This window comes from Lacipirellula sp., from assembly GCF_965279485.1.
Taxonomy (GTDB): domain Bacteria; phylum Planctomycetota; class Planctomycetia; order Pirellulales; family Lacipirellulaceae; genus Lacipirellula.
The window spans coordinates 3335854-3451196 of sequence record NZ_CBDIIC010000002.1 but is presented as its reverse complement, the minus strand read 5'-3'; the positions used below and the strand labels follow the sequence as shown (position 1 = coordinate 3451196).

93 protein-coding genes (2 of these 93 only partly in view) are annotated in these 115343 nt (G+C 62.1%); 41 read left to right on the top strand and 52 right to left on the bottom strand.

All coding sequences use genetic code 11. The features are described 5' to 3' along the window. Window positions 1–84: the beginning of a bifunctional phosphoribosylaminoimidazolecarboxamide formyltransferase/IMP cyclohydrolase gene (purH, locus tag ACQY7R_RS21415; RefSeq protein WP_428307590.1), read on the bottom strand. 1548 nt of this gene lie to the left of the window's left edge; 84 of the gene's 1632 nt are visible here — the first part of the coding sequence; its start codon is at window positions 82–84; its stop codon lies off the left edge, out of view. 511 nt (window positions 85–595) lie between these two features. Between purH and waaF the strand changes: the two genes are divergently transcribed. Then, complete coding sequence (waaF, locus tag ACQY7R_RS21410; protein WP_428307589.1) at window positions 596–1657, top strand: lipopolysaccharide heptosyltransferase II; 1062 nt, start codon at window positions 596–598, stop codon at window positions 1655–1657. Window positions 1658–1771: 114 nt separating this feature from the next. Here waaF and ACQY7R_RS21405 read toward each other — a convergent pair whose 3' ends face one another. Then, window positions 1772–2848: a hypothetical protein gene (locus ACQY7R_RS21405; RefSeq protein ID WP_428307588.1), complete on the bottom strand. Its 1077-nt coding sequence runs from the start codon at window positions 2846–2848 to the stop codon at window positions 1772–1774. 749 nt (window positions 2849–3597) lie between these two features. On the opposite strand from ACQY7R_RS21405, the gene ACQY7R_RS21400 reads away from it, so the two are divergent. Both ACQY7R_RS21400 and ACQY7R_RS21395 read left to right on the top strand, forming a co-directional pair. After that, window positions 3598–5514: a S41 family peptidase gene (locus tag ACQY7R_RS21400; RefSeq protein WP_428307587.1), complete on the top strand. Its 1917-nt coding sequence runs from the start codon at window positions 3598–3600 to the stop codon at window positions 5512–5514. A gap of 309 nt (window positions 5515–5823) precedes the next feature. Then, the gene (locus ACQY7R_RS21395) at window positions 5824–6567 is read left to right on the top strand and encodes a hypothetical protein (RefSeq protein WP_428307586.1); all 744 of its coding nucleotides are present in this window, start codon (window positions 5824–5826) and stop codon (window positions 6565–6567) included. Between the two features lie 50 nt (window positions 6568–6617). On the opposite strand, the gene ACQY7R_RS21390 is transcribed toward ACQY7R_RS21395, so the two are convergent. Continuing rightward, window positions 6618–7496, bottom strand: a complete 879-nt coding sequence (locus ACQY7R_RS21390; RefSeq protein WP_428303583.1) for a transposase — start codon at window positions 7494–7496, stop codon at window positions 6618–6620. Window positions 7497–8039: 543 nt separating this feature from the next. On the opposite strand from ACQY7R_RS21390, the gene ACQY7R_RS21385 reads away from it, so the two are divergent. From ACQY7R_RS21385 to sdhB, 6 genes are all read left to right on the top strand, one after another. Next, window positions 8040–9641, top strand: coding sequence for a tetratricopeptide repeat protein (locus ACQY7R_RS21385; protein ID WP_428307585.1), 1602 nt, complete (start codon window positions 8040–8042; stop codon window positions 9639–9641). Window positions 9642–10056: 415 nt separating this feature from the next. After that, entirely contained in the window at window positions 10057–10917 is an 861-nt protein-coding gene (locus tag ACQY7R_RS21380; protein WP_428307584.1) for a succinate dehydrogenase cytochrome b558 subunit, read from the top strand. A gap of 88 nt (window positions 10918–11005) precedes the next feature. Then, window positions 11006–13009, top strand: coding sequence for a succinate dehydrogenase flavoprotein subunit (gene sdhA / locus ACQY7R_RS21375; protein WP_428307583.1), 2004 nt, complete (start codon window positions 11006–11008; stop codon window positions 13007–13009). 76 nt (window positions 13010–13085) lie between these two features. Beyond that, on the top strand, window positions 13086–13802 hold the full coding sequence (locus ACQY7R_RS21370) for a hypothetical protein (RefSeq protein ID WP_428307582.1): 717 nt from the start codon (window positions 13086–13088) through the stop codon (window positions 13800–13802). Between the two features lie 22 nt (window positions 13803–13824). Continuing rightward, window positions 13825–15129, top strand: a complete 1305-nt coding sequence (locus tag ACQY7R_RS21365; protein WP_428307581.1) for a PQQ-binding-like beta-propeller repeat protein — start codon at window positions 13825–13827, stop codon at window positions 15127–15129. Window positions 15130–15316: 187 nt separating this feature from the next. Further along, on the top strand, window positions 15317–16180 hold the full coding sequence (gene sdhB / locus ACQY7R_RS21360; RefSeq protein ID WP_428307580.1) for a succinate dehydrogenase iron-sulfur subunit: 864 nt from the start codon (window positions 15317–15319) through the stop codon (window positions 16178–16180). Window positions 16181–16340: 160 nt separating this feature from the next. On the opposite strand, the gene ACQY7R_RS21355 is transcribed toward sdhB, so the two are convergent. The 3 genes from ACQY7R_RS21355 to ACQY7R_RS21345 form a co-directional block, all read right to left on the bottom strand. Beyond that, entirely contained in the window at window positions 16341–18905 is a 2565-nt protein-coding gene (locus ACQY7R_RS21355) for a M56 family metallopeptidase (protein ID WP_428307579.1), read from the bottom strand. Window positions 18906–18915: 10 nt separating this feature from the next. Then, on the bottom strand, window positions 18916–19311 hold the full coding sequence (locus ACQY7R_RS21350) for a BlaI/MecI/CopY family transcriptional regulator (RefSeq protein ID WP_428307578.1): 396 nt from the start codon (window positions 19309–19311) through the stop codon (window positions 18916–18918). Between the two features lie 178 nt (window positions 19312–19489). Beyond that, the gene (locus ACQY7R_RS21345) at window positions 19490–21640 is read right to left on the bottom strand and encodes a spermidine synthase (RefSeq protein ID WP_428307577.1); all 2151 of its coding nucleotides are present in this window, start codon (window positions 21638–21640) and stop codon (window positions 19490–19492) included. A 151-nt stretch (window positions 21641–21791) separates the two neighbouring features. On the opposite strand from ACQY7R_RS21345, the gene wrbA reads away from it, so the two are divergent. Continuing rightward, on the top strand, window positions 21792–22406 hold the full coding sequence (wrbA, locus tag ACQY7R_RS21340; RefSeq protein WP_428307576.1) for an NAD(P)H:quinone oxidoreductase: 615 nt from the start codon (window positions 21792–21794) through the stop codon (window positions 22404–22406). 148 nt (window positions 22407–22554) lie between these two features. Here the strand turns inward: wrbA and nadA are convergent, their stop codons facing one another. Further along, entirely contained in the window at window positions 22555–23694 is a 1140-nt protein-coding gene (gene nadA, locus ACQY7R_RS21335; RefSeq protein ID WP_428307575.1) for a quinolinate synthase NadA, read from the bottom strand. A 281-nt stretch (window positions 23695–23975) separates the two neighbouring features. Further along, complete coding sequence (locus ACQY7R_RS21330; RefSeq protein WP_428307574.1) at window positions 23976–24896, bottom strand: hypothetical protein; 921 nt, start codon at window positions 24894–24896, stop codon at window positions 23976–23978. 370 nt (window positions 24897–25266) lie between these two features. Between ACQY7R_RS21330 and ACQY7R_RS21325 the strand changes: the two genes are divergently transcribed. Beyond that, entirely contained in the window at window positions 25267–26169 is a 903-nt protein-coding gene (locus tag ACQY7R_RS21325; protein WP_428307573.1) for a FliM/FliN family flagellar motor C-terminal domain-containing protein, read from the top strand. A gap of 177 nt (window positions 26170–26346) precedes the next feature. Here the strand turns inward: ACQY7R_RS21325 and ACQY7R_RS21320 are convergent, their stop codons facing one another. The 3 genes from ACQY7R_RS21320 to ACQY7R_RS21310 form a co-directional block, all read right to left on the bottom strand. After that, a complete protein-coding gene (locus tag ACQY7R_RS21320; RefSeq protein WP_428308911.1) occupies window positions 26347–27135 on the bottom strand; it encodes a DUF1559 domain-containing protein in 789 nt (262 codons plus the stop codon). 322 nt (window positions 27136–27457) lie between these two features. Beyond that, a complete protein-coding gene (locus tag ACQY7R_RS21315) occupies window positions 27458–28396 on the bottom strand; it encodes a DUF1559 domain-containing protein (RefSeq protein WP_428307572.1) in 939 nt (312 codons plus the stop codon). Between the two features lie 295 nt (window positions 28397–28691). Beyond that, window positions 28692–29450 (bottom strand): hypothetical protein, encoded by a 759-nt coding sequence (locus ACQY7R_RS21310; RefSeq protein WP_428307571.1) that lies wholly within the window; start codon window positions 29448–29450, stop codon window positions 28692–28694. Between the two features lie 2054 nt (window positions 29451–31504). On the opposite strand from ACQY7R_RS21310, the gene ACQY7R_RS21305 reads away from it, so the two are divergent. The 3 genes from ACQY7R_RS21305 (at window position 31505) to ACQY7R_RS21295 (ending at window position 36306) form a co-directional block, all read left to right on the top strand. Then, window positions 31505–33904: a PQQ-binding-like beta-propeller repeat protein gene (locus tag ACQY7R_RS21305; protein ID WP_428307570.1), complete on the top strand. Its 2400-nt coding sequence runs from the start codon at window positions 31505–31507 to the stop codon at window positions 33902–33904. 106 nt (window positions 33905–34010) lie between these two features. Then, window positions 34011–35921, top strand: a complete 1911-nt coding sequence (locus ACQY7R_RS21300; protein WP_428307569.1) for a PQQ-binding-like beta-propeller repeat protein — start codon at window positions 34011–34013, stop codon at window positions 35919–35921. 10 nt (window positions 35922–35931) lie between these two features. After that, complete coding sequence (locus ACQY7R_RS21295) at window positions 35932–36306, top strand: response regulator (RefSeq protein WP_428307568.1); 375 nt, start codon at window positions 35932–35934, stop codon at window positions 36304–36306. A 131-nt stretch (window positions 36307–36437) separates the two neighbouring features. Here ACQY7R_RS21295 and ACQY7R_RS21290 read toward each other — a convergent pair whose 3' ends face one another. Together ACQY7R_RS21290 and ACQY7R_RS21285 are read right to left on the bottom strand one after the other, a co-directional pair. Next, entirely contained in the window at window positions 36438–36896 is a 459-nt protein-coding gene (locus ACQY7R_RS21290) for a hypothetical protein (protein WP_428307567.1), read from the bottom strand. A 104-nt stretch (window positions 36897–37000) separates the two neighbouring features. Further along, a complete protein-coding gene (locus ACQY7R_RS21285; protein ID WP_428307566.1) occupies window positions 37001–37414 on the bottom strand; it encodes a hypothetical protein in 414 nt (137 codons plus the stop codon). 369 nt (window positions 37415–37783) lie between these two features. On the opposite strand from ACQY7R_RS21285, the gene ACQY7R_RS21280 reads away from it, so the two are divergent. Next, window positions 37784–39268, top strand: a complete 1485-nt coding sequence (locus ACQY7R_RS21280; RefSeq protein WP_428307565.1) for a DUF1501 domain-containing protein — start codon at window positions 37784–37786, stop codon at window positions 39266–39268. Window positions 39269–39822: 554 nt separating this feature from the next. Here ACQY7R_RS21280 and ACQY7R_RS21275 read toward each other — a convergent pair. After that, on the bottom strand, window positions 39823–40308 hold the full coding sequence (locus ACQY7R_RS21275) for a hypothetical protein (protein WP_428307564.1): 486 nt from the start codon (window positions 40306–40308) through the stop codon (window positions 39823–39825). Window positions 40309–40572: 264 nt separating this feature from the next. Between ACQY7R_RS21275 and ACQY7R_RS21270 the strand changes: the two genes are divergently transcribed. Further along, complete coding sequence (locus ACQY7R_RS21270; RefSeq protein WP_428307563.1) at window positions 40573–40977, top strand: GlsB/YeaQ/YmgE family stress response membrane protein; 405 nt, start codon at window positions 40573–40575, stop codon at window positions 40975–40977. 307 nt (window positions 40978–41284) lie between these two features. On the opposite strand, the gene ACQY7R_RS21265 is transcribed toward ACQY7R_RS21270, so the two are convergent. The 4 genes from ACQY7R_RS21265 to ACQY7R_RS21250 all read right to left on the bottom strand — a co-directional run bounded on the left by ACQY7R_RS21265 (window position 41285) and on the right by ACQY7R_RS21250 (window position 47724). After that, window positions 41285–43066 carry a pilus assembly protein TadG-related protein gene (locus ACQY7R_RS21265; RefSeq protein ID WP_428307562.1) on the bottom strand — a complete coding sequence of 594 codons (1782 nt, stop codon included), beginning with the start codon at window positions 43064–43066 and terminating at the stop codon, window positions 41285–41287. 81 nt (window positions 43067–43147) lie between these two features. Then, window positions 43148–43651 (bottom strand): TadE/TadG family type IV pilus assembly protein, encoded by a 504-nt coding sequence (locus ACQY7R_RS21260; RefSeq protein ID WP_428307561.1) that lies wholly within the window; start codon window positions 43649–43651, stop codon window positions 43148–43150. A gap of 26 nt (window positions 43652–43677) precedes the next feature. Beyond that, window positions 43678–44151, bottom strand: a complete 474-nt coding sequence (locus ACQY7R_RS21255) for a TadE/TadG family type IV pilus assembly protein (protein ID WP_428307560.1) — start codon at window positions 44149–44151, stop codon at window positions 43678–43680. A gap of 900 nt (window positions 44152–45051) precedes the next feature. Next, window positions 45052–47724, bottom strand: coding sequence for an SdrD B-like domain-containing protein (locus ACQY7R_RS21250; RefSeq protein WP_428307559.1), 2673 nt, complete (start codon window positions 47722–47724; stop codon window positions 45052–45054). 360 nt (window positions 47725–48084) lie between these two features. Here ACQY7R_RS21250 and ACQY7R_RS21245 point away from each other — a divergent pair, with 360 nt between their 5' ends. Then, window positions 48085–48912 (top strand): hypothetical protein, encoded by an 828-nt coding sequence (locus ACQY7R_RS21245; RefSeq protein ID WP_428307558.1) that lies wholly within the window; start codon window positions 48085–48087, stop codon window positions 48910–48912. 90 nt (window positions 48913–49002) lie between these two features. Here the strand turns inward: ACQY7R_RS21245 and ACQY7R_RS21240 are convergent, their stop codons facing one another. The 3 genes from ACQY7R_RS21240 to tadA form a co-directional block, all read right to left on the bottom strand. Continuing rightward, the gene (locus ACQY7R_RS21240; RefSeq protein WP_428307557.1) at window positions 49003–50928 is read right to left on the bottom strand and encodes a BBP7 family outer membrane beta-barrel protein; all 1926 of its coding nucleotides are present in this window, start codon (window positions 50926–50928) and stop codon (window positions 49003–49005) included. 295 nt (window positions 50929–51223) lie between these two features. Further along, window positions 51224–51895, bottom strand: coding sequence for a hypothetical protein (locus tag ACQY7R_RS21235; protein WP_428307556.1), 672 nt, complete (start codon window positions 51893–51895; stop codon window positions 51224–51226). 206 nt (window positions 51896–52101) lie between these two features. Beyond that, a complete protein-coding gene (gene tadA / locus ACQY7R_RS21230) occupies window positions 52102–52563 on the bottom strand; it encodes a tRNA adenosine(34) deaminase TadA (protein WP_428307555.1) in 462 nt (153 codons plus the stop codon). Between the two features lie 78 nt (window positions 52564–52641). Here tadA and ACQY7R_RS21225 point away from each other — a divergent pair, with 78 nt between their 5' ends. Next, window positions 52642–53142, top strand: a complete 501-nt coding sequence (locus tag ACQY7R_RS21225) for a VanZ family protein (protein ID WP_428307554.1) — start codon at window positions 52642–52644, stop codon at window positions 53140–53142. On the opposite strand, the gene ACQY7R_RS21220 is transcribed toward ACQY7R_RS21225, so the two are convergent. Beyond that, window positions 53139–54113 carry a UDP-glucuronic acid decarboxylase family protein gene (locus tag ACQY7R_RS21220; protein ID WP_428307553.1) on the bottom strand — a complete coding sequence of 325 codons (975 nt, stop codon included), beginning with the start codon at window positions 54111–54113 and terminating at the stop codon, window positions 53139–53141. The genes ACQY7R_RS21225 and ACQY7R_RS21220 overlap by 4 nt on opposite strands. Window positions 54114–54253: 140 nt before the next feature. Next, window positions 54254–54568 (bottom strand): thioredoxin family protein, encoded by a 315-nt coding sequence (locus ACQY7R_RS21215; protein ID WP_428307552.1) that lies wholly within the window; start codon window positions 54566–54568, stop codon window positions 54254–54256. Between the two features lie 510 nt (window positions 54569–55078). Here ACQY7R_RS21215 and ACQY7R_RS21210 point away from each other — a divergent pair. Next, window positions 55079–55639 carry a SecDF P1 head subdomain-containing protein gene (locus ACQY7R_RS21210; protein WP_428307551.1) on the top strand — a complete coding sequence of 187 codons (561 nt, stop codon included), beginning with the start codon at window positions 55079–55081 and terminating at the stop codon, window positions 55637–55639. Window positions 55640–55660: 21 nt separating this feature from the next. Here the strand turns inward: ACQY7R_RS21210 and dnaE are convergent, their stop codons facing one another. The 4 genes from dnaE to ACQY7R_RS21190 form a co-directional block, all read right to left on the bottom strand. Further along, window positions 55661–59266 (bottom strand): DNA polymerase III subunit alpha, encoded by a 3606-nt coding sequence (dnaE, locus tag ACQY7R_RS21205; protein WP_428307550.1) that lies wholly within the window; start codon window positions 59264–59266, stop codon window positions 55661–55663. A gap of 287 nt (window positions 59267–59553) precedes the next feature. Beyond that, window positions 59554–60924 carry a vanadium-dependent haloperoxidase gene (locus ACQY7R_RS21200; protein ID WP_428307549.1) on the bottom strand — a complete coding sequence of 457 codons (1371 nt, stop codon included), beginning with the start codon at window positions 60922–60924 and terminating at the stop codon, window positions 59554–59556. 332 nt (window positions 60925–61256) lie between these two features. After that, window positions 61257–61976, bottom strand: a complete 720-nt coding sequence (locus ACQY7R_RS21195; RefSeq protein WP_428307548.1) for an FHA domain-containing protein — start codon at window positions 61974–61976, stop codon at window positions 61257–61259. 430 nt (window positions 61977–62406) lie between these two features. After that, complete coding sequence (locus ACQY7R_RS21190) at window positions 62407–65085, bottom strand: hypothetical protein (protein WP_428307547.1); 2679 nt, start codon at window positions 65083–65085, stop codon at window positions 62407–62409. Window positions 65086–65557: 472 nt separating this feature from the next. Here ACQY7R_RS21190 and ACQY7R_RS21185 point away from each other — a divergent pair, with 472 nt between their 5' ends. After that, window positions 65558–65869 (top strand): (2Fe-2S)-binding protein, encoded by a 312-nt coding sequence (locus ACQY7R_RS21185; RefSeq protein WP_428307546.1) that lies wholly within the window; start codon window positions 65558–65560, stop codon window positions 65867–65869. Between the two features lie 141 nt (window positions 65870–66010). On the opposite strand, the gene ACQY7R_RS21180 is transcribed toward ACQY7R_RS21185, so the two are convergent. Further along, window positions 66011–66385 (bottom strand): fluoride efflux transporter FluC, encoded by a 375-nt coding sequence (locus ACQY7R_RS21180; RefSeq protein WP_428307545.1) that lies wholly within the window; start codon window positions 66383–66385, stop codon window positions 66011–66013. 235 nt (window positions 66386–66620) lie between these two features. Between ACQY7R_RS21180 and ACQY7R_RS21175 the strand changes: the two genes are divergently transcribed. Genes ACQY7R_RS21175 through ACQY7R_RS21165 form a run of 3 tightly spaced genes read left to right on the top strand, consistent with a single transcriptional unit; the run spans window position 66621 to window position 69009 of the window. Beyond that, the gene (locus tag ACQY7R_RS21175; protein ID WP_428307544.1) at window positions 66621–67202 is read left to right on the top strand and encodes an anthranilate synthase component II; all 582 of its coding nucleotides are present in this window, start codon (window positions 66621–66623) and stop codon (window positions 67200–67202) included. A 20-nt stretch (window positions 67203–67222) separates the two neighbouring features. Continuing rightward, entirely contained in the window at window positions 67223–67774 is a 552-nt protein-coding gene (locus tag ACQY7R_RS21170; RefSeq protein WP_428307543.1) for a suppressor of fused domain protein, read from the top strand. Between the two features lie 29 nt (window positions 67775–67803). Continuing rightward, window positions 67804–69009, top strand: coding sequence for a molybdopterin molybdotransferase MoeA (locus ACQY7R_RS21165; RefSeq protein ID WP_428307542.1), 1206 nt, complete (start codon window positions 67804–67806; stop codon window positions 69007–69009). Between the two features lie 150 nt (window positions 69010–69159). Here ACQY7R_RS21165 and ACQY7R_RS21160 read toward each other — a convergent pair whose 3' ends face one another. From ACQY7R_RS21160 to ACQY7R_RS21125, 8 genes are all read right to left on the bottom strand, one after another. After that, window positions 69160–69615 (bottom strand): YiiD C-terminal domain-containing protein, encoded by a 456-nt coding sequence (locus ACQY7R_RS21160; protein WP_152096910.1) that lies wholly within the window; start codon window positions 69613–69615, stop codon window positions 69160–69162. A 238-nt stretch (window positions 69616–69853) separates the two neighbouring features. Continuing rightward, entirely contained in the window at window positions 69854–70903 is a 1050-nt protein-coding gene (locus tag ACQY7R_RS21155; protein WP_428307541.1) for a DUF481 domain-containing protein, read from the bottom strand. A 360-nt stretch (window positions 70904–71263) separates the two neighbouring features. Next, on the bottom strand, window positions 71264–72694 hold the full coding sequence (locus ACQY7R_RS21150) for a hypothetical protein (RefSeq protein ID WP_428307540.1): 1431 nt from the start codon (window positions 72692–72694) through the stop codon (window positions 71264–71266). Window positions 72695–73127: 433 nt separating this feature from the next. Beyond that, the gene (locus ACQY7R_RS21145; protein WP_428307539.1) at window positions 73128–74021 is read right to left on the bottom strand and encodes a cobalamin-binding protein; all 894 of its coding nucleotides are present in this window, start codon (window positions 74019–74021) and stop codon (window positions 73128–73130) included. Between the two features lie 162 nt (window positions 74022–74183). Continuing rightward, window positions 74184–74459 (bottom strand): hypothetical protein, encoded by a 276-nt coding sequence (locus tag ACQY7R_RS21140; protein WP_428307538.1) that lies wholly within the window; start codon window positions 74457–74459, stop codon window positions 74184–74186. A gap of 56 nt (window positions 74460–74515) precedes the next feature. Then, window positions 74516–75625, bottom strand: a complete 1110-nt coding sequence (locus ACQY7R_RS21135; protein WP_428307537.1) for a hypothetical protein — start codon at window positions 75623–75625, stop codon at window positions 74516–74518. A gap of 110 nt (window positions 75626–75735) precedes the next feature. Continuing rightward, window positions 75736–76692 carry a M56 family metallopeptidase gene (locus tag ACQY7R_RS21130; RefSeq protein ID WP_428307536.1) on the bottom strand — a complete coding sequence of 319 codons (957 nt, stop codon included), beginning with the start codon at window positions 76690–76692 and terminating at the stop codon, window positions 75736–75738. Between the two features lie 97 nt (window positions 76693–76789). Beyond that, the gene (locus ACQY7R_RS21125) at window positions 76790–77173 is read right to left on the bottom strand and encodes a BlaI/MecI/CopY family transcriptional regulator (RefSeq protein ID WP_428307535.1); all 384 of its coding nucleotides are present in this window, start codon (window positions 77171–77173) and stop codon (window positions 76790–76792) included. Window positions 77174–77395: 222 nt separating this feature from the next. Between ACQY7R_RS21125 and ACQY7R_RS21120 the strand changes: the two genes are divergently transcribed. Then, window positions 77396–78619 (top strand): hypothetical protein, encoded by a 1224-nt coding sequence (locus ACQY7R_RS21120; protein ID WP_428307534.1) that lies wholly within the window; start codon window positions 77396–77398, stop codon window positions 78617–78619. A gap of 125 nt (window positions 78620–78744) precedes the next feature. After that, window positions 78745–80220 (top strand): DUF4139 domain-containing protein, encoded by a 1476-nt coding sequence (locus ACQY7R_RS21115; RefSeq protein WP_428307533.1) that lies wholly within the window; start codon window positions 78745–78747, stop codon window positions 80218–80220. A gap of 121 nt (window positions 80221–80341) precedes the next feature. Here the strand turns inward: ACQY7R_RS21115 and ACQY7R_RS21110 are convergent, their stop codons facing one another. The 3 genes from ACQY7R_RS21110 to ACQY7R_RS21100 all read right to left on the bottom strand — a co-directional run bounded on the left by ACQY7R_RS21110 (window position 80342) and on the right by ACQY7R_RS21100 (window position 84352). Then, the gene (locus tag ACQY7R_RS21110) at window positions 80342–81058 is read right to left on the bottom strand and encodes an FKBP-type peptidyl-prolyl cis-trans isomerase (protein WP_428307532.1); all 717 of its coding nucleotides are present in this window, start codon (window positions 81056–81058) and stop codon (window positions 80342–80344) included. A gap of 474 nt (window positions 81059–81532) precedes the next feature. Further along, window positions 81533–82594: a DUF1559 domain-containing protein gene (locus ACQY7R_RS21105; RefSeq protein ID WP_428307531.1), complete on the bottom strand. Its 1062-nt coding sequence runs from the start codon at window positions 82592–82594 to the stop codon at window positions 81533–81535. A gap of 3 nt (window positions 82595–82597) precedes the next feature. Beyond that, window positions 82598–84352, bottom strand: coding sequence for a hypothetical protein (locus tag ACQY7R_RS21100; RefSeq protein WP_428307530.1), 1755 nt, complete (start codon window positions 84350–84352; stop codon window positions 82598–82600). Window positions 84353–84941: 589 nt separating this feature from the next. Between ACQY7R_RS21100 and cysD the strand changes: the two genes are divergently transcribed. From cysD to ACQY7R_RS21085, 3 genes are all read left to right on the top strand, one after another. After that, window positions 84942–85853 carry a sulfate adenylyltransferase subunit CysD gene (gene cysD, locus ACQY7R_RS21095; protein ID WP_428307529.1) on the top strand — a complete coding sequence of 304 codons (912 nt, stop codon included), beginning with the start codon at window positions 84942–84944 and terminating at the stop codon, window positions 85851–85853. 160 nt (window positions 85854–86013) lie between these two features. Further along, on the top strand, window positions 86014–87948 hold the full coding sequence (gene cysN / locus ACQY7R_RS21090; protein WP_428307528.1) for a sulfate adenylyltransferase subunit CysN: 1935 nt from the start codon (window positions 86014–86016) through the stop codon (window positions 87946–87948). A gap of 139 nt (window positions 87949–88087) precedes the next feature. Beyond that, a complete protein-coding gene (locus ACQY7R_RS21085) occupies window positions 88088–88363 on the top strand; it encodes a hypothetical protein (protein WP_428307527.1) in 276 nt (91 codons plus the stop codon). Between the two features lie 32 nt (window positions 88364–88395). Here ACQY7R_RS21085 and ACQY7R_RS21080 read toward each other — a convergent pair whose 3' ends face one another. The 4 genes from ACQY7R_RS21080 to ACQY7R_RS21065 all read right to left on the bottom strand — a co-directional run bounded on the left by ACQY7R_RS21080 (window position 88396) and on the right by ACQY7R_RS21065 (window position 91350). Beyond that, a complete protein-coding gene (locus ACQY7R_RS21080) occupies window positions 88396–88818 on the bottom strand; it encodes an RrF2 family transcriptional regulator (protein ID WP_428307526.1) in 423 nt (140 codons plus the stop codon). A 95-nt stretch (window positions 88819–88913) separates the two neighbouring features. After that, a complete protein-coding gene (locus ACQY7R_RS21075) occupies window positions 88914–89720 on the bottom strand; it encodes a phosphoadenylyl-sulfate reductase (protein WP_428307525.1) in 807 nt (268 codons plus the stop codon). 399 nt (window positions 89721–90119) lie between these two features. Beyond that, window positions 90120–91064: an ADP-ribosylglycohydrolase family protein gene (locus tag ACQY7R_RS21070; protein WP_428307524.1), complete on the bottom strand. Its 945-nt coding sequence runs from the start codon at window positions 91062–91064 to the stop codon at window positions 90120–90122. Window position 91065: 1 nt separating this feature from the next. Next, window positions 91066–91350, bottom strand: coding sequence for an antibiotic biosynthesis monooxygenase family protein (locus ACQY7R_RS21065; protein WP_152096890.1), 285 nt, complete (start codon window positions 91348–91350; stop codon window positions 91066–91068). A 259-nt stretch (window positions 91351–91609) separates the two neighbouring features. On the opposite strand from ACQY7R_RS21065, the gene ACQY7R_RS21060 reads away from it, so the two are divergent. From ACQY7R_RS21060 to ACQY7R_RS21050, 3 genes are all read left to right on the top strand, one after another. Beyond that, the gene (locus ACQY7R_RS21060) at window positions 91610–92164 is read left to right on the top strand and encodes a hypothetical protein (RefSeq protein WP_428307523.1); all 555 of its coding nucleotides are present in this window, start codon (window positions 91610–91612) and stop codon (window positions 92162–92164) included. A 71-nt stretch (window positions 92165–92235) separates the two neighbouring features. Further along, window positions 92236–92778 carry a hypothetical protein gene (locus ACQY7R_RS21055; protein WP_428307522.1) on the top strand — a complete coding sequence of 181 codons (543 nt, stop codon included), beginning with the start codon at window positions 92236–92238 and terminating at the stop codon, window positions 92776–92778. Window positions 92779–92840: 62 nt separating this feature from the next. Next, on the top strand, window positions 92841–93212 hold the full coding sequence (locus tag ACQY7R_RS21050) for a hypothetical protein (RefSeq protein WP_152096886.1): 372 nt from the start codon (window positions 92841–92843) through the stop codon (window positions 93210–93212). Between the two features lie 61 nt (window positions 93213–93273). Here the strand turns inward: ACQY7R_RS21050 and ACQY7R_RS21045 are convergent, their stop codons facing one another. Together ACQY7R_RS21045 and ACQY7R_RS21040 are read right to left on the bottom strand one after the other, a co-directional pair. Continuing rightward, a complete protein-coding gene (locus ACQY7R_RS21045) occupies window positions 93274–94503 on the bottom strand; it encodes a Tm-1-like ATP-binding domain-containing protein (RefSeq protein WP_428307521.1) in 1230 nt (409 codons plus the stop codon). A gap of 219 nt (window positions 94504–94722) precedes the next feature. Then, window positions 94723–95583: a phosphoenolpyruvate hydrolase family protein gene (locus ACQY7R_RS21040; protein ID WP_428307520.1), complete on the bottom strand. Its 861-nt coding sequence runs from the start codon at window positions 95581–95583 to the stop codon at window positions 94723–94725. A 202-nt stretch (window positions 95584–95785) separates the two neighbouring features. Here ACQY7R_RS21040 and ACQY7R_RS21035 point away from each other — a divergent pair, with 202 nt between their 5' ends. From ACQY7R_RS21035 to ACQY7R_RS21025, 3 genes are all read left to right on the top strand, one after another. Further along, window positions 95786–97294 carry a sulfatase family protein gene (locus ACQY7R_RS21035; RefSeq protein ID WP_428307519.1) on the top strand — a complete coding sequence of 503 codons (1509 nt, stop codon included), beginning with the start codon at window positions 95786–95788 and terminating at the stop codon, window positions 97292–97294. Between the two features lie 169 nt (window positions 97295–97463). Next, complete coding sequence (locus ACQY7R_RS21030) at window positions 97464–98129, top strand: HAD family hydrolase (protein ID WP_428307518.1); 666 nt, start codon at window positions 97464–97466, stop codon at window positions 98127–98129. A 136-nt stretch (window positions 98130–98265) separates the two neighbouring features. Next, the gene (locus ACQY7R_RS21025) at window positions 98266–98982 is read left to right on the top strand and encodes a hypothetical protein (protein ID WP_428307517.1); all 717 of its coding nucleotides are present in this window, start codon (window positions 98266–98268) and stop codon (window positions 98980–98982) included. Between the two features lie 31 nt (window positions 98983–99013). Here ACQY7R_RS21025 and ACQY7R_RS21020 read toward each other — a convergent pair whose 3' ends face one another. Both ACQY7R_RS21020 and ACQY7R_RS21015 read right to left on the bottom strand, forming a co-directional pair. Continuing rightward, window positions 99014–99670, bottom strand: a complete 657-nt coding sequence (locus ACQY7R_RS21020; RefSeq protein ID WP_428307516.1) for an intradiol ring-cleavage dioxygenase — start codon at window positions 99668–99670, stop codon at window positions 99014–99016. A 205-nt stretch (window positions 99671–99875) separates the two neighbouring features. Then, window positions 99876–101255: an APC family permease gene (locus ACQY7R_RS21015; RefSeq protein ID WP_428307515.1), complete on the bottom strand. Its 1380-nt coding sequence runs from the start codon at window positions 101253–101255 to the stop codon at window positions 99876–99878. 310 nt (window positions 101256–101565) lie between these two features. Here ACQY7R_RS21015 and ACQY7R_RS21010 point away from each other — a divergent pair, with 310 nt between their 5' ends. Genes ACQY7R_RS21010 through ACQY7R_RS21000 form a run of 3 tightly spaced genes read left to right on the top strand, consistent with a single transcriptional unit; the run spans window position 101566 to window position 103881 of the window. After that, complete coding sequence (locus ACQY7R_RS21010) at window positions 101566–102780, top strand: acyltransferase family protein (protein WP_428307514.1); 1215 nt, start codon at window positions 101566–101568, stop codon at window positions 102778–102780. 40 nt (window positions 102781–102820) lie between these two features. Further along, window positions 102821–103087, top strand: a complete 267-nt coding sequence (locus ACQY7R_RS21005) for a hypothetical protein (protein WP_428307513.1) — start codon at window positions 102821–102823, stop codon at window positions 103085–103087. Further along, a complete protein-coding gene (locus ACQY7R_RS21000) occupies window positions 103084–103881 on the top strand; it encodes an endonuclease/exonuclease/phosphatase family protein (RefSeq protein WP_428307512.1) in 798 nt (265 codons plus the stop codon). Before ACQY7R_RS21005 ends, ACQY7R_RS21000 begins: the two co-directional genes overlap by 4 nt. A 346-nt stretch (window positions 103882–104227) precedes the next feature. Here ACQY7R_RS21000 and ACQY7R_RS20995 read toward each other — a convergent pair whose 3' ends face one another. Then, the gene (locus tag ACQY7R_RS20995) at window positions 104228–105460 is read right to left on the bottom strand and encodes an LL-diaminopimelate aminotransferase (RefSeq protein WP_428307511.1); all 1233 of its coding nucleotides are present in this window, start codon (window positions 105458–105460) and stop codon (window positions 104228–104230) included. A 231-nt stretch (window positions 105461–105691) separates the two neighbouring features. Between ACQY7R_RS20995 and ACQY7R_RS20990 the strand changes: the two genes are divergently transcribed. Further along, on the top strand, window positions 105692–107026 hold the full coding sequence (locus tag ACQY7R_RS20990; protein WP_428307510.1) for a hypothetical protein: 1335 nt from the start codon (window positions 105692–105694) through the stop codon (window positions 107024–107026). A gap of 13 nt (window positions 107027–107039) precedes the next feature. Here the strand turns inward: ACQY7R_RS20990 and ACQY7R_RS20985 are convergent, their stop codons facing one another. Next, on the bottom strand, window positions 107040–109103 hold the full coding sequence (locus ACQY7R_RS20985) for a thioredoxin domain-containing protein (RefSeq protein ID WP_428307509.1): 2064 nt from the start codon (window positions 109101–109103) through the stop codon (window positions 107040–107042). Between the two features lie 252 nt (window positions 109104–109355). Beyond that, on the bottom strand, window positions 109356–109553 hold the full coding sequence (locus ACQY7R_RS20980; protein WP_152096870.1) for a cold-shock protein: 198 nt from the start codon (window positions 109551–109553) through the stop codon (window positions 109356–109358). 478 nt (window positions 109554–110031) lie between these two features. On the opposite strand from ACQY7R_RS20980, the gene ACQY7R_RS20975 reads away from it, so the two are divergent. After that, window positions 110032–111030, top strand: a complete 999-nt coding sequence (locus ACQY7R_RS20975) for a dockerin type I domain-containing protein (protein ID WP_428307508.1) — start codon at window positions 110032–110034, stop codon at window positions 111028–111030. A gap of 77 nt (window positions 111031–111107) precedes the next feature. Here the strand turns inward: ACQY7R_RS20975 and rimI are convergent, their stop codons facing one another. Then, the gene (rimI, locus tag ACQY7R_RS20970; protein WP_428307507.1) at window positions 111108–111629 is read right to left on the bottom strand and encodes a ribosomal protein S18-alanine N-acetyltransferase; all 522 of its coding nucleotides are present in this window, start codon (window positions 111627–111629) and stop codon (window positions 111108–111110) included. A gap of 549 nt (window positions 111630–112178) precedes the next feature. Between rimI and ACQY7R_RS20965 the strand changes: the two genes are divergently transcribed. Further along, window positions 112179–113027 (top strand): glycosyltransferase family 2 protein, encoded by an 849-nt coding sequence (locus ACQY7R_RS20965; RefSeq protein WP_428307506.1) that lies wholly within the window; start codon window positions 112179–112181, stop codon window positions 113025–113027. 88 nt (window positions 113028–113115) lie between these two features. Here ACQY7R_RS20965 and ACQY7R_RS20960 read toward each other — a convergent pair whose 3' ends face one another. Continuing rightward, entirely contained in the window at window positions 113116–114282 is a 1167-nt protein-coding gene (locus ACQY7R_RS20960) for an N-acetyltransferase family protein (RefSeq protein WP_428307505.1), read from the bottom strand. Between the two features lie 234 nt (window positions 114283–114516). On the opposite strand from ACQY7R_RS20960, the gene ACQY7R_RS20955 reads away from it, so the two are divergent. Further along, on the top strand, window positions 114517–115343 hold the 5' portion of the coding sequence (locus ACQY7R_RS20955) for an NAD-dependent epimerase/dehydratase family protein (protein WP_428307504.1). 190 nt of this gene lie beyond the right edge of the window; 827 of the gene's 1017 nt are visible here — the first part of the coding sequence; it begins with the start codon at window positions 114517–114519; its stop codon lies beyond the right edge, outside the window.

Below are 115343 nucleotides of genomic sequence, written 5' to 3'. Positions count from 1 at the left end.
AACGAGCGAGCGGGCGAAGTCGAGGAGGCCCGTTTTGTCGCTGACGCTGATGAGGGCCCGTTTGATCGGAGGGGAGAGGGACATGGCCGCGGCTAGTGCTGAGGGTGGAGTGCTGGAGGGGGTCGGTCACGATAGCACTCGATTTAGCCGCGGGTCAACGAGTCTTCTGCCGCGAGTACACGGGCCGCGGCCAGTTACGCCGAAGGCGTTGCACATCAAAGCCCAGGGTCGCGCAGCGCACCCTGGGTCGGAAGCACGCATTAAGAACCAAAACCCCAACGGGGTTTCACAATCTCCGCTCTGTGGAACGACGGTTATGTAACCCCGTTGGGGTAAATCTGCTTGTTGTCGATTGAGACCCAGGGTGCGCCGCTGGCGCGGCGACCCTGGGCTTTGATGTTCAACGCCTTTGGCGTATTTCCTTTGCGGTTGCCTTTTCTATCACCGCTCCGGCGGCCCGTGTACTCGCGGCGGAAACTCGTTGAGCCGCAGCTACTGGGGAATGCTAGCTTCGCAACTTCGATTGTCGCTGGCGCCCGCTGGCGATACACTTCGGCCGCTTCTGTCTATTTGGCGCCCAACGATGGAGCGAAGGATGCGCCTCGGGATTTTTCTGCCCAATTGGATCGGCGACGTCGCGATGGCGACGCCGGCCATTCGCGCCCTGCGCAAGCACGTGGCGGGGGGCGAGCTGATCGCCGTCATGCGGCCGTACGTGGCCGAGGCGCTGGGGGGGAACCCCTGGTTCGATGGGCAGATTTTGTACGACAAAAAGTCGTCGGCCGCAGCGGAATTGCAGCCGCCGGCCGTGCGGCAAAAACTGCGTGACGCCCGGTTCGATGCGGTGGTACTGCTAACCAATTCGTTGCGGACCGCGTGGATGGCGTATCGCAGCGGGGCGCGGCAGCGGATTGGGATGGTCGGCAACCTGCGGACCCCGCTGTTGACGACGCGGGTCTACGCGCCGCGAAAAGGCCGGCGATCGCTCACGCTGCCGCCAACGGCCGGCTACTTGCAGATTGCTTACGCGGCCGGCGCCTCGCCCGAAGCGCCGACGCTGGAACTCTTCACGACGCCGGCGGATGAACAATTAGCCGACGCCGTGTGGAAGCGGCTGCGGTTGCCGAGCGGCGACCGGGTGGCGGTGCTGAACACGGGCGGTGCGTTTGGCGCCGCGAAGGATTGGCCGGCGGCACACTTCACGCTACTGGCGTTGCGGCTGGCCCGCGAGCAAGGGCTGCATGTGGTGCTGAACTGCGGCCCCGCGGAACGGCAGGCGGTGCGGAATATTGTGGCCGAGGCTCGTGACGAGCGGATCGTGAGTTTGGCCGAAGAAGAATCGCTGCCGCTGGGGCTGACGAAGGCGATGATCCGCCGCGCGCGACTGCTGGTGACGACTGACAGCGGGCCGAGGTTTTTTGGCGTGGCGTTCGGCGTGCCGACGGTGGCGCTGTTTGGGCCGACAAGCGTGGCTTATACGCGCACCGGGGCGGCCCACGACGTGGGGCTGTCGCTGGGGCTTGATTGCCAGCCGTGCATGGCGCGGACGTGCCCGTTGGGGCATCATCGGTGCATGAAGGATCTTTCGGTGGAGCGGGTGTGGAATGCGGTGAGCGTGGCGCTGGCGGATGCGCGGCGCGTTCGCATTGCGGCATAACGGCTCGCGGCCGGCCATCGCATTTTTAGCCCCGGGCTCCGCCCGGGGGTGGCGTGGCCCCACGAACGACAATGCCTACCGGAGTGGATGCCGACCCCCGGGCGGAGCCCGGGGCTAGGGGGATGGAAGCCGTGATGCCTCCCGGATTTGAAGAACCGGGGGCGAAGAGGCGAGCTGGGCGGTGAATCGCTTGAGCAGCGCCGGGCGGCGGCTGGAGTAGGCGCCGAAGCGGAGGTACTGCTCCAAGTGGGCGAAGTGCTGCTCGCCGAGTTGCGGGGTGCGGCGGCTTAGTTCGAGCGCTTCGTGCACCGCAGGCAGCACCGGGGCGCCGTCGGGGACGTGGACGACCCCTTCGCTCGGCAGCGGAATCAGCATGTCGCGCTCGCGGTAGTCGATCGTCGCCAGGACGGCGCCGGCGTAAAGCGATTCGTAGTGGCGGTACGTCCACGGAACGTTGCCGCCGGGGGCGAGGGCGACGCGGCTGCTGCGCATCGCGCGGTAGTAAGCGGCAAAGCCGACTTTCTTCTCCGTATGCATCAGGTCGTCGAACTGGCCGTAAGTCGCGTGGAGCCGCTCGCGGGCGTCGGGGTAAACCTCGACGAGCCCGCCCCAGAATTTCAGCTGCGGGGCGTCGCGTTTGATGTCGCGGATCCAGTGGAACCGCTGGTCGACCATTTCGACCTGGCCATCCACATACATGCGAGTTTCGTTCGGCCGGCCGAGGAACGCGACGTCGTGAATAGCTTCCGGCCGGCTGCCGAGGCAGCGCGAGCAACGGTCGCAAACGACGGCAGCGGTGAAGCGGCTGTAGCGGCGGATGGGAAGCATGCCCATCTGCAAATCATGCCGCCAGGCGCGTTCGAACCAGGGCTTCAGGTAGCGGTCGCTCGTGCGGCGAATCGTGATTTCTTGCTCAGGATTCCAGGCGAGTTCTTGCTGGTCGAGGTAGTCGAACGGGACGACCTGGCGGGAGTCGGTACGGAGTCGCTGGAGTTCTTCGGGCGTGAGCGAACTGGGCAGCCCGACGAACGCCGTGGCGGCCTTCACCGGGGCGTGTCGCCATTCTTCAGGCGACTGCATCGCGACGGCGCGGCGGCCGAAGTAGGTGCGCAAGAAGCCGGCAAGCGTGTAGCCGCGAACGCCGCGACCAGCTTCGGTGCAATCCGCCGTGATGACGAGCCAGTCGACCACGTAGGGGGATGGAAACCGAGGAAGCAAAGATTGGGGAAGACGCGCCGACAATATGCGACATTCGGCTTGCCGCAGCTAGAGCAACATTACGGATTGGTAATAAATTCCGGCGTGAGGAAGAAAGGCAAACGCCGAGGAGACCCAAGGGAGGCGGAAGGTTCTCTCCGAGTTCCTTTGCGACTTCGCGCCTTTGCGTGAGACCTGCCTTCCCTAAAAAGATCTCACACAAAGGCGCAGAGGCGCAAAGGGAAGACAAAAACGGAGAAGGAATGGATTGGCTTTCGTCGTGTGCGTTGTGCCGTCGTGGTTGGCTTCTCCAAAGTTCCCTTGCCGCTCTCGGCGTCCTTGGCGGTTAGGTAACTTGAATGCTAGCAGCAGAGCAAATCATCCGCGACGCTAGCACTGAACCTCGTTGTTCGAGGTCGCGTAGTGGGGTGCAGTTCTCCCGTTGCACATGAAGCGGCGGGCTTCTCTGGCATGACGCTCAGCAAGAACTGCGCGGACGCTCTTCTCGAGTCCGCGATCGCCGCCAACCGCTAAGGTTTGCCTCGTCTTCGCGAGCGTCCTCTTCGGCCCTTCGGCTGGGGATTACCGCAACGGCTTTGACGATGGCGCCGCGCCGCGATCGCAGAAAAGTTGAGTTCCGCTAGCGTGGTTTTTTGACCGGTTGCTAGCTGTGACCTATATTGCTGGTGGCTGGCGATTGCGACCCCTTTCGCCAAGCTTCCCACCGCATGGATGCTCACCCTATGCCTCGAGCAGTCTTCCGCACGCCGACGCGGATTTGCTTGCTCAACGAGGCGCTAGCGACCCTCCCCAACGCACGGATCGAGCAACACATGCACTTCTGGGTCTTCCGGCATCGACGCTCCTGGCTACCACTAGCCTTGGCGATCTGTAGTTTGCCGACTTGCCTGCTGACGGCGCCACTTGCCGCGCAAGAACAGTTTACCCAATCGGCGCCGGTCTTCATCGCGCCGGAACTGCCGGCCAACTCGCTCGACGGCGTGTTAGCGGAAGGCGCCCGGCTCGAATCGATCGGCCGGTGGGGCGAAGCGGTCGCCCACTACGAACACTCGCTACGTGAAACGCCGGACAACGTCGCGCTCCAACAGCGCAGCGACCTGGCGAAGCTTCATTTCAGCCTCGAACGCCGTTACGCCGACCGCAGCTTCGTCCAGTCGCTGCAAACGCTGACGCCGCAGCAAGCCGCTGCCCTGTACCTGGAGCTGGCCCGCAAGATCAACACGCATTACGTCACCGCGCCGCCATGGCAGAACCTCGCCAAGCGGGGCGCCAACGCCGTGGCAATTGGTTTGGGCGAAAAGACGTTCTGTGCGACCAACGGCGTCAGCCTATCGAACGAGCAACGCGCCACGCTGCTCAACGAGCTCTATCAGCGGACCGAAGCCCTGACGACGCGGCCGCTGGCTGGCCCTGATGATTTGGCTGCGTTCGCCGCCGATATCGCTCGGTTGCTTGAGACCCGCGGCAATTTGCGTCCGTCGGCAACGTTCCTGGAATTCACCGCCGCCGCTGCTGGCGGTTTGGACGAATACTCTGCGTTCCTCACTTCCGATCAACTGCGTGACGTTTACTCGCAGATCGAAGGCAACTTCGTCGGCCTGGGCGTGGAGTTGAAGGCCGACAAGGGCACCTTGTTGATCGTGCACGTCATCCCCGGCAGCCCCGCCGAGCGGGCCGGCATCAAGGATGGCGACCGCATTGTGGCCGTCGACGGCCGTTCGACCGAAGAGCTGTCGACCGACGAAGCCGCGTCGATGCTGACCGGCGAAGAGGGAAGCGTCGTCCGCGTCGTCGCCGAGACCGCTGGCCAACGTCGTGAACTGACCGTTCGCCGCGAGCATGTCGAAGTGCCGAGCCTCGAGGACGTTCGCATCGTCGATGCGAAGTTCGCCGAAGAGAAGCAACTCGCCGTTAGTGCCGAGCAATTGGCGGCGGGCGTTGCGTACATCCGGATCCCGGCGTTCCAAAAGACGACGAGCCGCGACCTCGATGCGGCCCTGTGGGATTTGCACTCGAAGGGCATGCGGACGCTGGTGCTCGACCTCCGCGGCAATCCGGGCGGGTTGCTGACGGCTGCCGTGGAAGTCGCCGACAAGTTCCTGCAACAGGGCGGTATCGTTTCGACTCGCGGCCGCAGTGCTCAGGAAGACTTCAACTACCAAGCCCACTACGGCGGAACTTGGCGTGTGCCGCTGGTCGTGCTCGTCGACGGCGACAGCGCCAGTGCCAGCGAGATTTTCGCGGCGGCCATCAAGGACAACGCTCGTGGCGACATCGTCGGGCAGAAGTCGTACGGCAAGGGCTCGGTGCAGGGGATCTTCCCGCTCGGCTACGCCGGGGCGGGGATTCGCCTGACGACCGCGTTGTTCTACTCGCCAAACGGTTTGAAGATCAGCAAAAACGGCGTCACGCCGACCATCCCGGTCGAATCGCACCGCACGGCTGCCAAGCCGATTCAACAACCGGCGACGATTGCCGCCAACGTCGCCCCCGGTGGGTACACGGCCGCCAAGCCGACCGCCGGCGTCAGCGAGTTGAAGATCGTTGGCGACCGGGCGTTGGAAGCGGGAATTCAGGCAGCCGTCGACCAATCCCGCAACCGGGTCGCCGCTCCGGCGGCTGACGGGGCGGTTAAGTAGAGGGTTCAGGCATCGGGGTTCGGGGTTCAGGCAATAGGGCCGCCACGGCCATTCCTGAACTCCGGGCCCCGGCCGCTTGCGCTGACGGGTTCAGGTGTTGGGGTTCAGGGTTCAGCTAAAACCCGCAGAAAACTCCCCGGATTCCCTGAACCCCGAACCCTAACCACTGTACCCTCCAGTGGTTGACGCCTCAGGCCGTTCCGGGCGATACTGTTCGGTTCACCTTTCCGCACGACACGCCGCCGTCTGAGCGGTTGCTCCGCGTGCCGTTTCCTCTATCCGCGTCCCAATGCTGGGACGACCCGGACCATGCCGTACGACGACGATGACGATTTGTTTGGCGAGGAGTTCGACTTCGTCGACGATGATGATGCGGATGATGATTCCGAACTAGAGGAAAAGCCGAAGGCAAAGCCGGTCAAGAAGAAGGCGGCGCCGAAGGGGAAGGAATCGAAGGAGAAGGCAGACAAGCCGGCGTCACGGGCTCCGAAGCGTGCTCGCAGCAGCGACAAGTCGGCGGAGAAGCCAGCCGCGAAGCGGGAATCTCGCCGCGACGAAGGCGCCCCCAAGCGTCCGACCAAGTCAGCCGGCCCAGGCTCGAAGCCCCCGGCCGACAAAGGCCCGATTGAGGCGGCCCCGAAAGGTTACCTGAGCTTCGCCGACGGTATCGATGACGAAGAAGACGACGATCTGCCGTTCAACGACGCGCCGGCAGCCGCGCCGAAGCCGGCGCGCGAGGTGAGGGAAGTGCGTGAGCCCAGGGAAGTGCGCGAACCGCGTGAGGTGCGCGAGCCGGTGGCTGAAGAAGCCGAGGCCGAAGCGCCTGCCCCCGCGGCTCCGCCAGTTCCTGCCGGCCCTCCGGCGGACCATGTGGTTCACGTCTACGAGTTCGGCGTCCTGAAGCGGACGATTGGTCGCAAGTTCACCGACGAGCAAGCGGTCGGCTTCGCCGAAGAGTACACGCGGACGAACAAGCCGTACGGCCGCTATGCGGTCGCCACGCCCGACGACGAAGAGCCGTCGCACACGTTCCACGGCGCGGCAAAGCAGTAACTTCGCAACCGACCACCCTGAGTCTTCTGGCCCCCTCCCCCTTGAGAGGATTATGCAAGTGCCAGCAGTTCCGGTTGCCGGATTTTGATCCACCGGAGGCCGTTGAGAATGAATTTGGCTTGCACCCAATGTCGGACTCGGTGGAAGCGTCGCACCCAGGCTGGCAGCGGGGCTAAGACTCCTCCGGTGCTTGCCAAGACGCCGAACTGTCGCTCGATGGCGCCACGCTCGCGATAGAGCTCGCGGCCGAACGGCGTGGCCAACAGTTCGATCGATCGCAGGCGGCTCGGGCTTTGGCGACGATGGCCGAGGCCGTTGCGACCGCGACTGGGCGTCTTCTTGGCGACGAGTTGAAACCCGGCTTGCGCCGCCGCATCGTAGAGCCCGTTCGCGTCGTACTGCGTATCTCCCAGCAGATAACCGCCGCCTGGCAGTGATTCGAACAACTGACGCGCGACGGTCTTCTCGCTCACGTTCATCGGAGCGAGCGACCACGTCGTAAACAACGGCCCTCCATTCCACACGGCGTGCAGCTTGTAACCTTTCTGCTTCCCCTTCGCGCCGCGACCCCAGGCGGCGTCCCGGTCCTGACTGATCGGACTGACCGCCAAGGCCTTGCCGTCGATGATGTGGATCCACTGCCGCCCTAAACCAATTAAGATCAGCAGTTGCTGCTCTACCGCCGTCAACAACTCCACGGCGTCCGCCTGCTTCAGTCGTCGACTGAGCGTGCTCTGCGGCGGCAGTGGATCGAGCCGCAGATCAGCCGGCCACTCCTCGGCACACGCCGCCCAACTCGTCGGCCGATCGTGCACCACCGCCCAGAAGTAAACCGCCACAATCTCCGCCGTCGAGTACTTCCAACTTCCCCAACGCTTGTCCAATCCGCGCGCTAATAGGTAAAGTGCCAGCCAGAGTTCGCGTTCCATAAAACTCTCCTTGTCAGGGGTTTGCTACCGACAAGGTGGAACGCGGACTCCTTCTTTTCAAGACGCTGCTAGCAGTTGCATAATCCTCCTTGAGGGGAGGGGACCTCAAGGTTCGGTTTTCTCGAAGCCCCCGGTTCCGCCGGGGGCTTTTTTTGTTTGGCGGTGCGATTCTAGCTCCGGGCTCCGCCCCCCGGGGGTCGGCAACTATTCCGCAACGCGTTCCCGAACGCAACGCGACCCCCGGGCGGAGCCCGGGGCTAGACGCGCGGCACAGCCGGCACGACCGGCGCCATGCGACTCGGTCCGTTACCGCTGCCGCGGAAGCTTGGTCCGTCACAATCCTCGCCCTCTGCGCAGACCGCGCCGATTCGGCGAAATCGCCGCTGCGGCCCGGGCAAAATGCGTGCGGCAGATTCTGGGGCCGTTTACCATGAACCGACCTGGGACGCATTCGCAGGCTACTCTTTCGGGATGGCCATGCCTACGATTCCCACTGATTCTCAACTAGCTCCATTGTTTTTTCCTCGCCTCGAGGGACTTTTCATGAGTCGTTTTAAGCGATCGTTCTGGGCGGCGTGCACCGTTTGCGCCGTCGTTGTCTCGCAGGTTCCCGCGTTCGCTCAAGAGGCGGCAGAGGAGCCGGCGGCGTTGATGCGTCCGCAAGAGGCGATCACCGCCTACGAGCAGGGCGCCAAGTCGCTCGCCGAAGCCGAGGCCGCGAAAGAAAAAGAGGCGAAGGCCGCGGCTTACAAAGCGGCGCTCGTGCAGTTCAACGCTGCGATTCAAGCCGACGGCACGTTCCCGGAAGCGTTCGTCGGTAAAGGCGACGCGCTAAAGGGACTGGAAGACTATGCCACCGCATCGAACGCCTACTCGCAGGCGCTGAATCTCGACGCGCGTTCGGCGGCCGCATTCCTAGGTCGCGGCGAGTGCTTCCTCGAAACGCAGCAGATCGATCTCGCGGCCAACGACTTCAACAACGCCTTGGAGCTCGCCCCGGCGAACCCCAAGATCCTCTCGAACATCGGCCACATCCTGGTCAACTTCAGCCGCGGCGATGCGGCTGGCATGGCGACGGCGATTCGCCGCCTGGACGACGCCATCGCCGCCAACCCTGAGGACGCCCGTTCGTACCGCAACCGCGGCTACGCCCAAGCGTTGATGCGCCAATTCGATAAGGCCGAAGCCGACATCACGAAGGCGGCGGAGTTGGAGCCAGGTGATCACGAGAATTTCGCGGTGCTGGCCAACGTCTATCTGTTTCAGGACAACTACGCGAAGGCCGTGGAAGCGCTGACGAAGGCGATCGACGCCTACAAACCTGAAAAGGGGGGCGATCCGGAAATCTTCGTGACGGGCTACTTGCTCCGCGCCGATGCGCGTCTAAAGCTCGCCGAGAAGGAGAAGGACGCGAAGAAGGCCGAGGCGGAACTCAATGAAGCGATCAAGGACATGAACGTGGTCATCGACAAGTTCGAAGACCGCGCCGAACAAGGCCAAGCCTACTTCCGCAAGGGTCGCGCCGAACGGATGCTCGAACGCTACAGCGATGCAGTGAACTCGTTCACGCGGGCCATTAGCGACGTCCCTGCCGGACAAGACGTGCCGTACGTCGCCGATGCGCTCATGTACCGCGGCATTTGCTGGTACTACATGGGCGAAGCCGATCTGGCTCGCGGCGACTTCGAGCAAGCCTCTGCCACGGGCAGCGGCTACCAAGATCCGCGGATTTTCCTGTGGATCGGGTTCACCCACCACCAGCAAGGCAATCATCGCGACGCGATCAACTCCTACGGCGAAGCGATCGCCAAGGCTCCGAACTTCGCCCTGGCCCACGTCAACAAGGGTCGCGCGTACATGGACCTGAAGGAGTACAAGCGGGCGATCGAGGCCTTTAACGACGCGATCCGCTCCGAGCCCGACGTCGGCGACAACTACTACAACGTCGGTTACGCCTACTTGAAGATGAAGGAATACAAGAAGGCGGCTGACTTCTTCCGGCTCGCGCTCTTACAGGACGATCCTCAGCCGAAGATGTTCAGCAAGATGGCCGAGGCGTTGCGCAAGATGGGCAAGAACGACTTGGCCGACGAATACCAAAAGAAGGCCGACGAGGCGAATGAGAAGCAAGCTTCGAGCAACTAATTCGCTGGTTGGTTGAAGAGTCAAAATCGAAAAGGGGCGGGTCATGGCGACCCGCCCCTTTTTTGTTGCGCTGAGCTTTCCTTTTTTAACCGCCAAGGACGCCAAGGTTCGCCAAGGAAAACGAAGGGGCTCCCATAAATCCGTTTGCGCCTTCGCGCCTTTGCGTGAGACATGTCTTCCTTTGAAGATCTCTCGCAAAGGCGCAGAGGCGCAAAGGAAAGACATTTCAGAGAAAATCACTTCACTTCCGCCCGATCGGCCTCCCCAACGGCCCCGTTCGCCGCCTTGTCACTCTACCCTGGTCCCCTATACTGAACCGCTTGTGGCAGGGTCGCCCGCAGGGCAGGGCGCCCCCAGAGGCCTGCGCGCCTCGCCCGATGCGCCTCAGCCCCGCTCGCGTGGAAAGTACGCCGCCGTGGATAGCTCGCGACAATCGTTTTTGGCTCGCAACGACTTTCTGATTCGCCGCCTCCACTCGCTCTGCGGTTTGATTCCCGTGGGCGCCTACATGGTGGTTCACCTGCTGGTGAACGCCAGCGTCGTCAACGGCGATGCGACGTTCCAGAACAACGTGCTGAACATCCACAAGTTCGGCGACCTGCTGCCGATCCTGGAATGGGGGTTCATCTTCATTCCGATTTTGTTCCACGCGATTTTTGGCTTCTTCATCATCGCGGGCGGTATGCCCAACAATCACAACTACCCGTACGCGGCCAACTACCGCTACACGCTGCAGCGGGCGACGGGCGTGATCGCCTTCTTCTTTATCATGCTCCACGTGCTGCACATGCACGGGTGGATTCACAACGAATCGTGGCTGCACTACGTCGTCCGGCCGATGGGGGGCGCCCAGTTCCGTCCGTACAACGCCACCAGCACTGCCGGCGCGGCCCTGCAGAACGGCGCGATTGTCGCGTTGTACATCGTCGGCGTCACGGCCTGCGTTTATCACCTGGCCAACGGCATCTGGACGATGGGGATCACCTGGGGCGTCTGGACCAGCCCAACCGCCCAACGCCGCGCGTCATACGTCTGCTCGGCATTCGGCGTGTTGATGATGGTCGTCAGTGCCACCGCGCTCTTTGGATTGCGAGCGGCCGTCGACACGCCGGAGAAGATGCGTGAAGTCCGCGCTCAGGAAGACCGCATCGTCGAACTGAAGATCGCTACCGGCGACATCCAACCGAATGAACACAAGGAAGCCGCCCCGCTCGACGAAGAGGGCGACGCGGAGACGCCCGACGCCGAAGCGGCCTCGGCAGCGGCTGGCAACTGATTCAACGCACGGACTCAAACGATACGGCGCCGCCGGCAAGCGACTCGCTCCGACCAGGCTGGCTGATCTCGACGGAAAGTAAGCGAATATGGCAAAGCAACGCGTATTGGTAGTCGGCGGCGGATTGGCGGGATTGGCCGCGGCGATGCAACTCGCCGAAGGGGGCGTCGACGTCGACGTGATGAGCCTCACGCCCGTGAAGCGCTCGCACAGCGTCTGCGCCCAGGGCGGCATCAACAGCGTTAACGAACTGACTCGCCAGCAGGGCGACAACGAATCGAAGCATCTCGACGACACCGTCTACGGCGGCGACTTCCTGCAGCACCAGCCGCCGGTGAAGGAGATGACCGACTGGGGTCCGCGGATCATCGACCTGATGGACCGGCTCGGCGTGCCGTTCAATCGCACGGCCGAAGGCTTCCGCGATCAACGCCGCTTCGGCGGCACGCTGTTCAAGCGGACGGCATTCTCTGGCGCCACGACCGGCCAGCAACTGCTGTACGCTCTGGATGAGCAAGTTCGCCGTTGGCACGCGGCGGGCAAGATCACGTTCTACGAGGGTTGGGATTTCTTGAGCCCCGTGCTCGACGACGATGGCCGTTGCCGCGGCGCCATCGGGCAGAATCTGGTGAACATGGAAATCCGCGCGTTCCCCGCCGATGCGGTGGTGCTGGCCGTGGGCGGTTGCGGGTTGATCTTCGGTCGCAGCACGATGTCGATGGCCTGCACCGGCGCCGCCGCGAGCCGTGCCACGCAAGCGGGCGCTCTCTATGGCAACGCCGAGTTCATTCAAGTTCACCCCACCGCCATTCCCGGCGCCGACAAGTTGCGGCTGATGAGCGAATCGGCTCGCGGCGAAGGCGGCCGCGTCTGGGTGCCGCGGAAGCCGCACGACCCGCGCGATCCGAAGCAGATTCCGGAGAACGAACGCTACTACTTCCTCGAAGAGCGCTACCCGAAGTACGGCAACCTCGTGCCGCGCGACATCGCCACGCGCGAGATCTTCAGCGTTTGCGTCAACGACGGCCTGAGCGTCGACGCCGATCGCCAATGCGTGTATCTCGATCTGACACACATCTCGCGGGCGGAACTCGATCGCAAATTGGGGGGCATCCTCCACATTTACGAGAAGTTCCAGGGCGTCGATCCGCGCGAAGTCCCGATGAAGATCTTCCCGGCCGTTCACTACTCGATGGGCGGCCTGTGGGCCGACTACGAGCGGACCGCGGCCGGCGGCCTTGTCCCCGGTTCGCCCCGCAACCAGCAGACGAATATCCCCGGCCTCTACGCCATGGGCGAGTGCGACTATCAGTACCACGGCGCCAACCGGCTCGGCGCCAACTCGCTGCTGTCGTGCATCTTCAGCGGATTGTTCGCCGCGCCTGGCATCCAGAAATCGATCGCCTCGCTGAAGGATTCCGCCAGCGACGAGAAGTACGACCAACTCCTCCGCGGCCAACGGGCCGTGAAGCAGCTTGAGCACGACGACCTGCTCAATCGCCAGGGTGGTCGCGAGAACCCGTATCTCATTCACCAGCAGCTTGGCGACGTGATGACGAAGGCCGCCACGGTGGTCCGCGAGAACGGCCAGCTGCGCGACGCGATCGAAAAGGTGAACGACCTCGCCGAGCGGGTGAAGAACTGCTCGCTCTCCGACACCGGCAATTGGACCAACCAGAACGTCATCTTCACAAAGTCGCTGCGGGATATGTTCCCGATCGCGAAGGCGATTCTCAAGGGCGCCCTCGCTCGCGACGAATGCCGCGGCGCCCACTACAAGCCGGCGTTCGACATGCCGGGCATCGACGCCGACGCCTCGCCGACCGAGAAGTACCGCCAAGCCGAAGAATGGTGCGACAAGTTCGAAGAGAAGAATCGGAAGTGGCTGAAGACGACGATCGCGGAAGTCGACGCCAACGGCGAGCCCCACTTGCGGTACGAAGACGTTGACACGACGCTCGTCACGCCGCGGCCGCGGCTGTACGGGTTGGTTGGCGCCGAGATGATCGAAGAAGCTTGGCGGGAACGGCAAGCGAAGCATAAGAACAACGGCGCCAAGGCGGCGAATGCTCCGCAGCCGGCTGGGGCGTAAGTTCGTTCGTTGCCATCGGGGTAACGCGAACGGCACGGCGACGGCGCATTCAGGGACGCTTTTCAACGAGGATCTCATGCGGATATTGTCGACCTGTGCGATCTGGTGCCTGCTCGCGATTCCTGTGGCGCGATGCGCGGAAACCTACCCGCTGCTCTTCGCCGACGACTTCGAGGGGGGCATCGAGAGCTGGCAGACGACCGACGTCGATCCGGCGAAGCCGACGTGGGAAGTCGTCGACTTGAAGAACGCCGACGGCAAACCGACGAAGGCGTTTCGCACCACCGGCAAGAGCGCCTACCAGCCGCCGTTTCGCAGCCCGCCGAACATTGCGTTGCTGAAGGACGTCACCGTCGGTGATTTCGAGCTGACCGCGAAGGTGCAGAGCACGAACGTCGACGCTGGGCCGCATCGCGACATGTGCATTTTCTGGGGCTACCAGGATCCAACGCATTACTACTACGTCCACTTCGGCGCCGAGTCCGATCCGAACGCCTGCCAGATCTTCATCGTGAACGGCGCCGCCCGCACGCCGATCACGACGAAGACGGCCGAAGGAACGCCGTGGACCACCGGTTGGCACGAAGTGCGCGTCGTCCGCAATGTTGGCGACGGGACGATTGAAGTCTTCTTCGACGATATGGACGAGCCGTTGATGGCGGCGAAGGACGACAAGTTCACGTGGGGCCAGGTCGGTCTGGGGACGTTCGACGACAACGGCAACTGGGACGATTTTCAGTTGAACGGCGTCGAGGCGAAGCCCGCCAAGGCTGCCGCTGCTCCGAAGAAGTAACAACTCCTGCGGAGGAAGCGTGATGCCCCCAGCTTGCTCGCGTGTGGCGTTGATTGTGATCGCGTTGCTCACTTCGGCGACCACGCTTCGCGCCGACGATTGGCCGCAGTGGGGCGGCCCGCAGCGCGACATCGTCTGGCGGGAAGCGAACGTCGTCGAAAAGCTGCCCGCGGGCAAACTGCCGCGGATGTGGTCGTCGCCCATCGGTGCAGGCTACGCCGGCCCGGCGGTGGCGGAGGGACGCGTCTTCGTCACCGATCGCCTCGCCGAGGAGAACCTCGAACGCGTCCTCTGCTTCGACGCCGCCGACGGTAAGCCGCTGTGGAAGCATTCGTACGACGCCGCGTACGGCATCAGCTACCCGCTCGGCCCGCGGGCGACGCCGACCGTCGACGGCGAGTTGGTCTACACGCTCGGCGCCGTCGGCCACTTGCTTTGCTTGAAGGCCGCTACCGGCGACGTCGTGTGGGAGAAATATCTCGTCGATGCCGTGGGAACGAAGCTGCCGACGTGGGGCCTCGCCGCGGCGCCGCTGATCGAGGGGGACCAACTGATCGTCCTCGCCGGCGGCGAGAACGGGGCGCTTGTCGTTAGTTTCGACAAACATACCGGCAAGGAACTCTGGCAGGCGCTCGACGATCCCGAAGTCGGCTACTGTCCGCCGGTGATCATGGAGTTCGGCGGCCGGCGGCAGCTCATCGTTTGGCACGCCTCGCATGTGTCGTCGCTCGACCCCGCCACCGGCGCCGTGCTGTGGGAAGTTCCATTCCCGCTGCAGGCGGCGCTCTGCGTCGCCACGCCGCGGCAAGTCGGCAATCGGCTGTTCGTCACGGCGTTCTACGAAGGGCCGATGATGCTCGATCTCGGCGCCGACGGCGTCACGCCGACCGTGCTGTGGACCACGGGCAAGGGAAACAACGACCTGAAGAACGACAGCATCCACTCGATCATGCCGACGCCGATCTTCACTGAAGATTACGTCTACGGCATCAGCAGCTACGGCCAGCTGCGGTGCCTGAAGGCCGACAACGGCGAGATGGTGTGGGAGACGCTCGACGCCACCGGCAAGGGTCGCTGGTGGAACGCCTTCCTCATCCCGCACGGCGAAATGAGTGGCCAGCGGGTCTACATCGCCAACGAGCAAGGCGAACTGATCACCGCGGAACTCTCGCCCGAGGGCTACCGCGAGATCAGCCGGGCCGAACTCATCGAGCCGCTGCAGCCCATCCAGCGGCGAATGACGGTCTGGTCGCACCCGGCGTTCGCCATGCAAAGCGTGTTTGCCCGGAACGATAAGGAACTGATTCGGGTGGATCTAAAGGAGTAAAAGCGGCGACAGATGATGCGAACGAAAGGGTTCAGGGTTCTCGGGGTTCAGGAAAATGCCTGTTAACCGAGTTCCAAAATCTGAACCCTGAACCCCGAACCCTGGCCACTACCTCGGTTGGCGAGGGGAACTGATTCTCCTACAATTGCAAGAACGCTCGAAAATCGCCCAGTTTGTGGAACCTTCGATGTCTTCCCACGCTACGTCTACGCCCGGTCACGAATCGAAGAAGCCGAACTCGTTCGAAGTTCGCGTGTTGCGCCAGGAGGCCCCGGGCGAGGGGAGCCGTTGGGAACGCCACCGCGTTACCTACGAGCCGAACCTCAACGTCATCGGCGTGCTGCAAAAGATCGCCGCCCAGGCGACCACGGCCGACGGCGCCGCGACGACGCCTGTCGCGTGGGACTGCAACTGCCTCGAAGAGGTCTGCGGCGCCTGCACGATGCTGATCAACGGCAAGACCCGCCAAGCTTGCTCGGCGCTGGTCGACCGGCTGCTCGAAGACAACGAGACACTCGAACTGCGGCCGATGAGCAAGTTCCCCGTGCTGCGCGACCTGTGCGTCGACCGCCGGCGGATGTTCCAGGCCCTTGAGAAGGTCCAGGCGTGGATCGAGGTGGACGACTACTTCGATCGCGGCGCCGGCCCGCGCGAGTCGCCGCAGATGCAAGGGACGCGCTATCCGCTCAGCGAGTGCATGACCTGCGGCTGCTGCGTCGAGGCGTGCCCGCAATACTCGAAGATCGAAGTCGAACGCCTGCCGGGCGAAAGCGACGCCGACTTCACGAAGCGCGAGAACGAAGCGTTCCAAGACGGTTTCGTCGGCGCGGCGGCGATCAGCCAGGCGATGCTGTTCAACGACAACCAAACGGGCGCCATGAAGAAGGCCGAACGCCTCGACGCCCTCATGGAACCGGGCGGCATCCAAGTGTGCGGCAACGCCCAGAATTGCGTCGCCGTCTGTCCGAAATCGATCCCGCTCACCAAATCGATCGCCCGCGCGGGTCGGCAGACGACGGTGCGGATGCTGACGAAGTGGTTTGATTCGTAGGCGGTGATCGGGGACCCGTGACTGGTGATCCGTGCTTGCAGTGGGTGGCATGTCGTCGGGGAGCGTCGACATATTGAACCACGATGAAGCGTTTGCGCGGCTTCTGCATGCTCACGCCTTTGAGGGCGAGAGCATGCCACCCGGACCTCCAGGCCTTCGGCTAGAAGCTGATTTTTACGCCAGCGGGGCGCTGGACGTCGGGATGGTCGAACTGCGTGTTGAAGGTCGGGCTCCAATGCGACCTCGCCGCTCGCTGATAAACTCGTTCTCCCGCGATGTCGCAGGGCTCCATCCAGAGGAGGGGATACTGCGGCTGACATTCGTCGGCGACAGTAATGATAAGTCGATCGCCGGGGCGTACATTGCGCTCGCCGGCTAGCGTCTGCGGCAAACGAATGGCCTGCCACACGGTGGAAAGCTTGATCAATTCGACGCTGTCATGAGGGCCTGAGCGTTCGAGTTCGACTTTGCGGATCGGCGCGAGATCAGCGACAAACGAACGGAAGTTGGATAACTCCAAGAAGTCCGGCTCGGAAGAAAAACTGGGCCGATGAGCGCCAACGGCCAGTTCAGTTCCGTCGGCGCGCCGAACGGAGACGATGAACTTCTCCGCGGCCAGTGCCACGACTTTGAGTTGCACCATGCAATCGGGCGATTTTACGCGAAGTTCGCGTTCGATCGTCGCCTCGGCTTCTTCGACGCTCAAGCCGGCGATCGGGACAGCTGTCACGTCCCTGCCAAGTTCGACCGCGCCGTGATGATCGACGGTAAATTCGCCCTCAATGTCGCCCCAGGTTAGCGTGTGGGCGGGGCGGTGGGGACGCTCGACGCGGAGTTTGATGGTGTCGTAGTTCTTGAGGCGATAGGTGTTTTCGGCTGGAACAAGCGGTGGAGCCGGTTGCTCGTCGCTTTTTGTTTTCGTAGCTTTCGGATCTCGCGGAAAGGCAATGAACAAGCGGTCGCCGGGGAACAGTGGAAAGTTGGTGTACTCGTTGGGCGCAAACTTGGCGTCGTCCCATTCAACGTCGTAACGCTGCCCGTCGCCGACGCCGTTCGGGGCAGGAGCCAAGACGTAGATGCTGCACTGAGACAGATCGGGCAGCGAAGCGGACTCGTCTCCTGCGGCGAACTCGGCCGCGATCGCGCTGCCGACGTTGCAATCGTTGCGCAGCGGGTAAGGCAACGGCATGCGGGTGACGGTGGGCGTCCCGCTCGCGTCTTCCACAATCACGTAACAGACTTTGCTGTTGTATTCTTCGACCACCAGCGACACGCCGTTTGTAAACTGCATGAACTTACGAGCGACGGCTCGCATCGCTTCATCGACGGTCTTACCGTTAACGTCTACGGAACCGAACTCGCCGAGATCGATCGTCCCATCGGTCGAAACCAAACACCGCTTGCCGGCGAAGAACTCGGCCGGCACGTCTGGAGCCTCCTTCACTCCCACCGAAAGTACCGCTCGCTTGCCGCGCAGCTTCACCGTAACGATATCGGGCGATTCGATGACGTACTCGGCCTTGGCGGCGCCCTCAAAGTTACGCTGGACTTTGAGGAGAATCTCCAGCTTTGCCTTTATTGCTCTGATCTGCTGCAGACGCTCCTCGATGGGCGTATCGAGCGTAATCGCGTCGCTGTAGAGAACAGACGTCGGCTCTAGCGGCGGCTTCGCTTCTTTAGCGACGGCTACACGTTCAATCCGAAACGTCTGAAACGCCGTAATGGAAAGCAACAATAGGGGCAGAATGAGCAGTTTCATCTTCGATTCCTCCTTGAATCTCGGACTCACGAGGCGATGGATTCTTCGCGTCAGCGTGCCGCGGGCGGCGGGGGCGCTGGCGGGGTAGGGGGTGAGGGCGTATTCGGCCGACAGCAGCAGCGAGTTGGCGAACGCGAGGCGATCGTCGGCGTGGCGGGCTGCGGCGTCGTCGCAGGCCCATTCGGCGGCTTCGTCGAACCGGCGAACCGCGAACCAGGCGAGCGGGTTGAACCACTGCGGCAGCGCGAGCACGCGAATCGCGAGCGAGTTCCAGAGGTCGCCGCGGCGGAGATGGGCGAGTTCGTGGCGAAGGATTGCCGTGCGTTCAGCGGCCTCCAAGCTGCTCCAAAGCGGGCGCGGCACGAGGATGAAGTAGGCCCAGGGCGCCCAGTGGAGCAGCGGGCCGAGGGCGGCGGTAATGCGAAGCGTCACGATTTGATGGCGGCGGAGCTTCGCACTGCTGCGGGCGGCATTCCACTCCGCTTGCCACTGTGGATTGTCGAGCGGCGAACCAAGCGGGATCGTGCGGAGAACCTGCAGGTAGCGATAAGCGGCGATCATGATGATGACGATTGCGCCAAAGAGCCATGCGGCGATGGCGAGCAGGAAGGGGTCGGGGACTTTTTGCGACTGGCGGATCTCCAATGGTGGAAGCCCTGCCGTCGCAAAATGTCCCCGACCCCATTCGGCTTCGTTTTCGAACGGGATGACTTCAGCTTCGACTTCCGCAATTACCGCTGGCATAACGCCAGCGGCTCGCTTGGGGGGTGACGGAGCGGGGGATTCGATTTGGATCGTGAAGGGGAAGAGGAGCCAGCCTTGGGAGATGACTAACAGCCACGCGATGCGGTGAACGCGCGGGGAACTCACGCGCAACGCTGCGAGCAGCCCCCACGCGACGAGCGCGGCAAGCGACGTGGCCAGCGTCGTGCGAACCAAGGCAACGGCGATGTCGACGAGCGTCATGCGGACCTCGCTACGATTGGCGGCCGCGGGACTTGCGTTCCGCCGCGGCAACGAGAGCTTTTAATTCCTTGATCTCAGTGGCGGAGAGCCGGTGCCGCTCGAGCAAGTGGGCGACTAGCGGCGTCACGCGGCCGGCGGTGACCCGCTCGACGAGCGTGTCGAGATCGGTCTGGCCGACGTTCGCGGCTGAGATGGCGGCGGAATACTTCGCGGGCCGCTCGGGCGTGCGGGCGGCGGCGCCTTTTTTCACGAGGCGGTTGAGCCGCGTTTGCACCGTCGTGTAGCCGATCGGCAGCCCGAGCGCCTGCTGGGCTTCGCTAATGGTGACGCTCCCCTCGCGCCACAACATTTGCAGCATTTCGAGTTCGCCGGCGGCGAGCCGGGGGAGTGGCGATTTTCGAGTCATGGCGAGCACATCTGTGGCCGCGGCGGAGAATCCTCAATTACGACTGCGGTAGTATTACGACATGCGTCATAGTTGGCAAGCGGAGTTTATTTGCGACTTGCAGGGAGCGCGCACTGCCGCGGAACACTGCTTCGGCATGGAAGCTCACCCCCGGGCGGAGCCCGGGGCTAGCAACGCGCTAGTCTTTCAGCACGTCGAGCAGCGAGCTGTAATCGTCGGTCCAGATCACCGACGGGACGGCGCCAGCCCCTTCGCCGAACGGGATCGCGACGTCGAGATCGGCAAACGGATTCGGCTGACGGCTCAACAGCACCCAAGTGCAGCCCGCGCCGGCGGGCGTATCGTCGGGCGGAACCTCGATGATAGCGCCATGCAGATTGAACTTTTCCGCCGCGGCTTTGACGACGGGAACCAAATCGAGATGCAAGCTTGAAACGTGGACGGCGAGGAAACCGTCCGGCTCTTTCAAATGCTTTAGGTAAAGTTCGAACGCTTCGAGCGTGAGCAGGTGCGCCGGAATCGAGTCGCCGTTGAAGGCGTCGAGGACGAGCACGTCGAAGTTTTGCGGCGGCTCGTTTTCCATGGCGATGCGGGCGTCGCCTTCGATCAGGTCGATTGTCGCGCCACGCTCGCTCGCTTCGCGGAGATACTTGAAAAAATTAACGGCCCAATCGAGGACTAGCGGATTGACGTCGTAGAAGCGGAACGTTTCTCCAGGCTCTGCGTAGGCGGCCAGCGTGCCGACGCCGAGACCGATGATCCCGACGCGCCGCGGCGAATCGCTGGCAGTCTCGCGCATGAGAATTCCGACGCCGCTATCGGCATGGTAGTACCACATCGGAACGCGGCGATTCGCTTCCGCGATAAACTGCCCGCCGTGAGTCGTGCGGCCGTTGGAGAGTTCCACAAACTCGTCTGGCGAACCTTGATTCATGTGTCGCACGGTGAGCACGCCGTAGAAATTCCGGCCCCGCTGCAAGACGCCTTCCCGCAGCTTGGCGACGTTGACGCCCACGCAAATGACCAGCAGAACGAACAGCCCCGCCATCCCTAGGGTGCCGGCGTAGCGTCCTCGCTTCCCGCCGTCGAAGTGGGGCGAAGCGGGATCGGTGATGATCGCGAAGAGCGCGAGCCCCCAAGCCGACAACATGCTCAGCTGCAATTCGTAGTAATCGCTCAACACCAGCGGCGCCACGACGCCGACGAGCAAACCGCCGATGGCGCCGCCGGCCGCGATGCTCAGGTAGAACGCCGTGAGCCGACTCGCCACGGGCCGCCGGCGGACAAGCTCGCCGTGACAAACCATGCAAATTGCCGCCAGCAGCGCGAGATGCACGCCGAGCATCGTCGACAGCGGCACGGCGTCCTTCTGAAACCAGGAAATGACGGCGGCGAACGAAGCGATTGCGCCGATCGAAAACCAAACGTCGCGGCGGTACCAGCGATCGCTGTCGAACGTGAGGATGAAGCTCAGCAAGTAGACAACCATCGGCGCGATCCACAGGAGCGGGACCGAGGGGACGTCTTGGCAGAGATAGGTCGTGATCGCCAGCAACGCCGCCGAGGCCGTCGCCGGGAGCGCAAGCCAAAAGAATCGCTGCAACGCGCCCGAACGGGAGAGAGCAGCGTCCGACGAGTCGGCAGTCGACGACGCGACGACATGGTTGCGGAATCGCAGCGAGGCTAAGGCGCTCCAAGCGCACAGGAGCGCGAAGGCGACGAACAAAGCCGACCACGAAACGCCCTGCGTCGAAACGCCAAGATTAGGTTCCACAAGGAACGGGTAGCTGAGAAGCGCCGCCAGCGAGCCGGCGTTTGACAGTGCATAGAGCCGATAGGGGGAACGGCCCGGATGAATGCGGGCGAACCAGACTTGCGTGAGTGGCGCCGTCGCGGATAGCGCGAGGTAGGGGAGCCCAACGGCCGCGGAGAGCATCACCAAAATGTGAAGGGCCGGTAGCCCGCTGCCATCAGGCCGCCACTCGTCGCTCGGCAGGACGCCGACGATCGCGGCAAGCATTGCCGCCGCGGCCAACAGGGCGACATGCAGGTGAACCTGCCGGCGCGGCGTAAACCACTTCGTCGCGAGGTGCGCGTAGAGGTAACCGAAGAAGAGAGCCGCTTGGAAAAACAGCATCACCGTCGTCCACACGGCCGTGCCGCCGCCGAACCATGGCAAGATTCGCTTGGCGACCATCGGTTGGACTTGGAAGATCAACCACGCGCTGAGCGCCGCGGTCGCGGCGAGCGCGAAGTCGATCGCCGGCGAAGGGGCAACAGCGGGCGGAGCGGCGTTGTCGAGGGCGGGCACAGCGGCGTCTGAGTTCATCCTCCTATTCTCGTCAGCGGAATGCAGGCGGCTAGATGCGGGGCCGGGGAGTGGTAAGATCGGTGGCGATGATTCGCCCGATTGACGGGATTGAATGAATTGCCGCCCCCTGGTTTGCAAAGCCGGGGGCCCACCGCAAAGGAGCGCTGCCGTGAAGATTCAGGTCGTTTTCTACAGCATGTACGGCCACATCCATCAGATGGCCGAGGCGGTGGCGGCGGGGGCCAAGGAAGTGGCGGGGGCTGAGGTGTCGCTCTCCCAAGTGGCTGAGTTAGTGCCGGATGCAGCGCTCGAACGCACCGGCGCCAAGAAGGTTCGCGACGGCTTTGCCAACGTGCCGATCGCCACCGCGGCACAGCTCGCCGAGGCCGACGCGATCATCTTCGGCACGCCGACGCGGTTCGGGAATATGGCGGCCCAGATGCGGAACTTCCTCGACCAAACCGGCGGCCTATGGGCGAAGGGAGGACTGATCGGCAAGGTCGGCAGCGTCTTCACCAGCACCGGCACGCAGCATGGCGGGCAGGAGACGACGATCACCAGCTTTCATTCCACGCTGCTCCATCACGGCATGATCATCGTCGGCGTGCCGTACAGCTGCGCGGAGTTGTCGAACATGAACGAGATCACCGGCGGCTCGCCGTATGGCGCGGGGACGCTGGCGGGAGCGGATGGTTCGCGGCAGCCGAGCGCGAATGAGTTGGCGATCGCCCGGTTCCAGGGGCGGCATGTGGCGGAGATTACCGCAAAGTTGGTGGGGAAGTAGGCGTGGGCGCTTTAGCCCCCGGTTCTTCAAACCGGGGGGAGAAGCGGCGTCGCGCGAGCCCCCGGTTTGATGAACCGGGGGCTAATTAATGGCGACGCCGAAACGCGCTGTCCCGGTGGGGACGTTGCCCCGCGGCTACCATTTGGCGCTACTGCACTTCTAGCATTCTTTCCAGCGCGACTAACGACCACTTCGACGTTTCCTCGTCGACTTCGATGATGTTCACCGGCGTGCCGGCGGCGAGGTTCTCCAGGCTCCACGCCAAGTGGGCGAGGTCGATGCGGTACATCGTGGCGCACATGCAGACGACCGGCGAGAGGAAGTGAATCTCTTGCTCGGGGTGCTGCTGCTTGAGGCGGTTCACCAGGTGCAGCTCAGTGCCGATCGACCACTTCGTCCCCGGCGGCGCCGCTTCGACGGTCTTGATGATCTTGCCAGTGCTACCTGACTCGTCGGCGAGCTCAAAGACCTCGCGCGGGCATTCGGGGTGAACGAGAATCTTGATGCCGGGATGATTCTTCCGCGCGAGTGCGACGTGCTCGGGGCGGAACATCTGGTGAACGCTGCAGTGCCCCTTCCACAGGATGACGCGGCTGTTTTTGATTTGCTCTTCGGTGCTGCCGCCGAGTTCGTCGGCATACGGATCCCACACCGGCATCTGTTCGAGCGGGATGCCCATGCCCGTCGCCGTGTTGCGGCCGAGGTGCTGGTCGGGGAAGAACATCACGCGGCTCGTGCGGGCGAACGCCCATTCGAGCGCCGCCTTGGCGTTGCTGCTCGTGCAAACGATGCCGCCATGCCTTCCGACGAACGCCTTCAAGCTCGCAGCCGAGTTGATGTAGGTGACCGGCGTGATGTCTTCGGTGTCGATGACCTCAGCGAGTTGATCCCACGCCGATTCGATCTGGCGGATGCCGGCCATGTCGGCCATCGAACAGCCGGCGGCGAGATCGGGGAGCACCACTTGCACGCGCTCGCCGTGACGCTCGGCGAGCTTCTCCGGCCGGTTCGCCAAGATATCAGCAGTCTCGGCCATGAAGTGGACGCCGCAGAACGCGATGTAACGGCAGTCGGCGCTGGCGGCGGCCATTTGGCTCAGCTGGTAGCTATCGCCGCTCAGGTCGGCGAGCGCGATCACTTCGTCCTGCTGGTAATGATGCCCAAGGATGAGTAGCCGCGAGCCGAGTTGTTGGCGAACTTTGTCGATCCGCTGCTGGAGCTCGTCGTTCGAGAGCGACTTGTAAGGTTGCAGTGCGAACTGCGGGGCAGGGGGAGCGGCGATGGTCATGGGCTTCAACGGGTCGCCGGGGCGTATGGGCTGGCGAATGGCTAGCGGACGATCGGTGCGGGAGCGGCTGCTGTGGCCGTCGTCCCATTATATGAGAAATGGGGGCCGACGGCAGCGGCCAGGTCACGGGGGCGACACGTTCGCGGCCCCGGCGCATAAAAAAACGGGCGGACCGTCGATGACGATCCACCCGCCGGAGAGAGATTCTCCGCATGGTCTCTCGATAGGGCTGACACTGACGACCGAAACAGGCTGTTCCCTACCACCCGCTCAAGATGCGATTAGTCGGCTCCGAGGGCTCCACCGATGGCGGCGCCGATGTTGGCGCCCTGGTTACCGCCGACGGCTCCGCCAATCGCTCCGCCGACGTTGGCGCCGGCACGATAGCCCTGGTTGCCGTTGTACTGACCGCCGTAGCCGGGGCCGTAGCCGTTACCGTATCCAGGGTTGCCGTTTCCGTAGCCGTAGCCATCGTTGTACCCGCGGTAGCCAGCGCCGTAACGATAGCCGCCGTTATACTGCTGGCCATAGCCGCGACCTTGGTAGACGCCGCCGACGTTGGCGCGGTAGCCGCGCGGGTAGTTGTAGTTGGCTTGATCGTAACGACTCCAGTTGCCGTCTCGGTGATACTGCCAGTAGTTGCCTGGATTCCAATACCACCACTCGCCGTTGTGTTGCTTGAAGCGCCAGCGAGCATTGCGATCGTTGCCGGCCGTCGCGTTGGCATTGGCGTTGGCTCCAACGTTCGCCGCTCCGACATTCGCACCGAGCGCAGCGGCCGCAGCGCCAGGTTGAACTGCCGTGTTAGCTCCGACATTGACATTGGCTTGGCCAGGAGCGACGCCGACGCCGACTTGGGCAGCCGCTTGACCGGGAATCGCCGGAACTGGTGGAACCGGCGGAGCGGCGACCGGCGCGCCAACGGCGGTCTGCCCACCGACGGTGGCGGCTGGTTGCGATGTCGACGCGGCAATATTCGCCGCGCCCGAGTTAGCCTGCGAAGCGACCGTGGCGCCAGCGCCTGCATTTGTCGCTTCCGTCGCGACGCCTGCGGCTGACTCAACCGCTGCTCCCGTGCCGCCCGTTACGGCCTCCGCAGCGCCGCCGAGTGCGCCGCCCAGGTCTTGAGCGTACGCCGCCGGCGTCAAGAATAATGCGGCAGCGCCAACCAGCGCGCCGGCTCGTTTCGTGTAGCGTGTCATCGTTACATCTCCTCGTGCGAACAACTTTGTTTCTACTTGTCCAAATGCCGTGGACAGTTGCTGATGGAAGTAGTCCCTCTCCGGAAAACCTGAATCGCAAGCGTTGTGCCAAAGGCCGACCACCGCCGGACCAAAGTACGGTTTACCGCGGAGAAAGCCGGGGTGAAACGAGTTTCTCCCCCCGGTTGGATGACGGGCCGAATGTCGCCCGCTGGCCCGTTGCCGCTCAGGCGAGCTGGCTGATTGCCGACCAAACTTCGGGACCGATCAAGTTTGACGGTTAGCACGCCGATAACGACTAGGCGAAAGCGCATCGTCAGCGATTGCGCTCACCTGTCTGCATGCATCGAGATCTCGGCAACGCCGCGTCATGAGTGAACTCAACCCAGAACTCGCGTCTTCGCTCCTCGAGATGTGCCGCAGCGGCACAGGCGACGCCGCGGAAGCGCTTAGCCGAGCGCTCGACGGGACGTTCACCGCGGAAGTCGGCGACTCGGCGCCCTTTGCAGAAGTCGACGCCGCCGAACTCGACGGCCCCGGTCTCGCGGTGCTGTTCAACGTCGGCGCCGCGGCGCTCGCCGCCATCTTGCCCGAAGCGTCGGGCCTGCTCCCCGCGTGGTATCAGAAGCCTGACGCCACCGGCACGAGCAAGATAGCAACGCTGGCGCAAGAGTTCAGCATGATTGTCTTGCCGGAGGCATTGCCTGTCGGCGAGACGAAGACCAGCTACGTCGCCAATTTGAAGAGCGCGCTCGCCGCGGCCGGAGTCGCCGGCGATGCAACGCAAGTGGCGCTCAAGGTCGCCGCGGGCGACAAGTCGGGCGTCCTGCGGATCGTTTGGCCGCTGACCGCGCCAGCCGCGCTGCTCGCCGCGGCGGCTCCGCCGGCTGCCGCCGCGTCAACTCCCGAACCGAAACCAGCGCCGAAGCCAGCCGCGCCGCCCAAGCCGGCGGCCGCTCCTGCGCCACGCAGCGCCCAGCCGCCCGATTTCAGCGGCCTGCCGGGCTACTCGCGCAGCTTGCTGAAAATCAGCGTGCCGGTGAGCGTCGAGCTCGCCAGCAAGAAAGAAACGCTGCAAGAAGTCATCTCGCTCGCGCCAGGTTCGATCATCAAGTTCGAAAAGGGGTGCGAACAACTGTTGCGGCTGGTCGTCGGCGAGAATGCCGTCGCCGAAGGCGAAGCGGTGAAAGTCGGCGAAAAGTTCGGCTTCCGCGTTACCGCGATGCTGTTGCCGCCGGAGCACTTTGTGACGGCAAAACGCCGCTCGGCGTGAGCAGGTAGCCGCGGGTCAACGACCCGCCGGAGCGCCCCTCCAACAATCGCACCACAGCCACCCGCGAGCCGTGCGGTTCATCCCCCCGGAAGCTCCCGGTTCTTCCAATCGAAGACGATGCAAAAAGATTGTGAGCGATCAAGCGGTCGATCGCTCCGGCGGGTCGTCGACCCGCGGCTACTGGGGAGTGGTTGAGACGCGACGCTGGAACAGCCGCCGCGCGGGCCACAGCGCCACGATCGCAAACGCAATCAGCGGGTAATAATTCACCGGACGAGGTTCCGAACGAGCGTCTCGTTCAAAAGTATCCCAGTCAATCGGCTCGTCTCCGCGAGCGGTCAGCAACGCCTCAGCCATCTTGCGATTCATCGGCACAGGCAGGAAACGCACCGCCCCGTCAGCGAAGGCGGCATTGACGCCGCCAGTATGAACAACGCGATCGTCGGACGGCGAGGTGAGCATTTCAATCGCTTCGTCGTAGGTGAGATCACGCGGCTCGCCCCACGGCACATTCAGCCCGGCGGCCTCGAGCAGCACGATCGTTTGATCGGGGCGGTCGGTGATCTCGCTCAGCGACAAGCCGCGGTCTGGCGGCCACGCCGTTTGAGGACCGACGACGGCGAAGTAACTGGTCGCTGCTGGAAGCCGTTCTTCGAACAGCGAACGGCGGCCGGGGCATTGAAAAATCTCGATTGGCGCCGAGAGCAACTGCGAATTATGCGGACTGTCCCAGGGCTCCTCCCAGTCATAAGCTTCGAAAATCTGAGACTGCTCGATCATCGGTAAAATCGAGATGCGCCAACTATGGAATGGCCGGCCATTTGGCCCTTTGATCGCGGCCTGGGGAAGCTGTCTCTTTTGCATCTCATAGATGAACAGACTTTTTGCGAACTGGTTCAAATTCGAGGCACACGACTCGCGTACTCCCCTACCGCTGTTCGAGCTTTCGAGCACCTCCACGACCATTGCCCCGCCGAGAACTAGCAGGGAGAACACGACTTCGAACGACCGAACTCGGGGTTGATTCAGAAGCGACAATCGCCAAAACAGTCCGACGATAAGCGCCGCAGCAACTCCGAGCAGCGGCCCGAAAGCCGTCACGGCGGCCGCCATTAACACGGCAACGTAGGCGTAAGTTGCGAGACGCGAACGCATAGGGCGAAAGATGAATGAGTAATGTGAACCGTCGAAGCCGGAGTGAACCGTACGGCATCATCGCCTGCGGCGTTTCGATATTCTCCCATTTAGCCCCTGGTTCTTCAAACCGGGGGCGAGACGCCACGCCACGCTACCCCCGGCTTGAAGAATCGGGGGCTAAGACGGATCGCTTGCGAAACGCTCGTCGCGCGGGCCACAACGCAACGATGGCAAATGCAATCGTCGCGTAGATCTTTGCATAGTCGAGCTGCGGTGACGTGAGCCGCTCGAACTCGTCCCAATCCACGTGGTCCCCGGCGTTCGCCGTAAGGAGCGCCTTCGCCATATCTTCGGGCAACGGCACCGGCAGAAAGCGAACCTCACCGTCGGCAAACGCGGCATGGACGCCTAAACGATCGAGCGACGGCTTTCGATAGAAGTACCCCGGGTATTCATACGGCGGATGAGCAAGCTGATCGGAACGCAGACCGGCGAGCACTGCTACCGCCTCATCCAGAGATAGATCGCGAGGCTTGCTCCAAGGGACATCGAGGCCGTGGCATTCCAGCACGAGAATCGTGTCCTCAAGCCCGTCGGTGATCTCCTCGACCGGCAAGCCTCGCCGTAAAGGCCAAGCGGTCTGGTCTCCCACGATCGCAAAGTAACTAGTCTGCCCCAACGCCAGGCCAGAGTTCGGGTTGCTGTAACAAACGAACGGGCTGACTGAGAGAATCGCGAGCGCGTGATTACCCGGCCCATCCCAAGGTTCGTTCGGGTTGAACTTACCGAACAGTGCTTGCTGATCGAGGGAGGGCAAAACCGATACACGCCAGGAGTAGAAAGGGCGATCGCTCGCGTCGTACGTAATCGCCTGTGGCAAGGCTCCCGCAGCAGCTGCGTGGTTGCGAAGTGCCTGCGATAAATCCTGCAGATGGTGACGACAACCTCTTGCGCGAGAGTATTCGCGAGCTTCGTCGAATGCCGGCAGAAGGAGACCGATCAATATGACAATGACGGCAGCAATGACCATCCATTCGGTCATCGTGGTGCGCGGCCGCTTGTATGCGGCCAGCCAGAAGATGGCGACCATCAGCGACGCCAACAGCCCAGGCCCAAAGCCGAACGCGCCAGCTCCCGTTGCGAGGAGCGCGAAGGGGTACGCGATATCGGCGAGGCGGAATCGCATTGGCGGAGCAAACATGATGAGCCGCGGGGCAACGCCCCGCCGGAGCGGGGCCAATCAGCATCATCGCCTGCAGCGTTTCGGCGAACAAGCGATCCGCTTAGCCCCCGGTTCTTCAAACCGGGGGCTAAGATTGTTTGAAGTAGCGCTCCGGCGGGGGCGTTGCCCCGCGGCTACTGCTGAGCGCTCGACCAGGGGGACTTCAGCCAGTCGGCGGTGCTGAAGACCAAGCGGTCGCGTTTTTTTTGTCGATTGCGTGATTTAGCTTCTCCACCAGCTGCGGGCCGTTCGCTTCTTCTTCGATCACTCGCCGCACGCCGCCGCTCAGTTCTTTCACCAGCGGGCCGCGGGCTTGGCTGACGCGGCGGATGTGGAAGTCTTCCAACTGCAGGCGGGCGTCGGTGATTCGCGGATCGACCTTCATGCCGGGCGAGCCGTCGACCGTGGTCATCTGCAGGCCGATCTCGCCCGAGAGGTCGAGAATCATCCGCGTGTCGCCTTCGACTTCCAGCGCGATGATGTGGACGCCGTATTGGTAGACCTTCGCGCGGGCCCAGGCGTCAAGCTTGGCATCAAGCCGCAGCGTGAAGCCGATGCGGCCGGGGGCGATTGGTTCGAGCCGCGTTAGCTGCAGCGAAAGGTTGTGCTCGGGCTCGACGACGCGAACGCGGTAATGTTTCCAGACGCCGTGATCCACCATCTTCTTGCGGCGGTGGATCTTCGTGTGAAAGCCGCTCCCCTCGGTGCGGAGGCCGACGACCATTTCGGTTTGCGCATCCCAGTCTTGGCGTTTGTCGTAGTTGACGGGGATCGCGTCTTCGAGGAGCTGGCTAATCGACGCGGCGAGCTTTTGCCGCGAGGGATCAATCGAGGTCGCCACAATCGACTCGGCCCGGGCGAAAGACGCCAGCAACGCCAGAAGGGCGAAGGCGACAGCGGCTGGGGCGAGCCGGGGGAACATCTGGGGTACATCCGTGATCAGTGGTCAGTCGGCAGTAGCGACGAGTCGCGGCAAATCCCTTGGGGCGACTAGGGTTTTATCGGCAAGTGCTGGCATGGCTCTCGATGCGGGTCGAAAGCTTGAGCACTTCACGTTTGGGGCGATTGCGGGATGCGGGTTTCCGTTTGTAATGCGGGGGTAAACCTCGCGGGGTTTCAATGCGAAGACCGCGGGGATGGACCCCGCGGCTCGCAATGAACTTGCTGGCGTCTCTTTTGGAACTGCTCCGGCGGGGCGTTGCCCCGCGGCTACTTACGGATGGCTTGCCGCGAGCGTTCGAACTTTTTCATGTACCAACGAAAAGAACCTGCCCCGAGCCAAGTGGCTCGAGACAGGTCCTCAGAGGGGGTCTCAATTGTCGGTCGGTTAGCTAAGTCTTAGCGGACGAAGCTGGCCGAGACGACCTTGCGGGGCTGGGCAATCCGAGCAGCCGGGTCAGCGACCGGGGCCGGAGGAATCGGAGCAGCTTCCGGGGCAGCAGCTTCGCCAGTGGCCGGGGCACACGACGAGCAACCGCTGGTGCAACCGCTGTCGCAACCACAGCTCGCTTCGCAACCGCAGCTGGCTTCGCAGCAGCTGCTCTTGCAGCAGTGCTTACGAGCGAACAAGCGGCTCAGGAAGCAACCCTTTTTGCAGCAGCTCTTGGCGGCACAACCGCAAGCCGGTTCGCAGCACGAGTCGTCCGGGCAACCGCAGCTGGCTTCGCAGCAGCTGTCAGCGGCACACGGGTCTTCGCAGCACGAGTCAGCGGCACAGCAGCTGGCTTCGCAGCAGCTCGACTTGCAGCACTTGTGCTTGGCGAACAGGTTCAGCAAGCAGCAACGCTTCTTGCAACCGCAACCCTTGTCGCAGCACGAGTCGCTCGGGCAACCGCAGCTGGCTTCGCAGCAGCTGTCGTTCGCACAGGGATCTTCGCAGCAGCTGTCAGTCGCACAGCAGCTGGCTTCGCAGCAGTTGTGCTTGTGCTTGGCGAACAGGCGTCCGAGCAAGCAGCAACGTTGCTTTCCGCAGCTCGATCCGCAGCAAGGATCTTCGCAGCACGAATCGCTCGGGCAACCACACGACTTTTCGCAGCAACAAGACGGCTCGCACGAGTCGCAGCCGCAGCCGCCGCCGAGCATCCGGTCCAGCATGCCAGCGCCGAAGCTCTGGCCTGCCAGGCACACGCTCACCAACAGCGCACCCAACAAGTTACCTTTCATCGATCCACGTCTCCTTTTGCGTGAGGGGCAACCACTGCGACATCTTGTCGTCACGGCGTTCGCGCGGCGGATCACTCCCTGTGACTGTCGTGGCGACAGGTTTCGGCCGAGGCGGCCGTGGGGCGGGAATGTACGGGGCGGGAGCTAAGCCGAGGCGGGGCCGAGGTCGGCAAGGCGGGTTGTCGCGGGGTCATCCCCACTGGTGGGCGGCGGCTCCGGTCGAGCCAGTCCATGGCTCGTTTTAGTAACTACCGGTTGCCGTCGCTCTATGCTTGTGTCGCAGTGACACGTTAGTGCTTTGCTTGCGACACCGGAGATATCGGCCGCTCCAAGAACAAGGCTTGAGCAGTGCGGAAGTAATTTTCAGCAAGTGGCTTACGTCGACTGTTAGGCAAACTTTGCCGCCTACGGAAGCCCTTCCCGGGGGTCCGATTGTAGGCCCCAAAGACTTGCCGGGACGTGGTTCACAGCCGGAAAATCTGCTATGGTTTAACAGGCTCGCTCTCTAGGTTGCTGGCGCGGCGCACTGCCAAGGCGGCAGGGTTGACGCACCCCTCGACAGCCACGCAACCGGCAAGGTCTACCAGGAACAGATCGACGGCGAGCGCTGGATTGAGAGCGGGGACTTTGCGCCCCGCTCAGCGTCTCCGACAGGCTAGGTCTGCCCAAGGCCGCGCCTTTGCAAGACAGTGTCTTCGAAAGTCAGTGCCTTCCGACCACATCCTGCCCTTCATCGCTCGTCCGGGGTTTACCAGGCAAGGCCCCGGCGCTCTCCGACCCTGCATGCACGCATTGAATCGCAAGAGAATCTACATGACGCTTCGACCGTTCGGCTTCGCTGCGACCTCGTGGACGTTCACTCGCCCGTTGGCTGCCCTGTTCACGGCGGCGGCCTTGCTCGCAACGAGCCACGCCGCCCATGCTCAAGAAGCGGCTCCCAAGCCTGCCGCAGCGCCGGTAGCAGCTCCGGCCGCTGAAAAAGAGTCCAAGCCCGAGCCGCCCAAAGAAATCGGAACGACGGCGCCCATCGACCCGATGGATTGGGCGAACTGGCGCGGCCCGCAACAGAACTCGATCTCGATGGAGAAGAACCTCATCGAGAAGTGGAACCCGAAAGGGGGCGCTAAGTCCAACCTGCTCTGGAAGCGTTCCGACCTCGGCACGCGCTCCACGCCGATCGTCCTCCGCGGGAAGCTGTACGTTACCGTTCGCGATAAGCCCGGCACCCCCGATGAGGGCGAGAAGGTCGTCTGCGTCGACGCGGCCACCGGCGAGCGCATTTGGGAATGCCGCCTCGACGTCTACCTCAGCGACGTCCCCGACACTCGCCTCGGTTGGTCGAACGTCGTCGGCGATCCTGAAACCGGTTTGATCTACGCCCAAGGCGTCGGCGGCCTCTTCGCCTGCATCGACGGCGAGACTGGCAAGATTGTCTGGTCGCGCAATTTGGTCGAAGAGTTCGGCACGATCACCACCTACGGCGGTCGCACCAACAACCCGATCATGTTCGACGACCTGGTGCTGATCAGCGCCATCTTGGTGAGCTGGGGAGATACGCCCGACTTTGACGGCCTGGCTCGTCCCGCTCACCGTTTCCTGGCGTTTGAGAAGAAGACAGGCGAGCTCCGCTGGCTCGCCGGCACGACCATTTCGCCCCCAGATACCAACTACAGCACGCCGGTCGCCGAGGTCGTCGGCGGCGAAGCGCAGCTGATCTTCGGCGGCGCCGACGGCAAAGTCTGGGGCTTGCAGCCGCGTACGGGCAAGCAGCTTTGGAACTTCCCGTTGAGCCAGCGGAGCATCAACGCTTCGCCGATCGTCATCGACAACACGGTGTACGTGGGGCATAGCGAAGAAAATCTCGTGGGCAGCACGCAGGGCGCCGTCGTGGCGCTCGACGCCACGCTCCGCGGCGACCTCGCCGGCAAGGAGAAGTGGATTCAATACACGCTGATGGCGGGCAAGAGCTCGCCGGTGATGGTGAACGATCGGCTGTGGATCGTCACCGATGGCGCGAAGCTCCAGATTCTCGACCCCGCGACGGGCGAGTTGGTCGGCAAGAAGGCGCTCGGCACCGTGATGCGCAGCACTCCGATCTACGCCGACGGCAAAGTTTACCTCTGCACCAACTCGGGCATCTGGTACACGCTCCGACCGAAGCCCGACGGAGCCGACGTCCTGCTCAAACAACGACTGAGCCAAGCCGACCAGAACGACGGCTCGCCGATCGTCTCGCATGGTCGCATCTACCTGCCGACTTCCGAAGCCCTCTACTGCATTGGCAGCAAAGACGCCGATCCGTCGGCCGATCCGCTGCCGACGCCCGAGCAAGAACCGCCGGTGACGGCGGACGAGAAGCCGGCGACCGTTTTGCTATCGCCCTACGACGCCACCCTGGCGCCGGAAGGCACGCAGAAGTTCACCGCTCGGCTTTACAACGCCCGCGGACAGTTTCTGAAAATCGCCACGCCGGAAGAGGTGAAGTTCACCGTCCAAGGCCCGGGCGAAGTCGCGGCCGACGGAACCTACACGGCGTCGAAGCGCGACGGGCACACCGGTTCGCTCGTGCTCGCGACTGTCGGCGCGTTGAAGGCAAAGGCCCGCGTCCGGCTTGTGCCGCCACTGCCGTGGCAGTTCGACTTCGAGAAAGAGAAGGACATGCCGCTCAGCTGGGTGGGCGGCCGCATTCGTTACGTGATTGAGGATTTGGAAGGGAACAAAGTCGCCAAGAAGCTCGACGTTCTGCCGACGCCCACGAATCCCAAGAATCAACTCGGCACCCGCAGCCAGCTCTTTATGGGCCCGAGCAGCATGCAGGATTACACCATTCAGGCCGATTTCCGGCTGACGGAAAAGAACGGCCGCATGCCCGACGTGGGCGTCAACAACAGCGGCTACACCGCCTCGCTCCGCGCGGGGGACCGCAAGCTGCGTCTCTACAGCTGGCTGGCCCACGACCACCGGACGGCGGCGGAGATCGACTTCGACCCGCAGCCGGGCGTCTGGTACCGCCTGAAGCTCCGCGTGGAGCAGAAGGACGGCACGGCGGACGTGAAGGCCAAGGTTTGGCTCCGCGACCAGGACGAGCCCAAGGATTGGTCGGTGCAGATGGTCGATAAGTCGCCGATCAAGGCCGGTAGTCCCGGTATTTACGGTCAGGCGCAAGAGGCCGAATTTTACATGGACAATATTTCGGTCATGGCAAACGAGTAGGGCGGGGCGTGCGTAGGGAATGGATACGCCCGCGTAATACCGCGGGGACCAGCCCCGCGGCTCGCCGTTTGGTTAATCATCAACGCGATTAGATCGAGCGTTTTTCATGAGTACACGAATTCTACGTCTGGCGGGTTTGTTCACCGCGGTTGGAATCAGCGGGGCGGGCGCGCTCGGACTTGCCGTCGCTGCCGACGTGCCGCAACCAAAGGAAACGCCGAAGCCCGCCGCTGCTGCAGCGCCGGCCGCTGCTCAACCGGCCCCGGCAGGCGAACCCAATGTGAATTGGTCGCAGTGGGGCGGTTCGTCCGCGCGCAACAACACGCCGGTCGGCAAAGACATCCCCACCGAGTGGGAGATCGGCGAGTTCGACTACAAGACCGGCGCCTGGGATCCGGCCGAAGCCAAGAACATTAAGTGGGTCTCGAAGCTCGGCTCGCAAACGTACGGCAACCCGGTCGTCCACAACGGCAAGGTTTTCGTCGGTACGAACAACGGCGGCGAGTGGATCAAGCGCTTCGGCGCCGGCACCGACCTCGGCTGCATGCTCTGCTTCGACATCAAGGACGGCAAGTTCCTGTGGCAGCATTCGAACGAGAAGCACCCCGCCGGTCGCGTTTACGACTGGCCGCTGCAAGGCGTCTGCAGCGCGGCGTACGCCGAAGGCGATCGCATTTGGTTCGTGACGAACATGGGCGAAATCCGCTGCCTGGACGTTGAAGGTTTCCACGATGGCGAGAACGACGGCCCGTTCGTCGACGAGCAGAAGGTCATCGATGCGCAAATCGCCCAACGCAAGGCGTCGCTCGCCGGCCAGATCAAGCAGTTACAAGCGACGCCGAATCCTGATCAGAAAACGCAAGACAAGATCAAGGCCCTCACCGCTCAGGCGAACACCATCTCGTCCGACCTGAAGATGGAAGCCGACGTCGTCTGGATCTACGACATGATGAAGGAGATGGGCATCTCGCAGCACAACATGTGCAGTTGCTCCATCACCTCGGCCGGCGACGTGTTGTTCGTCTGCACCTCCAACGGCGTCGACGTCGAGCACAACTACATCCCGGCGCCCGATGCGCCGAGCTTCTTCGCGATCGACAAGAACACCGGCAAGGTGCTGTGGACCGACAACTCGCCGGGGCTGAACATCCACCACGGCCAGTGGTCGTCGCCGACCTACGCGGTAATCGACGGTCAGGCGCAGGCTCTGTTCGGCGGCGGCGACGGCTACCTCTACAGCTTCGACCCCGCCGGCGAAAACGGCAAAAGCAAGTTGCTGTGGAAGTTCGACTCGAACCCCAAGACCTCGAAGCTCGAGCTGATGGGCAAGGGGACGCGCAACGACATCATTTCGACGCCCGTCGTCTACGACAACAAAGTCTACTTCGCCACCGGGCAAGATCCCGAGCATGGCGAAGGGATCGGCACGCTCTGGTGCCTCGATCCAACGAAGCGCGGCGACGTCAGCAAGGAACTCGCGTTCAACGCCTCGGATCCGAAAACCCCCATCCCCCACAAACGCGTCCAAGCGGTCGTTGAGAAGGACGGCGACTTCGCCCGTCCGAATCCGAACTCGGCCGTCATCTGGGAGTACAACGCCGTCGACCGCGACGGCGACGGGGAGATGGCGTTCGAAGAGACGTTCCACCGCAGCATTGGCACCGTCGCGATCCGCGACGACATTTTGTACATCGCCGACTTCAGCGGCATGTTCCACTGCGTCGACGCTCAAACGGGCAAGGTGAACTGGGTTTACGACATGCTGTCGGCAGCCTGGGGTTCGCCGCTGATCGTCGAGGACAAGGTTTACATAGGCGACGAGGACGGCGAAATCTCGATCTTTAAGCACTCGGCCGATCCGTCGGAAGCGATGCGGGAAGAAGATGGCGAGATGGTGCCGTTCTATGGAACCCGCAACATGGGCGCGAGCGTCTACAGCACGCCCGTCGTCGCGGGGAACGTGCTGTATATCAGCAATCAAACGCACTTGTTCGCGATCACGCCAGACGGGAAGTAGGTCGACGACCATGAAAAAACGCGTGCTCGACGTCGGCAACTGCGTGCCGGACCATTCGTCGATCAAACACTTCCTCGGCAAGCACTTCGACTGCGAGGTGCTGCAAGCTCACGGCGCCGAAGATGCGCTCGCGGCGCTGCGCTCGGGCCCGGTCGACCTGGTGCTGGTGAACCGCAAGCTCGACATGGATTACTCCGACGGCATTGAGATTATCCGTCAGATCAAAGCCGACGCCGATTTGGCCAAGGTGCCGGTGATGCTGATCACCAACTACGACGAGCATCAGCAGGCGGCGATGGAAATCGGCGCCCTCCGCGGCTTCGGCAAGCTGGAACTCGCGAAGCCCGAGACCGCAGCGAAGCTGCAGCCAATTCTCGGCGAGTAGCGACGCGCTAGTAGCCGCAGCTCAACGAGATGCCGGAGCGGCGCTCGGCACGATCCGCCACCTAGCGCTCAAGAAAGCGCCGACCGTCAATTAGCTCGCTCCGGCGGGTCGTTGACCCGCGGCTGCGGCGACTACTCGACGATCTGCTCTTTGACGAGCTGCACAAAGTGGGGCGACTTTCCCGACTTCGTAAGTTCGTCGGCCTTCTTGTCGGCCCCGGTGCGATCGCCGAATTCGTAGACGGCGACGCGACGCATCGTCTGATTGAAGACGCCCCAGAAAGCCTTCAGGCGGACTTCTTTGGTGCGGACGCGCTTGACGACCTTCTTCTTTTCGACCGCGCCGTCCTTCGAAGCGGCGGCCTTTTTGGCGACCTTCTTCTTAACGACCTTTTTGACCTTGGCGGCGGCCGCTGCCTTCGGGGCAGCCTTCTTCACGACAGTTTTCTTCACAGGTGCAGGTGCTTTCTTGACCGCCTTCTTGGCGGCTTTCTTCTTCACTGGCGCCGATTTGGCGACAGGTTTAGCCACCTTCTTAGGGGGCGTCTTCTTTTTAGCTGGAGCAGCTTTCTTCGCTGGTTTCTTGGCCATAGACCCGCACATCCCGTCGGTATAAAGGCAGTCAGCTAGCTCCCGAAATGTAACCTATTGACAATCGATTGCCTAGCGGCCCCGACGAGCCGCGCAACCCCTCTCTACAACACGCTTCCTTCCAGGATCACGCCAATACTCTTCGCCCGCGCGGTAAGCGACGGTTGGAAGTAAACCATCGGTCGCAATTTGTGACTGCCGATGTGCGTTCGGTAACGGTAGCGAGCGTAGAGGAAGCTCGACTCGACCATGTCGCGCGGCAACTTTCCTTGGTCGACCTTCTCGACAACCTCGGCGATGTACTCGAAGTCGGCCTTCGTCTTCGCTTTCAAACCGACCCGCAGCATGTCGTAAAGATTGACCTGACGGCCCCCCGCCTTCAAACGATCGGAAGGCGTTACCGGCGTTGGCAGGTTCTGGATTTCAATCGCACGGCCCGGCGCATCGATGACGGCGTTGGCAATGAGCGCCGCCAGGGCGATCAGGCCAAGGACGCGCGCTGTGGGTCTGAATTGCATGAGAGATGTCCTCCGTCGCGTTGGGGAAGGTGCGTCGGACTGGTGGTTTGTTTGCGTTGAGCGAACGGCACTAGCCGGAAGGCCACGCCTTCCGGCTGGCGGGCGAGGCTCCGCTCGGCGCGCAGCGGAAGCCGATTTTCGCGAGGCGACTTGTACCTGGCGGGGCAGGGGGCCGGCAAGGCCGGTTTACGGGGCTGGGAGGGCCTGAATCGCTGTTTCCGGGCGTTTGCAGAGCCAGCCGGGGCCGAATGCTTGCCTCCGAGGGGGCGCCGGTGGTCATAATGGAGGGGTGAGGTTCGACGGCCGGGGGCGAGGACGCCCCGGCTCGCTTGAACCGGTTTCGTCATCTCGACGTGTAGGCGGATTGCCATGCTGATCGTTCCAGGAGCTGCCGGTCGCGACACGTGCGATCGCCCCGCAAAAATCTCGCGGCGCGAACTCCTCCGCGTCGGCGGCTCGTCGATCTTAGGCCTCTCCCTCGCCGACCTCCTCGGACTCCAGCGAGCCGGGGCGTCCCCGCCCCCAGCCAGCGCCGCAGCCAAAGCCCCCCACGGTTTCGGCGCCGCGAAAAGCGTCATCATGGTCTACCTCCAAGGCGGCCCCAGCCACCTCGACCTCTGGGATCCCAAACCCGACGTTCCCGACAACATCCGCAGCGTCTTCAAACCGATCTCGACCGTCATCCCCGGCGTGCAGTTCACTGAGCTGCTCCCGAAGCTCGCGCAAACGATCGACCGCACCACGCTCATCCGCTCGCTCGCCTACGAACCGGTCGGCCTGTTCAACCACACAGCCGCCATCTACCAGATGATGACCGGCTACACGACCGACAAGGTCAGCCCGTCAGGCCAGCTCGAACCGCCGAGCCCGAAAGACTTCCCGAACTTCGGCGCGCAGATCACGGCGCTCAAACCGTCCAGCGAGCCGATGCTGCCGTTCGTGATGTTGCCGCGACCGCTGCAAGAGAGCAACGTCATCGGCAAAGGGGGCACGGCCGGGTTCCTCGGCAAGGCGTACGATCCGTACACGCTCTATCCCGACGGCGACGATCTCGACCTCCAAAAGATGGAGCGGATCAGCGTCGACGACTTGCAGCTACGCGCCGAAGTGCCAGCGTCGCGTTTGCTGCGTCGCGCGCGGCTCCGCGATGCGATCAGCCAAGGCATGCCGTCGCTCGAGCGAGCCGTCGCCGACTACAAGCTCGACGAAAACTACACCCGCGCGCTCGACCTCATCGTCAGCGGCCGCGCACGGCAAGCGTTTAATCTCAGCCAAGAATCAGATCAGCTCCGCGAGGCTTACGGTAAGAACGCCTTCGGCCAAAGCTGCTTGCTCGCGCGGCGACTGATCGAAGCCGGCACGCGCGTCGTCGAAGTGCTGTGGCCCAACGTCGCCAATGGAGCGAACCACTCGTTCGACACGCACACCGAACTGAGCACGCGGCTCAAGAGCGTGGCGGCGCCGATGCTCGACGCGGGGCTGTCGATGCTGGTCAACGATCTCGACCAGCGGGGGATGCTCGACGACACGCTCGTCGTCGCGGTCGGCGAATTCGGCCGCAGCCCCGAGCGGGGTCTGAGCACCTCCGGCAACGCCAACAGCGACGACGGCCGCGACCACTGGCCCTACTGCTTTACCGGCCTGATGGCTGGCGGCGGCATGAAGCGCGGCTTCGTCTACGGCCGCAGCGACAAAACCGGCAGCGCTCCCGCCGACAATCCGGTCCACCCAACGGAGCTCCTGGCGACCGTCTACTACGCCCTCGGCATCGAGCCGCAGACGATTGTCTACAACCATCTGAAGCAGCCACGGGAGCTGGTGAAGGCCTCGGCGGTGACGGGGCTGTTCGCTTAGGCGATTGCTCGATTCTCGCCACGACGACGCGACGGACACGACGAAATTCAGAACTACGACGATTTCCTCTTTACGCCGTGACTGTCGTGCCGTCGTGGTTAAATTTCTCTCTCTTCGATTCGCGCAAATTCGCGAAATCCGCAGCAATGCGGCACTGTCGGCACAGCTTTTGCGATCGAAAATATTCCGCGCAGCCGCTATTCCGCGAACTAAAATTACGGTGTAATGTCCGTCCCTCGCGGGAGAAACAATCACGCCCGCGAGCCGAGCGAACCGATAGGTTTGCTGCACCGTAACAAAGACTCCCTGGCGATGGCGCCAGCGAGATAACGAATCAAGCTTCTGGTCAAGATTTCGGCGGGAGGACCATTTAATCGGATAAGGCCTGCATCGGCAACATGGCAGCGCGCAGCGCTGTTCGAAGCACGTCTTTCTTCCAGCGACTCCACCCAGTCGCAATCAGGCCGGAAGTTTGTTACACGAAAAAGGTCGCGAGTTGGCTCACGCCGCTCGCGACCTTTTTTCGTTGGCGCCGCAGCAACCGCGCTCATCGCTCATCTTTCAAATTGAGCGTCGTCCCTCAGCAGACGCAATTCGCGTTCGATCCACTCTTCGGTGCTGCGGCGAAAGGGGAAGCTGGCGGCAATGCACGCGAGCAGCGCCGCGGCAACGGCGATCGAGTAGGGCTGTCGTTCCGTCATATAAGCCATCCCGTTGAAGAACGCCGCTCCCTCCAGTAACGCCGCGCGGACGATCACTCTCGAGTGCAAACCGGCCAGCACCCAACTAATTGGATCGCCTCCGTTCGCAGCGATGGATTGCCGAACTTGCGGAGCAGAGATTCCTCGCCGATGCTGAGCGGTCATGATCGTCGGCAAGATCAACGAACCAACAAACGCCAGCCCGCCAGTCACTGCCGCCCACCGGGCGAGCCCCTGCGCTGCATTCGGGCGAGGCTCTCCGCCCTGTACCGCGATAAAAACCAAAAACGACGCCGGCCCTGCGATGAGCGCCAGCAAAATGATTCGTTGAACGTTCAACGCAGAAGCAATGGTCGATTTCTGCTCCGGTGTCAGCACGAAGACGATCCTCAAGAAAGTTGCAGGAGAGGCCCGGTTTCACGCCGGCATGCTAGCACATTCGCCGCCCCTGGGACGATATTGCTAGTAGCATCGGCTCGTCTGTTCGCTCGCGGCGGCAAACGCTACAGTTTGCCGACTATTCGACCGAGCTTACTGATAGGGCCCCGTGCGCAATCATTTCACCGCACTCGCCCCGCGACCGTTAGCGATACAGGTGACGCCATGGAAGGCTTCGACGCAGCTCAAGGAGTCGTGCTCAACGACTCCGCCCACCAGTTGATCAACGACGTGCTGGTCTGGATCGGCTTCGGCACGGTCATCGGGTTGGTCGCCAAGGGAATCATGCCAGGCCGCGATCCGGGCGGCGCCATCGCCACCGTCCTCATGGGGATCGGCGGCACGATCATGGGTTGCGGCGTCGTTAGCCACTTCACCGAAGGCGAACGCATCGTCCCGATCAGCCCGCTCGGCATGCTCGTCGGCGTCGGCGGCACGCTGCTGATCCTGTTCTTCTACAAGCTGCTAAGCGGCTACTACTTCCTTGAAGGCGATTACCAAACCCGCGCCTCGCGGCTGCGACTTGGCTACTCGAAGCGCCGTCGTAGCGCGGCGACGTATGAGGATTGAGGTTTTGTCTGTTGTCAGTGGTCCGTGGTCAGTTGCTTGCTGCTGTCGCAGGACTCAACATCCCCGCGTTTAGCAACTGACAACTGACCACGGACAACTGACTCATGCCGCCAAAGCGGCAACCGGCAGGCTGCGACCGAGATTTGGACACCGAGCATCTCGACCGAGCACTGCCGGCTGCCTGGGCAGGGGAAACCGCCGTGAGGCGAACGCCCCCGGCGCGTCTCCAGCAAACGAAGAGCCCCGACCTGGATCGGCAGGCCGGGGCTACGTCGCGTCAAACCAAACGACTGCGGCAGCTTAAGCCTCAGTTGTTCGGAAACTCGTACACCAGCTTCGCCGGCGGCACCTTCGAAGCAATTTGCCGATAGGCGTCGGTCAGCTGATTCTCCATCGCAGCGACCGTGCTTCCGCCGGGAACGTTCATGTAAATGCCGCCGCCAGCGTAGGCGATGGCTTGCATGAGGGCCCGATCTGCGTCGGCGCCAACCGCGAACGTATGAATCGTGGCGCCACGGTCGATCGCCTTCGTCGCTTCGTAGAAGGCGTACTGCTTGTACTTGTCGGTCGTCGTGTAGTTGGCTGTCCCGTTACCGTCGTAGTCGGTCCAGTCCTTCCACTTGAAGCTGGCGGGCAAGCTCCAATTCGCCGGGCAGCGATTGGCCTGTCCGTCGGTCATCACGATCATCGTCGGCCGGGCGCCGTAGCGCGAGAAGCCGTCGTCGTTCGGATCGCTGTCGACGCCGAGCAGCAGCTCGCGACCTTTGAGGATGCCGTCGCCCATGCCGGTGTAGTCGTCGTAGTGACCAGCCTGGTGCCGACGCTGAATGTTATCGAGCGTCGCGTAATCCGCCGTGATCGGATCGGCGCTGATGTCGATGTCGACCTCGCCGTCGTGATGGTCCCATTCTTTGACGGCGTAAGAACCGTAGCTCACGACGCCGACCTCGTCGCCGAAGTCGAGATCCGTCAGGAAGTTGAAGAACAGCGACGTCCCTTGCTTCACCGCGTGGAACGGATAGTGCGGGGTCCGCCACAAATCTTCCGATTCGTACCAGCCGTTCTTGCTGTTCTGCAAGTAGCTAAGCAGCGTGCGGTAACCGTACTTTTGCTTGTACGTTCCGCTCAGGCCTTTCGTATAGGTGATGTACGCCTTCCATGCCGTGTCGCTGGCAGTCGCGCTGAGCTTCGCGTTCTGCTTGCCGTTGCTAGCGCGGCCTGACTGCGGGAACGGATACTTCGCCGAGCCGTCGCTGTTGCGGGCGTTGAGTTGCAACGTCGTGAAGATCGTGTTCACGTCAGTGCTGCTCACGGAAGTGCCGGCGGCCGATTTCACCTGACCGAAGCCGGCCGCGGGGAACTTGCTCACCGTCGTGTTGGGCCATTTCGGATTGGCCGCTTGCAGAGCCGCCCACATCGCATCGAGTTGGGCTTCAACCTGAGCTTGCGACAACGCACTGTCGCCAAGCGTACTGTCATCGTTCATCGAAGCCGAGAAGTCGAGTACGACAACCAAGTCGCGGGCTTCGACGAACGCCGTCGCCGACGCGGTGATCGGCACCTTCGAACGGCCGACGGCCCAACCGAAGGCCAACGGTAACTGTCCGTCCGGGGCATCGACGTTTTCGTCGGTGCGACGGCCGACGACCTTCACGACGTTGAACGGCGACGCGCCCCAATGAATGGGCCACGTGCCGGTCGCATCGTCGAACACCCGCTTGCCGAACTTCACGTCCTGGGAGGGATCGATGTACAGGCCGTTGGCTTCGGCGACCTGTGCCGCCATGGAGCGAGCCTGTTCGACGGCAATCGAATTGGCGTCGACGTTGGCCGAGCCTTGGCCCTGACCAGCGGCGTGAATGGCAGCCGAAATCTCTTGCGCCGCCGCAAGGGCCGACGCGTCGACCGCGTTCTGCATCTTGGTGCTGGTGAGCACCATTCGCCCGGCGTCGACCGACAGGGCGACGAAGGCGAAAAGCGCGACCAGGCAGAATCCAGTGAGGACCAGGATCACGCCGCGTCGCGGCGGCGTGACACGGCGCGGTTGCCGTGGCGCGGAGGTGCGCTGGATGTCGGGTTCGAGTTTCATGGCAGGATCTCCGAGAAGCACGAGGGGCCGCGGGGGCGTGCGGCGGGGCAGGAGCAGGAGGCAGGCAGGAGTAGCAGGCGGTTAGTTGGCGACGACCGCTCGACCGTTGCGGAACGTCAGCGCGGAATTCAAGGTGTAGTCGTTGGCGTTGCTCACCGGGGTGTAGCTAACGTCAGAATAGGGAACCTCGACGCGAACTTGGAACAGCTTCATATCGTTCGCACGGTCATCGAGATTGAATTCATGGCTCGGGTCGTCGGCGGCGGTGACCTTCACCTTGACCTTGTCGGGATTGATGTTGTTCGAGGCGAGGTAGTTTTTGACGTCGTCGATCAGCTTTTGATTGGCGGTCTTGCCGCCGAGCATCATGCCGGAGCGATCGAGCGCGGCGAAGCGGGCTCCCTCGCGAGCGGCGGTTTCGAGACAGTTCTGCACGCTATAAACTCGCGAGAGCTCGACGAGCCCTACGATCACGGCAAGCAGCAGCGGGGCGACTGCGGCGAATTCGACGGCAACGGCGCCGCGTCGTGCGGCTGGCTTTAGGGAGCGGCGATTCCAACGTCGCTGAGGGGTGGCGGGAGACATGGCATGGGCTTCCTATGTAGTGGACATCACTCGTGTCGCATAAAGGCTTGAGCGTCGAGGGTGACGCCGGCCAGGAAAGGCATTGGAAGCACCGATACGTCGTTGTAGTTGACGCTGGCGCGGACGACGAACATCTGCCGAGGCTCGGCCTCGGTTAGTTGCATAGGAGGCAATGCTTGGACTTCGGCGTCCGTGGTCGGCCAGACGGCGCCCGAATCAAGCGAGCTGGCGTCCTGCACATAGACGTTCACCTTGGTCGCGTCGATTGCGGAGCCGAGCGTCTGACGAACCCTCGCGACGACTTGCTCCGTCGTCGGGCCCTGCATCGAGCCCATGCGAGCGGCGGTGCGGCAACCGCTTTGCAGCAGGTTGATCACCATCGTCGCATGGCCGAACTCGATGATCCCCAGCAGCAGCAGCACATAGACGGGCAACACGACCGCCGTTTCAACGGCGGCGGTGCCGCGGCGTTGCGCCGGACGTTTCCTGAGGTGCCGCATGGTGCGTCTCGACTGGCGGGTCCGTCTCGCGAGTCTGTCGGTGTGCGCCGCGCAGCGTCGAACGCCGTGCGGGCACGCGTGAAAGAGCGGAGCGAAACGAAAAGGGGCAGGGGATAAGGCAACGAAAAGGAGGGCGAGAAGCCCTGCCGCGGCCCCGCGTCGCCGAGTTTTCGGCAGGCGCATGGCCGGGCATTACAACCCTAGGTCACGAATGAGGAAGGCGCCGGATCGGGTAGAAAAGATTCGGACTTTTTTGCCGGCTAGGAAGGCCCGTGAGCGCCAAACTAGCCCCGGGCTCCGCCCGGGGGTTGGCGCCCATTCCGGTGGATGTACGCCTACGGAGTGTGTGAAGCGCACTGGAACGCTAATTACTCGAGGTTCGCGAAAGATGAACTCTGAGGTCCCCTCCCCTTGAGGGGGAGGGAGCCAGAGCATTTGGTCGGTGTGGCAGAGTGGCCGAAAATCGTGACGGACAAGCGCGATCCACTTTGCTAAGGTGAAGTTCTCCCAGGCGATGCCGCGCGCCGAGCCGATCTTTGACAACCCGCCGCCTTCACGAAGTTCGCAGCGCCGAGAGGGCACTCGAACGGCCAAGCTTCATGTCGCATTTCGCCATTAATGTCGCCTCGCGATAGTGGACGACGACCACGATTCGCCGCAATGCGTTTCAAACCAACGCGTTAGAGCGACGCCTTAGTGTCGCCTAAAATCGATATCGCGTCGCAGGGCGACGCGACACCTAGCCCCGGGCTCCGCCCGGGGGTCGGTTTCCACTCCGCCAAAGGTTGCCCCAACGTCACGTCACCCCCGGTTGGAGCTAGGGCTAGAAATGCCGCAAGCCGCCCCCGAAGGAGCGGCTCGCGTGGCATTTCGAATTGTCGCTGACCGACGATCGACCGCTTAGCGGTAGAAAATCGGGCGGATGAAGTCGACCTTGCTCGTCGAGACGGCGAGTTCGCCGAAGTTGTAATCCTTCGCGGCGAAACCGCTGTTCAGCGTCACTTGCTCGATCGAGTCGGAATCGCCGGGGCCCTGCGGGTCGAGACCCGTGAAGCCGTTCTGACCGATCAGCATTTCACCGAGCTGATTGAACGTGTTACCTACTGCGTCCTTACCGTCCTTGTACTTCGTCGGCTGCGTTTGGAAGACGTTGTAAGTCCCTGGCGTGAGGTTCAGGAACTGGTAGTAACCATTGACGTCCGTCACCGTGGTGCGGCTGACCGCGGCGCCGAAAATGTCGGTGCCGGTCAGCGTCAGAATCACGCCGGCAATCGGCTTCTCGCCCGCTTCCTTGACGCCGTTGTCATTCTTGTCGACGTAGACGTAGCCATTGAGGCTTGCCGGATCGACCTTCACAACCGTCGGCTCGGTGTCCTTGTTATTGGCGTAGGTGATTTCGATCTCGTTGCCCGCGACTGTGATCTCGTTCAGCAGCGTGCCGCTAAACCCTTGATCCACTTGCACGTAGATCGTAAACGTGACGACGTCGCCCGGCGCCATCGTGCCGAGGTTGTAGGTCAACTCGCGGCCCAGGTGCGACTCCAACGCCCGCGACGTCGACATGTAGGCCACGCCGCTCGCTGGGAGCGTGTCGACGACCTTCACGCCCGTAGCGATCGACGGACCGTTGTTGGTGACCGTCACCGTGTAGTAGAAGATTTCGCCCGGCGCCACAGGATCGCGGCTATCGATCTTGTCGATGGCGAGGTCGATCTTCGGGATCACCGGGATCTCGACCTCGTCCTTGTTGTTCAAGATGTATTCTTCGTTCGGAGCGCTGACTTCGGCCTTATTCAGCAGCGAACCGGTGGCGTTCGCCTTCACATCGACTTTGATCTTGATGATGATCACCGCGCCCGCGGCCATATTGCCGAGGTTGCCGGTGATCTTGCCGTTCGAGTGCGTAAGGTTGATGCCAGCCTTGTCGATGGTAAGCGACTTGTAGGTCACGCCATCCGGGAGCGTGTCGAGGAACGACACGTTCATCGCGGTCGACGGCCCGTCGTTCACAATGCGAACCGTGTAGTCCAGCGTTTCGGTCGGCGAAGCGCTGGTTTGGTCGATCGACTTGTCGAGTACCAGGTCGAAGCCGAAGAAGCCGAAGTCGACCGTCATGTTGGCGGCGATCAGCGAGATGCCTTGGCTGACGACGCCTTGGCCGGCGAGCAGGATGCCGTTGTTGTCGTTGTCGACGCCGTTGTCGGGATCAGCCGCAACGCCGGAGCTCGGCTTAAGGCCTTCAAGCGACTGGCCGGCGCCGAAGTTCGCCGCGTCGACCTGCACAATGTACTTGCCGGGCAGCAGGTCGGTGAACTGATAGTGGCCCGTGCCGTTGGTCGTGGTGGTCGCCACGAACGTGTCGACGCCGGGCGTAAATTGGTTGTTGTTGTCGGCGTCGATGAACAGGTTCAGCTTGACGCTGCCGATGCCTTGTTCGCTGCCGTCGAGGGTGCCGTTGTTGTTGGCGTCGTTCCAAACGCGATCGCCGAGGTTGATCCGCTCGTACGCGGTGAAGTCGGCGGTCTTCGTCGTGAGACCGATGACGCCGACCAGCGAGACCATGCCGTCGACGGCGGTGACGCCTTCGAAAGTGAGTTCGATCGCGCCGACGTTGCTCCAATCGATGCCGCCGCCGGAGCTGCTGCTCGCCGAGCCGGCGAAGTTGAACGTGAGCTGGGCCGTCGCGGCGCCGCCGTTCGTTTCCGGCACAGTGGCAGTGAATTCGCTCCACTTGCCAGCGTTGGTGTAAACCTTCAGCTTGACGACGCTGTTCGGATGATCGGCGCCAACCTTCAGCACGATGCCAGTCATCGTGTTGCCGTTGAACGACCGGAAGTCGAGACCGCCGAGGCCGGTCGGGTTGAGCGAGGTAGCGCTGCCGTCCTGCCCGTCCCAGACGACCTTGGCGTTGCCCTTCACCATGCTGCCGCTGGCAAGCCGCAAGAAGCCGCCGCCGCTGATCAGCGAAACCGACGAGTAGATGTCGGTCCCCTCGGTGAGGACGACGTGCATGTCGCGCTCGCCGCCCATGACGCCGGTGTCAGCCTTCGTTGAATTGTCGGCCGACGGCAGCGGAGGCGCGGCGCCGGCGATCTGGTTCGACTCGAAGTCGTCGATCGTCTGGCCAATGGTGCCGTTCGACTCGTCGGCCGTGATGTTGATTTCTTGCAGCCCGCCGCCCGACTTTGTTTGGTAAGCCGACGGCAGCGTGAGCTTGGCGAAGTACTTGCCGGCGCCGAGCCCGGTAAAGCGGTACTGGCCGAAGGCGTCGGTCGTCGCGACGCCGCCGATGGCCACGTCGCTCGCGTCGAACGTGCCGTTGCCGTTGTCTCGATAGAGCTGAACCGAAGCGCCGGCGACGAGCGTATCGTTGGCAGCGTTGCCGTCGTTCTGCACGTCGAGCCGTACGGTGCCGACGATTTCGGCCATGTCGGCCGCCATCATCTGCCGCGACTCAAGCGATTCGAAGCCGAAGCCCTGCTTGCGGCGAAGGCCCTTGGCGAGCGGCTTGGCAGCGCGAGCCGGGGCAAACTTGCGGAACAGCGACTGCGGACTGAAACGGAATGGCGCCATGCGAGCACCCTCAACAACGAGTTCAGCGAATTCCAGGGAGGACGACTTTGGTGTGTTATCGGCCAGAGAGGCCGACACAATCCGCACAGATTCCCAACAGGCGGACGATTTCCGCGCACCGCGCCAGCACTCCCAGTCGGCCGCGACTTCGGAAGCGGCAGAACTAGGCGACGCGCGGCGAGAAATTGGCGGTTCGTCGCGGGCTGCAGCGTGACAGGCGATCGAACGCGCGACCCCGCAAAACATGCTGCTGCGAGCGGGCCGCGCTCCGGGCCGCCAGCGTGCAACGGGCGAAAACGCGGGCCAATTCGAGTAGGCTAAGGGCTGGCGATCTTCAAACCCAACGGCGAGAGGCGACGAGTGCTTAGCTCCATAGACGACCGTTGCGGCAGTCGACGCTTGCTAGCGTTCCTCGCGTTTCTCGTGCTGGCGACCTCCGCCACTGATAGCACCGCCCAGTGCTACGACGCGACCATCGGCCGGCAACTGGCCGACGTACCGGGCAGCGTTCCGGTGGAGGTCGTTTACTACGCGTACCCGTGGACGCCGGACAAGTACCAGGTCGAGGCACTGGGGCATCGCGGGCAGATCGTGACGCTCGACTACGAACCGACGGTGCTATCAGGCGACCGGCGGCAACCGCTCGATCCCAAAGAAGCTTCGCTGCAAGAGATCGCTCAAACGCACCGCGAACTGCACGATGCGCTCGAAGCCATTCGTGCTCAGGCCAAGCAAGAGCAGACGCGAATCGGAATCTACAGCTGGTTCGAACACACGCCGGGGAACGGCGATTTGATTCTCAGGCAACCGAAGCAGTATTTCGACAACGTGCAAGCGACAGCCCGCTTGGAAGTCGCCCCGGGTAAGACGATCCGCGATCAGCTCGTTGACATGGGAGGCGTCAACTGGACGAGCAACTATGTGCCGGAAGGGTGGAACAACGACACCTGGGGGCTGCAGAAGTTTCTCATCCTGTGCGAGCGAAAAGCAGCGGCTCTCGAAGCGGCTGGCGTGCCGAGCGTTCCGCAACTACGACCAGTGACCGTCGGCAAGGGAGGCGAAAAGCCGGTGCGCGAAGCAATCGTGCGGGCCTGGGTGCTGTGGGCGCGAAACCGCTACGGCAACCAGTGGGCGATTTGGGCGAAGGAAGGCGAAGTGACGCCCGAATTCAAATCGTGGCTAAAGTAGCTGTGCCGCCAAACGACAATCGCCACGGCGCGTATGTAGGCGCGCCGTGGCGATCAAGTTCTTTCGTTGTTGCGCGTCAGCAGCAGCCGACTACCACTGATACTCGAGCCCCGCGCTCAACCCGTGCGCCCAGAAATCGTTCTGGCGATAGGTGAACTGCGGGCGAGCCGGCAGTCCGTCCGGATCGGGCGGATTGGCGAACGGCAGATTGCCCGGGTTGACTTCCAGGTCGATCTGATCGCCGGGACGAACGACGTTGCTCCAGTAGAGGAACGTGTAGCCGCCGGTCAGTTTCAATCGTTCGGTCAGCTTGTAGCCAAGCGTGACGCCCAACTGCGGCAGGACGCTCAGTTCGTTGCGTTCATACTGGCCGATGTTGCTATCCTGAGCGAGCAGACCGCCGCTGCCGGTTTCCGACGCCGCGCCAGGTTCAGTCCGCACGGTGTAACCGTTGATGTTCACCCGCTGCCGCGTCGAGCCAATGCCGAGCTTCGACAGCAATTCCAACGACCAACGACGGTATTCCCAGTCCCACAGGAAGCCCAACTCGCCGCCGACGAACTCGTTGCTCGTCTGGAAGATGTCGTTCACTTGGAACGTCGTGCCGACGTCGGTTGACGGAGCGATGACTTCCAGGTTCTCTTGAACGGCGAGTCCTTCCTGCAACTGCGCCCAGCGGAAGCCGAAGTAAACGTCCGTGTGACGCGTTCCTTTGCCGAAGAGCGTCGCGCAAGGCCCGTTGTTGACGCCAGCCCCGCAGCCGCCGACTTGGCTGCCGCACGTTACCGGATCGCCGCAGCAAGTGTTCCCCGCGGCACAACACAGGTTGCGACGGAGGCCGATGCCTGCCGATTGGAACTGGCTGTCGATGTCGACCGATACCGTTCCGCGAATGCCGGGGAAGGAAACGTCTTCCACCGCGTTCAATCCAGTGGTGGCGTCGATGAAGGGCCGACCGACGATCGGAAACGTGCCGTTGCCGCCGTCGGTGAAGTTCGTATCAATCTGGCCGAAGCCGAAGTACTCGCCTTCGATCGCCGTTTGACCGTAGTCGTCGAGCCAGTAGCCTACTCGCACGCGTCCGCCACTGCGGATGCCGGCGAGCACGTCTTGGTTGCCAAAGACGAGATAGGCGTTGTCGAAGGTATCGTCCGTCGGATCGTTCGGCGTTCCGTTGTTGCCTACTTCGCCGCGCACGACCAGCGGCGGCACGTACATGCCGTCGGCCCACCAGGCGAGATACTCGCCGCGGACGTATAGAACGGGACGCGAACCGTACCCGCAGCCGCCCTGCGCCTGGCAGACAGCGCTGCCGCACGTCGAACAGCCTTGCAAGTGGCCGCCGGCGCTTTCGTCGAGGTAGAGCGGATCGGCGCCTTCTGACATGTTGATCGGATTGCCATGCTCGTCGACCCAGTTGCCCGAGTCGCCGTCGACCATCGACTGCGGATCGGGAATCGGATCGGGGAGCGCTTCCATCGCGGGCTTCGCGGCGGCAGCGCCCTCAGGGGCGTCGGCGAGCGTCGGCGTCGCTTCCAGCGGAATCTCGGCAGCGGCGAGGCGGACGTCGCCGCCGCTCGCGCCGACAACGGCGCCGGCTGGGCGTGCGACCTTGGGCAGTTCGAGTTGGCTTGCCAACAGCGTGTGCCCCGTGTCACGGCGAACCGTGATCGTTTGTCCCAGGTAGTGGTCGAGATTGACCGTCGGCGTCGGTTCGACGTACCGCTGGATGCCGCCATAGCGGTCGATCAGCACGTACGGCGGATTGCCGTCGTCGGCCTTCGGGTTGCGAGCGAGACGCGCCGTCCACTGCGGACGGACCGAGGCTTTGCTCGTTTGGCCGTTAAGCGCTTTCTTCACGGGCGCGTCGGAACGGCTTCCTTCAGCGGCGGAATCGAAGAGCGAATCGATCGCCGCTCCGGCCGCCAATTCGCCGCCGCGCGTGGTTCGTCGCGGTGCAGCCGTTTGCGCGCTGGCGGAACTTGCCGTCAGCAGCGCGACTAGCGCAGCGAGCATACCCCAGCCGCCGCACCGGGCCATACGGCTGCGGCGCGCGGAATAACATCCCTGATTCATGAGGGTTCAATCCCTTGGGCAACGCCAGGCCATGGTTCGGCCCCACAGCGTCGCTGGAAATATGACTGCACGAAGAGTGCGCGAAAAGCGGCGGGGCTTTTATCAGAGTCGCGGAGATTGCGCCAAGAGCAGTTTTACGATTTTTTCATGACGGCGAATCAAGCCAACAGATCGGCCAATAAAAAAAGCCGGGCGCCAACGTTCGCTGGCGCCCGGCTTCGCATGAGTAAGAATGTTACCGCTTCTGACGGACGCTGCGGATCGGGGCGGCCTGGTAGTAGCCGCCAGGGTTGCCGTACATCCCGCCCTGCTGTTGGAACACGGCAGAGTGACCGGTAGGGGCCCGATCTTCCGAACCGGTCGGATCGTACGGCGGCTTGGTAGCCAGTTGCTGCAATTGTTGCTGCATCTTGATGTTTTGAGCCATCAACTTGTCGTTCGCCTGCTGCTGTTCAATCTGCGGGCGCACGTTCTTGAAATAGTTCGTCGTCGTTGAAGTGAAAGGATTGTCGGCGACGAGGCCAAGGTAGGGGCTCGTGCTCGGTCCGCGTTGCACCTGCGAGAAGGGCTTGGAGCGAGTAGCAGCTGCAGGTTGCGTTCCCCCCACTCCCTGGAACAAGTTACGGTTCACGCTGGAGTAGTTATATCGCGGCACAGCTGAATTGTAGACGCCGGAGCGAAAGCGGTTACTCGAGAAAGCCGATGCGGAAGTTCTTCCTAGAAATGCGTTCGACTGAACCTTGCCGTAATTCGGCATGCTTTGCTGGGCATGGGCCTGTATGGCGCCGCAGGCAACGAGCGTCAGAGCCATCATGATTTTCTTCATCGCGAATACTCCCGGCAACGACGGCGACTGCCGGCAATCGGCAGTCCACGGCAAGAAAAGATCGAGTGGAATGTTGATCACAATTCTACGCGGGGCCTGCGGGGGGGACAAATTTCTGGAAATCTGCCTAGTCCCCCGACTGGCTAACTTCCACTCTAGTCGCCAGCGCCCCGGACCCCAGCGACAAATTCGCCGGGTTCCGAGCGAATTCCTTCGCCCAGAGACGCTTCCGCCGGTGCAATCGCGACCGCCGGTCGCCGCTCGCGAATTCGCTGCGATCTGTCTCGCTACGGCCGCTTAGCCCGCCGTTTCGCCGCGAAAAAGTCGGTCAGCACCTGCCCGCACGGCTCGCGGAGTACTCCCTCGACGACCGCTACGCGGTGGTTCAATCGCTCGTCCTCCAACAATCGATACAAACTGCGCACCGCCCCCCCTTTGGGATCGAGGGCGCCGAAGACGACGCGGGGAATACGAGCCTGGACAATCGCGCCGGCGCACATCGGACACGGCTCGAGCGTCACGTACAGGGTACAGTTCTCCAGCCGCCAGTTTTGCAGGGCGGCGGCCGCCTGCGTGATGGCGATCATTTCGGCGTGCGCTGTTGGGTCGCGGAGGGCTTCGCGCTCGTTGCGCGCGACGGCGACGACGCGATCGCCCGCGACGATGATCGCGCCGACGGGGGCTTCGTCGGCGGTCGCGGCCTCGAAAGCTTGCTCCAGCGCTAGTTGCATATACCGTTCGTCGTCCATCAATTTCTCAACGCTTCATCTGTTGCATGGAAGCCGCTGCGAGCTTCCTATCCGCTCATTGCGTCGCCCACTAAACTAATGGCTAACCCGCTCAGCGACTTTCGCCGATTCGCTAACTTTAAGATGCACGACTCCTCGCCTCCATCGAACGACCGCTCGCCGCGGGAGAGCCGGTTCCGCCGAATCGCGTCGCGTGCTCGCACGCTGGCGATCTTCTATTTCCTGCTGCTCTTTGCCGGGACGCACATCCCTTCCATCGGTCATAGCGGGCCGTCGTTCAACGACAAATGGGGCCATTTTGGCGGCTACCTGGTCCTCACGCTTTGCATCCTCGCCGGTTGGGAACTGACCATCGGCCGGCTGCACGCTCGCCACTACTTCGCCGTCTGGCTGGCGGGCGTGGTGTACGGCGCCTTCGACGAATGGACGCAAATCCCCGTCGGACGGACGTGCGATATGAACGACTGGGCCGCCGACACGATCGGCGTGCTCTGCGGCATCATTCTCTATCAAATCTTTCGGCCGATGCTGTTCGCGATCGTCGGCGTCAGTGAGGAAGACCTCGACAAACGAGATTAGTAGTTCGGCGTCGGCGCGCGGTAGTCGGCGATGTTGATCGACTTGAACCACTTGATCGTCTCCGCCAATCCCTCGCGAAGCGGCACCTTTGGCTCCCACTTGAGCTTCGCTTTGGCGAGCGTGATGTCAGGACGACGGCGGGTCGGGTCGTCGGCCGGCAGCGGACGTTGCACGAGCTTCGACTTGGCGCCGGTCAGTTCGATCACGAGTTCCGCCAGTTCGCGAATCGTGAACTCGCCCGGGTTGCCGATGTTCACCGGGCCGATGAAATCGTCGGGCGCAGCCATCATGCGGATGAAGCCCTCAATGAGATCGTCGCGGTAGCAGAAGCTGCGGGTCTGCTCGCCGTCGCCGAAGATCGTGATGTCCTCGCCGGCGAGCGCCTGGCGGATGAAGTTCGACACCACGCGACCATCATAAGGATGCATCCGCGGGCCGTAGGTGTTGAAGATCCGCACGATGCGGACGTTCACTTTGTTCATCCGGTGGTAGTCGACGAACAGCGTCTCGGCGGCGCGTTTGCCTTCGTCGTAGCATGCCCGCGGACCAATCGGATTGACGGAACCGCGATAGCTTTCGACCTGCGGATGGATTTCGGGGTCGCCGTAGACTTCGCTAGTCGACGCCTGCAGGATCTTCGCGCGGCAGCGTTTGGCCATGCCGAGCATATTGATCGAGCCGATCACCGACGTTTTCATCGTCTTGATCGGGTTGTACTGGTAGTGGCCCGGCGCGGCGGGGCAGGCGAGGTTGTAGATCTCGTCGACTTCGAGGTTGATCGGCACGGTAACGTCGTGGCGGATCAGCTCGAAGTTCGGCTTCGCGAGCAAGTGAGTGACGTTGCTCTTCTGGCTGGTGAAGAAATTGTCGAGGCAGAGGACGTCGTGCCCTTCGCCGACGAGGCGTTCGCAAAGGTGGGAACCGAGAAACCCGGCGCCGCCGGTGACGAGAATCCGTTTAATGAGAGCCATGCAGGGGGACGCCGTTCGATGGTGAGTTTAGTTTGCGTCGTGCGGGCCGAGCGGCTCCGCAACGATGCCACCATCTTAGTTGACGACTGGCCTGCCGTTTAGGGCCGGAATTCCCGCGATACGGGCTGGCTCGGCGGGAATCAGAGCTGGCTGAGCAGTTCCTGCACGGATTCGACGCTTTCGGGCCGCACGCTGCGGGCGACTTCTTGCCCATCGCGGAGGGCGATGAGCGTCGGCCAGAGCTTTACGCGAAACGAGCGGCCGAGCGGCCGGCCGGGACCGTCCTCGACTTTCAGATGCTTGATTCCAGGGAACTGGGCGAGCGCCTCGGCAACGGCGGGGGCGGCGCCTTGGCAGTGGCCGCACCAGGGGGCGCCGAATTCGAGCAACACGAGACCAGTCGTGGCGTCGATTTCCTCACGCGAGGGACCGGGGTTGAGGTATTCGTTTGCCATGGTGAAATCCCACTGCCGAGAATGCTATTGTGCGATTCGCGCGTTAACATCGACGCAACCTGTCGCAAGTTTCGGACCAACGCGAGAGATTCGCGTCCTCGTGAAAATACCAAGAATCGTTGCCCCCGGCCGAATCTTCCTCTGCACTACTCCTGAAGCATAGTTCCGCATTTATTTTCACTTACTCATCCAGCGACCAATCCGAGAAATCTCATGACACGGCTAGGGCCAACCACGCGAATCGTTGCTCTGTCAATCGCGTGCTGCATCCCTCTCGTTGCGGGGTGCGCACGACCTGTGGCGGAAACGCTCTATTTTGAAATTGATACTCGTCAACCCGGCTCGGTTCCCCCCGGCGCTTCTGTGGCGTCTCTTGAGGAAAGTCTCATCGCTTCGATGAAAGAACGCCTCGGCGACAGCGGAAGAGTTGAGCGACTCCCAGGGGGTCCGATTAAAGTTGAACTGTTGGGCCCACTCAACTCCAAACAACGTGCCGCGCTGAAGCGAACAGTGAGCGCAGCTGGCGAGTTTGAGTTTCGCATCTTGGCCAGCCCCGTGGCCGCGAGCGACCAAGCAGTCGTCGCATCCGCGATGCGACTTCCGCCGGAAGAAAAACAACTCGCCATTGGAGGCAAGGTCGTTGCCAAGTGGGTCGGCGGCCTCAAGGATGGCAACGGCCCGCCGAACTTGCTCGTCCATCGACAAGCGGCAAATGCGTTTGAAACGCTCGTGCTCATCGATTCGCACGATGTGACTGGCGTCTACTTTACAAGCGTAGAGAGAGGACCAGGGCAGTCGCCAGCGCACCCGGGCCTACGAATCGAGTTGAACGCGAAGGGAAGTCGGTTGCTGGGCAAGCTCACGGCAGCGAACCTACCAACAGCCACAGGCGAGCGACATGCGTTGGCACTCATCCTAGACGACTCCATTCTCGCAGCGCCCACAATAATGGCCGCGATCAGCAACACCGCCATCATCGAAGGACTGCCTGAAGAAGAGGTAGACTCACTTATCTCAATTATGAATGCCGGAGCTTTGCCACTGCCTGTTTGCGAAGCACCTCAGCCGTAGTGCGTAATAGAGCATGGAAGGCTACGTCCGCGCTGGTTGCCGTTGGCGACCGCGGCCTTGCTCGGCGCCCGTCTGCATCTTCGGCCGCGTTGCTTGCAAAGCGAGGCTACCAGGGCCGAGCAGGCCTTCAACTCGCTCGCGCAGTTCCGGATTGAGATCAAGCCCCGGCCATTTGCTGTCGAGCCACACCTGCCCGCCGGCGGCGAGGTCGAGCCGTAGTTTCAGCTTCTTGTTGCCGGGATAGCCGCGGAGGATTTCGCGGAGCTGCTCCAGGCCGCGTTGGCCATGCTCGGCTTCGCGAACGCGGATCATCACGCCGGTGGCGTAGCGTTCCGAAAGTTCGCTGAGCGGGATGAGCTCGTCGACGATGAGGTTCACTTCCTCGGCGCCGGGACGGCGATCAATCTTGCCGCGCACGCCGAGGATCGCATCGGCGACGACATGCTCGCCGCAGATGGCGAACTGTTCGGGCCAGAGGATGCAGCGGGTGATGCCGTCCATATCCTCGAGATCCCACATCGCATACTTCGTGTTAACGCTGCCAGGGCGGGGATTCTTCGTGTGCGAGAACTTGATTGCCGCGATCATGCCGCCGAGCAGCACCTCGTCGCGGTGAGCGAGGGCGCCGATCGTTTTGCTCGTGTGGGTGCAGAAGGTTTTGAGCGTTTGCTCAAACTCCGCGAGTGGGTGGCTGGAGAGATAGTAGCCCAGCACTTCCTTCTCTTGTGTGAGCTGCTCCTTCTCGGTCCAGACACTTACTTCGGGGAGCGACGCCACCGTGGCGGCTTGCTCGTCTTCGTCGTCCTCGCCGAAGAGGCCTTTCTGACCGGAGCGACGATCGGCCGCGGCCGCAGCGCCCGACTGCAGCGCCTTGTCGAGCACTGCCATGTATTGAGCGCGATGCCCGCCCAGCTTGTCGAACGCTCCCGCCTTGATGAGCGATTCGATCGCCGCGCGATTGCAAAGCGAGCCATCGACGCGTTCGCAGAAATCGAAAATGCTCGTGTAGGGGCCGTTCTTCGTCCGCTCGGCTGCGATCCCTTCCGCTGCGGCCCCGCCACATGATTTGATGGCGCTCAAGCCGAAGTCGATCTTACCATCTTCGACTTTGAACTCCGGATCGCCACGGTTCACATCGGGCGGAGTGACCTCGATGTTCATGCGGCGGCAGTCTTCGATATGTTCGACGAGCGGGTCCTTGCTCTTGAAGTTGCGCCCCGAGATGTCGCACGACAACAGAGCCGCCATGAACTCGACCGGGTAGTGCGCCTTCAGGTAGGCGGTCATGTACGCAATGAGCGCGTACGCCGTTGAATGGCTCTTATTAAAGCCGTAGCCGGCGAACTTCTCGATCATGCCGAAGAGTTCTTCAGACTTCTTTTTATCGAGCCCCAGCGACTTCGCGCCGTCGACGAACTCCTCGCGATACTTAGCGATCATCGGCAGTTTTTTCTTGCTGATCGCTTTAATACAGGTGTACGCGTTGGAAAGCTTGATGCCGCCCAACTTGTTGAGAATCCGCATGACCTGTTCTTGGTACACCATCACGCCGTGCGTTTCGGCGAGAATTTCTTCGGTCACCTCGTGCGGGTACTCGGCCGGCTTGCGGCCATGCTTCACTTCGATGTACTGATCGACCATGCCACCTTCGAGCGGACCTGGCCGATAGAGGGCGTTCGTTGCGATGATGTCGTGGAAGTGGTCGGGCTTCATCCGCTGGAGCAGGTCGCGAATGCCGCCGCTTTCGAGCTGGAAGATACCCTTCGTTTCGCCGCGGCAGAGCAACTGGAACGTCGGCTTGTCGTCGAGCGGAAACGCGTAGGGATCGATGCGGACGCCGCGAGCCTTTTCGATTAACCTCACGCTGCTGGCGAGGATCGTCAGGTTGCGGAGGCCGAGGAAGTCCATCTTCAGCAGGCCGGCCGCTTCGACGTCGCCCATCGCCCACTGCGTGATGACGTCGGTCTTGCCCTTCACATGCTGCAGCGGGACGAACTCGTCGACCGGCCGGGCCGCGATCACCACCGCCGCCGCGTGCGTGCCGACGTTGCGGGCGAGGCCTTCGATCTTCTGCGCGAGGTCGATTAGCTCGCGGACTTCATGGTCGCCGTCGTAGGTCTTCTTGAGTTCGTCGCTCGTTTCGAGCGCCTTCTTGATCGAGATGCCGAGCTGATCGGGCACCATGCCGACGACTTGGTCGACGCGGAAGATCGGCATGCCGAGCGTGCGGCCGACGTCGCGGATCGCGGCCCGCGCAGCAAGCGTGCCGAACGTGCCGATCTGCGCGACGTTGGCGTCGCCATACTTCCGCTTGACGTAGTCGATGACTTCACTGCGGCGTTCCTTGCAGAAGTCGATGTCGATATCAGGCGCCTCGAGTCGACTTTCGTCGAGGAACCGCTCGAACAGCAAGTCGTAATCGAGCGGACAGACGTGGCTAAGTTTCAGCGCGTAGCAGACGAGCGAACCGACGCCCGAACCTCTCGCCGTGCAGGGGATGTCGCTTTCGACGGCGAAGCGAACGAAGTCCCACACGATGAGGAAGTAGTCGTAAAAGCCGAGCTTGTTGATGACGCCGAGCTCGCGATCGACGCGGTCGAGCACCACCTGCGTCAGTTCGCCCTCGGGGGTCCAGCGGCCAGGCTTCGTGGCGTAACGCTCCTTCAAGCCGGCGAGCACGAGTTGCCGCAAATAATCTTGCGAGTTCGTTTCTTTGGGAACCTCGAACGTTGGGAAATATCGCTTGCCGAGTTCAAGGTCGATGTCGACTGAGTCGGCGATCTGCTGCGAACGGGCGAGCGCTTCCGACTGGTCGGAAAGCGCGGCGAACATTTCATCCGCGCTGCGGAGGAAGAACTGGTCTCCCTCCATTTTCATCCGGTTCGTGTCAGTGCGGAACTTGCCCGTGTTGATGCAGAGGAGCACGTCTTGTGCGACGGCGTCGTCTTGCCGTACGTAGTGGGCGTCGCTGGTGGCCACCAGCGGCAGGCCCATGCGGTTGGCAACTTCGATGGCCGCCTCTTTAGCAAGCCGCTGGATCTCCAGGCCATTGTCCTGAATCTCGATGAAGTAGCGGTCGCCGAAAACGTTGTGGAACCACGAGGCGATGCCGCGGGCCTTTTCGATCTGCTCTTCAACGAGCCCGCCGCCGACTTTGCCGGAGCTGCTCGCCAGGAGCGCGCGGCTGAACTCGCCGCTCACGCAGCCGCTGAGGCAGATGATCCCTTCGGAAAACTCTTCGAGCAGTTCACGATCGATGCGCGGCTTGTGGTAAAAACCTTCGAGGTAGGCGCGGCTCGCCATCTTCACGAGGTTCTGGAAGCCCGTCTTGTTCTTCGCGAGCAACGTGAGGTGGTAGGTCGCCTCCTTGCTGGTGAGGCCGCCCCCTTTGTTGAACCGGCTGCCGGGGGCGACGTAGGCTTCGTAGCCGAGCACCGGGTTGATGCCCGCCTCTTTCGACGCTTTGTAGAACTCGAGCGCCCCGTAGAGATTGCCGTGGTCGGTGAGAGCCAGGGCGTTCATCCCCAGCTCTTTGGCCCGATTGACGAGCCCTTTGATCGGGCTGGCGCCATCGAGGAGGCTGTAGTGGCTGTGGCAATGAAGATGGACGAACGACGGTGCGGACAAAGGGAGCCTCCTGCAGTCTCAAGCAAAGAACGGGAGGCCATTGTACCGCCGCAGGCAGCCGCGGCTCAACGAGCCGCCGGAGCGGGGCGGAAGATTCACCACGAAGGCACGGAGGACGCGAAGAATCTCGAAGGAATGACGCAAAGGGGACGGGCCGGAAGCCCGGAAAAGTCGCCGGAGACTTCCTGACCAATTCATTCGATGCTTTCCTTCGTGCGTCTTTGCGCCCTTTGTGTCTTGGCGGTTAGCTTTTTCGAGCATCACTCCGGCGGGTCGTTGACCCGCGGCTACTGGCGGCGGCGCTTCGCGGCCACCGCTGCAATCGCCATTGTTAGCATTGTTGCTGCGGCGGGTTCGGGCACTGCTTGGAACATGTTGGCGCCAACCCAATCGGCGATGTTGTTGCCGAGCGTGATGCCATCCTCGGCGTCGAAGATCCAGTGGACGCCGAGGTAGATGCGGCTCATGCCATTCTCCCACTCCGCCTGGGTGAACGACGAGAACGACCGCGTTTCGAGGCCTGACGGCATCACTTCGGCGGAGTGGAGCACGTAGTCGACGTCGTCCGTGCCGTAGAAGTCGCGGAGCACTTCGAACAACGCGCCACCCATCGACGCATGCCCCGATGGCCAAGCGGGGAAGGGAGGCGTAAAGTCGTCGGACCAATCGTTGACGTTGGCGCCCGGCGCGCCGAGCGGCTTCCAATCGACGGCTGCCTCGGTGGCCGCGTTGCCGTCGGTATCGCCTTCGCGGATCGCGGTAATGGGGCGCCAAAAGTTGTCCGTGAACTTCGCGTCCCACGCCGCGGTCGCCGCGTCGGCCATCGCCACCGAGGCGATCGCGAAGAGGCGGGCGTTCTCACGCTCGGTGTTGCCCATCGTTAGCGCGATGTCTTGCAAGTTGCGATCGAACAACACCGGCGGCGGCCCCATCGATTGGCGGTCGTAGGCCCAGAAGATCGCCATGTCGGTCTGATCGGCGGTGCGCGTCGCGCTGTTGAGGGCGCCGAGTTCCTTCACTTGGTTGAACGCCGCGGCGTACTCGGGGCTGTCGAGCGCTGGCGGCTGGTCGAGGGGAAAGTAGTCGCTGTTAGGAATTGCGAATGGCGCCACGGTTCCCCAGCCAGGGCCCCACGCCGACTGGTTGGGGTGGAGCGGATCGGGCCGCCACTCGCCCGGCGCAGTTCCGGGCGTGTAGGGGTAAGTGACGTCGGCGTTGTCGCCGGTCCGCCAATTGATGTAGGCCTGCGCGGTCTGATTGCCGTAGGCGATGCCGGCAGTCTTCGCGGGACTGTCGGGAATCGCCGCGAGCTTCGCGGCAATCGCCGCATCGAGGATCGGCTGCTCGCCCGGGTAGGCGAACATCAGAGTCCGGTAGGCCGCCTGGGCAATCGCTGCCTGCTGCGAGGCGCCGGCAGGCGCGAGGGCGGCATGCTTGAAGGGCTGATGCGTCCGCTCGAAGCCCATGAAGACGTCGTACATCGCCCCGTTGGTCATCGCCATCGCGCGGGTCGACCAACCAGGATTCGCGTGCGTCGCGTTCGCTTGGATCACCTGCCGAATGGTGGCGTTCCAATCGAGAATTTCGTCACCGCGAACAGCCGAGGCCGCTGTGCCAATGAACAGGCACGCAGCCGCCGTCAATCGTCGAAGTTTCATCGTGAGGTCCATTCATGTAGCGACCTGACGACTTGAGGCGAGGATCCCGCGCGCACGGCAGACGGCAAGCGCGAGCAGAATGCTTGGGCGGCTTGGCTCCGAAACTGGCAAAGGCCCGCCGCAGCGCCGTCAAGAATTTGGGGTCGGCGACGAACGCACGACCTCAACGACGGCAAATTCTCAAGAAGCCAGGTTCAACCGATCAGCGTCACCGGCAAAGAAATGGGAGCACGCCCGCCCACAGGACGGACTATCGGCGTGCATGATCCCGGGTGCGCTACCCCCTGTCAAGAAACAGGGACTGCGTAAGCAATGCCAGCGTACTGAACAGCCTAGCTGGCCTCAGGATCGCCAATCAGCCGCAGGTATTCTGCCAGCTGCGATTGGACGTCGAGCAATTCTTGCCACTGGACGAGCGGAATGGCCGCCTTGGCTTGCTGCTCGTCGATCGACGCGGTCTGCACAAGCTGCCGCGTCCGCAGGTGAAGATACTCAAGGATCTCAGAAACTTGCGCCGCTTGCCCGGGGCTCAGTTGGGCTGGCAAATCAGGCGGCGACGGAATGTGGAGCGTGCTCTGGAGATCTTCCGAGGCGCCGATCTGTAGTTCGAAGCTGAGCGATTTCGAATCGACACGCTTGCCGAGTTCCTCAGCCAGCAGTTCGCTCGTCTCGCTGATGCCGTCGTTGCGGAGTTCTTCGAGCCGTTGCGAGATCTGATCCCGCGTGCCGAACAGCATCACAGAACGGCCGACTGAAATGACGTCGCCAAACTTAAGAATCCGCAGTTGCGTATCTTCACCGTTGACGCGGGTGCCATTGGTGCTCTCAAGATCAGTGAGAACCAGCTTGCCTTGGTCCTCTTGGATCTTGATATGGAAGCGACTGATCCGCTCGTCGTTGAGCTGAACGGAGTTGCCCTCTTCGCGACCGATCGTCACCGGAGCTTCGAGTTCTTCGAAGAGCTGGCCTCGGTCGGCGCCGTCGAGCACCCGTAACGTCACCCGTGTCATTGCCGCCGGCGGCGCCGCCTCTGCTCTCACTGATGTTCCCATTTGGTCGCTCGGCTGCCAATTGATGGCAGCCGGCCCTCATTAGCGCTTATAGCACGCCGCCAATCAAGCGGCAAGCAAAACCGGGGAAGGGGGCCAGTCGTCCCAATTATTCAGGGAAAACGTATCGACAGAGGCTCTTCCCAAGCGGCTCCGCAGCCGCTCGGAGGGCTTGCAGGGCAACTTTTATTCCAAACTGGGAGCGGTGAACCGCACGCAGCCGCCGGTCAACGACCGGCCGGAGCGGGACAATCGAGATTCACCACGAAGGCACTACGCACCAAGAGAAGATCAGGGTGAGCTTTCAGCCACGTGAATCGCCCTCGGCTTTCTCCGCGTTCTTTGTGCGTCTTCGTGCCCGTCGTGGCTTAGTGGTTAGCTATTTGAACGTCGCTCCGGCCGGTCGTTGACCGGCGGCTGCCGGGGGGCGTCGCTACTTCAGGTCTACGGTGCGGGTCCGCCACGCGGTGCGGTGGGGGTGGGCCGGGCCAATCGACACGGCGACCCAGCCGTCGTCGATCACCAGTTGCGTCACCATCAAACCGGCGAAGCGGGAGTCTTCGTTCAGCTTCGCCGCGAGGACGGGCAACTCCTGGTCTTTCGGCAGCAGCTTCCCGAAGACGCTATGCAGTACCATGCGCGGACCGGTCCGCAGGTGGGCGCCGTTGAACTGCAGCGAACCATCGCGAACGAGCTTCAACTCCAGCCCGTCGACGACCGGCCGGAAGAAGGCGTGCACGCCGACGCCGCGGATGCTGTCGCGACCGTTGCGAAGCTCGACGATGTTCAGAATCAACTCGATGCGATCGCCATGACAAATGATGCGGATCGCATCGTCCTTGGCGAACTCGACCTTGGCGCCGCGGGGCAAATCCGCCGGGGCGTCGTCGGCGCGGCGGTGAATCTTTTCCGCCAACGAGTTGTGAAGTTCAAGCACCGTCATCCGCTTGCCGTCGAGTTCCAACCCGCGGAGCGCGTTGTTGAAAGCCGACTCGTGCAGTTGGAAACTTGCGAGGCTGTCGGAAGGCGCCGACGGACGAGGCGTGTGGGCGCCAAGGTGTTGTTCCGTCGCGAGGCGGAGTCGAGCTTGGAGCCGATCTTCGGTCGTACTCATGTCGACCGGCTCGGCGACGATCGCGAACCGGTTCATGGGCTCCAGCACGTTTTCGCGGAACCGAGTTTCGAAGCTCGCAAGCTTCGGATCGGTCTCGGCGTCCATCCGTTCGCGGGCTTCTTGCTTGACGCGGGTCTTCACCTGCGCGACGGCCTGGCCGCGATTCTGCTGGTGCTGCTCGCGAGCGACGTTCTCGACGATGGTTCCAAGAATCGGCACCGCGCTGAAGCCGCTGTCGATGCCGACCAGGCTGGTGCGGCCGTCGGCCTGCGCTTCTGCGGGCCACGAGTGGAGGCCGAACCTGTTGATCATGATCAACTTGCGGGCCTCGTACTCCATCTGGCTGCGATTGCGAACGCGCGCCGGCCAGGTTTCGGAAACCGTGTGCGAGTTGATGTTGCCGGTTGCCTCAAGCCCGATACGCCACACGGCGGGATCGGGAATGAGGCGAACTTGAACTTGAGTGTCCGTCTGCGAGCGGCCGCTGACTTCGGCGCCGACGATTCGGCTACGAACCGGCTCGGTTTTCGTCTCTTGCGGCGGGATCATGCGATTCATCAGATCCGCCGAGAACGCGACGCGCATGTTGGCGTTGCGATAGTTGCGGTTGAGATCGCCGGCAAGGGCCTGCAGACGCGGGTCGGCCGACCATTTCATTCGCATGCGGAGTTCGGCGACGGCGTCGGCGTCTTTCCGGGCGCCGGTCGCTTCGTAACGTTCGATGAAGGCTGCCAGCGTATCGACGGAAACCTCGCCGCTGGCCCAGGGTCGCAACTCCGTCGCGAGATTCGTCACTGGCGGCTGCGCGAGGAATTGACGCTGGGCGACGGTGAGCCACGGGTCGTCGATGCGCACGAGCACGTCGCGGGCGACGGCGCGGCGAAGTTCGGCATGATCGGCGCCGCCGATGCTCATCAAACCGGCGACGTCGTCGAGGCGGAGGTAGGTGCGCCAGGTAGCGCCCGCATCGGAACTGTCAGTGAGCGCGGCGACGTCGCTGACTGCTTGAGGCAAACCGGAATTGTCGCCAACCGTTTGGCCGCGGAGGAAGGCTTGCTCGCCCATGAACTGCCGGTCGACCAGCAACGTCCAGACCGGCAGGCGGCGTTCCAGCGAGCGGCTGGCCCGCACCCACGACGATTGGTCGGCGGGATTCTTCACTGCGATCGCTTCGTTGTAGCCGTGCGCGGCGAGTTGACGGAGCTCGGCAATCGTCGGCTGCCAATCGTGGCCAGCCGGCGAGGGAACATCAGTCAGTTGCTCGAGGCGAGCCAACACATGCTGCGCCCAAGGCGAGGCAGGCGAACCAACCGATAGTTGTTCGAGTTGGGCGATCAACGCGGTCGGGCGATGCTCAAGGGCCGGTTTGGAGGCTGGTGCCACAGCAACGCGCGGCTGAGTCGGATTCGCCTGAGCCATGAGGCTCGACTCGCCGGCGATGCGCATCTCGCTCGGCGGAATCATCGCGAGACGATCGTTCTCGCTGTCGACCATCACCCGCATCGGGCTGGAGATGATCAGCGAGTTCGCTTCGGCGGGCGGCGCTGCGGCCGCTTGGGCTTGCTGAGCCTGCGCTTGGCGGGCCTGCTCGACCATCGTCAGGATCGCGTCACGCACCTTCACCAGCGATTGTTCGCTGAAGATCGTCGTCGCTGCGGGGGCTCCGCTGCGGGTGAGGATGCTCTGATTCTTACCGCGGAGGCTGAACGGGTCAGCCGCGGCGACCTCGGCGTCGGAGGCGCGGGTTTCGACCAGCGGCTCGTCGACGGCGACATAGTCGTAGTCGTCGGCGAAGACCATCGGCCCCGATAGCTCTGGTTCAGGCGCCGAGGGGGCGGCCAGTTCAGGAACGGTCGGGTAGATCGGCGCAACAGGCTTGGCAGGCTTCTTCGGCGGCGCGGCAACGTCGCTGTTGGCGAGCGTTTCGGGTTCGGCAGCGGCGCGAAGGCGCGCAGCGCGGCCGCGATGCCACAACCAGGGCGCCAACAGCGTCAACAAGAAGAGGCTTCCCAGGGCAACCAAATAGGGCCACCGTGGGCGTCGCCGTTTCCACTGCATATCGATACCGGCCTCCCTGCCGCTCGCTCTTCGCCCTGGCGAAGTAACGAGTTGAATCTCCGCCGTCGGGGAGCGCATGACATGGCCCCCCGGCCGCGAAAGCTGCACGTCCTAATGATCGGCCGGCAATGCCGTGCGGCTTGCGTGGAGATTGCCGCAACTGGGGGTCTCGCGCATGATGCTAGCTGGTGGAATCGTTACGTCGCGCGAAGCAAGGCAAACTTTACGGCCTACAACCTCGTTCGAACGCTCCGCGTGAGCTGTAGCAAGCATACCTGTGGGAGGGGTCTCCGACCCCGAAGCGGCGTTGAACTGCAGCAACCGCTCGTAGTGGTGACCGTCATCGGCGTCGGAGACGCCTCCCACAAGCGATAATCCGGTAAGGCCTTCGCGTGAGGCGAGAGGTACTTTAATGCAACCTGACGATGAGCTTTGCCTCTGCTTTCACGTTACCCGGCGGAAGGTGGAGAATTTCATTCGCATCGAGCGGCCTTGTCGCGCGGGGCAGATGGCCGAGTGCTTTGGCGCCGGCACCGGGTGCGGATGGTGCCGACCGTTCTTGCAGCGGCTGTTCGAAAAAGCTCAAGCGGGGCAGGGGGGAACGCCTCAACCTGCTGGCGACGACCTTCCTTCAGCTGCCGACTACGCCCACTCGCGCGGCGACTATGTTCGCGCGGGGGGCGGCGTGCCGCCTGCTGGCGCCACGCCGATCGACGCGGAGTAGTCACTGTGCGTACTACTGCCGCTCGCGTTCTAGCCCTGGGCTCCGCCCGGGGGTCGGTTTGAAGTGGGGGCGACGTTCCAACGGCATGGTGCGCGACCCCCGGGCGGAGCCCGGGGCTAGGGTGCGGTGAGCGTTCGACGCTCAAGTCGAACTAAACCACTCGGCCGTCATTAGCCCGAGCTTCACCGCGAAGAGCGCTAGCACCACATTCGCCGCAATGTTCAATCCTGCGGCGGCGAACGACTGCAGTTCCCACAGCCGCAGCGTCTCCAAACTGAACGTCGAAAAGGTCGTCAGCCCGCCGAGGAACCCGACGGCCGCGCCAGTTGCGAGCACAGGATGCTGCATAAACGGCAACCCGGCGACCAGCCCCAGCAGAAACGCTCCCACGACGTTCACCGCGAGCGTGGAATAGAAGAGGGGCGCCGCGAACCAGCGGACGCAGGCAATGTTGGCGCCGTAGCGACAAAGGCACCCAAGGGCGCCCGCGACGGCGACGGCGAAAATCTGCTGCATGGGAAAACCTCGGCATTTGCTGAATCGCCGCTACTCGACCACGCGGCGGGCGACAGGTCAACGGCGGCCCAACCGCGGCGAACCCGCAACCGCGGCTGGCTGTCCCCCTCCAGGCCGGCCGATTAAACTTGATTGAACGCCAACGGGGTCGGGATCCTTTTGCCACTGGGTGATCCCCACTGAAATCGACTGCTCCAGTGGCAAAAGGATCCCGACCCCTTCCGCCCAGCCCGCCATGATCGAAATCATCGACAACTACGACTCGTTCACCTACAACCTCGTCCAGCGGTTGGGGGAGATCGATCCCTCGGTTGAAATCAGCGTTCATCGCAACGACGAGATCACGGTCGATGAAATCTTGGGGCTGAAGCCCGAACGGCTGATCATCTCGCCCGGCCCCTGCACGCCGAACGAAGCGGGGGTCTCGGTAGAGTGCGTGCAAAAGCTCGCCGGCAAGCTACCGCTGCTGGGCGTTTGCCTCGGTCACCAATCGATCGGCCAGGCTTACGGCGCGAGCATCGTCCGCGCCGATCGCTTGATGCATGGCAAGGTCGACATGATCCACCACAACGGCCGCGGCCTATTCGCGGGCCTCGACAATCCGTTTCAAGCGACGCGGTATCACAGCTTGGTGATCAAGCCGGAAACGCTGCCGGATGAATTTGAAGTCACCGCGTGGAGCGACAACCCCGAAGGGGGCCGCGAGATCATGGCGGTCGCTCACAAGAAGCTCCCGCTGTTCGGCGTGCAGTTTCATCCGGAGAGCTTTCTCACCCATGCAGGGTACGATATCCTGCGCTCGTTCCTGGCCGTGTGATCTGATGGAACTAGCAACAGATGGCATCTAACGCCGAATTGTACCTAGCTCACTTGCAGGAAGTATTTGGCGACGAAGATGCGATCCATCGGGCAGATTCAATTGACGGAAAGCCAGCCGTGTGCGTGTTCGTCTACGAGAACATCCCTGAAGAAGGGATGATCACTGGCGTGACTTACGGCCTCAGCATTTTTCCTCATCCCGAGTGGAAACTTGCTAGACCGGAACTGATCATTTCCGCTCAGTCGATGGACATTGCCTGGCCCTGTGCCGCAGCGAATTTCGCGGCTCACTTTCGAGGCAAGAAGAGATTTATCTATGGCGACACATTCACTTCCGACGCCACATTAGCGCCAGACACAAGAATGGACGGCTTCCTTCTTTTCGCCCAAAGCATCTTGCCGAAAGAATTGGCGTCGGTGCAGCTCAACGACTACAAAGTTCACCTCTCCCAACTCTATCCGATCTACCACGAGGAGCTTGCGGTGTATGACAGGATTGGGATGGAAGCATTCTGGAAGCACGAAGGCTTCGACATGTACAATGTCACTCGCGATCCGATCAGATTTTAACGTCCCTTACCGCACGCCCCAACGTTTCAATGATCTCCGTCGACGAAGCTCTTGATCACGTTCGTCGCTCTGTCGCTCCGCTGCCGAGCGTGCAGACGCCGCTCGCGGACTTGCTGAACTTAAGGCTCGCCGAGCCGGTGGCGAGTAGCGTCGATTCGCCGCCTTTCGATAAGTCGATGGTCGACGGCTATGCGATCGATGTGAGCGACGCCTCCGCGACGCTGCGGGAGATTGAACTCGTCACCGCGGGCCATGTGCCGGCGAAGGCGGTATCGCATGGCCACACGATTCGCGTGATGACCGGCGCCCCCGTTCCAGCCGGCGCGAGTGCGGTCGTGAAGTGGGAAGATTGCGAACTAATCAGCGACGAGGCGATTCGCAACCCGGCCGCCGGCATCAAGCCAGGCTCCTGCATCCTGCGGCGCGGATCGTCGTTTCACGCCGGGCAGGTTGTGCTCGAAGCGGGGAAGCGAATCGGGCCACTCGATATCGCACTGCTTGCCGAAATTGGCCAGGCCGAGGTGATGGTGACGCCGCGGCCGCGCGTCGCCGTGTTGCCGACCGGGGACGAGTTGGTCGCCGCGCACGAGCCGCTCGGCCCGGGACAGATTCGCAACAGCAACGGGCCGATGCTGCTCGCCGCCGTCGCCGCGGCGGGGGCGACGGCGATCGATCTCGGCGTTGGATGCGACGACCCCGACGACCTGCGGACGCGGATTAACCAAGGGCTCGCGAGCGACGTGCTGTTAGTGAGCGGCGGCGTTTCGGCGGGCGTGAAAGATCTCGTCCCCGGCATCCTCGCCGAGCTCGGCGTCGAGGAGCAATTCCACCAAGTGCGCATCAAACCAGGCAAGCCGCTCTATTTTGGCGTACGACATGCCGAGGGGCGACGGACGCTCGTATTTGGGCTGCCGGGGAATCCGGTGAGCACGTTCGTGTCGTACCAGCTGTTCGTGCTACCGGCGCTGCGAGCGCTCGCCGGAGCGCCGTTTGAACCAGCCGCCACGCAGCGCGCCGTGCTGGCGATGCCGTTCGAGCATCGCGGCAAGCGGCCGACGTATCATCCCTGCCGCGTGAATGCACCAACTGAGGGGGGCGTGCTGCACCTTGAGCCGCTCAATTGGCGCGGCTCCGCTGACCTGGCGACGCTCACGCGGGCGACGCACCTCGCGGCGTTCCCAGCTGGCGACTATCAACTCGTCCACGGCGATGCGATCGATGCGATCCCACTGTAGCCGCCGGTCAACGACCGGCCGGAGCGGTGATTGGAAGAGTAGCCACAAAGAGCCGCAAAGAAAAAATCGCGTTCTTCGTGCGTCTTCGTAGCCGTCGTGTCTTAGTGGTTAGCTATTTGCAGTTCGCTCCGGCGGGTCGTTGACCCGCGGCTACTTTTTCTGCACGACGTAGGAGCCTTGGAACGAGGCGAGCGGGCCGTCGGCGTCGGCGATCTCGGTGGCGATGTCGATCTTCGAGTGTCCCTTGCTGCGGAGGAACTCGTAAAAGAACTCGAGGCCGCTCGGATCGATCGGCAGCCCGCGAGCGATGATCATCTCGTCTCGCACCGGGCGGAGGTAGCGAATCTGGCTGCGGCGGATGACGACGTTGCCGGTGCGGCCTTCGTGATGCAGCAGCAGGAACACGGTTCCCCAGCCGACGATCGTCAGCAGGGCGTTGATGCTGCCGGCGAACGCGGAGTACTGGTGGTTGCGATTCGGGGCGAGCGGCATCTCCATCGCCAGCTGACAGCCGTCCCACGAGATGGGGCGGATGCCCATCGGCGTGCAGATCGGCATCTCGCTTTGGAGCGTCTGTTGCAGTTCAAGCAGAGCGGCGGCGTGCATCGGGCCTCTTCCGGCAGGCAAAGACGGCTCGGCCGCGACGCTCTCCAAGCCGCCGACAAACGAGTCCGAAGCTAAGTATGCTACCCAATCCCTGCCGTGATGTCAGCCGCTGGAGAAGGGTTCAGAGGTTAGGGTTCGGGGTTCAGAAAAGGTGAGAATGGGATAGGAAGACGCCGGCATGTTGAAAGCAACCGGCCGCCAGCATTCCCTAAAGCCTGAACCCCAACCACTGAACCCTCTACAGCCCCCAAATCAGCATCACCGCGTAGTCGAGCGCATTCGGCGTCGAGCCGTCCGGCGAGCTGTTGTAACGGTCGATGGCCGAAACTTTGAGGCTCATGTTCTTCGGCTGGTCGAGTTGGATCTCCCAACCGAAGTCGGCCAGCACGCGGTAGTTCCCGAAGTCTTCCCACTCCGGGAAGTAGTCGACCTTTGCGGTGAGCCGCTGCATCTTGGTGATCTGCCGCGTGAAGTCGAAGCCGGCCAGTGCGGTCGGCTGCCAATCATCTTCGACGCCGCCGAACTCGCGCAACGTACCAACGCCCAAGCGCGTGAGGAGGTCGGTCGAGTCGGTCTTGATCCACTGGTAACCAAGACCCGAGTTGAGCGACAGCTGGACATCGTACGATTGGAATTCGTCGTAAATGAAGTTCTCGAGGACGAACAGCGTCCACTTCGTCTCAGCGAGCACGCGATCAAGCCGCAGGTCGTGGACGCCGTTGTTCTGGGTTTGAATGCCGTTGGTGACGGTTTTGTTGTAGTTGAGGCTCGACTTCAGCTTCCAGCGGTCAGTTACTCGGTTGAGGTGACCGCCCGTGCGCATGCTGAAAACGCTGTTGTTGCCTTCGCTGCCGTTGATGCCAAGTTGCACGCCCGCGTCCCACGGCGTCGGCCCGAACCAGTAGGCTGGCTGATACCACTCGTATACAGGCGGGGGCGTCACGTCGATCGAGTCGGCCAGCGTCTCGGGAGTGACGCCGGGCCGCATGAGTTCCATCAATGAATCGTACGGCCCCGGCGGAGCGGCGATCTCTTCCGCCCACGTGCCGGCTCCCGTGCTGGGAGCGGGCATGGTCTCGCTTGACGGCGACGCGGGCGCCGGCGTCACTGGCTCCGAGGCCGGGGCAGGGGAGGGGTCGATCACGCCCGGGCCTTGCGGAGAACCAAGAATCGGCTGCGTCGGCGCAGGCAGCGGCTCGGAGGCGTACCGCTGCGCCGCCAGCGGCATTGCGCAGGACGCCCACAGACAGGCCGCGCAGCACGCGATGATCGTTCGTAGATACAGCATCGCCATCAGGCCGTTGAACAAACAGACAAGGAGCGACGAGGTCGCGACGAAAAAGGCGCCGAGGAATACTGAATTGGGGTGAAAACGGCAAGTGGGGATGCGGGAATGCTAGCGGGCCAGCCGCGGGGCAACGCCCCGCCGGAGCGAACCGCAAACAAATGTCGAACGAGGAATAGGGAATGGGGAGGCGACAGTACTGCCCCATTCCCCATTCAGCATTCCCCATTAACAACGGCTCCGGCGGGTCGTTGACCCGCGGCTACTGCAACAAAAAACGGCGGCCGATTCCCGAAGGAACCGGCCGCCGTCGTTATTGTCTCTTCAAGCTCAGTTCGCCGTCGAACCAGCTAGCGTCGGCAATTAGCCGCCGCAGCCGCAGGACGGGGCCGGAGCCGCACAGCCGCAACCGGTCGAGACCGGGACTTCGACTTGCTTCTCGACCATCTTGCAAACTTGGACTTCGATTTCCTTCTGAACTTGAACCGGCACGCACACGGTGTAGGTGCTGGTCTTTTCTTCCGGAACGCAGGTCCACTTGGTGACCGTGTAGGTCTTGGTCCGCTCTTCAGGCACGCAGGTCGTCACTTGGACTTCCTTCGTCTGTTGCTCGTTGACCATCTTGCAGACCTTGTATTCGCGGGTGCGAACTTCCGGAACGCACTTGGTCACGTTGCAGGTGCGGGTCTTGGTCTCGGCAACCATCTTGCAGACCTTGACGGTCTTGGTGCGGGTCTCAGGCTTGCACTTCTGCACGGTGTAGGTGCAGGTCTTTTCCTGAGGAACCATCTTGCAGACCTTGACGGTCTTTTCACGGGTCTCTTGCTTGCACTTGTTGACGTTCACCGTGCAAGTGCGGACTTCCTGCTTGCAGGTCGTGACGTTGCAGGTGTAAGGAACTTCTTCCGTCACGCACTTGTAGGTGGTGCAGGGAACTTCCTTCGTTTCGCAACCGCAGACCCAAACGCGCTTGCAGCAGGTCGTCGGGCAACCGCAGGCATCCGTACCGGCAACGCTTTGCGTTTCCCAGTGACCGGTGTTGACCTGAACTTGCTTCATGACCGTCTCAGGAACGCGCTTCGTGACCGTGCGGGTCTTGGTGACTTGTTCCGTGTGGGGAACGTTCACCGTGTAGCTGCGCTCTTGCTGTTCGGTGTAAGGAACGTTCACCGTGTAGGTGACGACCTTATCCTCGTACGTCGGAACGTTGACCGTGTAGGTCTTCGTTTGCTCTTCGGTGTACGGAACGTTGACGGTGTATTCGACCGTCTTGTCCTCGTAAACCGGCACGTTCACCGTGTAGGTCTGCTCGACCGCTTCGGTGTGCGGAACCATGACCGTGTACTCGCTGGTCTTCGTCTCGTAGACCGGCTTGCAAACGTTGTAGGTAACCGTCTTGGTTTCGGTCTTGGGGACCATCACCGTGTAGGTGCAGGTCTTCTCTTCCTGGACCGGAACGCGCTTGTTGACCGTGTAGGTCTTGGTGCGTTCTTCCTTGTTGTACTCCGTCACGGTGACCGTACGCTTTTCGGTGACGTAGGTCGGCACCATGACCGTCTTCAGGACGGTCGTCGGGGCCGGAGCGGCTTCAGCCGCGCAGTCGGCGCAACCGGCGGGGGCTCCGCCGCATGCATCACAACCAGTGTCGCAAGCCGGGGCTGCATCGCAGCCGCACGGGGCGGGTTCGCAACCGCCGCAACACTTCTTTTTGAACAAGCCGGCATCGGCCTGTCCTGCGAACCCTACTACCAGCATCGCGATCGCTGGCAGCAGGCACACAGCACGTCGTACCATCAGGGCGCCCTCCAAAGGCTCTAACTAGGGGAAATGGGGGATTGATTCTCAACTGACAAAATCGAGCGACTAGGCATTTTGGGGAACCTATTCGGCGATCCGCAAATTCTACAGCACGAATCTGCAGTCGCAATTATTCCCGGCAAAAACAGGCCCTAACGGCCGCGTGCCTTCGAGCCGCCACTTCTCCTCTCCACCCAAAGCGAGAAGATTTCCTTGCGGGTCGCCACCGCTCGCTAGAATAACCCGCCCGAATCGAGTTAAAAGGGGTCGCGAGCGCAGATTGTCCGGAAAATAGAGGCTCGCGAGGCTACAAAGAGATTTCCGATCGGGTAAAAATTTCTTAGCCAATTCTTTTTGCCCCGCCCCCCCACAGAGAGGGGAGACCAAACGGCCGACGGCTGGCGTGGGCGTTTCCCGACCAACCTTCACATCAGTCCGCCGCAGCGATCAGCCGACGCAGTAGTTCCAGGCTCTCGATCAACCGCGGACCTGGCCGGTTGAGGTAGGCGTCGCCGTCGATCACCGTCGCTCGCCCCTGGGCGACTGCTGGCACTTCCGCCCAGCCAGGGAGCTGCTCCAGGCAGGCCGCCTCCTGCCGGCTCCGCTCCAGATCGAACCCGCAAGGAGCGATGACGAGCACCTCGGGGGCGAACTCGACGATCTGCCGCCACTCGACGTAGGGGCTGTGGCGGCCCGCCTCGGCGAGGCCGTAATTGCCGCCGGCGAGTTCGACCAGTTCGGGCGTCCAGTTGCCGGCGGTCATGAGGGGCTCGATCCATTCGATCACCGCGACGCGCGGCCGGCGTGCTGATGGGACCGTGCTGGCTTCGACTGCCGCCCGCACATCGGCAATCCTTTCGCGGAGCGATAGAACATATTGCTCCGCCACCACCGTCGCCCCAGCCGCGGCGCCGATTCGTTCGATATCCGCCAGCACCTCGTCGAGCGATTCAGGATTGAGCGCCACCACCTGCGTCTCGCGCAACTCCTTGCGTTCGGCCACAATTCGCTCGACTGAGCTCAAGCTCACAGCGCAGACGTCGCAGCATTCGCCTTGCGTGACGATCAAATCGGGCCGCAGAGCCGCGAGACGATCAGCGTCGACCTCGTAGAACGATTCGCCGGTCGCCGCGAGGGCCTTCACTTGAGCATCAATGGCAGCGCTGTCGGCCGAAGAATCGATGCGGCTGCGAGTGAGCCGCGGCAACCCCTCGAGCCCATGCGGATAGTTGCATTCGTGGCTCACGCCGACAAGCTGCTCGCGCAAGCCGATACCACAGATCATTTCAGTGGCGGCGGGGAGCAGAGAAACGATTCGTGGCATGCGCACATCTTATCGTCTCGCTCCAACCGTTTCACACCCATCAGCAATCGCACCTCTCCCTTGCAGCCGGAGGGCCACGCCCTCCGGGTCGCGCTACGTTGCGTCTTTCCTACTCAAGCTCAATATCGTCACCGCCGCGGCCCGGACCGCGTGGCGGTCCGGCTAGTTGTCTTTATCTGGCGTAGGCATATGCAGATGATTGTGATCGACGCAGAGCTTGTGCGTCTTTCCATCCTTCAACTGAAATTCGCACGTGTAGAGTGTGTGCACTTGGCGGGCTTCGCCGATCATGGGGTAGTGCCGCGGCGGATCGACCTTTTCTTCGAACTTAACCTTTTCGATCTTCGCGACCTGATCGAGCGGCAGCTCTTTCTTCTTCGTTAAACCGATCTGTTGCAGGAAGCTTGGACCGACCGTTTTGTTGAAGACTCGCAACACCTCTTCGTCGCTTGGCGGGTCGAGGAAAACGACCTCCTCGCCGGAAGTGAGCGGACCTAAAATCGACTCGCGATCAATCTGTTTTCGGCCGTTTCCGCAATCGCGATACGCGCCTCGATCGGCAGGTAGCTGGTTTCGACGCCAGCGCGGTCGACCTCGTACGACTCGATGACGACCTTCGTCGCGTGGCCTGGCTGCAACGAGACGTTGTGGAATTCGACGGTCTCCAGCGTGCGAGTTTGCGTTTGCAATTCAAATCTTTTGACGTCGGCTAGCGTTACGCCGTCGAACTCGAACGTCGTTTGAGTGAAGTGCGTGGAGCCGACGCCGCGTTGACGCGTCGGGAGCAAATCTTTTCCCGACTTATCGAAGAGGACGAGGCGTTCGGATTGATTGCCAAGTCCGTAGCTCGCGGTGATGGCGATTCCGGTTTTGGTCTCGTACGCCGTCGCGAACGCTGCACTTAGAGGTTTGCCATCCATCATGAGCCCGGTAGAGGAAGCGTTTCGCCCATCAGTCTCGAAGGCCTTCTTCCATGGAGTCGACGAGACGCTGGCAGTGAACGTAACGGTCGCCGCCTTGAGACCGCTCGTGAACGTCACTCCCGTCACTTCTAGAATCGAACTATCGCCTTCCTTCTCAGAAACGCCTCCTCCTGCGCCGCCGTAGGGGGGCAACGTGTGCCATAACCGAGTTTGATCCGCCGGGTTGTCACTCACGTTCCGCCAGCGGAAAGCAAGCTCGCGAACTTCGCCGCCACTCGAGCGGTAACGGGCTGGCGGCAACGATGCGTCCGACAGCGGCGATCCGTCGGGCCTCCACCATACTTCGCCCTTCGAAGGGTTCTTAGCGAGTCCGATCAACTCGACCTCTAAGCCATTCGAGAATCGCCAAACAAATTTACCGTCTGTTTTGAGATCAACTTGTTGCACCGCCGACGGCTTCTCCTCGGCAACTGCTTCCGACGACAACTCAACAAGCGGCGTCCCCGCCAGCAGCAGCGTTGCGATGATTCCGCAGGCCGCCCAACGCCGACTCAATCGACGCCCCAATGGCAATCGGGCGAGCCCCGCCATTCGCTGCCGCCAAAAAGCGCTCAATTGCAGCCGCGTGCCGTTGTCGAGCGCCGTACTCCACGGGCCGAAACCATTCGATTGCGATGACATGACGACCTCCATAAAGCCGCGACCGGTGGTCGCGGGCATTTTGGTATTGGATTGAGTGACGTGATGCGACGGGAGACCGCGGGGGGACCGCGACCGCCGGTCGCGGCTTTTTAACCGGTTAATCGTGCCGTTGCGGCGGCGTTGAGGACGAATGGTTGCGATCGGCCGCTGGCGGCGTCGATCAACGTGCGAGCATAAGTCGTCGCATTCGCGCCGCTGTTGAGCATCGCAAGACGGTCGCAAGCGAGCTCGCGTTCGAGGCCGGCGCGGTAGGCGATCCAGTGGACGATTGGGTTGAACCAATAGACCGTCCGCATCGCTTGAACGGACCAGATGGTGAGCAGGTCGCGGCGTTTGAGATGCGCCAGTTCATGCAGAATGATTTGCCGCAGGGCGGGAGCGCCGATCTGTTCGACCAACGCAGTCGGCAGAATGAGCACCGGGCGGAGTAGACCGCAGACCATTGGCGAACCGTCGCCGGCGATGATGCGAATGCTAGGAAGCTTGGCGAGTTCTAGCCGCGCGGCGCACTGCTCAACGACGATTCTTTCCACTTCGCCGGCGGCGGTGGTTGTCGCCAGCAGGCGTCGTAAGGAGCGAAATTGCCAGCCGATGCGGCCGACTGCGACGAGGACGACCACCGCCCAGCCGAGCAGCAGCCAGGTGGCAAGCGTGAGGCGACTGAGCGAGTGCCAGAAGGAAACGTGTGGCGTTTGTGTGCGTGGCTTGGTTTTAAGCTCTTGCGGCGTGATCGGGACGGCGAGCGGTGCGACGGGCTCACTGGTCGCTGAAGCGACCAGTCCAGTGGGTTGAGTTTGGGCGAGCGCGGGCTCCATGTGCACTGGACTGTTGAACCACTCGGGAGCGGGGATGTTGACGCTCCACAGCGGCAGCGCCAGCAGCTTCAATGAGAGCGCAAGCCACAGTGCGTAACGCAGGCCGGGCGATTCGCGGCGGAGCAGCCAACAAAGGGTCGCGACGGCCGCGGCCAGCAACGCCGATTGCCAAGCGATGTTCCACATGAGCAGCGCCCATGCAGCGGACAAGTCGTTGAGTTGGTCGGTCATCAGAGGTGCCTCGGTGGCGAGAAGGTGGTACGCGACTCGAGCGTGAACGCGATCCCCGGCTTGAAGAGCCGGGGGCTAACAGAGCGAAACGCCGGCGTCACTGTTCGGCGAGTTTCTCGGCGATCTTCTGCAGCGCGGCGACGTCGCGGTCGGAAAGTTTTTTCTGGCCGGCGAGGTACGCAACCAGCGGTTCCGCCGAGCCGCCGAGGACGCCGTCGACGAAGCGTTGCACCAGTTCCGGCAGTGCACGACGTTGCTCGACCGCTGCCCGCCAGAGGATCGGCGCCGAGTTCTCTTGCCGCGCGAGCAGGCCCTTCGCTTCGAGCCGCTGGATCGTCTTGAGAACCGTCGTGCGGGCGGCAGGGCGTTCTTGTTGAATGAGTTCCCAGACTTGGCGTTCGGTGCAGGGTTGGCGGTCCCAGATGAGTTGCAAGACGCGTGCTTCGAGCTCGCCGAGGCTGGGCATTTCTTTCTTGGGCATTATTGTGGTTCGCCTGTTTTCTAGGGCGCTCCGGCGGGTCGTTGACCCGCGGCTACGGCGATTGCCGTAACGAACGGAAGCATACGGCGGACGCCGTAAACGTGTCAAGGAAATTTTTCTGGCGGGCAAGTTCCAGTGGGAACTTTGCTGGCGCTCGCGCATCCAATCCTGCGTCGCCCGCCGAATTGGGCGGGCGTTTCACCGCTTGCAGGGGATTTTCAGATGGCGATCCGACGAATGCTTTTATCCCGCAAACTTCTCGCGGCGACGCTACTCGGCGTGCTAGCAGGTTCGCCCGGGGTCGCCTGGGGGCGGGTGAAACTCATCACGCTACCTGTTCGCGAACGGGTGGAAATCCAACTCGACAACGAACAGGCGACGCTCGTTGAGGAAGAGCGGATCGTGCCGCTGGTGAAGGGCGAGAACCAGATCGACTTTAGTTGGGCGAACACGCAAATTGATCCCGGCACGATCGTGTTCCGCGTCGTAAGCGACAAAGGCGACGACGCCCCCGAAGTAAAGGTGCTGTCGGTTAGCTATCCGCCGAATGAATCAGCGCTCGTCTGGAGCGTTTCGGCCAGCGAAGCGGGCGCTGCGCGAGTTCGCATCAGCTACCTGCTCGGCAACCTCACGAAAAGCTTCAACTACCGCGCGGTTGCCTCGAACGACGAGCGGACGCTCGACCTCTCGCAATTCATGCGGCTCAAGAATCTTGCGAACGAAGAATTCGCCGGCGCCAATTTGTGGGCGGGGTTCGGGCCAAACTTCTCGCAACCTGTCGGGCTGAACGAAACGAAAGAACTGCTCGTCGAGCGGTTCAAGGCGGTGCCGATCGAGAAGACCTACACCTGCAATCCGCAGGAGTACGAGTACCTCGATCGCGCCCAGAACAAGCTGCGGGTGCCGATGCACTACGTCATCAAGAATGATGCGGAGCATGGCCTCGGCAAGGCGGCGTTGCCGTTCGGCAAGGTACGGATCTTCATCGCAGGCGGCGGCGACGATCCGCAAGCAGGCACGGCCTTCCTCGGCGAGGACTGGGGAAAGTTCACGCCCCGCGACGACGAGATGCGGCTCTACCTCGGCGTCGCCCAAGACGTCGTGGTGAAGCGCACGATCGAGAAGAACGAAACCCGCCGCGTCTCGGGCAACCTCTACGACCAAGAGCTGATCGTGAAGTTCGAGGTCGAGAATTTTAAGAAGCAGCCGGTACGACTCGACGTGATCGAGAATCTGCGTCACTTGCGCAACGAGGTTCGCGGCGACAACGCCCGCGACGTGCAGTGGGAACTTGGCAAAGAGACGACGTTCGCCGACGGGCCGGATGAGGAGCGCAGCAACGCCGAGCAGCTGGTCTTTCACGCCGAACTGCCTGCCGCGGGGGAGGACGGTAAGGCGGAGAAGCAAGTGCTGAAGCTGCACATCACGCTGAAGAATGAGTGGTGATGCCGCTGACGCGGGCGCTCGCAATGGGCCCCGTGTCCCCGCCGCTGGACTGGTCGCTTAAGCGACCAGTCCGAACCCTCGAAGACACGTTGATCACTTCAACTCTCAATATTCACGAAACTCCAATGAACACTCGATATTCACGTCATTCGTTGCTTTCCAAGACAGCCATCCTACTCACGATGCTCGCCTGCAGCGCCGCGACGCCGCTCTGTTCATCCGCCCAGAACATCGACCTATCAACCGTTCCGTCACGCGACTCGGTCCAGCTCACGATCTATAACAGCGAAGACATCACGTTGGTCCGCGAGACTCGCGTCATCAGCTTCAAGAAAGGCCTCAACCCGCTGCAATTCTCGTGGGCCAACACGCTCATCGATCCGTCGTCGGTCGAGCTGACGATTCTCAAACCGGCCGACAAGCTGGAACTGCTCGACACGACGTTTCCGCACGACAAGCCGCAGATGCTGTACTGGAACGTGCAGAGCGAGTTCGACGGCGAAGCGACCGTTCAGATTACATACTTCACGAGCGGCATCACTTGGAGCGCCGACTACGTCGCCGTTGCTGACGGCGATGAAGCGACGCTCGATCTCGAAGGCTTCGTCCGCATCACGAACAACAGCGGCGAAGAATACGAAGACGCGCAAGTGCGGCTCGTGGTTGGCACAATCAACCTCGTCGAGAAGATTGCACAGCTCGCCCAAATCCCAGCCAGCGAGGTGAGCGAGATGGAAGATCTCGCCCGGCGTGAGTTGAAATCGCAAGCCACCCGGGAGTTCTTTGCAAAGGCCGACAGAGCTGCCATGGACGCCGCGGCGCCCATGGGCGCGATGGGCGGCAGCGGCATGCTAGCCGAAGCCAAGCAAATCGTTAAGGAAGGCCTCAGCGAATACTTCATCTACACGGTCGAAGGAACCGAAACGATTCCCAACGGTTGGTCGAAGCGGCTCCGCAGCTTCGAGGCGGACGATGCTCCGCTGAAGATCGAATATCTCTACCGGCCGCGCGAATACGGCGAACAACTCGTGCGGATGTACCTCCTCGCCAATGACGAGGAATCGCACCTCGGCACAACGCCGCTCCCCGACGGCGTCGTCCGCGTCTTTCGCAACAACGGCCGCGATGGGCTGTCGTACCTCGCGCAGCAGACCGTGAAATACATTCCGATCGGCGACAAGATCGAGCTGAACCTGGGCGTCGACCCCGAAGTTGTCTTCGAACTAATCAAGAAGGGCGTTAGCCGCGAGAAAATCTGGACGCAAATCCACAACACGAGCACATTCAAGCTTGTGGGCGACGATGCACGTCGCGAGGAAGAAAATGCCTCAGTCGTCGGCTGGGCCGATCGCACCGAATACGAACAGCGAATTCGCAACTACACAAGCAAGCCGATCGACGTCGAGATTCGTCGCACCTACGACGGGCATATCGCGTTCGTGAGCAGCCTTGAGCCGAAGCTGCACGACTACCAGACCGTCGAGTTGAAGACGCAAGTGAAGCCGGGCGAGAACGAAACGCTCGACTTTACGATCGTGCAACAACAGGGAACGAACGTGAAGCAGAACAACGTAACGCTGGAAGCGGCGAGCAAGTTGTAACGCGGCGAGCCCCCGGGCTTGCCCCGGGGGTACTAATGCTGCTTCGCGAGACAAAAAAAGAAGCGGCGCCAACTTGGCGCCGCTTCTTCGCATGTGCATCGCGTCGATCGACCGCAGTCGACTACTTACCCTTCACGCCGAGCAGTTCGACTTCGAAGATCAGCGTCGCGTTCGGCGGAATCACTTCGCCGGCGCCGCGGGCGCCGTAGCCCAGCTCGGCCGGAATGACGAATTCGAACTTGTCGCCGACCTTCATCAGCTGCAGACCTTCGGTCCAACCGGGGATCACTTGGCCGACGCCGAAGCTAGTCGGCTCGCCGCGACCGTACGATTCGTCGAAGACTTCGCCATTGATCAGCTTGCCGCGGTAGTGAACGGTAACGGTGTCGGCCTTGGTCGGCGAAGCGCCTTCGCCCTTGCCCTTAGAAATCACCTTGTACTGCAACCCGCTCGGAGTCGTTTGGACCCCTTGGGCCTTGGCGTTCGTCACGAGGAACTGCTTGTCTTTTTCTTGCATGGAAGACATCTGCTGCGTGGCGAGTTGTTGCAGGGCCTGAGCGCAGACCTCTGGCGAATATTGCGGTGCCTTCGCCGAGAGACCGTCGCGAAGCCCGGCGATCAAGCTGTCGAGATCGAGCGGCAGGCTGTTGGCGGCGAAGCTTTTGCCCATGTCGATGCCAATGGCGTAGCTCCAATGGCGAGCGTCGAGTTTCTCAGCAGGGGCCGCGGCAGCGCCGGGGCCGGCAGGGGGAGTGGCAGCAGGCAAGGTTTCTTGAGCGTTGGAGGTGAGCGACGCCGAGCACAACAGAGCGGCGATCGCGAGGAGGCGAATCTTCACGTTAAGAACTCCGGGAGGGAAATCTGAGCGGGCGAATCAGGCGACGGCGCTCAATCCCCCCGAGTGGCAAGATACCCCAATCCGCAGAATATCGTCAGGGCCAATCCGCCGGCGGCCACACGAGAGGCCCAGCGTCCGCGGAATGTGCGAGCCTCTTCGAGGTCGATTTCTAGCCGGTCTACCATAGCCTGAGCCCGCTCTAACTCCTGAGAATCGTCAGAAACTCGCAAGCCGCCCCCCCGAGCGTCATGGACGGCGTCGCGGGCCGCTTGCAACGATTTCGCCTGCTCTGGCGACCATGCGTCGGCTGGCTGTTGTATGAACGACCATGACCAAGCGGTCGCCGCGAGGAGCACGCCTGCGAAGATGCCCCCGATCCATGCAGGCGAGGAGCTTCTTTCGGATGTCGCATCGTCCATGGGTAGGGGAGTCGCAAGCTAAGCGACCAAATGAAACGCATCGCCGCCAGCCGCACTATGGAACGGTAACAACCTGCCCGTCAGCGATGCAAATCAGATGGGCCATGAGGGGCTCGTCGATGTCGTCCGAAAAGAAGTGGACGCTGCCGTCGAGGAACGCGGTGTACGCTCCGTTGGGATGGTTCGATCGCGGCGCCGCCGAAATGTAGCCCGCACTATTCGTACAAGGCATCAGTTCCAGCTGTTCGGCGCTCAAATCGGGACATTCGTACAGCACATCGGGGTTCTTCGAGTTAGGCGGCTGGGTGTACCCCAAGCTCCGCGTCGAGAAAATGAACTCGCCGTACTCTTGCTGATCGTTACTAATTGAATCCTCGTACCAGACTGGATGCGCATCGAATGCCAATAGCGAAGCCCCAGACCAAGGGAGGGCCCACGCGCCGCGCTGGTCGAACTCGTGATCCCGCGTCCTCACCTCGGAAATCGCCACGGTCTGCGACGCCCCGTCGGTGACGCGACGCATCGCTTGCCCAAACAGCCGAATCGCCCCTGGCGAGTTGTAGTCATCAACGTGAAACGGGCCGGTGAAGCCGGCGTAGTTGCCTTTGCCGAAGGGGACTGGCGTGCTGGATCCATCGACGCCGCGCCACTGATAGACGCGCCCCAGGGCTTCCTCGCTGGGGCAAAGCAATGGCGCCGGTTGAGCAGCCTGAGGATTCGAGGGATTGGCTGCTGCGTGGCGGTCTTTAGCGAACTGCGAAGCAATTTGTTGTTGCTCCATGTAAGGCAGCACGCTGACGATCCAACTTTGATCGGTTCCCGAGCGAAGATCGACGCGAAAATACTGACCGCTGCTCTGAAATTTCATCGATTTCTCGACCGCGTCGAACGCCCCTGCGGCAGGCAGCTCGCCCTTTGCTTGTTCAAAATCGAGAACGGCGAGAGCAGTTTGCTTCAGGTTATTCATGCAGTGCGTGCGGCGAGCGGCTTCACGAGCTGCCTGCACCGCCGGCAGCAGCAGGGCGATCAATGCGCCGATGATCGCAATCACGACAAGCAGTTCGACCAGCGTGAAGCCGCCGGAGGGCTGGCGTGGTTGAATCGATCGGCTTGGCATCGTTTACTTCCGTCGATTAGCGGTCAGACGCGTCATCATCCCTAGCGCGGCAACGCCAGCGGCGGCTAAAGCGACCGCCGCCGGTTCCGGCACAGCCGCGATCCTGGCCACAGACATCGGCGGCGGCGGCGCGGTCGTCGTGCCGAACAAACTCTTGAACAACGTCAAATCGTCGTCGTCGACGTCACCGTCGCCGTCGGCGTCGCCTTGGCTGTTTGTGGCGTTGACGAGCACACTGGAATTGCGCTGCCATACCAAGAAATCGGCGCCATCGACGATTCCGTCGCCGTTGAAGTCGGCGTTCGGGCTGTTGAACGACGTCGCCATACGCCAAGCCAAACCGTAATCCCAGTTGGCGGCGCCGCTGACCTTCAGCGTGTAGACGCCGGGGCCGAGGTTCGTCAGATAAATGTGCTCGACGTTGTCGACCGTGCTGATGCTTTGGTCGATCATCGTTCCCATGAAGCTATTCGACGAGTCGTAGAACTGCAGATCGAGGTTCTGCAGCGACTGCATCGGCGTGAAAATGTTTGGATCGGCGTTCGTGTCGACGACCTTCGCGTTCCAGTTCAGCATGATCGACAGTTCAGGCGCCGTGCTGCCGATCGGGACTTCGAAGTTGTAGTAGAGATCGCCGACGGAAGAATCCGACTTGCGATCCTGGTAGTCCCAACCGTAGGGCTTGACGGCGGCGGCAGGAGCCGCCGTGCTGGCCGACTGCTTGCCGCCGAGTTGGATCGCGTAGCTGTTGTAGACGTTGAGTTCGCCTGCGCCGAAAACGTCGTCGAGCGGACGTGTTTGCGTGTGGTTCCAAGGATTAATGAGACCGGAAGTTTGGTCGAGCCACGTGGCGAACTCGGTCTTCGTGGCCCCGGCCATGATAACCGCCTTCATTACCTCGCTGCGAACAGCGTCGGTGCCGGCGCCCGATTGATGCAACATCGTCGCCGCGGAACTGACCATAGCCGTCGAGGAACTCGCCAACGTGGATGGCGCCACGACGTCTGGACGATAGCGACCTGAGCCGTACGCTACTCCCCCGACGAAATTGTTTGTTTGCCCGCGCGAGTGACCGCCGTCGCTTCGGCCGACGACGATCGTATTGTAGGCATAAGCGAAGAGCGTGGGATGCGCTTTCACAGAAGTGAAATTGTCCGCGTTGTTGGCTCCGACGACTGCGGTCAATTCACTGGTTTCAATCAGGTAGTCGTAGCGACGCAACGCCGCTAGCTCTTGAATGCCGACTCCCGGAACTACCCAACTGAGGTTTTGCACGCGGAAAGGCTGCGGCTCAGGCGGAGCGGAGCCGGCGATCCGCAAGACGTTGCTCAACCAAGCGCTAGCGTCGTAGTTCACAACGCTGTTGGCTCCCGGCGCGAAGCTCTGCGTACTTCCGAAATAGTACTGGCCGACAATCCCGGTTGCATGCGACGAGAATCCGACATGGGCGATGCTGCTCCCATCGGTCAATACGACGGGAACGCCGCCCGGATCGAGGCTTCCGTTGAACTCAGGCCCCGAAACATCGACGAGGTACGAACCTAATCCGTTCGCCGGCGACGCCTCGACGAGTGAAATCGTCCCGCCGGCCCCGGTCGGCAGGGAACTCCCCAACCGTTGCTGCAGCTTCGTATAGTCGGTGCTGGTAAACCAAGCTGGAGTCGCAGCCCCCGCCAGACTTGCCGGCAACGCAGCGAGCGCGAGCAAGCTTGTAGCAACAAGGCGTTTAGCTCTTACGGTCGAGGAAAATTCACGCATACTCTGCCGGATCCCCGCCGGACGATCCACTGGATCGCTGATATTACAAGATGAGAGGCCGCGTCGTTGGCTTCGAGTCGAACCAGCGGGCGACGGTTGGCAGCCGGTGTCGTTCACAAGGAGGTGTCTGTTCTTATTGGGCTCGCTGCTCGCCCCCGGGCAGCGTGGCTGTCGACCTTCATTGTCACCCTCGATGGGGGGGATATCAAGATTTTTGTCGTGGCCTTGCGGGGTTCCAAGCCCCGGGGATTGCGGTCTCCCGTGCGCGACCCGTAAAGCCCGACAATTGAACACTGAATCCCTTTCCAAGGATCGATTCCTTACGAACCTGTCACGCGGGAATCTGGCGGCCGGGGCCACCCAGGGGCCTGGACACCCCTTTCCACGGGGCGGCAAGCCATGTTGTGAAGCCGTCGCAGGCCACCTAAACTGGTGGATTCCGCCCACCTGCCCGTGCGACCGCTACAGTCCACACGGCGTCGGGCCGCTAGCCAGCGACTTTCCTAACCCTGTTCGCGAGGGTCGCCGGTCCCCAGGCGTGTCGCGCATTTGAGCGCAGCCGCTCCGCATCGTCCACCGCAGCAAACCGATGACCTCATACAACCTGACTCACCTGAAGCAGCTCGAAGCCGAGAGCATCCACATCATCCGCGAAGTGGCCGCCGAGTTCGACAACCCGGTGATGCTTTATTCGATCGGCAAAGACAGCTCGGTGATGGTGCGACTCGCCGAAAAGGCGTTCTACCCCGGCAAGCCGCCGTTCCCGCTGATGCACGTCGACACGACGTGGAAGTTCCGCGAGATGATCGCCTTCCGTGAAGAGCTGATTCGGAAGCAACTCGGCTGGGACCTCATCGTTCACATCAACGAAGAGGGCGTGAAGCAGGGCGTCGGCCCGTTCACCCACGGCAGCAAGGTCCACACCGACATCATGAAGACCGAGAGTCTCAAGCAGGCTCTCTCGAAGCACAAGTTCGACGCGGCCTTCGGCGGCGCCCGTCGCGACGAAGAGAAGTCGCGTGCCAAGGAACGCGTCTACTCGTTCCGCGACAAGCACCATCGCTGGGATCCGAAGAACCAACGCCCCGAGCTCTGGAACATCTACAACGGCAAGGTTCATCAGGGCGAAAGCATCCGCGTCTTCCCGCTCTCGAACTGGACTGAACTCGACGTGTGGCAATATATCCACCTCGAGAACATCCCGATCGTGCCGCTCTACCTCTCGGCCATGAGGCCAGTCGTGAACAAGGACGGCGTGTTGATCATGGTCGACGACGATCGGATGCCGATCGGCCCCGAGGACAAGGTCGAGCAGAAGATGGTCCGCTTCCGCACGCTCGGCTGCTACCCGCTGACCGGCGCCGTGGAATCGACGGCGACAACGCTGCCGGAAATCATCCAGGAAATGCTGCTCACCACGACGAGCGAACGGCAAGGTCGCATCATCGATTACGACCAAAGCGGCTCAATGGAAGAGAAGAAGAAAGAAGGCTACTTCTGATTTCGGAAGCCAACGACTTCTCTCGCAAAGGCGCTAAGACGCAAAGACGGCGCAAAGAAGAGAAGAGTTGTCCTGATCAGCATTCTTTGCGTTTACTTTGCGCCTTTGCGACTTTGCGAGAAACACCAAAGTCGCCCATTAATAGCAGTGAATTGATTTCATGTCGCACCAATCTGACCTGATCGCCACCGACATCGACGCCTACCTGAAGCAGCACGAGCATAAAGAAATGCTCCGCTTCCTCACCTGCGGCAGCGTCGACGACGGCAAGAGCACCCTCATCGGCAAGCTGCTGTATGAGACGAAGATGATCTACGAAGATCAGCTCGCCGCGATTCAGCGCGATTCGGCCACGCACGGCACCACCGGCGGCGAATTCGACCCCGCGCTGCTCACCGACGGCCTGAAGGCCGAGCGTGAGCAAGGGATTACGATCGACGTCGCTTACCGTTACTTCTCGACGGCCAAGCGGAAGTTCATCATCGCCGACTGCCCCGGCCACGAGCAGTACACCCGCAACATGGCCACTGGGGCGAGTTGTTGCGATCTGGCGATCATCCTCATCGACGCCCGCCACGGCGTGATGACGCAAACCAAGCGGCACTCGTTCATCGTTTCGCTGCTAGGCATCAAGCACGTCCTCGTGGCGGTGAACAAGATGGACCTCGTCGGCTACTCCGAAGAGGTGTACGAGAAGATCAAGGCCGACTACCGCGAGTTCGCCACGCGGCTCGAGCTTGTCGATCAGCACTTCATTCCGATCTCGGCCCTCAAGGGCGACAACCTCATCGAGCACAGCGAAAAGATGCCGTGGTACGAGGGGTCGACCTTGATGCACCACCTTGAAAACGTCCACATCGCGTCGGACCGCAACCTGATCGACTTCCGCTTGCCGGTGCAGTACGTCAATCGGCCGAATCTCGACTTCCGCGGCTTCTGCGGCACGATCGCCTCAGGCCGGATCAAGAAGGGCGAGGTCGTCATGGCGCTCCCCTCGCGCAAGACGAGCCGCATCAAGTCGATCGTCACGTTTGACGGCGAACTCGACGAAGCCTTCACGCCGCAATCGGTCACTGTCACGCTCACCGACGAAATCGACGTCAGCCGCGGCGATATGCTCGTCCGGCCCGACAACGTGCCGCAAACGGCCGATGCATTCGAGTCGACGATTGTCTGGATGACCGAAGAGCCGCTGACGCCAGGCAAGCAGTACTGGTTCAAGCAAGGCACGAAGACGGCCGCCGGCTCGATCAGTAACTTGCGGTACCGCATCGACGTCAACACGCTTCACCGCGAAGAAACGCCCGTCCTCGCCCTCAACGAAATCGGCCGCTGCCTCGTGCGGCTCAACCAGCCGATCGCGTTCGACGATTATCGTCGCAATAAGGGAACGGGCGCGTTTATCGTCATCGATCGCGTGACGAACGTCACCGTCGGCGCCGGCATGATCCTCAACCGCGCCGCTGCCGGCAAGGACGATCACTGGAGCGCCGAGGCCGACGCCAACCTGCAGTCGGAACGGAGCGAAGTCACCGCTGCCGAGCGTGCCGGTCGCTTCGAGCAACAACCGGCGACGATCTTGCTCACCGGCCTCGCCGGCGCCGGCAAGACGACGCTTGCTTACGCCCTGGAGCGCAAGCTGTTCGACGCGGGCCGCGCGGTCTGCGTACTCGACGGCCAGAACATGCGGCGCGGCATCAGCCGCGACCTCGGCTTCACCGTCGCCGATCGCAGCGAGAACCTCCGCCGCAGCGCCGAAGCCGCCAAGCTGCTCAACGACGCCGGCCTGATCTGCGTCGCCGCGTTTTTGGCGCCGGAAGAATCGGTCCGCCTGAAGGCTGCCGAGGTTGTCGGCCGCGAGCGGTTCTTGGTAGTCCACCTCGACGCCCCCGTCGACGTCTGCCGGGCTCGCGATCAGGAAGGCCTCTACTCGAAGGCCGACAGCGGCGAGATCGCCAACTTCCCCGGCGTCAGCGCTCCGTACGAGACGCCCAAGAAGCCCGACCTCGTGCTCGACACGGCCAAGTTGCCGGTCGATGAGTGCGTCAAGCAAGTGCTCGACCTGCTGGCGGCTCGGAAGATCGCGGTTAGTTAGGCGAGTTTGCAGTGAGCAAGAGTGTGGCGAAGATTTGCCTGGCGGGGCACTCGTGCGCTAAACTAGAGGTAGGCGGCCTCGTACCATTCTGCGCACTCGCACTCCTCGCAACGAGGCTCCGCCCATGGACCGCGTCGGCGTGTCTTTCAAATCATCGCTGTCGTCGGACGAAATCCGCCGACAGTTCGTTCAGCCCCTCCGCGAGGCGATCGAAACGCCGCGGGCGGGCATCTACTCGAACTATCTTCGCCAAGCCGACGACCGCGACCCGGCTGCGCCTTCGGAACATCTGCTGATGTTCCACGTACTCGACTTCGAGCAAGGTCTCCGTTTGCTGCGCACGGCGCTCGAAACGCTCGGCCCGCCGCAAGAGGTGCGGTTCCACAACCTGGATCCGAGCCAGCCGATGTACTAAACAGCGGCGATAGACGCCTTCAGCTACGCTCACTAGATGTAAAACATCGCTTCCGCTCCTTCGGCGGAGCGTTCGTGCAGTTCGGCGAGCGTAATCGATTGCAGCCGCTCGTGGCGAGCGCGACTCAGTTCGCAACAGATCTCGTGCATCGCCGGTCCCCATGGAGACTGCGCGGCCGCGCACTCGGCCGGTTCGTCGGCCGTTTCGAACACGTCGACGACATCGGCGAGCGTGATGTCGGCAGGCGGCCGGCTAAGCCGATAGCCGCCAGCGGCGCCGCGGGTGCTCGTCGCCAGCCCGGCCCGTTTCAGCTCATGCAAAATCTGCACGAGAAACGTCGAGGGAATCCCATGCCGTTCCGCAATCCGCCGCACCTGCACCGTCTCGCCCGAGGAATAATCCTGGGCGAGCTGCAGCATGGCGAGGCAGGCATATTGTGATTTGGCGGAGAGCATGAGAGGTCACGAATTTCGGGTAACGAGTTGCGAGAACAAGTCGGAGCCTGAGTCATTCTTAACTCGCGACTCGAAACTCGCCGCTCGCAACTAACTTAAATTCCGCTGCCATCCTGCTGTTCAAGCGTATGCAATCCGCACTCGGTTTTCGCGGTGCCGCTCCAACGGCCGGCCCGTTCGTCGGTTTCGCCTTCGGCGACCGCGCGAGTGCACGGCCAGCAGCCGATGCTAGGGAAGCCTTGGTCGTGCAGCGGATTGTACGGGACGTTCTCGTCGAGAATCCGCTTCCAGATATCCTTCTTCGTCCAGTTCGCCAGCGGGCTGATCTTCACGAGGTTGAACTTCTTGTCCCACTCGACGATCGCCGCTCGGGCGCGGTCGGTGCTCTGGTCGCGACGGATGCCGCTCATCCAGGCGTGGTGTTTAGTCGCCGCTGCGCGAAGCACTTTGATCTTGCGATCAAAGCAGCATTGGTTCGGATTCGTCTTGTAGAGCGGGCCGTTGTGGAGCGCCTCGTACTGCGGCACGGTCAGTTCGGGCTGCAGCATGTCGACTTCGATGCCGTAGAGGCTGGCAATCTTGTCGCGCAGGTCGAGCGTTTCCTGGAACTGGTAACCCGTGTCGAGATTGAAGACGTACGTCTCGGGCGCCACCTTGGCGAGCATCGAGAGGATGACGCATCCTTCGGGGCCGAACGCGGTCGCCATCGTCAGATGCGGGGCGAACCGATGATGGGCCCAGGCGATGATCTCTTCCGGCTGAGCCGTTTCGAGCCGCTCGCTCGCTTCGGCCAGTTCGGCCATTAGCTCCGGCGTCGGCTCAAGCTGCCGAAACGGCGGCGCGGCGGGTTCCTGCTCCACCGGCGTGAACTGGCGATCGGCGATGTTGGCGGCAGCGGTCATCTCGGCACTCGGTGGGAAGATCGTCAAATGGGGGCGAGTGGACGCCTCCGACGCATTTTGGCTTGGGCGGGCTAGGGCGTGATTCCCCATCGCAGGGCTCAATCTTATTAATCATGGTCTGGATAGTCAACATTAAATCTGACAGTCCATTTATCGACCAGGTTCGATCCGATTATTCAGCCTGGGACGAAGATTCGGCTGACCGGGCGATACCGCAGCCGACCCAAAAAGAACCCAAACCATTACCAACAAATAACTTGGAACAGGCGCCACTACCTATCGTGAAATGCTACGGTGCGGCAGTGAAGGTCAACACCCGGACCGCCAAACGGTCCGGGGGGCGGTGAGATCAAGCATCGCCCGGCTCTCCCCCGGAGGACGTGGCCCTCCGGTTAGCGGCTATTCATTGCTTCGATGAGAAAAACGCCGGCACATCTGCAGTGCAAGCGTTTCTAAATATCGCCGTCCTTTGGGGCCGTCTTCCAGAGCGTCCAACAGCTTCTCAGGAATCGCGGCTCGCCCCAGGTACGCCCTGCTGATCGCCCCCGCCATCGCAGCCATCGTATCGGTGTCGCCTCCCAAAAGGATGACGCTACCGATGGTCTCGCTGTAGTTGTCGGGCGTTCGCGCGAAAGAGGCGATGGCCGTGCCCACGGAGTCTGTGGCGGCGATGCCGTTGCCGAAGAGTACGAGATCTCGTCGTTCCGTAAGCCCCCGAGCTCGGCCCAATGGCCCTGCATACTCTAAGCTCGGGGCAACCGCCTGCAGCTGTTCGAAGAACGAGTCGCGATCAAAACGTTCCGTGCATGACGCCAACGCTACAGCCGCCGCGAGCAGCTCCGCCCCCTCAATTCCCAAGCGGTGCAGGTGAGTGGGCTGAGCGGACTTCCGAGCTTGCTCTGCCGCCTTCGCCAAATCGCCTCGAAAGGCTAGGCCAACAGGAGCCACCCGCATGGCTGCGCCATTGCCGAACGAACCTCCCGGCAGAAGCTCTTCGGCCAGCATGCGATGATCGTGACCATCGCGAATGGCCTCAAGAATAAGTTGCGTCGACCTGCCGTACCCGCGATGGAGCTCGTAATTCTCGGCGAAGCGGCGACAAAGCTCCGGATAATTGATCTCGCCGCACGCAATCAGCGTTTCACAAACGCCAATCATCATCTGCGTGTCGTCGGTGTACCATAGCTCGCCGAATGGCGGGTGTTCGCTGAGATCGCGTGGTTGCAGATACTGCTGGGCGATGCCTTCTGGTGAGCGACCTTCGAACCTCGCCCCCAGCGCATCACCGACGGCAAGCCCGAGCAGGCACCCCGCGAATCGATCTTCGAGCGTGGGGCTGCTCACGTTAGTGCTTGTAAACCTTGTGCTGTGGGCGCCCTGAAAGGATCTGCTCCTTGCCCCAGGTGGTCACCGCGCGGAAGGCTTCGCTGGTGACGAATGCTTTAAACGCCGCTTCGTCGGACCATTCGCTCGTGATCAGGTACGAGGCGTCGTCGGCAACGTCTTTCCACAGCGTCGAGCTCGTGTGCCCCGGCGCCGCGTTGAGAGCGTCGATCACCGCGGCGAACTTCTCCTCGAAGTCTTTCTGTTTGCCGGGAAGGGTGTGGTAGTTCATGCCGACGGTGATCATGGGAGCGCTCCGCGGGGGGTTCAGGCGTTAGGGTTCGGGGTTTCGAAAAAATGCATTCGCGAGTTGGGCTCGTGCTCGGCGAACAGCGTCATAGCTAGCAACCATTCCGCTAGCACGACTCCTGAACCCTGAACCCAAATACCCGAACCCTAGTTTCTACCACTTCGACGCAAGCGACCAGGGGGAGTTTGACGATTAGTAAGACGGTGGCGCGCCGCTGCGCTTGCCGACTTGTCGTCCGCTCTCGGAAGGTCTTCTCATGCGTATTGCCCTGGCCGTTGCCGCTCTTGCCGCGTCGTTGGGCGGGGGCGTCGCCTCCGCGCAGGCGCCGTACCCGAATAGCGGGTACTCGCCCATCAGCAGCCGCACGAGCAGCCAGGTCCAAACGACCAGCTACGAACGCAACACGGGCCGCAATAACCCGGCGCTCAATTTTTTCGGCGCTCCGCAGAACGTCGCCTTCGGCACGCACCAGCGGACGGTGCAACCGCCGGCGCCAGTCGCCGTGCAGACGAAGCCGATGGGAAAGCCGTTCAGCACTTACCGGGCTCAGTCGACGATCAGCCCCTACTTGCGGCTTGATTACCTAGAGACCGAGACCGCGCTGCCAAACTACTACATGTTCGTCCGCCCGACGATCGACCAGGACGGCGTCAACGGCCAGCAGGCGAATGACAGCCGCGCCCTCCGCGCCGGCGTTCGTCAGGCCAACGCCCAGGGCGCCGTCGTCCGCCCCGCCGGCGGCATTCCGACCACCGGACACAGTTCGCAGTTCATGAACGGCGGCGGCTACTACCCTTCGGTCACGCGCTAGCCCGACCGCGACGTGGTAGACTGAGCGAGTTCGACGATGCACTATCGCGACTCGACTCAGGAGTGCCTGCCATGCGTACGCTCAATGCGGCGATCCGCGCCGCCTTTTTTCTCGTTGCCGTCGCGCTGCTGATGGCTTCGTTCCTCATGCTGCAAGCAAGCGCTGCCGAAGCGCCCGCCGCCGCACAGGCTGAACCGCAACAGACGCTCACCGAGCCGACGGCCGAGCAAGTCGCGGCCCTCGAAAAGTTAATGAACCGGGCGACGATGGTCGGCCATTTCACCGTCACGGGCGAAGAGGGCAGGGGAGGCGCCGGTGGCAAGCTGACCGAAGAGCGCTACGAGCTTGGCGAAGTGAAACGACTGGAGAGCGGCCACTGGCTCATCCAGTCGCGCATCCGCTATGGCGATCACGACGTCACCATCCCGCTGACGCTACCAATCCGCTGGGCCGGCGACACGCCGGTCATCTGCGTCGACGACATGATGATTCCGGGGCTAGGGACATTCACCGCGCGGGTGATGATTTACCGCGGCCACTACGCCGGATTCTGGACCGGTAAGGACCATGGCGGGCATTTGTTCGGCGTGATTGAACCGGCGAAGGAAGAGTAACGCCGAGAAGCGAGCGACCGCAAGACATCAGAATTGCAAGTAATCGAACAGGGTAAATCAGCATGTCGCGCATCGTCAAATGCAGCTACATGAACGATACGAAGTGGCAAGCGGTCCTCTCAACCCTCGCCGCTCACGGCGTCGCGTCGCGAATCAAACTGCTCTACTACGATTACGTCGACGTCGAAGGCCCCGGCGAAGACGCCATCGCTTCCTGGTCAGCCGATAGATACTACTACCCTGAGTATCAAGTAATGATTCAACAGAGTCCCAAGTATTGGGATGGACCAAGCATCGGACCATTCAAGACAATCGATATAGAATGGCTCGCTCTCCCGTCGGTCACCTTCGCGAAGATTCGCGATGAGCTTCCCGCCAACCTGGAGGTTGTTCAGGTACGCGATGAGTCGATTGTTCTGGGTTATGGCTTTTAGCTTTCGCCGCGCAGATTCGCCCCCGGTTTGAAGAACCGGAGGCTAAAACGCGCGGTGGCGGTCACTTCTTCTTCGCTTCAATGAGGCCGATCAGGCGGTCGCAGCACTCTTTGACGAACGCTGGATCTTCCGGGCCGAGATCCTTCTCAACCACTTCAATCGTCGCCGGCAGGCTCGACTTGATCGCGGCGTAGTACGTCTTGTCGCTCTCGGGATTGCGGAGCGGGCCTCCTTCGACGCCATAGCGGCTCGTGCCGCGCAGCGGGAGCATCATCACCGCGTCGCCCTTGGTGTGCTGCAGCCGCTTGCCGATTTCCTTGGCCACTTCCACCAGCTCGTCGGGGTTGAGCCGCGGCGCCGCGATGATCGGGCTGTGGAACGTGTTCATGTGGTGCTTGTACTTCTCGGGCAGCACGTTCTCTTCGCTGAGGAAGAGGCCGATGTGCTCGCTGCCGCCGGGAACCAGCACCTGCGGCAGGCCGAGCTTGCCGGCGATGGTGAGCCGCTCCGGACCACCCGCGCGGAGGGCATGGTGGAGCTCGTCGCTAATTTCGCCCATCGCGTAGTCGAAGACGCCGACGATCAGCCCTTCGCGCATCATCTGCTCCATCGCCCGGCCGCCGGCGCCGACGGCGTGGAACATAATGACTTCATAGCCCTTTGATTCGAGGTACTCGACGGCGTATTCAGCGCCGTTCGTAAGCACGCCTAGGTTGCTCATGCCGATGAGCGGCTTGTTGCTCGCGGCGACCTGGGCTTGGTCGATGGTCGCCATGCCGCACGCGGCGCCGGCGGCGTTGGCCAGCACCTTCCGCATGAACGGGTTGAGGCCGAGGATGTCGCTGACCGAGAACATCATCATGATGTCTTTGATGCCGACGAAGGCGGAGGTGTCGCCGGCGGCGCAGGTCGAAACCATCAGCTTGGGGAAGCCGTAGGGGAGCTGCCGCATGACGCCGGTCGCGCTCGAGGTCCCCTGCGTGCCGCCGAGGCCGATCACCGCGTGGGCCTCGCCCTTGGCGATCATCTCGGCGATGAGCTTCGCGGCGCCTTTGACCATCACCGGCGCCGCCTTCTCGCGAGTGGCGTCCTTCAGCAAGTCGGCGAGCGGCGTGCCGCCCGCCTCGGCGAGCCGCTCGCGAGTGACGTCCGCTTTGATCGTCGGCGTACCGACGACGCCGATGTCGATCAGCACGGCGCGACAACCGTCGTGCTCGATCTGCTCTTTGAGGAACGCCGTCTCGCGGCCCTTGGTATCCAACGTCGAGAGAACTACGACCGACTTGGCCATGACGAGCGTTCCTTAGTTTTCTGATGAGGAGACGTTAGTTGCCTCTCGCAGAGGCGCAAAGGCGCAGAGGGAACGCAAAGAAATGCAAAAAAACAGAATTCGATTGGAGAGAATAAGCACTTACGACTTTCTCGTCCTACCCTCTATTTTCCCTGCCTTCTTTGCGATTTCTCTGCGCCTTAGCGCCTCTGCGAGAGACCATGTATTTTTCACAGTCGCTTACTTCGTGTACCGCAGCGCCGCGAACTTTTTGCCTGCTTCGAACACCGCCTTCTCAATCGGCAGGCGTTCGGTCGACGAGCCGGTCCAGATACCTTCGCACGAGGCGTGGTCAAGCATGTACTGCGCGTCTTCGGGCGTTTCCATCGCGGCGCCGTGGGCGATGCAAATCAGCTCGGGCATGATTTTCTTGCACTTGTCGTGAACGATCTTGGTCCGCTCCGCGGTCCCTTCGATCGTCTCGCCCGAATCGTAGCCCTTACGGCCGCCCTTCGTGGTGCCGGCGTGATAGCAGAAGAGATCGGGCTTCGCCTCTTCGATCATCTGCAAGCTGTCTTCTTCGGTGAAGGCGACGCCGATGGTGACCATGTTCAGCTCTTGCTTGGCGATCCGCAGCATCTCGACTTCGTTCTCGATCGTAATGCCGCACTTGCGGAGGACCTTGAAGATTTCGCTGTCGCGATCGATGTAGCTAACGGACGGGCCAATGTTCGAGACGCTGATGACGCCGAGCGATTTGATTTGCTCAAGGAAGCCCCACATGTCGCGGAGCGGATCGTTCGCGTTGATGCACATGCAGACGAAGGCGTCGCCTTTCATCGCCGGCAGCACGTCTTCCTGCGTATTGCGGAAGACCTGCTCGTTCGCGTTGACGATCGGCCACAGCATCGCCATCGTCCCCATGCCGTTGGCGCGGAGCCGGGCGCCGTGAAAGGTGTTCACGCAGTCGGCGCCCGCTTCTTCGAGCATCCGGGCGACCAACCCGCTGGCGGCGCTGGAGATGAGGACCGGGGTGCGGCTCTCGACCTTCTTGCGGAGCTTGGCGAGAACTTTTTCACGGGTAGTGCGCGGAACGAACACGGCGGGAACTCCCAGACGATATGACGGCGTTGGTCGAAAGAATGAGCGCCGCGGGCAGGCGGTTCCCGGCCGCGGAACTGGGTATCATATCAGGTCGGATTCTCGGTCGTAACCAGCCGTCAGGGCGGAGCGAACGCTCGTTTTTGGACACTCAGGCAGCTTCACCATCACAGCTCAACGGACACGACGAGGAATACAAAAGATGGAATTTTTCTTAACGCGAATTCCGTGGATTTTTTTCATACTCGTGTCGTCGTCATTCAGCTCACTGAATGCACACGCGGAAACCGCGCGACCGAACTTCGTGTTCATTATCGCCGACGACGTCTCGCCCGACGACTTGGCTTGCTACGCGAAGTCGCCAGCCAAGACGCCGAACATCGACCGCCTCGCCGCCGAGGGTCGACTGTTCGAACGGGCCTATCTCACGTGCAGCAGTTGCAGCCCGACGCGCTGCAGCATCGTCACCGGTCGGTACCCTCACAACACCGGAGCGCCAGAACTCCACATGCCGCTGCCGGCGGGGCAGTTCATGTTTCCGCAAGCGCTGCGCGAGGCTGGTTACTTCACGGTGCTCGCCGGAAAGAACCACATGGGGCCGGCCGTCGACGCGGCGTTCGACGAAATCACGCCCCCCGGCGGCCCAGGCGGCGAGCAACGTTGGGTGCGTCACCTGCGCGAGCGTCCGAAAGACAAACCCTTCTTCATGTGGTTCGCTTCGACTGATGCACATCGCGAATGGAAAACAACCGACGCCGATCCCATCTACGACCCCGCCGACGCCGTGGTGCCGCCATTCCTTATCGACGGTCCCGAGACGCGACAAGACCTCGCAAACTACTACCATGAGATCAGCCGCCTCGATCGCTTCATCGGCAACGTCGTTGAAGAGCTAAAGCGGCAAGGCATCGCTGAAAACACCTACGTCATCTTCACCGCCGACAACGGCCGCCCCTTTCCGCGCTGCAAGACGCGGCTTTACGACAGCGGCGTGCGGACGCCGTTCATCGTGTGGCGTCCCGGCACGATGAAGCCAGCGCCGACGGAGTCAATCATCAGCGTGATCGACCTCGCCCCGACGCTGCTGCAACTCGCTGGCGTCCCGCTCGATCCGCGATTGCAAGGCGTTAGCATCGAGCCGATTCTCGCCGACCCTGCCGCGACGGTGCGCGACTACGCCTTCAGCGAACACAACTGGCACGTCGGCCAAGCGCACGAACGCTCGGTCCGCGATGGCCGATGGCTCTACATCCGCAACGCCTACCCAGAAATTCGCAGCGAGTGCGTTGAATCGGGCCCCGAGTTTCCCGCGGGCAAGGAGCTTTGGGACTATCAAGCCGCCGGCAAGCTGAACGCCGACCAGGGCGATATCTTCCTTGAGCCGCGGCCGAAGGAAGAATTCTATGACGTGCAGGCTGATCCGCAGCAACTCGACAACTTACTCGACGACGCCAAGCATCCCCAGAACGCATCCGCTGCGCAGCAGGTGCACGAAAATCCGCATCGGCAACTTAGCAACCTGCTCGACCAATGGACCGCTGAAACTGGCGATACCGTCCCGAAGAACCCAACTCCCGGCGTCCCGGTCACCGGCCGCGGGCAGGGGATGAACCCGGAATTCCAACATCTGGAGCTGCCTGGCGAAGCCAAGAACGCCAGCGGCATCAACGCCCCTGGCCCTGTCCGTGACACCAAGCCTCACTCGCCGTAGACTTTCACCTCTCTCGCAAAGACGCGAAGACGCAAGGACTCGCCAGAGAAGGCGGGAATAGTGAAGCAGTCGTCGCCCAACCATGGGCGCGCCGTTTCTGCATTTCTTTGCGCCTGCTTTGCGCCTTCGCGACTTTGCGAGCAACTCCCACCTCTGCGCAACCAAATCGATGCCCACCTCTTTCGCAGTCATCTTCGACGTCGACGGCGTCCTCACCGATTCCTACATTCCCCACTGCAAAAGCTGGGAGCGAATGTTCGCCGAGATCGGCGTCGAGTTCAACGATGAGCAATTCCGCAGCACGTTCGGCCGCACGAACCGCGACATCTTCGCTCAGCTCTATCCGGGCGAATCGATGTCGGCCGAGCGTTCCAAAGAACTTGGCGATCGGAAGGAACTCCTCTACCGCGAGATCATCAACGAGAACTTCACGCCGCTACCCGGAGCTGTCGAATTAATCGACGCCTTAAGCGCCGCTGGATTCAAACTCGGGGTCGGCTCGTCAGGTCCGCCAGAAAACGTGAAGTTGACGCTCGAAAAGTTGGGGCGTGTCGGAAAATTCGGCGCCGTCGTCACCGGCGCGGATGTGACGCATGGAAAACCGAACCCGGAGGTTTTCTTGAAAGCGGCCGACCGTTTGGGTATTTCCCCCAATGACTGCGCGGTAATCGAGGACGCCCCGCAGGGTATCGAAGCCGCCAACGCCGCGGGAATGACGAGTATTGGCGTGCTGGGAACGACGACGCGCGACAAACTGAGTCACGCTCGTCTGGTCGTCGAGGGACACCACGAGCTGACGCCAGAGCGCATCACTGCGCTCATCAAACAGCGCTAGAGCGCAACGCAATCCTTACGATTCTGTAATTGCGCACGACTGTCTCAATGTGGGGGTTGACGATGTGAAGGGAGAGCCGCCTAATACGAACCTCCCTAAATAATTACATTAACCACCTCTATACAGACAAATCCCCATGGCAGCCGCCTCTGCGATGTTGGCGATTGGGGCATCGCTGGTTGCGATGAATGTCGCTTACGTCGCCATCACGCTCGCCGTTGGGTGGACGATGCGACTCTATCCGCTGGCGGTGGCATTCCACGTGGGCCCGCAACTCGCCGCGTTCCGCGTCGGTGGAACGGCGGTTTCAATCTGCCTACTCCCTCTCGGGTCGGGGGTACGATTTCTCGAACGGGGGCACATTTCCGCAGAATGCGCTCGGAAGGTGGCAGGCCGAGTCGTGTTCGCAGACGAGTTGCGTCCGCTGTGCAGAATTCTGTTCGCGCTCAGCCCCCCTTGTGGGTTCCTCGCGTTCGCCTGGATTATGTTGGGGGATAACCTCTACTCAGACGCGACAACCGCACTACCGCAAATCTACCTCGGGGCGCTTCGCCCCAATTCGCTCGGCGTTGAACTCCTGTCACGTTACGTGGCCAGGTGGCAGGAATCTCCGCTGGTCGCCCTAGCCATCCTTTCCGCAAAGTATGGCGTCTATCTGCTCGTCCCGACCCCCGGCTCACCGGGTTTCAACGCGATCGTCGAAACAGTGCGAGCCTTGTCGGGCCGCAACCCGCTCGAAACGTTGAAGGAACCGCAGTTGCTCCTCCTCTCGAGCCCGGCAATCATCGCGTACATCGGTTGGAGCGTCGCGGTCGCCGTCTACGGCTATCACCTGCTCGATAGCGCTATCTGAGCGACAGCAAACCCTGAATCGCGAGCGCCCGTTAGGCATCTTCCGGCGTAGCGCCAAGCACGATCGGAAAGTCGGCGGTCAGTTCGCCAATCTTCGAACCTTCGAGCGGCTTGAAATCGACGAGCACCGACTCGCGCTGCTTCTCGTCGCGAATACCACGCAGCACGCCGTCGCGGTCGTTCCCCTTCTCGCCGCGAACGTAGAGCTGCGTCGTCAGGAGCCGCTTCCCATTTTGGCTGACCGCGTAGTGGATGTGAGGCGTCCGGCCAGGGTAGGGGACTGGCTTCACCGTGCGGAAGTAATACTCGCCGGTCGAGCCGGTGGTGAAGCGGCCGTAGCCTTGGAAATTCGCGTCCCGCTTCTCGCCATCGCTGCCGCTGTGGAGATAGACGCCATTGCCGTCGACTTGCCAGATCTCAACGAGCGCGTTCCGCAGCGGCTTCCCGTCAGCGTCGAGAATCCGTCCGGTGAGATGCGTGATGTCGCCGATCGCCGGATCGATGCTGTCGTTGATGATCAAGAGGTCGTTGTCGGTGTCGAGCGGCAGATGATCGGGATAAAACGGCCCCTCGGTTTGCCGCGGCGTGAGCGTGAGCGCTTCGGCGAAAACGCCGGGAGCGGAAAGTGCGGCCGCGCCAAAAGCAATGCTGCGAGCGAAACCGCGACGGGAGAGATTGTGGGAAGCCATCGACTGACTCTCCGCTTGAAGAGATTTGAAAGAACGAGCTGCGACTCAAGGCATTCTACCGCCCGACAGGCTTTTAACCCAACACGTCGCTGGGAGTTTCGCTGTGCGGGGCGAGCCTGAACGGGGTCGGGGGCCTTTTGCCACTGGCGATCATCAACTTGAAGGAACGCCGCCAGTGGCAAAAGGCCCCCGACCCCCTCACGCATCAATCAGCAAATCGCGACGCTCGCTCACGTGGCCTCAGCACGTAAACCATCAGCCCTAGCACCACCGACCCCGCCCCCATGAGTGGCAACCAGGGCGAAATCGACAATGCGTACGTCAGGCTGCTCCACAGCATATAGCCGCACGTCGCGCAGAAGACGAGCGGCGGCAACGGATAAAACGGCACGGCGAACGGACGCTCTCGCAACGGATCGCGCCACCGCAGCACGATCACCGACGCCCCGGTTCCCATGAGGAACGACCAAAACACCGGCGCCGTCGCAGCCAGCAGCGTGCCAAAGCCGTCGCCGGGGTTGATCCGATTCACCGCGAAGACCATCGCCAGCGCAACCGCCGCCTGAGCAATCAGCGCCGCCCGCGGGGCGCCCCGCTCGGCGTCCCAGCCACTCAGCCACCGCAGCGGCCGATGGTCGACCCCGGCCGCCGCGTAGACTCGCGAGCCGACCAGTACCATGCCGTTGATCGCGCCCAGCGCCGAGATCATTACCAGAATACTGGCCAAGCTACCGCCAACACTGCCGATCGCTGCTTCGATGACGTCGCTCGCCGGAGTGCGCGTCGCGCGAGCGTTCTCAACCCCAAGCCCCGCAAGATACGCAACATTCACGGCAAGGTAGACGGCCGTCACGCCCAGCACGCCGCCAATCAGCGCGAGCGGCAAGTTCCGCCGCCGATCGCGCACCTCCGCGGCAACGAACGCAGCGTCGTTCCAGCCGCCATAGGCGTACAGCACGAACACCATTGCTAGGCCAAAAGAAATCGAAGACGGCGCTGCCGACGGCACTGATTCAGCTGGAGCGAGATTTCCCCAATCGGCGCACGCGACTCCCGCCGCCACGACGCCAATCAATCCCAGCACCTTCGCCACGGTGCAAATGTTCTGCGTCGATTTGCCGAGCGTGGTCCCCAGCGCGTTGAGAATCGTCGCCCCCACGATCGGCGTCGTCGCCAGCCACACGCCCGCTGCGTCGCTCAGCCCAAACAAACGCACGCCGTAGTCGGCAAACGTGTAGGCCATCGTCCCGATGCTACTGGTAAGGACCGCCGTCAACTGCGTCCAGCCGAACAGAAACCCCGCCCAAGCCCCAAAGGCTCGCGTGAGATACTCGTAGTCGCCGCCTGCCCGTGCGTAGGTTGTCGCCAGTTCGGCGTAGCACAGGGCGCCGATGATCGACAACAGCCCCCCCAACGTCCACGCTCCCAGCGCCGACCAGGGGCCCGCGGTATTCTGAAAGACCTCCGGCGCCGTGCGAAAAATCGACGTTCCAACGACGATGCCGATCACCAAACTGACGGCGTCCCACAAACCAAGCCGCGGGGCGGCGTTTGCGTTCGGTTCGTTTGGCGATGCGTCATTCATGCGGGTGATCTCGATCGCCACAACCTACCGCAGGTAGCCAAAATTAACAGTGGAAAGCGGCCTCGCAACATCGTATGACAAGGGGAGCCACCAGCTGATTTACTGGACGCCAAAGGGCTAGAAAATCATACAAATGTGAACCGCAACGAGCACGACGGTATGCAAAGAGAAGAGGATCCCCTGCTAGACACAAATGAACGCGAATTATTTTTTATCTGCGTTCATCGGCGGTTCCACTGTCTTTGTGTTTCCAGGGCGAACCTCAGCGTCCTTGGCGGTTAATCTTTCCGACCCCGCATCGCAGTAACCTATGTCCACAGATTCTCCAGCAGCGACCAAGCCGCCGCGACTCCTGTCACTCGACGCCTTTCGCGGCATGACCGTCATCGGCATGGTGATGGCCAACAATCCTGGCTCGTGGGCGGCAGGCGAGCGCTATGCTCCACTCGACCACGCCGCGTGGCACGGCTGGACGCCGACCGATTGGATCTTCCCCCTCTTCCTCTTCATCATGGGAACGTCGCTCGCCTACTCGATGAAGAAGTATCGTGAAGGCGCCGCGATTGATCCGGCAGTTTACACCCGCATCATTCGGCGGACGATTCTCCTTTTCGGCCTGGGACTGTTCAGCGTCTTCTTCGGGCGATTGCTCTCGATCGCTATGCGTGAAGACGTGGCGTTCAGCTACGAAGCGTTCCACTTCGACACATTCAGAATCCTCGGCGTACTGCAGCGGATTGCGCTCGTCTATCTCGTGGCGTCGCTACTCGTGCTCCACACGGGGCTGCGCACGCAGGTCGTCGTTGGCGCCGCGTTGCTGCTGGGGTACTGGGGCCTGCTCGCGACTCTACCGCCGGAGAGTGACTACCAAACACGACTCACGCCGGAAGGGAACGTCGTTCGCGTCGTCGATATCGCGGTCCTCGGCTCCAACCACATGTACACGCAGGCCAAGAGCGAGAAGACCGAGCCCGAGGGCCTGCTCAGCACGCTACCGGCCATCGTCAACACGCTGCTCGGCTACTGGGTCGGCTTGGCGATCATGCGGTACGGCGCCAATTGGGGAACCGTCGGCCGGTTCGTCATCATCGGCGCCGTCATGGCCGCGATCGGCCTCGCCTGGGGCGAAGTCTTTCCCATAAACAAAAAGCTCTGGACCAGCAGCTTCGTGCTGTTCACCAGCGGCGTCGGCACAATTGGACTCGGACTTTGCCTCGGCCTGTTCGACGTCGCAGGTTACCGCAAGCTCGCGCGGCCGTTCGAGATCGTCGGCATTAACGCGATTTTCATCTTCGTCGGCTCAGGGCTGCTGAGCCAACTCCTCGGCGCCATCAGTGCGAAGGTAACGGCGGCCGATGGAACGATCGAGACGACGAGCGCCAAAGGCTGGATCTATAAAGAACTGATTACCGACCACATTGCCGACCCGAAACTGGCCTCATTCCTGTTCGCCGCGGCGACGGTCGCCTTCTGGTGGATTATCCTATGGGGAATGGCCCGCCGCGGCTGGTCGGTGCGGGTATGAGCAACCGAACGTTGACGCGGCGGCAATCGAGGAGCGACGCATGCGTACCATTCTTGTGCTGCTCAAATACCTCGTGGCGGCGCTGTTGGCCATGGTTGTCGTCGGCGGCGCCGGGATGATGCTTGGCAGCATCGTCGCCCGGGCGATCAATCCGCACCCCAACCCTCATTTGTATGAGGGCATGGAGTACGTGATGGGAGGCGCCCTCATCGGCGCCTTGCTTGGCCTAGTTGGCGTTATTGTCGCCGCTATCAGAGCGGCTAAAGCGGAACGACAACGTTCCAACAACTCGGAGTCTGCATCTTGAAATTGATCGTTCGCTGCTTGTTTGTACTGACGGCGTTTGGCATTTCACACGGAACCGCCGTTCGCGCCGAACTGCCGCCAGAAATCCGCGTCGTCACCTACAACATCCACCACGGCGCAGGAACCGACGGCAAGCTCGACCTCAAGCGAATCGCCACGCTGATCAACGCCGAGAAGCCCGACCTCGTCGGCCTCAACGAAGTCGACCAAGGCTGCCGTCGTTCGCAAGGAATCGATGAGCCGGCGGAGCTTGCCCGGCTCACCGGCATGACGCATATCTTCGAGAAGAACATCGACCACGACAGCGGTATATACGGCAACGCTATCCTCAGCCGACTGCCGATCGTGCGGCATGAAAACCACAAACTGCCGTCCGACTATAAGGGCGAACAGCGCGGCGCTCTCGAGGTCGAAGTCGGCGACGAAGATGATTCGCTGCTGTTCATCTGCACGCACCTCGACTTTCGCCCCAACGATCACGAACGGATGGAATCGATCAAGACGATCGAAGACCTCGCCGCGAAGCGCGCCGGCAAGCCGATGATTCTGGTCGGCGACCTGAACGCGACGCCTGAGAGTCGCGTGATGCAGACCTTTGCGCAGAACTGGGGCCGCAGCAATTCGGAACCGGCATTCACGTTTCCGGCGGCGAACCCCAACAAGCAAATCGACTACATCCAGTTCCGGCCCGCAGCGGAGTGGGAAGTCGTCGAAACGCGCGTCCTCGACGAGCCAGTCGCCTCCGACCACCGCGGCATGATGGCCGTGCTTCGGCGGAAGAGTTCAATAAAGTAGCCAGCGCGTGACTCGCGAGGCGGCGAAGATTCCGGGACCGTTACTGACAACTCCGTACGCTGAAAGCGTTTCATATTCCAGCCCAGGGTTCGACGCGCAGCGGCGTACCCTGGGTCATTACAGACAACGACAATCACAACTCTGAAAGAGTTGCACAATCGACTCCACCAGGAGCGATTTAACCCCTTCAGAGTTGTGGTCGCAAATCCAAACGAAAAAACCCGGGGTAGGTCGCTACGCGATCAACCCCGGGCTGGATGATGCAACGCAGTTGGCGTTCGGCGTGCCTAGACGCAATCGGCGGGAGGGCGATGGCGTTCTGCTCCGGCGGATCGTTGACCCGCGGCTAGAAAATTGGCTTGATACCTTTGAGACGCAACTCGGTCTCGGCCATCAGCGCATCTTCCGCCGCTTCGTCGACCGCTTCGTACGTCACGCTGAACCGCAGGAACGAACCCGCATCGTCCCACGGAACGGTGCAAATCGACTGCTGCGTGATGAGGTACTGACTGCAGGCTTCGGCGTTTTCGAACGCAGGCCCATCGGCCAAGCCCTTCGGCGAGGGCGTGTAAAGGAAGTAGGTGCCGCCCGGCATCTCGCACTTGAAACCGCACCGCTTGAGCACGGCGACGAGTTTCTCTAGCCGCCGCTTGTACTTCGCGCGAATCCGCTTCGGAATCTCCGGATCATCGAGTCCTGCGATCGCCGCACGTTGGATCGCGAGGAACTGTCCGCTATCGAAGTTGTCCTTCGTTTCCGCGAACGCTTTTACCAACAGCGGATTGCCGCAAAGCCAGCCGAGCCGCCAACCGATCATGTCAAAGCCTTTGGACATCGAGTGCATCTCAACGCCGACGTCCATCGCGCCGGGGATCGAAAGGAAGCTATTCGGCGCCTGGTCGTACGACAACTGCGCGTGGGCGGCGTCCTGGAGGATGACGATGTTATGTTTCTTCGCAAAGGCGATTGCCTTCTCGTAATACTCCCGCGGCGCCGTCTTGCCGGTGGGGCTGTTCGGGAAGCACAGGATCAGCAGCTTTGCCTTCGCACAGACGTCGGCGGGAATGCTGTCGAGATCCGGGAGGAAGTTTTTCTCCGCGAGCAGCGGCAGCTTGTAGACCGAGCCGCCATAGTAGCTGGTGTGCGTGCCGGCCACCGGATAGCCGGGAACGGTCATCAGCGTAATGTCGCCCGGATTGATGAAGCAGGCGGGGAAGATGGCGAGGCCCGATTTCGAGCCGATGCAGTGGTTCACCTGCGTCGTCGGGTCGAGCGAGACCCCGTACTCGCGGTGCATGAACCGCGCGACCGCTTCCTTGAAGACCGGCGTGCCGTTGTCGGCATAACCGCGATTAGCGGGGACGTTGATCTCCTCCGCCATCCGCTGGCGGATCTGCTCGTCGGCCATGCCGTCGTTCTCGCCGATGCCGAAGTCGAGCAGTTGCCGCTCGGGGTGATCGGCGAGGGCTTGCCGCTTGGCCCGCTTGATCTTCTCGAACTTGTAGATGGCGGTCGACTTGCCGTACTGGGCACCGCCGATGCGGTCCGCGAAGAGCTGCTGAAAGTAGGGTTCAGACATGGGCTGGCTCGGATGAATGGCTATCGGCTGTCGGCCATCGGCTGATGGCCGGAGGAATGCGTATTCGGGACGCCGGTGAAGAGGGACTGGCCGCTCACGGGCGTTGCGGTCAGATTTTACTTAGAGTGACAGGCAAAGGGCAGGGGGCTGGGACGGCGCGCTGAGGCAAGAAACGCTCGGCGACGGCGAATAGCATCCGCCATTGGCACAGAAAAACTTCGAGGAGCGCGAATGGGAATCCTACCGCAGCGACCGCTCTACCGCCGACTCCCTATCGCCGGAGGCCTGCTGGGCGTGCTCTTCGTGGCCTTGGGCTGCTGGGCGATCTACTCCCGATCGTCGCTGAGCAGCCGGATCGAGACGATCCGCGCCGCGGGCTATCCGGCGACGATCGCCGACCTGGCGCCGAAACCGATCCCAGCCGACGAAGACGCCGCGGCGCAACTGGCTGCGATAGCGCCACGGTTCGATGCGTTTGCGAAAGAGCACGGCCGCTTTTACAACACTCCGGAGGGACGGGCCTACGAGAGCCAGCGGCAGCGGGGCGCGGGAGCTTCCGCAGAGCAACTCGCCGCGATCCGGGCCATCATGGAGCAGTATCCGGAACTCGACGAAGCGATCGAACGGGCGGCGGCATGCGATCGTTACGCGTCGCGGCTCGACTTCAGCTTGCCGCAGCCGCAGCTCCTGCAGGCCATGCTCGACCAATCTTCGAACATACGCACCCTGGCCCGGTTCGTTCAGTGGCAGATGGAGTTGGCGATCGCCGACGGCCAGCCAGATGAGGCAGTGCAAAAAGGCATTGAGCTCCTGAGGCTCGCCGCGTTGTACGACGCGGAGCCCACCTTAAACAACTCAATGGTCGCAATGGCGATTCGCGGCAGTGCGGCGTCGGCCATCCACGATGTACTTGTCGCTGGTCGCGAGCATATGATTCCATCAGCTCTGCGCGCCGAGCTCGATCGAGAGCTGGCTCGTTTCCGTGCAGAGGACGTTCTGCGTCAGGCCATCATCAGCGAACGTGCCTACGTCATCAGCGCGACTTTGCAGCACCTTGATGGCATGAACATCTTCGCCGCGAACACGATCGGGCTACCGATGAAGGCGAGTCTTATTGAATCGATCGACCTGATTGATCCGACCCTGGAACTCGCCAACCAGCCGTGGCATGAAGTATTCAAACCTGGCAGCCAGAACGTCTTTCAATCGACTGGACGGATGGGCGCCATGGCAAGTCTGCTGGCGCCGTCGTTCAAGGCCCATTTCGATCTGGTCCATCGCACGAGCGCGACGCTGCGGTCGCTGAGAACCCTCAGCTCGCTACAGCAGTACGCCGCCGAGCATGGCCGGGAGGCCGCAGGACTATCGGACCTAAATCTACCGGCAGCCGATGCGGTCGACCCATTCACGGGCCAACCGCTGATCGTCAAACCAACCGCAGGAGGGTGGCTCGTCTACTCCGTTGGATCGAACGGCGCCGATGACGGCGGGGACTTCGCCAAGGACAAGGACGTTGGTTTCGGCCCGCCGCAAAAGCAGCCTGCGACGGTGGAGGCCGAAGATTAGACCATAGCGACGCTCAACGCGCCGCCAGCCGCTCGATCTCCGCCGCGATTGCCGCCGCCCCCTTCGTTGGCTCCTGGCAGGTGAATCCCTCGCAGACGTACAGCGTCGGTTCGCCCGCAGCGGACGCCTTGCCTGCAATGAGGGCCGCGAGCAGCGGCGACTGGTCAACCGTCTTCGCGTTAGCGCTCGCGAGGACCTTGTTCGGGATGAACTGCCGGCGCAGCTCTTTTACTGATTTGGCGACGAGTTCGAACCCGGTGTCGCCCGCCAACACCATTTCGAACGTCGGGCCAAGGTGGAAGTCGAGCGCGAGCAGCATCTGACCCATCGCGGCCGGGGCTTGCTGCATCAGGCCCGCGGCAGCGACGAGCGTTCCCTCCGCAGCGGCAATGTACTTCGATTCGCCGGTGAGTTTGCCGAGCCGGGCTAATGCAAACGCCGCTATGCCGCTGGCGCTGGGAACGCTCGCGTCGGTGGCGTCTTTGTTGCGGGCGATCAACTGTTCGTGATCGTCGGCGGTGTAGAAGAACCCGCCCGCCTGCGGATCGGCGAAGTGCGCGAGCACGATGTCGAGCAGCCGCGCAGCCTCGGCAAGTCGCGTTGCGTCGAACGTCGCTTCGTAGAGCGAGAGGAGGCCGTTCGCCAAGCACGCATAGTCGTCGAGGTAGGCGTCGAGCTTCGCGACGCCGTTGCGGTAGGTGTGGAGCAGCCGACCGTCGGGTCGCTGTAGCTTCGCATGAATGAAGTCGGCCGCCTTCGCCGCCGCGGCGGCGTAGCGAGGTTCGTCAAGCGCTGCCGCCGCGCTAGCAAGGGCGTCAATCATGAGGCCATTCCAGGCGACGATTACTTTGTCATCCTTGCCGGGATGAACGCGTTGCTCGCGGGCAGCGAACAACTTGGCCCGCGATGCTGCTAGTTCCTCGGCAAGCTCCGCTTCGTCGCGGCGCATGATCGCCGCCGATTGGGCGAGCGTCTTCGGCAAATTGAGAATATTTGCCTCTTCTAAATTCCCCGCATCGGTGACGTCGTAAATGCGGCCGAACGTCGAACCGGCGTCGTCGCCGAGCACTTCGTCAATCTCGTCGGCCGTCCAGACGTAGAACTTTCCTTCGTGCCCTTCGCTGTCGGCATCCTCGGCGCTGAAGAAACCTCCCTCAGGGCCGGTCATATCGCGGAGGACGTAACCAATCGTTTCGTGCGCCACGCGAGCGTAATCGGCATTGCCAGTGGCTTGATACGCCTCGACGTAGACGCCGGTGAGCAGTGCGTTGTCGTAGAGCATCTTCTCAAAGTGGGGCACGAGCCACCTCGCATCGACGGAGTACCGTGCGAAGCCGCCGCCGAGTTGATCGTAGATGCCGCCAGCCGCCATGCGGTCGAGCGTCGTGCAGACCATCTCCAGCGATGATGCATGACCGGTGCGATGCCAGAAGCGGAGCAGCAGTTGCAGATCCATCGGGTGCGGGAACTTCGGCGCCCCCCCGAAACCGCCCCAGCGGGAATCGAATGTGCTCGTCAGCTGACCAATCGCGGCGTCGATAAAGTCGCGCGATAAGTCGCCCGGCGCCGTCGCTTGCCCGGCGCGACTCAGTTCGTCGGTGAGTTGGTTCGCCATCTGCTCTACTTCGCCGCGACGCATCAGCCAGGCGTCGTACACCGCGCGAAGCACGTCGTCGAACCCCGGCATCCCGCCGCGAGCCGACGGCGGGAAGTACGTGCCGCAGTAGAAGGGCTTCAACTCCGGCGTGAGGAAGACCGACATCGGCCAACCGCCGCGACCAGTCATCATCTGCGTCGCGTTCATGTAGATCTGATCGAGATCGGGCCGCTCCTCGCGATCGACTTTAATCGCCACGAAGCGGTCGTTGATCATCGCTGCGATTTGCTTGTCCTCAAAGCTCTCGTGCTCCATCACATGGCACCAGTGACAAGCGGAGTAGCCGATCGAAAGAAAGATCGGCCGCTGCTCGTTGCGAGCGCGATCAAGCGCCTCGGGCCCCCATGGATGCCAATCGACGGGGTTGTCCTGATGCTGGAGCAGGTAGGGCGACGATTCGTTGGCGAGCTTGTTTGGCATGGATCGACGAACGGATTTTAGAAGACTAACCACGAAGACACGAAGAACGCACGAAGGAAATAGATGGAACCGCAAATGAACGCGGATGGCCGCAGATAAAGTACCAGTGGAATTACTGGCGTTTAACCGCGTTTATCGGCGGTTCCAGTTTTGCTCAGCGTCGTACGATTATATTGAATCAAATAAAAACGCCCCGGAAAGCTTGAGGCCTTCCGGGGCGTTCGTCAATTTTAAGTCAATTCACTAAATAAATTAGTGAGGCGTGACCGCATCGGCGCGAGGACCCTTCGGGCCACGGCCTTCGGTGTAGCTGACCGACTGCCCCTCTTGGAGGGTGTCGAATTGGCCATTTTCAACCGCGGAGTGGTGGAAGAAGAGCTCGCCCTTCTCGCCTTGGATGAAGCCAAAGCCCTTGTCCGCAATCAACTTCTTGATCGTGCCTTCTGCCATAGTCGCAGAAACTCCCTAAACGAAACGAAAGAACTAACAAACGGGCCGCGCCCTCGTCTCCGCCAAACCCTGGCAGCTACGCGCGACAATCCCACAGTAAAGGAGCACCCAAGTCGTCCGCGATTGAAGAGAAGCGTCCGCGGCAGTCGCCAGAGAGCGAGCTGAGAGGAACAATCTAACAAAACAAAGCGGGGGGTTTGACTCGATACGACCCCAAGTCGCTGATTGTAGACGGCGTGGCGAGGAAAGTATAGGTAAATTGCCGTGACAAATATGCTGTCGCCACCAGCGGTCGGCAGATCCCTGCGGCTTGAAAAGCAGCGATTTTCCCGGGAAAACGCACTCTCGCGTCGGTTTCGTTGCGAGCGACGATGGTCGAATCTACGATCTATTAAAGCGGCGCACGAACGCCTGTTCTGACGCTTGTGCCAATTGCGCCGGCGCCCGGCGGCCCGCTCCTTTTCGCGAAGGCTCGAAGATGCCCAAGTTCTCTGAAATGGCATTCATCCGACTGCTGTTTGCCAGCGCTGCAGTCGCAGCAGCGCCGGCGGCGTTCGCCTACCCGATCAACTCGCAGTTCACGATCAATTCGACGACGTCGAACTTAAAATTGAGAGCCGAAGCGTTCGGCTTCAACGACGACGACACGAAGAGTCTGAACGGTTCATTGAACGTGACGCTCGACTTCGGCGCCAATGGATTCGGCACGCCGGCCAAAGTAACGGTGAATAGCGGCACGATCACGCCCAGCGGCAACTACACGCTCACGCTCGGCTTTCCACCGATCCTCGGGGTCAAGGCGGTCGCCAGCGGGCTGGCCGCCCAGGTGTCGACGCCGACGCCGCCCGGCACGATGACGCGTACTGTTAATCCAGGCGTCGTCTACAGCATCGACACGTCGCAGTTCCTGGTCACGATGAACCAAGGCTCCGTCGTCGTCACCGGCTCGACCAACCAAACGATCGATCTCGCCGCAGAACCGGTCGCTGGGACTTCGCCGCCAGGAACATTGGGGACGCTCACCCTCACCACCGGCGCGACCAGCGGCTACTTCACGCGGATCAACGCCGCATTGTCGCTGCCGTTCGACGTCACCGAAATCGCCGACCTCGACGGCACTGAGGTCGAGATGCGGGTCACCGGTACGGTGAACGCAACCTCCTCGTTCTACCTCGCGCTCGCCGACATTCCGGGCGACTTCCAACTTGACGGCGACGTCGACGCCACGGACCTCGCTCTGTGGAAGACCGGCTTCGGCCGCGAAACTGGCGCGACGCCGAACGATGGCGATGCGAACGGCGACGGTCGCGTCGATGGAACCGACTTCCTTGTTTGGCAACGCAACTTCGGAGTTCAACCGCCGGCGGTCGCTGCGAGTACAGTCGCCGCAGTGCCGGAACCAACATCGATTGGCCTGTGCGCGACTATGCTCGGGGCCACAGCGGCAGCGCGTCGCCGGAGCAATAAGGTCGCTTGAGCTGGAAAAAGATTCGGCCTGATCGCTTGAGCGACCAGGCCGAATTCGTTTAACGATCAAGCGATAGGGGCTCTCAATTAGCCCGCCATGCGGTCGATGCGATTTACAGACAGCTGCGAGGCCGCTTCCTCTTCCACATGCCGGTACTGCATTAGATACGCATCTTCCGGCGAGTCCTCATAGTAAGCCCGCAGCACGGTCACGGCGCGGAAGCCGGCCATCTTGAAGAACAGCTGAGCGGGCAAGTTCGTTTCGCGAACCTCAAGAGTGATGCGCACGCGGCGTTGACTCGAAAGCTTGCCGAGCAGCTTCTCGATCATCTGCCGCCCGACGCCACGACGGCGAAATTCGGGAGCGACGGCAAAGTTTAGGATGTGCAAGCGAGTCTTGTGGAGTTCATAGATCATGAATCCGACGACGCGCTCGCCGCACTCGGCAACCATCCCAATGCAGTTGCGCTGACGCAAGCAACGGATGAAGTCTTCTTCAAACCAAGGGAACTCGAAGCTGTGACGTTCGATGTCGAGCACTTCGGCCATGTCGCGGCGGATCATCCACCGAATGTGAACACGGACTTGTTGCTGAGGATCGGCGCTCATCGAGGCCTCCTTCCATGTCGGCCGGGCGTTCATCGGGCGCTCCGCGGGCTATCTGACGGCTCATCGCCCGCGCGGCGACAAGGTCGAGTTGTTTAACGGCAGGCCAACGGCATCCATGCGATTGGCGCTGATCGAGTGCTTCGCTGTCGCCTGCTAGCAGTCGAGAGACTTGAACATTGCTGTTCGTATCGAAAGACCTGGCTGGCGTCCATCGCTCCTTTGAGCGAGTCGAAAAAGTACCAAAAGGCTCCGAGAGTGCCAAGCGCGAAACTTCGCCCAGATATGGGGGTTCAGGCGCGTCCGCTCCACATGACTGCAAGTGCAGCGACTATCGATGGCGGTGACACAGCAACGATTTTACGGGCTGGCGCGGTGAGACCCAACCCGCCAATTGAGGGGCAGCTGCCGATTGCCGCCGAGATCGCGGCATAGCGGGAATTTGCGGGGTATTCTTCCAAAGCCGCCTCTGCCGACGCCCCAGCTTGCCTTCCTTGCAGAGTTTCTCACCGGAATCGCGATCCGCGTTCCCAATCCCGCCGCTTCGCCGCCATGACTGAAACGACGAACCTTGAGCGCCTCGCGCTCGACGCCCCTGCTCGCGACTCCAGCTACCTGCAGCGGATGGAGGCGACTCTCGAGATCGCCCAGCAGACGTTGAACGTCGCTCACGAGTTGGAGCAGGCGCCAACTATCGAACCGACGTCGCGGACGAAGCTCGCCGTGTCGGTGGTGATTCCCGTCTACAACGAACGAGACACAGTCGTCGAACTCGTGCGGCGCGTGCAGGCCGTCGGCATCCACCAGGAAATCATTCTGGTCGACGACTTCAGCATGGACGGCACGCGGCAGATTCTCGTCGAGCTCGCCCGCGAAGCCGACGTGCGAATCTTGTTCCATGGCTACAACCGTGGCAAGGGCGCCGCGCTGCGGACAGGCTTTCAACAAGCGAGCGGCGACGTGGTGCTCGTGCAGGACGCCGACCTTGAATACAACCCGAACGACTTGCCGAAGCTCCTCGCTCCGATTGAGAGCGGCGTGGCGGACGTTGTCTACGGTTCGCGCTTCTTGGAAAACGCCGAGCAAGACAAGTCGCGTACTCACCGCTTCGGCAACTGGATGCTGACGCAAGCGTCGAACCTGGCGACAGGCCAGCGGCTGACCGACATGGAAACCTGCTACAAGGTTTTCCGCCGCGAAGTGCTCGACCAACTTGATCTGGAGCAGAACCGCTTCGGCTTCGAGCCAGAAATCACTGCAAAGATTTCACAGCTCGGCTACCGCATCATGGAAGTGCCGATCAGCTACGATCCGCGGAGCTTCGACGAGGGGAAGAAGATCGGCCTCGGGGACGCTGTGAGCGCGATGTGGTGCATCGCGAAATACGGCGGGCGGTGGTAGGCCGAGGGGGTCGGGAGCCTTTTGCCACTAGCGAGTCACTTTTCAATAGCGAGCCTCAAGTGGCAAAAGGCTCCCGACCCCGTCTACGCTACTCTTCCTGCTTCATGAACTTCGCGTTTGCCGTCGTATCGAGCGGGCCGAAGTCGTAGATGCGATATTGCTTCGAGATCTTCGCGCCGCCCTTCTTGAGCGTCTTGAACGAGAGGTCGTTGCTCTCAAGCACCCAAGAGAATTCGGCTTCCTGAATGCCCCAAGCGAGGGCGTCGGGGACAAGCCGCGACACCAGGGCGATACCAACGCCCCAGCTCTGGAATTCCGGCAGCACATTCGTGCTGATGAGCCGCACCCGCTTCAGAGCCTTCTTGTTGCGCAGTAACTTCAAGAAACCGAACGGAAAGAGCTTGCCGTCGATCGCCTTGATGCGAGGATTGAAATCGAGCAGCCCGAACATCGTGCCGATCGGCTTGCCGTCAACTTCGGCGACCGTCGTCAGTTCAGGGACGATCATCTGCTTCATGCCCGCCGCCTGCTTTTTCACCTCGCCGGCGGACATCGGCACGAAGCCCCAGGTCGAGACGAGCGAGCGATTGTAGATCTCGAGGAACGTCGTGATCTCTTCGTTGAATCGCTTGACGTTCATCGGTCGACAAGTGATTTGAAAGCGATCGATGACGATCTGGCTCAAATCGTTCACCTTCTGCGAGACTTCCTTGAGCATGTCGACATGCCCCCAGAAAGCGTACAGATCTTGAGCCTTGCGGAACCCGAAGCCCTCGATCAGCCGGCCGTAGTACGGCTTGTTGTAGGTCATCATGAACCACGGCGGATCGTTGAACCCGTCGATCAGCAACCCGACTTCGTAGTTCAGCGAAGGATTCGCCGGGCCGCGCACGGCCTCGATCCCTTCGCTGGCGAACCAATCGAGGGCGGCGTCGAACAGTTTGTTGGCGACTTCCTGGTCGTCGATCGACTCAAAGAAACCGAAGAAACCCCGCTTCTCGTCGTACTGCCGATTGTGGGCGTGGTTGATAATCGCCGCGAGCCTGCCGACCGGTTTGCCATCGGCGACCGCCAGAAAGTGACGGATCTCCGCGTCGTCGTAGAAAGGATGATGCTTGAAATTCAGCAGTTCCTTCTGCACCAGCCGGATCGGGGGAATCCAGTTCGGATCGCCGCGGTAGAGGTCCCAAGGCAGGTCAAAGAATTGCTTCCGCTCACCACGAGAGGCGACGCGAATGACTTCCAATTGAGCCATGGCAGATGAGCCGATAATCGATGAATAAACGCGGGTGCGGCAGGAAGCGTGGCCCGTCACTGTAGACGCCGCGAGGCGGGGCGGTCAAGTTTGCCCAAACGGTCGGGTCGTCGTAAAACAGGGCGATTCCCGCCTAAGGGCTGGCTGAAGCATCGTCACGCCGCCGGCTCTAACATCGGCCGTTCCTTTGATATAGTACCGCCTCTCTCGCCGACGCTGGGGAAGCCTATTCAGATGTCACGCTGCCTGATCACCGGAGCGAGCGGGTTCGTCGGTTCGAACCTCGCTCAACGACTAAGTCGCGACGGCTGGGAAGTTCGCTGTCTGCTGCGAGCCGCCTCAAGGGTCAAGCTACTAGGCAACCTGCCGTTTGAGCGGGCCGAGGGCAGCCTCAGCGATCCCGACAGCCTCCGGCAAGCGGTGCAGGGGGTCGATTACGTCTTCCACGTCGCGGGGCGAACTGCGGCGTTCAAGGCGAGTCAGTATTTCGAAGACAACGTTGAGGGCTCGCGCCGGCTGGTCGAAGCCTGCGCGGCGCAGCCGACGCCTCCGGGCCTGCTGATGGTCAGCTCGCTCGCCGCGGGCGGGACGGGCACGTTGAAGAAGCCTCGGAGCGAGGCCGATCCAGAACGCCCCGTTTCAAACTATGGCCGTAGCAAGCTCGCCGCTGAACAAATGCTGGCGACCTACGCCGATCGCCTCGCGATCTCGATCGTTCGTCCGCCGATGGTCTTTGGGCAGGCTGATCGCGCTGGCCTGCAGTTGTACCGTACCCTGCGAAAGCTGCCGCTCCACTTGTCGCCCGGAGTGCGGCAGTTTCCCGTGTCGCTTGTCTACGCGGCCGACCTATGCGATGCGATCGTCCGTGTTGCCGCTCATGGCGAACGGCTACCAGCGCCGGCGAGTGGTCAGGCCAACGGCTCGCAAGGGAAGTATTACGTCGCCGCTAGCCGCGACGTCACTTACAACGAGATGGGGCAGCTTGCCGCCCGCGCCGCTGGCTGGCGCGTGGCAAGCATTCCGATGCCGACGCCGATCTTCTGGGTCGCCGGCGCCATCGG

What these genes read in the sequence shown, in the direction of transcription:
- ACQY7R_RS21005 (WP_428307513.1), top strand. Translation starts at nt 102,821, where the DNA reads ATGCGTACCATTCTTGTGCTGCTCAAATACCTCGTGGCGGCGCTGTTG.
- ACQY7R_RS21175 (WP_428307544.1), top strand. Translation starts at nt 66,621, where the DNA reads ATGATCGAAATCATCGACAACTACGACTCGTTCACCTACAACCTCGTC.
- ACQY7R_RS21060 (WP_428307523.1), top strand. Translation starts at nt 91,610, where the DNA reads ATGCGTATTGCCCTGGCCGTTGCCGCTCTTGCCGCGTCGTTGGGCGGG.
- ACQY7R_RS21035 (WP_428307519.1), top strand. Translation starts at nt 95,786, where the DNA reads ATGGAATTTTTCTTAACGCGAATTCCGTGGATTTTTTTCATACTCGTG.
- sdhA (WP_428307583.1), top strand. Translation starts at nt 11,006, where the DNA reads ATGGCAAAGCAACGCGTATTGGTAGTCGGCGGCGGATTGGCGGGATTG.
- ACQY7R_RS21220 (WP_428307553.1), bottom strand. Translation starts at nt 54,113, where the DNA reads ATGGCTCTCATTAAACGGATTCTCGTCACCGGCGGCGCCGGGTTTCTC.
- ACQY7R_RS21270 (WP_428307563.1), top strand. Translation starts at nt 40,573, where the DNA reads ATGGAAGGCTTCGACGCAGCTCAAGGAGTCGTGCTCAACGACTCCGCC.
- ACQY7R_RS21240 (WP_428307557.1), bottom strand. Translation starts at nt 50,928, where the DNA reads ATGCTCGCTGCGCTAGTCGCGCTGCTGACGGCAAGTTCCGCCAGCGCG.
- ACQY7R_RS21055 (WP_428307522.1), top strand. Translation starts at nt 92,236, where the DNA reads ATGCGTACGCTCAATGCGGCGATCCGCGCCGCCTTTTTTCTCGTTGCC.
- ACQY7R_RS21260 (WP_428307561.1), bottom strand. Translation starts at nt 43,651, where the DNA reads ATGTCTCCCGCCACCCCTCAGCGACGTTGGAATCGCCGCTCCCTAAAG.
- ACQY7R_RS21125 (WP_428307535.1), bottom strand. Translation starts at nt 77,173, where the DNA reads ATGCCCAAGAAAGAAATGCCCAGCCTCGGCGAGCTCGAAGCACGCGTC.
- ACQY7R_RS21290 (WP_428307567.1), bottom strand. Translation starts at nt 36,896, where the DNA reads ATGGCCAAGAAACCAGCGAAGAAAGCTGCTCCAGCTAAAAAGAAGACG.
- ACQY7R_RS21215 (WP_428307552.1), bottom strand. Translation starts at nt 54,568, where the DNA reads ATGGCAAACGAATACCTCAACCCCGGTCCCTCGCGTGAGGAAATCGAC.
- ACQY7R_RS21105 (WP_428307531.1), bottom strand. Translation starts at nt 82,594, where the DNA reads ATGCCAAGCCGATCGATTCAACCACGCCAGCCCTCCGGCGGCTTCACG.
- ACQY7R_RS21145 (WP_428307539.1), bottom strand. Translation starts at nt 74,021, where the DNA reads ATGCCACGAATCGTTTCTCTGCTCCCCGCCGCCACTGAAATGATCTGT.
- ACQY7R_RS21020 (WP_428307516.1), bottom strand. Translation starts at nt 99,670, where the DNA reads ATGGCTTCCCACAATCTCTCCCGTCGCGGTTTCGCTCGCAGCATTGCT.
- ACQY7R_RS20965 (WP_428307506.1), top strand. Translation starts at nt 112,179, where the DNA reads ATGACTGAAACGACGAACCTTGAGCGCCTCGCGCTCGACGCCCCTGCT.
- ACQY7R_RS21385 (WP_428307585.1), top strand. Translation starts at nt 8,040, where the DNA reads ATGAGTCGTTTTAAGCGATCGTTCTGGGCGGCGTGCACCGTTTGCGCC.
- ACQY7R_RS21150 (WP_428307540.1), bottom strand. Translation starts at nt 72,694, where the DNA reads ATGGTACGACGTGCTGTGTGCCTGCTGCCAGCGATCGCGATGCTGGTA.
- rimI (WP_428307507.1), bottom strand. Translation starts at nt 111,629, where the DNA reads ATGAGCGCCGATCCTCAGCAACAAGTCCGTGTTCACATTCGGTGGATG.
- ACQY7R_RS21030 (WP_428307518.1), top strand. Translation starts at nt 97,464, where the DNA reads ATGCCCACCTCTTTCGCAGTCATCTTCGACGTCGACGGCGTCCTCACC.
- ACQY7R_RS21135 (WP_428307537.1), bottom strand. Translation starts at nt 75,625, where the DNA reads ATGTCATCGCAATCGAATGGTTTCGGCCCGTGGAGTACGGCGCTCGAC.
- ACQY7R_RS21225 (WP_428307554.1), top strand. Translation starts at nt 52,642, where the DNA reads ATGGCTAACCCGCTCAGCGACTTTCGCCGATTCGCTAACTTTAAGATG.
- ACQY7R_RS21180 (WP_428307545.1), bottom strand. Translation starts at nt 66,385, where the DNA reads ATGCAGCAGATTTTCGCCGTCGCCGTCGCGGGCGCCCTTGGGTGCCTT.
- ACQY7R_RS21100 (WP_428307530.1), bottom strand. Translation starts at nt 84,352, where the DNA reads ATGCGTGAATTTTCCTCGACCGTAAGAGCTAAACGCCTTGTTGCTACA.
- ACQY7R_RS21280 (WP_428307565.1), top strand. Translation starts at nt 37,784, where the DNA reads ATGCTGATCGTTCCAGGAGCTGCCGGTCGCGACACGTGCGATCGCCCC.
- ACQY7R_RS20985 (WP_428307509.1), bottom strand. Translation starts at nt 109,103, where the DNA reads ATGCCAAACAAGCTCGCCAACGAATCGTCGCCCTACCTGCTCCAGCAT.
- ACQY7R_RS21300 (WP_428307569.1), top strand. Translation starts at nt 34,011, where the DNA reads ATGAGTACACGAATTCTACGTCTGGCGGGTTTGTTCACCGCGGTTGGA.
- ACQY7R_RS21330 (WP_428307574.1), bottom strand. Translation starts at nt 24,896, where the DNA reads ATGACACGCTACACGAAACGAGCCGGCGCGCTGGTTGGCGCTGCCGCA.
- ACQY7R_RS21025 (WP_428307517.1), top strand. Translation starts at nt 98,266, where the DNA reads ATGGCAGCCGCCTCTGCGATGTTGGCGATTGGGGCATCGCTGGTTGCG.
- ACQY7R_RS21255 (WP_428307560.1), bottom strand. Translation starts at nt 44,151, where the DNA reads ATGCGGCACCTCAGGAAACGTCCGGCGCAACGCCGCGGCACCGCCGCC.
- ACQY7R_RS21080 (WP_428307526.1), bottom strand. Translation starts at nt 88,818, where the DNA reads ATGCTCTCCGCCAAATCACAATATGCCTGCCTCGCCATGCTGCAGCTC.
- ACQY7R_RS21075 (WP_428307525.1), bottom strand. Translation starts at nt 89,720, where the DNA reads ATGACCGCTGCCGCCAACATCGCCGATCGCCAGTTCACGCCGGTGGAG.
- tadA (WP_428307555.1), bottom strand. Translation starts at nt 52,563, where the DNA reads ATGGACGACGAACGGTATATGCAACTAGCGCTGGAGCAAGCTTTCGAG.
- waaF (WP_428307589.1), top strand. Translation starts at nt 596, where the DNA reads ATGCGCCTCGGGATTTTTCTGCCCAATTGGATCGGCGACGTCGCGATG.
- ACQY7R_RS21165 (WP_428307542.1), top strand. Translation starts at nt 67,804, where the DNA reads ATGATCTCCGTCGACGAAGCTCTTGATCACGTTCGTCGCTCTGTCGCT.
- ACQY7R_RS20995 (WP_428307511.1), bottom strand. Translation starts at nt 105,460, where the DNA reads ATGTCTGAACCCTACTTTCAGCAGCTCTTCGCGGACCGCATCGGCGGT.
- ACQY7R_RS21185 (WP_428307546.1), top strand. Translation starts at nt 65,558, where the DNA reads ATGCAACCTGACGATGAGCTTTGCCTCTGCTTTCACGTTACCCGGCGG.
- sdhB (WP_428307580.1), top strand. Translation starts at nt 15,317, where the DNA reads ATGTCTTCCCACGCTACGTCTACGCCCGGTCACGAATCGAAGAAGCCG.
- ACQY7R_RS21355 (WP_428307579.1), bottom strand. Translation starts at nt 18,905, where the DNA reads ATGACGCTCGTCGACATCGCCGTTGCCTTGGTTCGCACGACGCTGGCC.
- cysD (WP_428307529.1), top strand. Translation starts at nt 84,942, where the DNA reads ATGACCTCATACAACCTGACTCACCTGAAGCAGCTCGAAGCCGAGAGC.
- ACQY7R_RS21285 (WP_428307566.1), bottom strand. Translation starts at nt 37,414, where the DNA reads ATGCAATTCAGACCCACAGCGCGCGTCCTTGGCCTGATCGCCCTGGCG.
- ACQY7R_RS21325 (WP_428307573.1), top strand. Translation starts at nt 25,267, where the DNA reads ATGAGTGAACTCAACCCAGAACTCGCGTCTTCGCTCCTCGAGATGTGC.
- ACQY7R_RS21045 (WP_428307521.1), bottom strand. Translation starts at nt 94,503, where the DNA reads ATGGCCAAGTCGGTCGTAGTTCTCTCGACGTTGGATACCAAGGGCCGC.
- ACQY7R_RS20975 (WP_428307508.1), top strand. Translation starts at nt 110,032, where the DNA reads ATGCCCAAGTTCTCTGAAATGGCATTCATCCGACTGCTGTTTGCCAGC.
- ACQY7R_RS21390 (WP_428303583.1), bottom strand. Translation starts at nt 7,496, where the DNA reads ATGGAACGCGAACTCTGGCTGGCACTTTACCTATTAGCGCGCGGATTG.
- ACQY7R_RS21400 (WP_428307587.1), top strand. Translation starts at nt 3,598, where the DNA reads ATGCCTCGAGCAGTCTTCCGCACGCCGACGCGGATTTGCTTGCTCAAC.
- ACQY7R_RS21170 (WP_428307543.1), top strand. Translation starts at nt 67,223, where the DNA reads ATGGCATCTAACGCCGAATTGTACCTAGCTCACTTGCAGGAAGTATTT.
- ACQY7R_RS21065 (WP_152096890.1), bottom strand. Translation starts at nt 91,350, where the DNA reads ATGATCACCGTCGGCATGAACTACCACACCCTTCCCGGCAAACAGAAA.
- ACQY7R_RS21155 (WP_428307541.1), bottom strand. Translation starts at nt 70,903, where the DNA reads ATGCTGTATCTACGAACGATCATCGCGTGCTGCGCGGCCTGTCTGTGG.
- ACQY7R_RS21200 (WP_428307549.1), bottom strand. Translation starts at nt 60,924, where the DNA reads ATGAAACTTCGACGATTGACGGCGGCTGCGTGCCTGTTCATTGGCACA.
- ACQY7R_RS21310 (WP_428307571.1), bottom strand. Translation starts at nt 29,450, where the DNA reads ATGTTCCCCCGGCTCGCCCCAGCCGCTGTCGCCTTCGCCCTTCTGGCG.
- ACQY7R_RS21345 (WP_428307577.1), bottom strand. Translation starts at nt 21,640, where the DNA reads ATGAACTCAGACGCCGCTGTGCCCGCCCTCGACAACGCCGCTCCGCCC.
- ACQY7R_RS21010 (WP_428307514.1), top strand. Translation starts at nt 101,566, where the DNA reads ATGTCCACAGATTCTCCAGCAGCGACCAAGCCGCCGCGACTCCTGTCA.
- ACQY7R_RS21320 (WP_428308911.1), bottom strand. Translation starts at nt 27,135, where the DNA reads ATGGTCGTGGAGGTGCTCGAAAGCTCGAACAGCGGTAGGGGAGTACGC.
- ACQY7R_RS20960 (WP_428307505.1), bottom strand. Translation starts at nt 114,282, where the DNA reads ATGGCTCAATTGGAAGTCATTCGCGTCGCCTCTCGTGGTGAGCGGAAG.
- ACQY7R_RS21120 (WP_428307534.1), top strand. Translation starts at nt 77,396, where the DNA reads ATGGCGATCCGACGAATGCTTTTATCCCGCAAACTTCTCGCGGCGACG.
- ACQY7R_RS21395 (WP_428307586.1), top strand. Translation starts at nt 5,824, where the DNA reads ATGCCGTACGACGACGATGACGATTTGTTTGGCGAGGAGTTCGACTTC.
- ACQY7R_RS21305 (WP_428307570.1), top strand. Translation starts at nt 31,505, where the DNA reads ATGACGCTTCGACCGTTCGGCTTCGCTGCGACCTCGTGGACGTTCACT.
- ACQY7R_RS21130 (WP_428307536.1), bottom strand. Translation starts at nt 76,692, where the DNA reads ATGACCGACCAACTCAACGACTTGTCCGCTGCATGGGCGCTGCTCATG.
- ACQY7R_RS21050 (WP_152096886.1), top strand. Translation starts at nt 92,841, where the DNA reads ATGTCGCGCATCGTCAAATGCAGCTACATGAACGATACGAAGTGGCAA.
- ACQY7R_RS21195 (WP_428307548.1), bottom strand. Translation starts at nt 61,976, where the DNA reads ATGGGAACATCAGTGAGAGCAGAGGCGGCGCCGCCGGCGGCAATGACA.
- ACQY7R_RS21350 (WP_428307578.1), bottom strand. Translation starts at nt 19,311, where the DNA reads ATGACTCGAAAATCGCCACTCCCCCGGCTCGCCGCCGGCGAACTCGAA.
- ACQY7R_RS20990 (WP_428307510.1), top strand. Translation starts at nt 105,692, where the DNA reads ATGGGAATCCTACCGCAGCGACCGCTCTACCGCCGACTCCCTATCGCC.
- ACQY7R_RS21315 (WP_428307572.1), bottom strand. Translation starts at nt 28,396, where the DNA reads ATGGTCGCCATCTTCTGGCTGGCCGCATACAAGCGGCCGCGCACCACG.
- nadA (WP_428307575.1), bottom strand. Translation starts at nt 23,694, where the DNA reads ATGACCATCGCCGCTCCCCCTGCCCCGCAGTTCGCACTGCAACCTTAC.
- ACQY7R_RS21370 (WP_428307582.1), top strand. Translation starts at nt 13,086, where the DNA reads ATGCGGATATTGTCGACCTGTGCGATCTGGTGCCTGCTCGCGATTCCT.
- ACQY7R_RS21015 (WP_428307515.1), bottom strand. Translation starts at nt 101,255, where the DNA reads ATGAATGACGCATCGCCAAACGAACCGAACGCAAACGCCGCCCCGCGG.
- ACQY7R_RS21250 (WP_428307559.1), bottom strand. Translation starts at nt 47,724, where the DNA reads ATGGCGCCATTCCGTTTCAGTCCGCAGTCGCTGTTCCGCAAGTTTGCC.
- ACQY7R_RS20980 (WP_152096870.1), bottom strand. Translation starts at nt 109,553, where the DNA reads ATGGCAGAAGGCACGATCAAGAAGTTGATTGCGGACAAGGGCTTTGGC.
- cysN (WP_428307528.1), top strand. Translation starts at nt 86,014, where the DNA reads ATGTCGCACCAATCTGACCTGATCGCCACCGACATCGACGCCTACCTG.
- ACQY7R_RS21160 (WP_152096910.1), bottom strand. Translation starts at nt 69,615, where the DNA reads ATGCACGCCGCCGCTCTGCTTGAACTGCAACAGACGCTCCAAAGCGAG.
- ACQY7R_RS21265 (WP_428307562.1), bottom strand. Translation starts at nt 43,066, where the DNA reads ATGAAACTCGAACCCGACATCCAGCGCACCTCCGCGCCACGGCAACCG.
- ACQY7R_RS21295 (WP_428307568.1), top strand. Translation starts at nt 35,932, where the DNA reads ATGAAAAAACGCGTGCTCGACGTCGGCAACTGCGTGCCGGACCATTCG.
- ACQY7R_RS21115 (WP_428307533.1), top strand. Translation starts at nt 78,745, where the DNA reads ATGAACACTCGATATTCACGTCATTCGTTGCTTTCCAAGACAGCCATC.
- ACQY7R_RS21365 (WP_428307581.1), top strand. Translation starts at nt 13,825, where the DNA reads ATGCCCCCAGCTTGCTCGCGTGTGGCGTTGATTGTGATCGCGTTGCTC.